Source organism: Paenibacillus sp. 2TAB26 (assembly GCF_052115145.1).
Classification (GTDB): Bacteria; Bacillota; Bacilli; order Paenibacillales; family Paenibacillaceae; genus Pristimantibacillus.
Genome location: NZ_JBFRGC010000024.1, coordinates 1 through 114,234, shown reverse-complemented (window position 1 = coordinate 114,234; position 114,234 = coordinate 1). Strand labels below are relative to the sequence as shown.

133 protein-coding genes and 1 riboswitch (1 of these 134 only partly in view) are annotated in these 114,234 nt (G+C 44.1%); of the genes, 12 read left to right on the top strand and 121 right to left on the bottom strand.

Translation table 11 applies throughout. The features are described 5' to 3' along the window. From AB4Z50_RS25885 to AB4Z50_RS25785, 21 genes are all read right to left on the bottom strand, one after another. On the bottom strand, positions 1–171 hold the start of the coding sequence (locus AB4Z50_RS25885) for a hypothetical protein (protein ID WP_441883458.1). 2,064 nt of this gene lie to the left of the window's left edge; the window shows 171 of its 2,235 coding nt (coding positions 1–171); it begins with the start codon at positions 169–171; the stop codon falls past the left edge of the window. Then, entirely contained in the window at positions 171–512 is a 342-nt protein-coding gene (locus tag AB4Z50_RS25880; protein ID WP_441883456.1) for a hypothetical protein, read from the bottom strand. The genes AB4Z50_RS25885 and AB4Z50_RS25880 overlap by 1 nt, the downstream gene beginning before the upstream one ends. After that, on the bottom strand, positions 512–913 hold the full coding sequence (locus AB4Z50_RS25875) for a hypothetical protein (RefSeq protein WP_076269575.1): 402 nt from the start codon (positions 911–913) through the stop codon (positions 512–514). The genes AB4Z50_RS25880 and AB4Z50_RS25875 overlap by 1 nt, the downstream gene beginning before the upstream one ends. Before the next feature lie 83 nt (positions 914–996). Continuing rightward, on the bottom strand, positions 997–1,797 hold the full coding sequence (locus AB4Z50_RS25870) for a metal-dependent hydrolase (RefSeq protein ID WP_441883454.1): 801 nt from the start codon (positions 1,795–1,797) through the stop codon (positions 997–999). A gap of 65 nt (positions 1,798–1,862) precedes the next feature. Further along, positions 1,863–2,546, bottom strand: coding sequence for an EAL domain-containing protein (locus AB4Z50_RS25865; RefSeq protein WP_441883452.1), 684 nt, complete (start codon positions 2,544–2,546; stop codon positions 1,863–1,865). An 11-nt stretch (positions 2,547–2,557) separates the two neighbouring features. Then, entirely contained in the window at positions 2,558–3,610 is a 1,053-nt protein-coding gene (locus AB4Z50_RS25860) for a hypothetical protein (protein WP_441883450.1), read from the bottom strand. A 283-nt stretch (positions 3,611–3,893) separates the two neighbouring features. Continuing rightward, positions 3,894–4,298 carry a DinB family protein gene (locus AB4Z50_RS25855; protein ID WP_441883448.1) on the bottom strand — a complete coding sequence of 135 codons (405 nt, stop codon included), beginning with the start codon at positions 4,296–4,298 and terminating at the stop codon, positions 3,894–3,896. Between the two features lie 140 nt (positions 4,299–4,438). Beyond that, positions 4,439–4,834 carry a VOC family protein gene (locus tag AB4Z50_RS25850; RefSeq protein ID WP_441883446.1) on the bottom strand — a complete coding sequence of 132 codons (396 nt, stop codon included), beginning with the start codon at positions 4,832–4,834 and terminating at the stop codon, positions 4,439–4,441. Between the two features lie 205 nt (positions 4,835–5,039). Then, positions 5,040–6,257, bottom strand: coding sequence for an MFS transporter (locus AB4Z50_RS25845; protein ID WP_441883532.1), 1,218 nt, complete (start codon positions 6,255–6,257; stop codon positions 5,040–5,042). A 66-nt stretch (positions 6,258–6,323) separates the two neighbouring features. Next, a complete protein-coding gene (locus tag AB4Z50_RS25840; RefSeq protein WP_441883444.1) occupies positions 6,324–6,899 on the bottom strand; it encodes a TetR/AcrR family transcriptional regulator in 576 nt (191 codons plus the stop codon). Positions 6,900–7,601: 702 nt separating this feature from the next. Further along, entirely contained in the window at positions 7,602–9,065 is a 1,464-nt protein-coding gene (locus AB4Z50_RS25835) for a hypothetical protein (protein WP_441883442.1), read from the bottom strand. Between the two features lie 29 nt (positions 9,066–9,094). Continuing rightward, entirely contained in the window at positions 9,095–9,757 is a 663-nt protein-coding gene (locus AB4Z50_RS25830) for a hypothetical protein (protein WP_441883441.1), read from the bottom strand. Positions 9,758–10,009: 252 nt separating this feature from the next. Further along, positions 10,010–10,351 (bottom strand): hypothetical protein, encoded by a 342-nt coding sequence (locus AB4Z50_RS25825; RefSeq protein WP_441883439.1) that lies wholly within the window; start codon positions 10,349–10,351, stop codon positions 10,010–10,012. 60 nt (positions 10,352–10,411) lie between these two features. Continuing rightward, complete coding sequence (locus AB4Z50_RS25820; protein ID WP_441883437.1) at positions 10,412–10,903, bottom strand: hypothetical protein; 492 nt, start codon at positions 10,901–10,903, stop codon at positions 10,412–10,414. 177 nt (positions 10,904–11,080) lie between these two features. Continuing rightward, positions 11,081–11,332 carry a hypothetical protein gene (locus AB4Z50_RS25815; protein ID WP_441883435.1) on the bottom strand — a complete coding sequence of 84 codons (252 nt, stop codon included), beginning with the start codon at positions 11,330–11,332 and terminating at the stop codon, positions 11,081–11,083. Between the two features lie 55 nt (positions 11,333–11,387). Further along, positions 11,388–11,723 (bottom strand): hypothetical protein, encoded by a 336-nt coding sequence (locus tag AB4Z50_RS25810; protein WP_441883433.1) that lies wholly within the window; start codon positions 11,721–11,723, stop codon positions 11,388–11,390. A gap of 82 nt (positions 11,724–11,805) precedes the next feature. Beyond that, positions 11,806–11,961: a hypothetical protein gene (locus tag AB4Z50_RS25805; protein ID WP_441883431.1), complete on the bottom strand. Its 156-nt coding sequence runs from the start codon at positions 11,959–11,961 to the stop codon at positions 11,806–11,808. 5 nt (positions 11,962–11,966) lie between these two features. Beyond that, entirely contained in the window at positions 11,967–12,128 is a 162-nt protein-coding gene (locus AB4Z50_RS25800; RefSeq protein WP_441883429.1) for an aspartyl-phosphate phosphatase Spo0E family protein, read from the bottom strand. 62 nt (positions 12,129–12,190) lie between these two features. Then, positions 12,191–12,526, bottom strand: a complete 336-nt coding sequence (locus AB4Z50_RS25795) for a hypothetical protein (protein ID WP_441883427.1) — start codon at positions 12,524–12,526, stop codon at positions 12,191–12,193. Beyond that, positions 12,523–13,689, bottom strand: coding sequence for an Alp7A family actin-like protein (locus AB4Z50_RS25790; RefSeq protein ID WP_441883425.1), 1,167 nt, complete (start codon positions 13,687–13,689; stop codon positions 12,523–12,525). The genes AB4Z50_RS25795 and AB4Z50_RS25790 overlap by 4 nt, the downstream gene beginning before the upstream one ends. Positions 13,690–14,122: 433 nt before the next feature. Next, positions 14,123–14,314 carry a helix-turn-helix transcriptional regulator gene (locus tag AB4Z50_RS25785; RefSeq protein ID WP_441883423.1) on the bottom strand — a complete coding sequence of 64 codons (192 nt, stop codon included), beginning with the start codon at positions 14,312–14,314 and terminating at the stop codon, positions 14,123–14,125. Between the two features lie 165 nt (positions 14,315–14,479). Between AB4Z50_RS25785 and AB4Z50_RS25780 the strand changes: the two genes are divergently transcribed. Further along, entirely contained in the window at positions 14,480–14,818 is a 339-nt protein-coding gene (locus tag AB4Z50_RS25780; protein ID WP_441883421.1) for a helix-turn-helix domain-containing protein, read from the top strand. On the opposite strand, the gene AB4Z50_RS25775 is transcribed toward AB4Z50_RS25780, so the two are convergent. Continuing rightward, a complete protein-coding gene (locus tag AB4Z50_RS25775; RefSeq protein WP_441883419.1) occupies positions 14,815–14,949 on the bottom strand; it encodes a hypothetical protein in 135 nt (44 codons plus the stop codon). The genes AB4Z50_RS25780 and AB4Z50_RS25775 overlap by 4 nt on opposite strands. A gap of 273 nt (positions 14,950–15,222) precedes the next feature. Between AB4Z50_RS25775 and AB4Z50_RS25770 the strand changes: the two genes are divergently transcribed. Beyond that, positions 15,223–15,903: a LexA family transcriptional regulator gene (locus AB4Z50_RS25770; protein WP_441883417.1), complete on the top strand. Its 681-nt coding sequence runs from the start codon at positions 15,223–15,225 to the stop codon at positions 15,901–15,903. A 25-nt stretch (positions 15,904–15,928) separates the two neighbouring features. Continuing rightward, complete coding sequence (locus AB4Z50_RS25765; protein WP_441883415.1) at positions 15,929–17,443, top strand: recombinase family protein; 1,515 nt, start codon at positions 15,929–15,931, stop codon at positions 17,441–17,443. A gap of 185 nt (positions 17,444–17,628) precedes the next feature. Here the strand turns inward: AB4Z50_RS25765 and AB4Z50_RS25760 are convergent, their stop codons facing one another. The 47 genes from AB4Z50_RS25760 to AB4Z50_RS25530 form a co-directional block, all read right to left on the bottom strand. Further along, positions 17,629–18,720, bottom strand: a complete 1,092-nt coding sequence (locus AB4Z50_RS25760) for a prephenate dehydrogenase (protein ID WP_441883413.1) — start codon at positions 18,718–18,720, stop codon at positions 17,629–17,631. Between the two features lie 4 nt (positions 18,721–18,724). Further along, the gene (gene hisC / locus AB4Z50_RS25755; RefSeq protein WP_441883411.1) at positions 18,725–19,822 is read right to left on the bottom strand and encodes a histidinol-phosphate transaminase; all 1,098 of its coding nucleotides are present in this window, start codon (positions 19,820–19,822) and stop codon (positions 18,725–18,727) included. 727 nt (positions 19,823–20,549) lie between these two features. Beyond that, a complete protein-coding gene (gene trpA, locus AB4Z50_RS25750; RefSeq protein WP_441883409.1) occupies positions 20,550–21,359 on the bottom strand; it encodes a tryptophan synthase subunit alpha in 810 nt (269 codons plus the stop codon). Beyond that, positions 21,346–22,551, bottom strand: coding sequence for a tryptophan synthase subunit beta (gene trpB, locus AB4Z50_RS25745; protein WP_076271332.1), 1,206 nt, complete (start codon positions 22,549–22,551; stop codon positions 21,346–21,348). Before trpB ends, trpA begins: the two co-directional genes overlap by 14 nt. After that, positions 22,548–23,225, bottom strand: a complete 678-nt coding sequence (locus AB4Z50_RS25740) for a phosphoribosylanthranilate isomerase (protein ID WP_441883407.1) — start codon at positions 23,223–23,225, stop codon at positions 22,548–22,550. Before AB4Z50_RS25740 ends, trpB begins: the two co-directional genes overlap by 4 nt. Next, positions 23,222–24,022: an indole-3-glycerol phosphate synthase TrpC gene (trpC, locus tag AB4Z50_RS25735; RefSeq protein WP_441883405.1), complete on the bottom strand. Its 801-nt coding sequence runs from the start codon at positions 24,020–24,022 to the stop codon at positions 23,222–23,224. Before trpC ends, AB4Z50_RS25740 begins: the two co-directional genes overlap by 4 nt. After that, the gene (trpD, locus tag AB4Z50_RS25730) at positions 24,009–25,061 is read right to left on the bottom strand and encodes an anthranilate phosphoribosyltransferase (protein WP_441883403.1); all 1,053 of its coding nucleotides are present in this window, start codon (positions 25,059–25,061) and stop codon (positions 24,009–24,011) included. The genes trpC and trpD overlap by 14 nt, the downstream gene beginning before the upstream one ends. Then, positions 25,061–26,632, bottom strand: coding sequence for an anthranilate synthase component I (gene trpE, locus AB4Z50_RS25725; protein WP_339203266.1), 1,572 nt, complete (start codon positions 26,630–26,632; stop codon positions 25,061–25,063). Before trpE ends, trpD begins: the two co-directional genes overlap by 1 nt. 359 nt (positions 26,633–26,991) lie before the next feature. After that, positions 26,992–27,360, bottom strand: coding sequence for a chorismate mutase (gene aroH, locus AB4Z50_RS25720; RefSeq protein ID WP_076271337.1), 369 nt, complete (start codon positions 27,358–27,360; stop codon positions 26,992–26,994). Continuing rightward, on the bottom strand, positions 27,360–28,460 hold the full coding sequence (aroB, locus tag AB4Z50_RS25715; protein WP_441883400.1) for a 3-dehydroquinate synthase: 1,101 nt from the start codon (positions 28,458–28,460) through the stop codon (positions 27,360–27,362). Before aroB ends, aroH begins: the two co-directional genes overlap by 1 nt. Positions 28,461–28,462: 2 nt before the next feature. Next, positions 28,463–29,632, bottom strand: a complete 1,170-nt coding sequence (gene aroC, locus AB4Z50_RS25710) for a chorismate synthase (protein ID WP_441883398.1) — start codon at positions 29,630–29,632, stop codon at positions 28,463–28,465. A gap of 294 nt (positions 29,633–29,926) precedes the next feature. Beyond that, a complete protein-coding gene (locus AB4Z50_RS25705) occupies positions 29,927–30,097 on the bottom strand; it encodes a hypothetical protein (RefSeq protein WP_179089935.1) in 171 nt (56 codons plus the stop codon). Between the two features lie 73 nt (positions 30,098–30,170). Continuing rightward, the gene (locus AB4Z50_RS25700; RefSeq protein ID WP_441883529.1) at positions 30,171–30,950 is read right to left on the bottom strand and encodes a CheR family methyltransferase; all 780 of its coding nucleotides are present in this window, start codon (positions 30,948–30,950) and stop codon (positions 30,171–30,173) included. Between the two features lie 29 nt (positions 30,951–30,979). After that, a complete protein-coding gene (gene ndk / locus AB4Z50_RS25695) occupies positions 30,980–31,423 on the bottom strand; it encodes a nucleoside-diphosphate kinase (RefSeq protein ID WP_076271341.1) in 444 nt (147 codons plus the stop codon). 29 nt (positions 31,424–31,452) lie between these two features. Then, on the bottom strand, positions 31,453–32,427 hold the full coding sequence (locus tag AB4Z50_RS25690) for a polyprenyl synthetase family protein (protein WP_441883395.1): 975 nt from the start codon (positions 32,425–32,427) through the stop codon (positions 31,453–31,455). Positions 32,428–32,435: 8 nt separating this feature from the next. Then, positions 32,436–33,284 carry a menaquinone biosynthetic enzyme MqnA/MqnD family protein gene (locus tag AB4Z50_RS25685; RefSeq protein ID WP_339203273.1) on the bottom strand — a complete coding sequence of 283 codons (849 nt, stop codon included), beginning with the start codon at positions 33,282–33,284 and terminating at the stop codon, positions 32,436–32,438. Continuing rightward, entirely contained in the window at positions 33,247–33,912 is a 666-nt protein-coding gene (locus AB4Z50_RS25680) for a UbiX family flavin prenyltransferase (protein WP_339203275.1), read from the bottom strand. The genes AB4Z50_RS25685 and AB4Z50_RS25680 overlap by 38 nt, the downstream gene beginning before the upstream one ends. Continuing rightward, positions 33,906–34,781, bottom strand: coding sequence for a UbiA-like polyprenyltransferase (locus tag AB4Z50_RS25675; protein WP_076271344.1), 876 nt, complete (start codon positions 34,779–34,781; stop codon positions 33,906–33,908). The genes AB4Z50_RS25680 and AB4Z50_RS25675 overlap by 7 nt, the downstream gene beginning before the upstream one ends. A gap of 2 nt (positions 34,782–34,783) precedes the next feature. Then, on the bottom strand, positions 34,784–35,494 hold the full coding sequence (locus AB4Z50_RS25670) for a demethylmenaquinone methyltransferase (protein ID WP_339203276.1): 711 nt from the start codon (positions 35,492–35,494) through the stop codon (positions 34,784–34,786). Between the two features lie 18 nt (positions 35,495–35,512). Next, a complete protein-coding gene (locus AB4Z50_RS25665) occupies positions 35,513–36,373 on the bottom strand; it encodes a heptaprenyl diphosphate synthase component 1 (protein ID WP_441883392.1) in 861 nt (286 codons plus the stop codon). Between the two features lie 125 nt (positions 36,374–36,498). Then, the gene (locus tag AB4Z50_RS25660; RefSeq protein ID WP_441883390.1) at positions 36,499–37,074 is read right to left on the bottom strand and encodes a hypothetical protein; all 576 of its coding nucleotides are present in this window, start codon (positions 37,072–37,074) and stop codon (positions 36,499–36,501) included. Positions 37,075–37,234: 160 nt separating this feature from the next. Then, entirely contained in the window at positions 37,235–37,456 is a 222-nt protein-coding gene (gene mtrB / locus AB4Z50_RS25655) for a trp RNA-binding attenuation protein MtrB (protein ID WP_054024369.1), read from the bottom strand. Positions 37,457–37,683: 227 nt separating this feature from the next. Further along, positions 37,684–37,986 (bottom strand): HU family DNA-binding protein, encoded by a 303-nt coding sequence (locus AB4Z50_RS25650; protein WP_441883526.1) that lies wholly within the window; start codon positions 37,984–37,986, stop codon positions 37,684–37,686. 202 nt (positions 37,987–38,188) lie between these two features. Next, complete coding sequence (gene spoIVA / locus AB4Z50_RS25645; RefSeq protein ID WP_441883388.1) at positions 38,189–39,667, bottom strand: stage IV sporulation protein A; 1,479 nt, start codon at positions 39,665–39,667, stop codon at positions 38,189–38,191. Positions 39,668–39,962: 295 nt separating this feature from the next. Further along, positions 39,963–40,715: a hypothetical protein gene (locus AB4Z50_RS25640; protein WP_441883386.1), complete on the bottom strand. Its 753-nt coding sequence runs from the start codon at positions 40,713–40,715 to the stop codon at positions 39,963–39,965. Positions 40,716–40,843: 128 nt separating this feature from the next. After that, positions 40,844–41,191 (bottom strand): 2Fe-2S iron-sulfur cluster-binding protein, encoded by a 348-nt coding sequence (locus tag AB4Z50_RS25635; protein ID WP_441883384.1) that lies wholly within the window; start codon positions 41,189–41,191, stop codon positions 40,844–40,846. After that, positions 41,179–41,826, bottom strand: coding sequence for a nucleotidyltransferase domain-containing protein (locus AB4Z50_RS25630; RefSeq protein WP_441883382.1), 648 nt, complete (start codon positions 41,824–41,826; stop codon positions 41,179–41,181). The genes AB4Z50_RS25635 and AB4Z50_RS25630 overlap by 13 nt, the downstream gene beginning before the upstream one ends. After that, the gene (locus tag AB4Z50_RS25625) at positions 41,826–42,122 is read right to left on the bottom strand and encodes a 2Fe-2S iron-sulfur cluster-binding protein (RefSeq protein ID WP_076271352.1); all 297 of its coding nucleotides are present in this window, start codon (positions 42,120–42,122) and stop codon (positions 41,826–41,828) included. The genes AB4Z50_RS25630 and AB4Z50_RS25625 overlap by 1 nt, the downstream gene beginning before the upstream one ends. A 55-nt stretch (positions 42,123–42,177) precedes the next feature. Beyond that, on the bottom strand, positions 42,178–42,357 hold the full coding sequence (locus AB4Z50_RS25620) for a DUF2768 family protein (protein ID WP_076271353.1): 180 nt from the start codon (positions 42,355–42,357) through the stop codon (positions 42,178–42,180). A gap of 136 nt (positions 42,358–42,493) precedes the next feature. Then, complete coding sequence (locus AB4Z50_RS25615; RefSeq protein WP_076271354.1) at positions 42,494–42,769, bottom strand: stage VI sporulation protein F; 276 nt, start codon at positions 42,767–42,769, stop codon at positions 42,494–42,496. A gap of 81 nt (positions 42,770–42,850) precedes the next feature. Beyond that, a complete protein-coding gene (locus tag AB4Z50_RS25610) occupies positions 42,851–43,885 on the bottom strand; it encodes an NAD(P)H-dependent glycerol-3-phosphate dehydrogenase (protein ID WP_441883379.1) in 1,035 nt (344 codons plus the stop codon). A 10-nt stretch (positions 43,886–43,895) separates the two neighbouring features. Further along, entirely contained in the window at positions 43,896–44,492 is a 597-nt protein-coding gene (gene plsY, locus AB4Z50_RS25605; RefSeq protein ID WP_076271355.1) for a glycerol-3-phosphate 1-O-acyltransferase PlsY, read from the bottom strand. Between the two features lie 12 nt (positions 44,493–44,504). Beyond that, positions 44,505–45,827: a ribosome biogenesis GTPase Der gene (gene der / locus AB4Z50_RS25600; RefSeq protein ID WP_076271356.1), complete on the bottom strand. Its 1,323-nt coding sequence runs from the start codon at positions 45,825–45,827 to the stop codon at positions 44,505–44,507. A gap of 77 nt (positions 45,828–45,904) precedes the next feature. Beyond that, positions 45,905–46,084 (bottom strand): capping complex subunit for YIEGIA, encoded by a 180-nt coding sequence (locus AB4Z50_RS25595; RefSeq protein ID WP_076271357.1) that lies wholly within the window; start codon positions 46,082–46,084, stop codon positions 45,905–45,907. Further along, on the bottom strand, positions 46,077–46,994 hold the full coding sequence (locus tag AB4Z50_RS25590) for a YIEGIA family protein (RefSeq protein ID WP_441883376.1): 918 nt from the start codon (positions 46,992–46,994) through the stop codon (positions 46,077–46,079). The genes AB4Z50_RS25595 and AB4Z50_RS25590 overlap by 8 nt, the downstream gene beginning before the upstream one ends. Beyond that, positions 46,994–47,623: a YphA family membrane protein gene (locus AB4Z50_RS25585; protein ID WP_441883374.1), complete on the bottom strand. Its 630-nt coding sequence runs from the start codon at positions 47,621–47,623 to the stop codon at positions 46,994–46,996. The genes AB4Z50_RS25590 and AB4Z50_RS25585 overlap by 1 nt, the downstream gene beginning before the upstream one ends. 210 nt (positions 47,624–47,833) lie before the next feature. Further along, positions 47,834–49,069 (bottom strand): 30S ribosomal protein S1, encoded by a 1,236-nt coding sequence (gene rpsA, locus AB4Z50_RS25580; protein ID WP_076271360.1) that lies wholly within the window; start codon positions 49,067–49,069, stop codon positions 47,834–47,836. A gap of 81 nt (positions 49,070–49,150) precedes the next feature. Then, entirely contained in the window at positions 49,151–49,729 is a 579-nt protein-coding gene (locus AB4Z50_RS25575) for a lysophospholipid acyltransferase family protein (RefSeq protein WP_339203291.1), read from the bottom strand. A 3-nt stretch (positions 49,730–49,732) separates the two neighbouring features. After that, positions 49,733–50,401 (bottom strand): (d)CMP kinase, encoded by a 669-nt coding sequence (cmk, locus tag AB4Z50_RS25570; RefSeq protein WP_441883524.1) that lies wholly within the window; start codon positions 50,399–50,401, stop codon positions 49,733–49,735. Between the two features lie 171 nt (positions 50,402–50,572). Beyond that, positions 50,573–50,770: a hypothetical protein gene (locus tag AB4Z50_RS25565; protein WP_076271362.1), complete on the bottom strand. Its 198-nt coding sequence runs from the start codon at positions 50,768–50,770 to the stop codon at positions 50,573–50,575. A gap of 53 nt (positions 50,771–50,823) precedes the next feature. After that, entirely contained in the window at positions 50,824–51,480 is a 657-nt protein-coding gene (locus tag AB4Z50_RS25560; RefSeq protein WP_076271363.1) for a flagellar brake protein, read from the bottom strand. A 58-nt stretch (positions 51,481–51,538) separates the two neighbouring features. Next, positions 51,539–52,891, bottom strand: coding sequence for a germination protein YpeB (gene ypeB, locus AB4Z50_RS25555; RefSeq protein WP_441883371.1), 1,353 nt, complete (start codon positions 52,889–52,891; stop codon positions 51,539–51,541). A gap of 103 nt (positions 52,892–52,994) precedes the next feature. Further along, on the bottom strand, positions 52,995–53,156 hold the full coding sequence (locus AB4Z50_RS25550) for a hypothetical protein (protein ID WP_179089937.1): 162 nt from the start codon (positions 53,154–53,156) through the stop codon (positions 52,995–52,997). Positions 53,157–53,230: 74 nt separating this feature from the next. Then, positions 53,231–53,926 carry a glutamic-type intramembrane protease PrsW gene (gene prsW / locus AB4Z50_RS25545; RefSeq protein ID WP_076271365.1) on the bottom strand — a complete coding sequence of 232 codons (696 nt, stop codon included), beginning with the start codon at positions 53,924–53,926 and terminating at the stop codon, positions 53,231–53,233. A 15-nt stretch (positions 53,927–53,941) separates the two neighbouring features. Further along, on the bottom strand, positions 53,942–55,192 hold the full coding sequence (locus tag AB4Z50_RS25540) for a Glu/Leu/Phe/Val family dehydrogenase (protein ID WP_076271366.1): 1,251 nt from the start codon (positions 55,190–55,192) through the stop codon (positions 53,942–53,944). Between the two features lie 136 nt (positions 55,193–55,328). Continuing rightward, positions 55,329–55,943: a genetic competence negative regulator gene (locus AB4Z50_RS25535; RefSeq protein ID WP_339203296.1), complete on the bottom strand. Its 615-nt coding sequence runs from the start codon at positions 55,941–55,943 to the stop codon at positions 55,329–55,331. A 203-nt stretch (positions 55,944–56,146) separates the two neighbouring features. Beyond that, positions 56,147–56,470 carry a hypothetical protein gene (locus tag AB4Z50_RS25530; RefSeq protein ID WP_076271368.1) on the bottom strand — a complete coding sequence of 108 codons (324 nt, stop codon included), beginning with the start codon at positions 56,468–56,470 and terminating at the stop codon, positions 56,147–56,149. Positions 56,471–56,647: 177 nt separating this feature from the next. Here AB4Z50_RS25530 and AB4Z50_RS25525 point away from each other — a divergent pair, with 177 nt between their 5' ends. After that, positions 56,648–57,505, top strand: coding sequence for a polysaccharide deacetylase family protein (locus AB4Z50_RS25525; RefSeq protein ID WP_441883367.1), 858 nt, complete (start codon positions 56,648–56,650; stop codon positions 57,503–57,505). Here AB4Z50_RS25525 and AB4Z50_RS25520 read toward each other — a convergent pair. Beyond that, a complete protein-coding gene (locus AB4Z50_RS25520; RefSeq protein WP_076271370.1) occupies positions 57,495–57,728 on the bottom strand; it encodes a hypothetical protein in 234 nt (77 codons plus the stop codon). The genes AB4Z50_RS25525 and AB4Z50_RS25520 overlap by 11 nt on opposite strands. After that, complete coding sequence (locus AB4Z50_RS25515; protein WP_339203301.1) at positions 57,725–58,318, bottom strand: CPBP family intramembrane glutamic endopeptidase; 594 nt, start codon at positions 58,316–58,318, stop codon at positions 57,725–57,727. The genes AB4Z50_RS25520 and AB4Z50_RS25515 overlap by 4 nt, the downstream gene beginning before the upstream one ends. Before the next feature lie 111 nt (positions 58,319–58,429). Between AB4Z50_RS25515 and AB4Z50_RS25510 the strand changes: the two genes are divergently transcribed. Continuing rightward, positions 58,430–59,350 (top strand): hypothetical protein, encoded by a 921-nt coding sequence (locus tag AB4Z50_RS25510; protein ID WP_441883365.1) that lies wholly within the window; start codon positions 58,430–58,432, stop codon positions 59,348–59,350. Positions 59,351–59,365: 15 nt separating this feature from the next. Here AB4Z50_RS25510 and AB4Z50_RS25505 read toward each other — a convergent pair whose 3' ends face one another. Next, positions 59,366–59,692: a rhodanese-like domain-containing protein gene (locus tag AB4Z50_RS25505; RefSeq protein WP_441883363.1), complete on the bottom strand. Its 327-nt coding sequence runs from the start codon at positions 59,690–59,692 to the stop codon at positions 59,366–59,368. 240 nt (positions 59,693–59,932) lie between these two features. Between AB4Z50_RS25505 and serA the strand changes: the two genes are divergently transcribed. After that, positions 59,933–61,525 (top strand): phosphoglycerate dehydrogenase, encoded by a 1,593-nt coding sequence (gene serA / locus AB4Z50_RS25500; protein WP_076271374.1) that lies wholly within the window; start codon positions 59,933–59,935, stop codon positions 61,523–61,525. Between the two features lie 131 nt (positions 61,526–61,656). Here the strand turns inward: serA and AB4Z50_RS25495 are convergent, their stop codons facing one another. The 33 genes from AB4Z50_RS25495 to ald all read right to left on the bottom strand — a co-directional run bounded on the left by AB4Z50_RS25495 (position 61,657) and on the right by ald (position 92,380). Further along, the gene (locus tag AB4Z50_RS25495; RefSeq protein WP_441883361.1) at positions 61,657–63,123 is read right to left on the bottom strand and encodes an ATP-binding protein; all 1,467 of its coding nucleotides are present in this window, start codon (positions 63,121–63,123) and stop codon (positions 61,657–61,659) included. Then, on the bottom strand, positions 63,124–63,840 hold the full coding sequence (locus tag AB4Z50_RS25490) for a response regulator transcription factor (protein ID WP_053376699.1): 717 nt from the start codon (positions 63,838–63,840) through the stop codon (positions 63,124–63,126). Positions 63,841–63,878: 38 nt separating this feature from the next. Further along, positions 63,879–65,138: a cytochrome c biogenesis protein CcsA gene (gene ccsA / locus AB4Z50_RS25485; protein WP_076271376.1), complete on the bottom strand. Its 1,260-nt coding sequence runs from the start codon at positions 65,136–65,138 to the stop codon at positions 63,879–63,881. Beyond that, a complete protein-coding gene (gene resB / locus AB4Z50_RS25480; RefSeq protein WP_441883522.1) occupies positions 65,135–66,793 on the bottom strand; it encodes a cytochrome c biogenesis protein ResB in 1,659 nt (552 codons plus the stop codon). Before resB ends, ccsA begins: the two co-directional genes overlap by 4 nt. 17 nt (positions 66,794–66,810) lie before the next feature. Beyond that, on the bottom strand, positions 66,811–67,341 hold the full coding sequence (locus AB4Z50_RS25475; RefSeq protein WP_441883358.1) for a redoxin domain-containing protein: 531 nt from the start codon (positions 67,339–67,341) through the stop codon (positions 66,811–66,813). A gap of 88 nt (positions 67,342–67,429) precedes the next feature. Then, complete coding sequence (locus AB4Z50_RS25470; protein ID WP_054026970.1) at positions 67,430–68,176, bottom strand: pseudouridine synthase; 747 nt, start codon at positions 68,174–68,176, stop codon at positions 67,430–67,432. Positions 68,177–68,230: 54 nt separating this feature from the next. Next, positions 68,231–68,734, bottom strand: a complete 504-nt coding sequence (locus AB4Z50_RS25465; RefSeq protein WP_179089938.1) for a spore maturation protein — start codon at positions 68,732–68,734, stop codon at positions 68,231–68,233. 25 nt (positions 68,735–68,759) lie between these two features. Further along, entirely contained in the window at positions 68,760–69,419 is a 660-nt protein-coding gene (locus AB4Z50_RS25460; RefSeq protein ID WP_441883355.1) for a nucleoside recognition domain-containing protein, read from the bottom strand. 71 nt (positions 69,420–69,490) lie between these two features. Then, positions 69,491–70,687 carry a D-alanyl-D-alanine carboxypeptidase family protein gene (locus AB4Z50_RS25455; protein WP_441883353.1) on the bottom strand — a complete coding sequence of 399 codons (1,197 nt, stop codon included), beginning with the start codon at positions 70,685–70,687 and terminating at the stop codon, positions 69,491–69,493. A gap of 129 nt (positions 70,688–70,816) precedes the next feature. After that, positions 70,817–71,299, bottom strand: a complete 483-nt coding sequence (ytfJ, locus tag AB4Z50_RS25450; RefSeq protein WP_441883351.1) for a GerW family sporulation protein — start codon at positions 71,297–71,299, stop codon at positions 70,817–70,819. Next, a complete protein-coding gene (locus AB4Z50_RS25445) occupies positions 71,272–71,964 on the bottom strand; it encodes a DUF2953 domain-containing protein (RefSeq protein WP_441883349.1) in 693 nt (230 codons plus the stop codon). Before AB4Z50_RS25445 ends, ytfJ begins: the two co-directional genes overlap by 28 nt. A 58-nt stretch (positions 71,965–72,022) precedes the next feature. After that, on the bottom strand, positions 72,023–72,625 hold the full coding sequence (gene scpB / locus AB4Z50_RS25440) for an SMC-Scp complex subunit ScpB (protein ID WP_076271382.1): 603 nt from the start codon (positions 72,623–72,625) through the stop codon (positions 72,023–72,025). Continuing rightward, the gene (locus tag AB4Z50_RS25435; protein WP_339203315.1) at positions 72,594–73,373 is read right to left on the bottom strand and encodes a segregation and condensation protein A; all 780 of its coding nucleotides are present in this window, start codon (positions 73,371–73,373) and stop codon (positions 72,594–72,596) included. The genes scpB and AB4Z50_RS25435 overlap by 32 nt, the downstream gene beginning before the upstream one ends. A gap of 35 nt (positions 73,374–73,408) precedes the next feature. Further along, positions 73,409–73,879 (bottom strand): 6,7-dimethyl-8-ribityllumazine synthase, encoded by a 471-nt coding sequence (ribH, locus tag AB4Z50_RS25430; RefSeq protein WP_053376708.1) that lies wholly within the window; start codon positions 73,877–73,879, stop codon positions 73,409–73,411. A gap of 22 nt (positions 73,880–73,901) precedes the next feature. Further along, complete coding sequence (locus AB4Z50_RS25425) at positions 73,902–75,137, bottom strand: bifunctional 3,4-dihydroxy-2-butanone-4-phosphate synthase/GTP cyclohydrolase II (RefSeq protein ID WP_076271384.1); 1,236 nt, start codon at positions 75,135–75,137, stop codon at positions 73,902–73,904. A 412-nt stretch (positions 75,138–75,549) separates the two neighbouring features. Then, positions 75,550–76,209 carry a riboflavin synthase gene (gene ribE / locus AB4Z50_RS25420; protein WP_441883345.1) on the bottom strand — a complete coding sequence of 220 codons (660 nt, stop codon included), beginning with the start codon at positions 76,207–76,209 and terminating at the stop codon, positions 75,550–75,552. 95 nt (positions 76,210–76,304) lie between these two features. Further along, positions 76,305–77,402 (bottom strand): bifunctional diaminohydroxyphosphoribosylaminopyrimidine deaminase/5-amino-6-(5-phosphoribosylamino)uracil reductase RibD, encoded by a 1,098-nt coding sequence (gene ribD / locus AB4Z50_RS25415; RefSeq protein ID WP_441883343.1) that lies wholly within the window; start codon positions 77,400–77,402, stop codon positions 76,305–76,307. Positions 77,403–77,621: 219 nt separating this feature from the next. Beyond that, positions 77,622–77,829: riboswitch (FMN riboswitch) on the bottom strand. 33 nt (positions 77,830–77,862) lie between these two features. Continuing rightward, positions 77,863–78,294 (bottom strand): peptidylprolyl isomerase, encoded by a 432-nt coding sequence (locus AB4Z50_RS25410; protein ID WP_339203319.1) that lies wholly within the window; start codon positions 78,292–78,294, stop codon positions 77,863–77,865. 53 nt (positions 78,295–78,347) lie between these two features. Then, positions 78,348–79,679, bottom strand: coding sequence for a diaminopimelate decarboxylase (gene lysA / locus AB4Z50_RS25405; RefSeq protein ID WP_076271388.1), 1,332 nt, complete (start codon positions 79,677–79,679; stop codon positions 78,348–78,350). 131 nt (positions 79,680–79,810) lie between these two features. After that, on the bottom strand, positions 79,811–81,457 hold the full coding sequence (locus AB4Z50_RS25400; protein WP_441883340.1) for a spore germination protein: 1,647 nt from the start codon (positions 81,455–81,457) through the stop codon (positions 79,811–79,813). A 25-nt stretch (positions 81,458–81,482) separates the two neighbouring features. Continuing rightward, positions 81,483–81,911: a stage V sporulation protein AB gene (locus AB4Z50_RS25395; protein ID WP_076271390.1), complete on the bottom strand. Its 429-nt coding sequence runs from the start codon at positions 81,909–81,911 to the stop codon at positions 81,483–81,485. After that, positions 81,904–82,554: a stage V sporulation protein AA gene (locus AB4Z50_RS25390; protein ID WP_441883338.1), complete on the bottom strand. Its 651-nt coding sequence runs from the start codon at positions 82,552–82,554 to the stop codon at positions 81,904–81,906. Before AB4Z50_RS25390 ends, AB4Z50_RS25395 begins: the two co-directional genes overlap by 8 nt. Before the next feature lie 115 nt (positions 82,555–82,669). Next, the gene (gene sigF / locus AB4Z50_RS25385) at positions 82,670–83,425 is read right to left on the bottom strand and encodes an RNA polymerase sporulation sigma factor SigF (RefSeq protein WP_054024324.1); all 756 of its coding nucleotides are present in this window, start codon (positions 83,423–83,425) and stop codon (positions 82,670–82,672) included. A gap of 19 nt (positions 83,426–83,444) precedes the next feature. Beyond that, positions 83,445–83,891: an anti-sigma F factor gene (spoIIAB, locus tag AB4Z50_RS25380; RefSeq protein WP_076271392.1), complete on the bottom strand. Its 447-nt coding sequence runs from the start codon at positions 83,889–83,891 to the stop codon at positions 83,445–83,447. Further along, the gene (spoIIAA, locus tag AB4Z50_RS25375) at positions 83,888–84,241 is read right to left on the bottom strand and encodes an anti-sigma F factor antagonist (protein WP_076271393.1); all 354 of its coding nucleotides are present in this window, start codon (positions 84,239–84,241) and stop codon (positions 83,888–83,890) included. The genes spoIIAB and spoIIAA overlap by 4 nt, the downstream gene beginning before the upstream one ends. 345 nt (positions 84,242–84,586) lie before the next feature. After that, the gene (locus AB4Z50_RS25370; protein ID WP_441883519.1) at positions 84,587–85,780 is read right to left on the bottom strand and encodes a D-alanyl-D-alanine carboxypeptidase family protein; all 1,194 of its coding nucleotides are present in this window, start codon (positions 85,778–85,780) and stop codon (positions 84,587–84,589) included. Between the two features lie 359 nt (positions 85,781–86,139). Next, on the bottom strand, positions 86,140–87,471 hold the full coding sequence (locus tag AB4Z50_RS25365; protein WP_441883335.1) for a pyrimidine-nucleoside phosphorylase: 1,332 nt from the start codon (positions 87,469–87,471) through the stop codon (positions 86,140–86,142). Positions 87,472–87,507: 36 nt separating this feature from the next. Next, on the bottom strand, positions 87,508–87,666 hold the full coding sequence (locus AB4Z50_RS25360) for an aspartyl-phosphate phosphatase Spo0E family protein (protein WP_083682665.1): 159 nt from the start codon (positions 87,664–87,666) through the stop codon (positions 87,508–87,510). A gap of 109 nt (positions 87,667–87,775) precedes the next feature. Then, entirely contained in the window at positions 87,776–88,615 is an 840-nt protein-coding gene (locus AB4Z50_RS25355; protein WP_076271395.1) for a purine-nucleoside phosphorylase, read from the bottom strand. 57 nt (positions 88,616–88,672) lie between these two features. Beyond that, on the bottom strand, positions 88,673–89,866 hold the full coding sequence (gene deoB / locus AB4Z50_RS25350) for a phosphopentomutase (RefSeq protein WP_441883332.1): 1,194 nt from the start codon (positions 89,864–89,866) through the stop codon (positions 88,673–88,675). A 49-nt stretch (positions 89,867–89,915) separates the two neighbouring features. Next, positions 89,916–90,806: a site-specific tyrosine recombinase XerD gene (gene xerD / locus AB4Z50_RS25345; RefSeq protein WP_441883516.1), complete on the bottom strand. Its 891-nt coding sequence runs from the start codon at positions 90,804–90,806 to the stop codon at positions 89,916–89,918. A gap of 114 nt (positions 90,807–90,920) precedes the next feature. Then, complete coding sequence (locus tag AB4Z50_RS25340) at positions 90,921–91,154, bottom strand: DUF4227 family protein (protein ID WP_054024318.1); 234 nt, start codon at positions 91,152–91,154, stop codon at positions 90,921–90,923. An 80-nt stretch (positions 91,155–91,234) separates the two neighbouring features. Next, the gene (ald, locus tag AB4Z50_RS25335; RefSeq protein ID WP_441883330.1) at positions 91,235–92,380 is read right to left on the bottom strand and encodes an alanine dehydrogenase; all 1,146 of its coding nucleotides are present in this window, start codon (positions 92,378–92,380) and stop codon (positions 91,235–91,237) included. 463 nt (positions 92,381–92,843) lie between these two features. On the opposite strand from ald, the gene AB4Z50_RS25330 reads away from it, so the two are divergent. Continuing rightward, on the top strand, positions 92,844–93,788 hold the full coding sequence (locus AB4Z50_RS25330; protein ID WP_441883328.1) for a S8 family peptidase: 945 nt from the start codon (positions 92,844–92,846) through the stop codon (positions 93,786–93,788). Positions 93,789–93,838: 50 nt separating this feature from the next. Here the strand turns inward: AB4Z50_RS25330 and fur are convergent, their stop codons facing one another. From fur to AB4Z50_RS25315, 3 genes are all read right to left on the bottom strand, one after another. Beyond that, positions 93,839–94,312: a ferric iron uptake transcriptional regulator gene (fur, locus tag AB4Z50_RS25325; protein ID WP_339203330.1), complete on the bottom strand. Its 474-nt coding sequence runs from the start codon at positions 94,310–94,312 to the stop codon at positions 93,839–93,841. Between the two features lie 92 nt (positions 94,313–94,404). Continuing rightward, positions 94,405–95,025, bottom strand: a complete 621-nt coding sequence (spoIIM, locus tag AB4Z50_RS25320) for a stage II sporulation protein M (protein ID WP_441883326.1) — start codon at positions 95,023–95,025, stop codon at positions 94,405–94,407. A gap of 2,027 nt (positions 95,026–97,052) precedes the next feature. Beyond that, the gene (locus AB4Z50_RS25315) at positions 97,053–97,622 is read right to left on the bottom strand and encodes an NUDIX hydrolase (RefSeq protein WP_441883513.1); all 570 of its coding nucleotides are present in this window, start codon (positions 97,620–97,622) and stop codon (positions 97,053–97,055) included. A 90-nt stretch (positions 97,623–97,712) separates the two neighbouring features. Between AB4Z50_RS25315 and mciZ the strand changes: the two genes are divergently transcribed. Next, positions 97,713–97,877: a Z-ring formation inhibitor MciZ gene (mciZ, locus tag AB4Z50_RS25310; protein ID WP_339203333.1), complete on the top strand. Its 165-nt coding sequence runs from the start codon at positions 97,713–97,715 to the stop codon at positions 97,875–97,877. Between the two features lie 141 nt (positions 97,878–98,018). Here the strand turns inward: mciZ and AB4Z50_RS25305 are convergent, their stop codons facing one another. Further along, the gene (locus tag AB4Z50_RS25305) at positions 98,019–99,149 is read right to left on the bottom strand and encodes a M20/M25/M40 family metallo-hydrolase (protein ID WP_076267034.1); all 1,131 of its coding nucleotides are present in this window, start codon (positions 99,147–99,149) and stop codon (positions 98,019–98,021) included. Positions 99,150–99,212: 63 nt separating this feature from the next. Between AB4Z50_RS25305 and prli42 the strand changes: the two genes are divergently transcribed. Continuing rightward, a complete protein-coding gene (gene prli42 / locus AB4Z50_RS25300; RefSeq protein ID WP_152970601.1) occupies positions 99,213–99,347 on the top strand; it encodes a stressosome-associated protein Prli42 in 135 nt (44 codons plus the stop codon). Here prli42 and lipB read toward each other — a convergent pair. From lipB to lpdA, 5 genes are all read right to left on the bottom strand, one after another. Then, complete coding sequence (gene lipB, locus AB4Z50_RS25295; protein WP_441883323.1) at positions 99,333–100,040, bottom strand: lipoyl(octanoyl) transferase LipB; 708 nt, start codon at positions 100,038–100,040, stop codon at positions 99,333–99,335. The two genes, prli42 and lipB, sit on opposite strands and share 15 nt — an antisense overlap. A gap of 17 nt (positions 100,041–100,057) precedes the next feature. Further along, positions 100,058–101,380, bottom strand: coding sequence for a dihydrolipoamide acetyltransferase family protein (locus AB4Z50_RS25290; protein ID WP_076267032.1), 1,323 nt, complete (start codon positions 101,378–101,380; stop codon positions 100,058–100,060). Between the two features lie 110 nt (positions 101,381–101,490). After that, the gene (locus AB4Z50_RS25285) at positions 101,491–102,474 is read right to left on the bottom strand and encodes an alpha-ketoacid dehydrogenase subunit beta (RefSeq protein WP_441883321.1); all 984 of its coding nucleotides are present in this window, start codon (positions 102,472–102,474) and stop codon (positions 101,491–101,493) included. Continuing rightward, positions 102,474–103,508, bottom strand: a complete 1,035-nt coding sequence (locus AB4Z50_RS25280; protein ID WP_430057921.1) for a thiamine pyrophosphate-dependent dehydrogenase E1 component subunit alpha — start codon at positions 103,506–103,508, stop codon at positions 102,474–102,476. The genes AB4Z50_RS25285 and AB4Z50_RS25280 overlap by 1 nt, the downstream gene beginning before the upstream one ends. Before the next feature lie 96 nt (positions 103,509–103,604). Further along, entirely contained in the window at positions 103,605–105,032 is a 1,428-nt protein-coding gene (gene lpdA / locus AB4Z50_RS25275; RefSeq protein WP_441883318.1) for a dihydrolipoyl dehydrogenase, read from the bottom strand. A gap of 216 nt (positions 105,033–105,248) precedes the next feature. On the opposite strand from lpdA, the gene AB4Z50_RS25270 reads away from it, so the two are divergent. Beyond that, positions 105,249–105,542 carry a DUF2627 domain-containing protein gene (locus tag AB4Z50_RS25270; RefSeq protein ID WP_054024305.1) on the top strand — a complete coding sequence of 98 codons (294 nt, stop codon included), beginning with the start codon at positions 105,249–105,251 and terminating at the stop codon, positions 105,540–105,542. A 91-nt stretch (positions 105,543–105,633) separates the two neighbouring features. On the opposite strand, the gene coaD is transcribed toward AB4Z50_RS25270, so the two are convergent. Then, complete coding sequence (gene coaD / locus AB4Z50_RS25265; protein ID WP_076267027.1) at positions 105,634–106,116, bottom strand: pantetheine-phosphate adenylyltransferase; 483 nt, start codon at positions 106,114–106,116, stop codon at positions 105,634–105,636. A gap of 136 nt (positions 106,117–106,252) precedes the next feature. Here coaD and AB4Z50_RS25260 point away from each other — a divergent pair, with 136 nt between their 5' ends. Both AB4Z50_RS25260 and AB4Z50_RS25255 read left to right on the top strand, forming a co-directional pair. Next, positions 106,253–106,420, top strand: coding sequence for a mechanosensitive ion channel protein MscL (locus AB4Z50_RS25260; protein ID WP_144376707.1), 168 nt, complete (start codon positions 106,253–106,255; stop codon positions 106,418–106,420). Between the two features lie 288 nt (positions 106,421–106,708). Next, positions 106,709–107,929: a GNAT family N-acetyltransferase gene (locus AB4Z50_RS25255; RefSeq protein ID WP_076267026.1), complete on the top strand. Its 1,221-nt coding sequence runs from the start codon at positions 106,709–106,711 to the stop codon at positions 107,927–107,929. A gap of 771 nt (positions 107,930–108,700) precedes the next feature. On the opposite strand, the gene spo0A is transcribed toward AB4Z50_RS25255, so the two are convergent. From spo0A to AB4Z50_RS25225, 6 genes are all read right to left on the bottom strand, one after another. After that, entirely contained in the window at positions 108,701–109,513 is an 813-nt protein-coding gene (gene spo0A / locus AB4Z50_RS25250) for a sporulation transcription factor Spo0A (protein WP_076266965.1), read from the bottom strand. A 297-nt stretch (positions 109,514–109,810) separates the two neighbouring features. After that, positions 109,811–111,139: a SpoIVB peptidase gene (gene spoIVB, locus AB4Z50_RS25245; RefSeq protein WP_076266964.1), complete on the bottom strand. Its 1,329-nt coding sequence runs from the start codon at positions 111,137–111,139 to the stop codon at positions 109,811–109,813. A gap of 123 nt (positions 111,140–111,262) precedes the next feature. Further along, positions 111,263–112,975 (bottom strand): DNA repair protein RecN, encoded by a 1,713-nt coding sequence (gene recN, locus AB4Z50_RS25240; RefSeq protein ID WP_441883314.1) that lies wholly within the window; start codon positions 112,973–112,975, stop codon positions 111,263–111,265. Positions 112,976–112,991: 16 nt separating this feature from the next. After that, a complete protein-coding gene (gene ahrC / locus AB4Z50_RS25235) occupies positions 112,992–113,444 on the bottom strand; it encodes a transcriptional regulator AhrC/ArgR (protein ID WP_076266962.1) in 453 nt (150 codons plus the stop codon). 16 nt (positions 113,445–113,460) lie between these two features. Beyond that, positions 113,461–113,928 (bottom strand): hypothetical protein, encoded by a 468-nt coding sequence (locus AB4Z50_RS25230; protein ID WP_441883311.1) that lies wholly within the window; start codon positions 113,926–113,928, stop codon positions 113,461–113,463. Between the two features lie 204 nt (positions 113,929–114,132). Continuing rightward, the coding region (locus tag AB4Z50_RS25225; RefSeq protein ID WP_441878013.1) for an IS3 family transposase at positions 114,133–114,234 on the bottom strand (102 nt) is incomplete at its 5' end.

Here is a 114,234-nt window from a genome sequence, read left to right as displayed (position 1 = left end):
ATCGATAGCATCTTTAATTAGCTTACCCGACATGAGATCCTGAAACGTTTGGGTTATATCGCGGAACTGACTACCTAAGTCCGTCACCCATTCCGGTATATACCATTTATCATTGCTCTCTTTTGGCTCCTCCACTGCAGCAGCCAAATAGGTGTAAAAAACATCTTGCATCACATCGTCCACCCCATTTTCCCCAAAACATTAAAGATGCCCTCTAAGATAGCAAACATCCCTGAAGTGACGAAGAGCATAATAATAGCGAGCGCAATCCCCATCCGTTTCCAAAACTTTGAATCATTCAGATTGGCCTTCGCCAACTTCACCTGCCATAAGAAAAGGATCATTTTATACAGCCAGTAGACAAGGGCGATGGTGGATACGATAGTGGCAAAGGTGCCTGCAATGACAAGCACCCATTCCAGCGCCCCCAACTGATTGACATCAATAGCGTACATTTTCTTCATCTTCTTGAGATAAGCTTCCGACGTTTCCGATGCGAGATAACTAAGCATTACATACCGGAAGTAATATCTTGTGTGCTCGTCCAGTTATATACCTGCTCCAGAAAGTCTAGGAATAGACCGGAGAAGAAGAAGAAGATAATGAGGAATACAACGCCCGTTTCAATCCAAAACTTCTTATTACCCATACTTTCTTTTGCTTGTTTGACTTTTATGCCAAAACGGATAATATCGTATATGCTGTAAACCAATAGGAAGATAATCATAAACGTAATTGGGACCATCACGACATAAAACATGAAACCAAGCCCATCAAGCAGTTTCCAATCGAATTTGAAATACTTCTTTAGTTTTGTAATTGGATTACTCTCATCTGCCGCATAGGCCATCACCGGCATCATCCAAACCATAATCATCATAGGCAGCCATACCAACCATTTTTTAATCTTCATTGTTAAAAACACCTTCCGTTTGTAGGATTTTTATAGGACTATTGCTCATTTGATCTCTTTCAATCGAAATGTTTGTAGGAGTTTTATAGGATTGAAGATAAAAAAGCCTCCATTCGCCAATCTTCTGGCATTATAAAGACGATCCAGCAAACAATGCTAATTCCCCAACACAACCCCGACAATAACCGTTCACCGGTGCCTCCATTATCAAAAAGCCGTAAAGCCACATGTATTTTTTTTGAGATTAGAGAGCCAATCCCCTCACGTCCAAATAGATCACCGATCAGATGCGCCCACCAGCCCACGATAAGCCCCATGCTAATGGCCTGCACCATCCATAGATCGCTTTGCTGCCCAAAAGAAAAGGCTCCAATACTTAAGGCTAGCGCAAACTCTGGCGTATGAATGATCCCCCGATGCTTCACCATGGGAAGAATAAGTAATGCCCCGCCTGCAAAAGCTGTGATCCAGTGCCAATCATACATGGCATATGCCGCAAGTAATAAGGCTCCTACGCCAAGCAATACCAGGCTACGCAGCTTCGCAAGCAATAAGCATAAAACGCCTGCAGCAGCCCAAAGCGGTGCACTCATTGCCCATACGTTGTCTAGGTCGAGTCCAAGTCTAGGGAGTCCCCATATGGCAGCCGCGATTAACAAAAGTAGCAAACCAAGTGATTGAGCCATTCTTCGGTTTTGTGTAGAGAGCTGAATGAGGTTACTAGCCGTACTGGTCTTATGATCTAAATCCGGTGCCAGGCTCCCTACCGCAACAGCTAAAATGTAGACTATGGGCGATGCCATATGTCCGTCCATTTGTGGCAAGAGTGAAAGCAGGCCCGATCCAACGGCCACACCTAGTGCCACATGTCCTGCTTTGTTCATTGTTTTCACCCCCTCTCTCGATTTTTTCACATAAAAAAACGATTCACCCAGGTATGGTGAATCGCTTATTTTACTGCTTGAAGTGGTTGAGAGCTGATTGTTTTCCCTTCAATAACACGGCTTGGCATGCCTAGGTAATAGCCCTGGACGTACCGGACACCACAGGTATGAAGCAATTGCAATTGCTCCTCTGATTCCACACCTTCGATAATGAGCTTAGTATGCAAGAGCTCACATAACTCTAGCATGTATCTTATGATAAGAGGCACTTGAGGTTCAGCATATGCCGCTATAAACGCCTTGTCTAGTTTGATCCATGATGGTCGAAATGTCGTAGACAGCAGCCGATCTAAGTTGGCATTTCGTTTGCCAAAGTCATCATAGGCCATGGTATATCCTTTCAAGGCCAATTGCTGCAGCTGCCTTTTTATACGCGCACTGTAGATCGTGCTCTCCATGATTTCCAGTACCAGTTGATTGGCAAGGCCTTCAGGTAATGACACGCCTGCTAATAACGTTTTAGGATGTACATTTAAAAATAGCAATTGCTGCGGTTGGAGCCTTGGTAAAGCTTCCGCGATAGCTGTATGCATGAGCTCACGATCAAAACGTGCGATTTGTCCAGCATAACGTTTGAAGAGCTCAGCTGGACTCTCTCCCCTAGATCCACTCACAAAGCTCTCATACCCAATAACCTCCTGTCCTCGCGAAATATCCACTATGGGTTGGTAACGTAAGATATAGCTCACTCATTTCCCTCCTAACGCTTTATAAATCGTCCAAAGAAACCTGCTGGCTTTCGTGTAGTGATATTTAGAATCCGCTCGATCACCTGCTCTGCTTCTTCCGACAACTGGTAGGGATCGCAAGTTGGTAAGGACATGACATGTCTTCCAGCCAAGGTTTCCGCTATTTCATCCCTGGCATCTTCCGAAGCCATAGGCAATACGACTCGCCACTTTTCTTGTGGCTTATGAATATGTTTGCGGCAAAGCTGCACCAGCTCACGTTGCCGCCAGCTGCTACCGGACCCGACCAAGACCGGAATCGTTGCCCGAAAGAAAAGACTCGTATGTTCACTCGTATTAATATTGCCCAGATCAACGATTAAATAGCGAAATTGCTCAGCGTAAGACTCTACCCAATCCATGTCTACTGTGCTTTTAAAGTAAGTCACTTTATCCATTTCAAAGCGTGGCTTAGTATTGACTACCCCATTGTGATTAAAAGCAAGAAATTCGAAACAGGGGTTGCGACCAGCCTCCCAAATGGCCACTTTACCATCGCCCTGTTTAGCTAGGTAGTTCGCAAGCGCAAAAGATAGATGTGTACTTCCAGCCCCATCAAAAGCCCCTGCTACGGCAATTAGTATGGTTGGTTGATCATACGTTTGCGATACTACCTTTTCTTGGCTATCCGCTAATTGTGTCTCCGGCAGCGGAGCATCGAGCGTAAGATTCAAATGTCTCTCCCAATTGGTTTCTGGCCAAACCCAAGCAATCCCTTGCGAGGTCCAGTGACGTGCATGTTGATGAGAATGCTCTTTGACCACAATAGCAATGGGGATATTGGGTGCGAACAAACTCAAACGTTCAATCAATCCAGCATGCTCCTCCGGCATGACAATAAGGGTAACCGTCATTTTTAGGAGCATGCCTTCCATTTCTTTTTGATCATTACATACATGCAGCCGGTACGCTGGCGGCGGTATCTCTTTTACTTCTAAATTGTAAATCAAGACATGCAATCCTCTGTCACCTCCATAAACGAGTAAAAGCCGCCAGCTCATGTCTGACGGCCTTTCGCTTCTCATTTTTCTACTCTTTCAGTATATCTAATTTTCTCATTGTCATCGTTTGCATTTCGTATGCAAAAAGTATGATATTTAAAGAAAACATGGATTGATGTAGCTTTATAATAAAGTTTAATAATTTTAAAGCTACTTTTTTCGTTAAGGAGACCAAATATTTTTAAAATAAGTTTTGATAAAAACTGAACTTTACGACGAAAGGTTTCCATCAGGCATCCCTTTTGTTCTTCAACTATCGTTTCCCGTTAGTTCAATCATCAGTAGCAAATAGCTTTAGGAAGTCGTGCTAACTAATGCTGAACTTTGCAATTTTCTCGTCCAGTATCGCCTTCTGTCGCAAATGGTGCCTGCTATGCATGCCAACCATCTCAAACCAATCACGCGCGTTCAGCCACCCAAACCAACCATGACGCACCTTGCAAGCCGGATTCGCCTCATTTACGCAACTCGCCCAGTATGCCAATTTCTCTAGTACTTGCTCCAAGCCAACTTTGATTTCATCCTTGCTACTGGGGTTTCTTGTCGCGTTGGGTGGTTGCTCAAGCTTCACACGGATATTGGGCCACTCTTTTTGGGCAAACGCCTTCGTTCCGTCTTCGGTCTTGCCTTTAGGCTCTACGTGCTTTGCCTTGATACAGGATTCAATATGCCCAATGTACTCTTCCGCCACTTCGATCACGTGAATATACATTTACCCGATCGACCATACGTTTTCATTGCATTTAAACCTCAACTGCTCCATCGAATACCTGTCCAAATTCCACATATATTGCTCGATAATAGTAGAAGAATCGTTCAACATCCTGATCCTCTCCCGCTAATCTCAATTAATTACAGCACCTGCGCAATCTCCCACACATGCCCGTCCGGATCGGCAAAACAAGCCGTCCGCCGCCCCCAGGGGCGCGTTACCGGTCCATTCAATAGCTTAACACCACGAATTACAAGCTCATCGCATACCTGATCAACATCGGGTACTTGGATCGTGAACTGAAACCGAGCGCCATCACCATTATGACCTACTCGTACCGGCTCAATTAACTCGCGGGCATTTGTTTGATTTAACAGATTAATGCTTGTATTGCCATAATCGAACACCGCACAATTTTCATCTTCATACATGATCGCAAGTTTAAACGACTCTTGATAGAATATCTTCGACCGTTTCAAATCTTCCACAAATAATGTGATTTCGGTAATTTTGTTTGTCCATTCAGTTGTCGCCATCCGTAATCAACCTCTTTTCCATTTTTCAGCAATTTTATTTACGAATTGCCGTCTCCCATTCTTTTTCCATCCTGAGTCGAGTTAATTATAGGATACCTCAATATAATAGAACAAGTGTTCCGTACAGTAAACGAATTCTTTTGAATAATTTTCTATATTATTCTGCCCGTTAGTTTAGAACGTGTGGATTACTCAACTGTGCTCCTCAATCAATGAGATTTTCCTTCCTTAATCTCGAAAACTCCGTCGCATAATACGCCATGGCGATGGCCGGTAAGGCGATTCCGATCAGCAGTGCCGCCTCCCAGCCCCCCGTTGCGTATGCCCATCCCCCTGCCGCTGAGCCCATAGCGCCCCCTAAAAAGAAAATGGCCATATACAAACCGTTAAGCCTACTGCGAAATTCCGCTCCTAAAGAGAAAATCACCCGCTGCCCGAGAACCATGTTGGCGGTAACCCCCATGTCAAGTAAAATCGCCGCAACTACGAGGATGGGGACTGCGAGTGCAGAACTTGTTGGAACGAGCAAGGGAAGCAGCCCGGAAAAGATGACGATGGCCAATGCCCATCCCGTAGCCGGGCGAACCCATCCACGGTCTGCCATACGGCCCGCCGCTGGCGCCACAATTGCCCCCATTACCCCGACTAATGCGAACAGAGCGACCTCATTCTGAGTGAAATGGAACGGCGGACTTGTCAATACCAACGGAACTGTAGTCCAAAACAAACTGAACGTTCCGAATACACAAGCATGATAAATTGCCCTCCGGCGCAATGCCGGTGTCGCCTTCAGCAGATGCAGCATGGAGTACAGCAGCGCCGGGTAAGCTTTAGTGGTCGAAGGCTTCCTTGCGGGTAGTGCCTTTGCCAATACAAGAGCCAGCGCGAAAATCAATGCTGCGGAGATGAAATATATGGCGCGCCAGCCCATATACTCCGYCACCAAGCTTGAAATGGGACGCGCGAGCATAATCCCCAGAAGTAGCCCGCTCATGACGTTGCCCACATTGCGACCGCGCTCGGCTTCAGGCGAAAGATGAGCCGCATACGGTACAAGGATTTGTGCTGCTACGGAACCTACTCCGATCACGAGTGAGGCGGTGAGGAACAGGATGGCGCTTTTGATTACAGCGGCAATTGTCAAAACGGCAGCTGTAAGGAGCAATGATGAAAGGATCAACTTACGATTTTCCAAGATGTCTCCCAACGGTACGATAAATAACAAGCCAATCCCGTAGCCGACTTGAGTCAACGTAACGATGAGTGCCGCAGCCCCGGAAGAGAGCCCGATGGTCGAACCGATTGAGCCTATCAATGGTTGAGCATAATAAAGATTTGCCGCTATGATACCGCAAGCGGCTGCCAGGATAAAAATCAGCGATGGCGAAACCGGTTTTTCCGTTGGAATGGAAGCTGAATGCATAGAAAGTCCCCTTTGCTCACCAGAAATTTTCTGGAACAATCGTTCCGGAATGCGCAAAAAAATGTCTTATATCATTTCCATCACCATGTCTATCATCTGCTGCATCTTGATGCGGTCACCCTGCACCTTCGCAACGATATTTATACTATGATTCAGGTTTGAGAGCAGATAAGATAAAGTCTTGATATCTTTCTCAGGCATGATTTCTCCCGTCTCCTGACCTTTGCGCAGCAGCTCGTAGAAGGATTTCTCCAACTCGTAAAACCGCTCCCGGATCAACGCATTCAGTTGCTCATCTGGCGAATCCATGCCGACTGCCGCATTAGTAATGAGACAGCCCTTCGGCGACTCGCCGTCCAAGGCGGAATCGATGTGTATCTCGAAGTACTGCCGGATTCCCGATTTTGCGGATGTCGCATTGACGAGGATGTCCCGTTTGGCTTGCTTCCACTTCTTGTACCAGTTGATCGCCTCGATATAAAGCGTTTGTTTGTCTCCGAACGTTTCGTACAGACTTGATCTGCTAAGATTCATAGCTTCCAGCAAATCGGGAATGCTTGCCGCTTCGTAGCCCTTCTTCCAAAAAACGAGCATCGCTTTATGAAGCACCGCTTCTTTATCAAACTCTTTGTAGCGTCCCATGGTTCTCCCTCCGTTTCCGTAGGTACAGTATATTCTTTTTCGGAATGATCAGTCCAGTATTTTCTGCAGATATGAAAGTTAGCTCAGACTGGGATAAGATGGAATACAGACTTTTATGTGAAATTAGTGGACCTCTGCTATTCGTGAGAAACCTGCATCGTACCGAGGGAGTTTAATGAAGCACCATTTTTGTAATCTACACCGAAATTTTATCGATCTTTGTTCCAAATTATCAAAACTTGTTTTAAGTCTACGATTGATGATGAAAACGTTTATAACCTTTAACGATTACAAGATTAAACGATTACGATTTAACGCACCTTAACAACAGCGCAGCATTTACGAGACTTTGCCGAATAAAAACGAACCTATTTTTATTTTACCGAATATAAACCGACTATTTCTAAAAAACAGCTTATAAAAACGGAAAATTTTTAAATAATAGAGTTTAACTTTCTTGTTTTTGCATACCTAAATTCCACTGGCTAGTTCAACGCTTTTTTTATCTGTTTATTTTCGAAAATGCTCTTACAAAAAATTCATCATTCAAAACTGTCATTACTTGGGTGAGAAATCATGTGTTAAGGACGATTACAGAAAATGATTAGGTGAGTTTTATTGCGAGAATGAATAGTTTTGAAGGGAACGATAACGGATTGGGAAATGCGAAAGAGCCCTTATCCTAGAGTCTAGGGCTGAGGGCTAAGCTTGCATTGTTTTTAAATATGTAGCGAGGCAAAAATCCTGCGGCGGATCAGGTATAGGCTTCCATGTAGGAAGTTTGTCCATTTCCCAAGCCATCCATTGCATCAATGACTCTGAGGATTCGCCTTCACGCATACGATAACCGGCATCCATAATCATATCCTTAAAGGCGGTAGGATCGATGCGCTTGGCCAGTGCCATCGTCCGGAATGTATGTAGATCCACATTCAACTCCAGCTCTTCAGCAGCCAAGGTCGACAACTTATAGTCTAGTGTATTAAACGCGCCTGGTAGGGCATGCTGTTGTTCCAGTGTTAGTAAAGCGCGGCGGCATAACTTTCTAAATCCTGGCTTCATAAAACCATTCAGCTTGAGTACAAAATCTTCTCGCTTGCGTTCCTTCACAAATCTTATGATACCTGTCTCTTTGGTAATGGCCAGTAGTGCAGCTGCCCCTTTATCTCGCATTTCAAGTCGTATGCGATCTATTGCCTTCTCTGGATGCTCACCATCCATATCAAAGCTTTCTTTAATGCGAGCCATAACGTATCGCAGTACACTTTGGCTTTTATCCTTCAGCATCGCAGCAAGCTGCAGCAAACCTTGTCCATTTTGCCAATCCAGGATTGATTCACAACCAATAGCCACTAAATAGCCCTTTATTTGGGCAATCAAGCGGCGGTAGCTTTTTTTGGCAGGAAAAATAGAGCGATAATGCATGCCGGTGATATGCCTTGGCATGAGTGCCGCATTCACCTGAAATACTGCTTTTGGTTCACCGAATAAGTTACGTTCCACTCGTGCAATTGAAAACAATGCCTGACCATCTATAACCATAGTTGATCCCAGCTGCTCTAATACCTTCCGAATATGACTGTTATCCTCACGATGTATGAGCTGCCCAAGCTTAGAGAAATTAAGCTGCAGCAATTTACGTCTCTCATCTCCTTGTTGGCCACAACCATAGATATAAAGCTTCTGAACCGCTATAGACAGCGATGTAAAAGCCTTTCTCGTTACTAGTGAAGGCAGCAAAATAAATCGCCCTAACTGACCGTCAGGCTCTAAATACGAGGGCAGGCTAATGGATAGCGTACCCATATACTTTTCTTTTGTTTCAAGTATGAGCTTATGCAAAACAAATTTATGATAGGATGCATAAAACTGATCTTTGTTTACGGGGACTTCAAAGAGTTCCTTCAGCTTTAAGTAGATAATATGACGATTGATGTACGTGGAAATACCTACTGTCTGAATGCCTACCTGAAGCGTCATTGCAAGCTGCAAATCTGCTTTAGTGAGATGATGCATGAGTCTTGCTCGTCCACTCGGAGAACGAAACGTCTGACGTGCTTCGAATCCTTCTTCAATAGCAAATAAAGCTTGTAAAAAACGGTAGCTGAACTTAATAGGTGTGTTAGTTTGAAGTGGCTGGATGATTGATTTATGTTCGTTCAGCATAGGTTTTCTCCTTTCTTGATGAGGTGATTCTATATAATTTTCAAACTGGTAGCTATTTTACATAAGGCATTGTGCTTTAGCTGAAAATATTTTTGACGGTTATAACGCATTTGTTCCAGCAACTCATAATCATATGGTTTGTACCGAACTAAATAGCGTTTTTCTATTAATTCACTTTGCTCCGATGATAAACGGGATAATGCTCGGTCCATCTCTTCTATTTCAATGTCTAGATCTGCAATTTCCTGTGCCTTGCTTGTCATCCGCTGTTCTTTTCGAATGTACTCCGCCTCGATAGGACTTGCAGGGCCACCGCCACCGCTCATGCCACTGTAGGAAGCGGTCATGGCTGGCAAAGCTAGTTGAGATTGCATAGTTTCTAAATCGAGCTCTAATTTGCGTTTGCGCTTTGTATTTAAAAAATACTGTTCAAGCAGCTCCTCCACGAGAGGAACATATTCTTCTTTTTTAGTCTGTGGTATGTTTAGCTCCACCTGCTCTGCTCCCGCATAGAAATCGTCAAAGCCGTTACCCGAGTCTGCCATATACGTCGCAATGAGTGAACTTTCTTGAACCAGCTCAGGTGTGAGCGTAGTCCTCAATTGTTTTTTAAGTTGGCCATAACGTACAGTAAGCCAGGATAAAGGAATAGATGCGATATTTTGTTCGGTTACTGATATTTTTCTCCGCATGATCGTCGTTCTCTCCTTTCGCTTAACAGGGACAACATATAGGTCATCTAAAGGTAATAAGGTTTGTTCAAATTGTTGGCTACAATAATCGCAGTAATAAAGTCCCTCGTCTATTGGATGGCATAGTCTATCGCAATGTATGCAAATCAAGATTTGTCACTCCCTCCGTTGTTGGTTGCCATCTTCAGGCGAGGTAACCAATCTCCTCGCGACGCCTGTTAAAGCCAGGCGTTTCGGCTCTTGTGTACATTATTAAGCGTAACGTTTTTTAATATCATCCCAATGATCCGCTACCTTCCGTAGTGTCGCTTTTGCTTCTTTCGCATGAGCAGCTGCTGCATTAAAACGCTTAATATCCAAAAACTCAGATACATTCGTCTCTTTGATTTGTTCCATAACCTGTGGATCAAGCGCATCCAATTCCCAGCATTCATAACCAAACTCCGATATATAGCTCGTAGCTCGCGTGTCTGTAAGCTTAGTTGGGTTGGGAGGCGGTAGATATTGTTCAATTTGATCCATATTTAAAGCTACTCGTCGCACTAATGGAAAGGATTCAAATATATTTAATCGCGCTTCGATATCGCGGGTCATGTCAATTCCACTAGGATCATGATCTCCCAAATGGATAATTACCGTTTCTTTACCTTCATCTTATTTTCGGACTAGCCGCTGTGCTGCGACCCACATTTCCGTTTGGCTTACATAACCACGACATGAGAAGTATGAAATATCTAATTGATCGCAAATCGTACCAACCACACCAACGAGGGCATCTTTCTCAACCCAAACCTCGACATGATAGTCCTGGTCGACCCATTTATCATAAGCAAAGCTACTTGCTGCGGAGTACATAATATCCCCTGGTGTATTCCAATGGCTATTCCCTTTCAAATTTCGTGTTCGATCCTCTATCGCATCCCAATCAATCAGACCTGAGATTCGAGCATCCGATACGAGCGTTCCCAAATTTTTATAGCTGCGCTCAGTATTCGGTATGATATCTCGTGCGACCAGTTGATAATAAACTTGTCTAAGTGACAACGAGTATCCTCTAGAGATATATTCATCAATAATTCCGTTGACCTTGTGAATCAGTGCTAAGTTTTCACGACGAAATTTAATTTCCCGATTACAGATTTTCATAATATCCTCCCATCCTTATTAAATCCTGCAGAATTTCTAGAATAAGTGCTACTGGCCAACCGGTTAGTGGTAGAGAGTAATTGACGAATCAATTTCCTCTCTCCCTCAACAGATTGCAAAAGATTCTGCAAATCTACTTTCAAGTCATGAATTTGCTCAAATGCATCAACCTGCAAGCTATTTTGCATGCGAGGTTTCACCTCTATGACAATGCCCTCTATAAATCCATTTCCCATCAACTTTGGCTATCGTGGCGTAAGTAGCCCTTCCCCCAACGTGGCTATGAGGTTCACCGATTTGGACGAGAGAAGAAGTCCAGGATGCTGGAGGTAACACGTTCAAAAAATAATCGTAAAACTCCTCATCAACCTCATCACCAATTTTCAAGAAATCATCCATATTGCCCTTCCAATCCTCATACTTCTTCATAGAAATCCCCTCACTTTGCTTGTAATTTCAACCTACCATTATCAAGTGAGAGYGGTTATCTTCTCACGACGCCTGGAACGAGCGTTTCGGCTAAATCAAATGCTTCGTATTTTCTTAGATAACGATTACGATAGTAATCAATAAGGCCCTTTCTCTTAAGATACTCATATTTTGATCGAATCACTGACTCCGTGCGACCTAAGCCAAAAGCCAAAGTTCGATTTTTATCGATCCCATAAAACATACATAAATATTCCAAATCTTCATTTGAGAATTTTAATCCGTGATTCAAATGAAAGTCAGGATGATATGTCATCCGATAATGTTTGTCATATGTAATGCCATCGATAAGATCCATTTCTGAATTAGATTTTAACTTAGCAACCCCCATCCATTTTGCCTCCAATCTAGCCTGCCATCTTCAGGCGAGGAATGGCTATTTACCTCGCGACGCCCCATGCTGGGCGTTTCGGCTATGTCATAATAAAAAATCCTTGGTTGATTTTCTCCAACTCTTCATCCGTTGCCAGCTGCACGATATAAGCTTTTTCAGCCAGATATAGTACGATTTTTTCTCCTTCAACAAGCTGTTTTAAATCTTGTTGATAAGGGAAACCAGTAGCTTCCATCTGCCTTACCTCCTCTCCTTTTGCATCGCTAAATTAATAAGCTCGTCCAGTTCCTGACTCGCCTTTACCACATCTGGATGTACGAGATTATTGTTATTTTGATTAGCTGCTAATTGCATCATGAGTCGCTTTTGCTCAATGATTTTATCAAGCCCATCCCTCTGCACATCCATCCCTCCTTTTAAACGATTTTATGGTTCATGCCTGCCACCGTGTTGATAAAACGGCTTTAAAATCCGTATTCCAAATCACTTTCTACAATGAGCTGATTTATCGAATCACTACTAATTTGTTTCATGGCCGTTTTAGATTCTTTGTCTTCTGGCTCTTCTTGACTCGATTTATTGCAGCCGCTGATAAGAAGCTGCTTTATTTCCTTCAATTCATCCATTACTTTGCTGCAGGAGCATGTCCCCGTTGACGTACCGATACGTCCAATCTCCTGTTTAACTTGCTGTGCTACCCATTCAGATAATTCACGACTTGTAGATAAATGCTCCAAAAAGTCATGTACATCATCCGTAAATTTCAATGCGCTGACATTGTATTGATTTCGGCGTGTCATTCTGAATTAGCGATCCTTACGCTAACTGGAATGTTGCGTTTTAAATAATTTTTCGCAACGATCTCTGAAGCATAAATATTCAATTTGCGTGAATCTTCAGGAAATATATGATACAGCTTAGCTACTTTCTCGCCCAGTTGTTTACATAAGTAATCCATCATGTATTTGCGAAGTGCTTGATTTACACCACCAATGTGAACGTAATACACTAGATCCCCTTGCCTAAAATTGAAACTTTGTAATGACTTCTGCATGGCAACAGCTGCAAAATCATTTAGTACCGGCTCAATATCCTCTGTCAGAGGGAACTCTGCATGAGATACTGGATCCTTATATAAAAAAATTTGAGATTCAATGTGTGAGAGGATAAAGGATTCCAGAGACCGAACGTCCTGAAAATAATCCATAAGCTTGTCCGTTCTTAATTTCTCCAATACCGCTAAATAACTTTGATCCGTTGATGATACAAAGTCATCTGACTTTTGAGCTCCGTTTAGATCAGGCTGCAGCTTACATAAATCTTGACTTTGACCTCCAATATCATCTATGACCGTAAATGCTTCCTTGTACCTCTTAGCATCCTCCTTTATATTGCCTTCAAGATCGAGTTTCAGAGCATGTCGCGCATTTTCTCCTTCTATGCGGCACTCAGCATAATTCACTTTAATCGTTAGTTTACGACTAAATCCTGGAGTAATAAGTTCGAAAGAGGTTTCTACTTGAAAACGATCTGCCATCGTTGCTAATTTTTCTTTAAAACTATTTCCTTTCTTAACCAGCCAAACTGGTAATAACGTGCCAAAATACTCAATCGATATGGTATCTTGATTCAGCTCTGGGCATTTAAATGCATGATATAATGCTAATCCAGCAAGCCAAGTAACCCATACCGTCTCAGATTTTGTTTTATCATGTAATTTATAGATATGAGCATTACCTAAGAGCTCCGCCTGTGCTCGTTTTCCAACCATGAAGAACAGATCACCCGACTTGACAACAAGTTGTTCTCCAAGGGAATCAGCAGGAATGGTCTGTGCAAATAACCCCTCTACAGCCTCTGACGAAATTTCTTTAATAGATGAAGGCATCTCAAAATAATGACCATCAATCAYGAATTGGCCAAGTGAGTTACCAAAGTCGGTAACCATACGTTGAATATTCAATTGTAATTCCTCCTATTAGTTATTTCGTATTCACTGATAGATTCACTTCTAAGATTTGTTTTGTATAATTTTCTCTTGTTTCTTTATGTTAGAGTAATTCTTCAATGCTTTAGCGACTAGTTTTAAAAATTCGTCTTCATAACTTTCAAGTGCTTTCAACGGTATTCTCCTTTCTACGAAGTTTCTGATTTATTTGAAGGAAAAAACAAAAAGGAAAATTTGAGGTTAAATTATGAAATATTCATTGCGGTAAGTACAGGGGAAAGTGTAAAATTGTAGGTGTCTAGGCAACAATCATACTTTTTCCCTGAGAAGATGGTCGACTCGTAATCGATCATCTTTTCTTTTCGATTTGAAATATGACTATATATCGCAATTGAATCGATAAATAATTCAGGATCAGTCACTTATATTGTTTCAAAACGAAACATTTTTAATCAAAAAAAAGCGTCCAATCAAATTTTAAAGCACCAGCTATTTTCTTAGCTGTATCAACGCTTGGAGAACGCAGACCATTCTCAATATTCGTGTAATTACTCCTACTGACTCCAGCACGATCAGCAACTGTTTCTTGACGTTCCAGACCTCTTAGTTGAATGAGCCATTCACGATTGGATTCTTTCATTTCGTCACCCCCTTATAAAATGTTTCGTAACGAAACCTTTATTGTGTTCATTATATGTTTCGTAACGAAACTTGTCAATGATTTTGTTTCTTATTGAAATGATTTCGTATATGTTTCAATAAGAAACGTTATAATAGTCTTGAGGTGATTAATATTTCAGAATTAATGGGTAAAAGAATTGAACAAGAACGAATTCGAAATGATTGGACTCAAGAAATAGTAGCTAACAAACTTGGTGTAGCTAGATCAACATATGCTAACTATGAAGCCGGTAAACGTGAACCTAGTTTAGAGAACATTAAACTATTGGCAGATATTTTCGATGTAACTACCGATTATTTAATAGGTCATTCAGACATTAGAAATTTATTTGATAAGAATAATATTGAGAGAATTAATCTAACTGATGACAAAAAAGTCGAGTTGTATAAACTTCTTGAGAAAATGAACAAAGAACAAGTCGATCATATCCTTAAAACTGTTCAGTTTATTATTAAAAATTAATTCTTTTTGATCTCTTCTAAAAAATCAACTAGTATGTACATATTCGGATCTACCTTTAAGTGTTTAACTAATATCTCAAACTCTTCATTTGACATAGCTCCTATTAGTTTTACTATTTCATCTATTTCCAAATCCATCCCACCATCCCACTCTAGATGCTATTATATTTACCATTAAGATTGAGCAACTTTAACGGTTGCTCTATTTATGTTTCTATCATGACACTTTGTTGCAGCTCACTTCACAAATTTTTAATTTGAAGATTGTTCATCTTTTTCCATATCATTCAGATAAATCAATAGTAAAATATACGCAAGTTTCAGTCAACAGTTAAATAATTATGATGTTGACTTTTTGGTGAAACTTTTATTAAAATACAGATTATAAACATGTGAGGTGAAATGATGACTTATCATCAAATGCTTAAAAGCTATATTGCTCAATCGGGTCTTACATTGCATGATATCTCAAAGGAATTAACAAATTTCGGTTTCAATATTAGTAAAGGATACATCAGTCAATTACAAAATGGTAAGACAGATAGACCTGCAACAGATGATTTAACTAGAGCTTTAGCTAAAGTTACAGGAGGAAACATTGAACAACTACTAACAGCTTCTTTTCTTGAACGCGCTCCTGAAGAAATAAAATTGAAATTTATACGCTTGAGTACTATGATTTCTGAAGATAATATTCAAGAAACAAACAAGCAGTTCATAGAACTCCCTGTTTATGAAAGTTTTTCAGGAAAGCACCGTTCAAAACGAATATTAGAAACTCAATATATAGATATTTCTAATGTGTTAGACAATGAAGTCTTTGCCGTCAGTGTACAAGGAAATACTATGACTGAAGACTTTATTAATGAAGGTGATATAGTTATTTGTACTGCTACAGAAGAAATAAGTTATAACGATATTGCATTAGTGTCAATTAATAATACTAATGCCAACATTTATCGAGTTCTTTTTCAAGATAATTTGTGTATGCTCATTCCATCAAATAAAAAAATGCAACCATTACTTGTATCTAGTTGTGAAGTGATCATTCTAGGGAAAGTAATTGAACTCAGGAAGAGATATTGATAAAGGTAACAAGGAGGTTATTAGGTTGGTTGTAAAAAATAGAATTGAAAATAATACGTATCAACAAGATGATCAAATAGAAGCAATAGGCTATATAAGACAAAGTGATGAACGCGATGATAAAGAAGATATATCAGAACAAACTCAATTAACAAAAATTAAACAATTCTGTGATATTAACAATTGGAAACTTGTAGATGTCTTCAAAGACATCGATTATTCTGGTTTTCGAATCAGCTACCTTAAAAGACCAGGCATTATGAAATCACTGGAATACATAAAATCTCATAAACGTGTTCGAAAATTTGTAATCTTTAATCTCTCCCGCTTAACACGTAGGAAAAAAGATTTTCTACTTATACATGAATCTTTATCCAAATTAGATGTAGATATCTGTTCCACTGCTGAACTATTAGATTTCAGTTCACCAACAGGAAGATTAGTTGCTAATATACTTGTTAATTTCAATGAATATTATAGTGATAATCTTAGTGATGTTACTAGTGATAACAAAAAAACAAATGCAGAAAAAGGACGTTGGAATGGTGGACCTGCCCCATTTGGTTTAATAAAGAAAGAAGGTGTTTTTAAAGCTGATGGATTAGATGCAGAAGCAGTCATACACTCATTTAAAATGGCAAAAGAGGGAAAAGGACCTTACATTATCTCAARATGGCTAAAAAGTGCTTCAGTAACCACAAAAACAAATGTCGAATGGACACCACGAAGAGTACGTTATATGTTAACTAATCCAACCTATGCTGCTATGCAAAATTGGAAGGGAGTTTTATATCCACTAATAGGCTATGATGCTTTAGTAAGCTTGGATGATTATACATATGTTCAGAGTACGTTGTTTGGTCGAGAAAACTTTTGGAGAGGTAGAGAGCGACAATTATTATCTTCAATCCTACAGTGTCCAATGTGTAGTGGCAAAATGTATTCAAGACAAACAGGAAGCAAGAAAACACGAAGATATGTATGTAGTAATAAAAATGAACATGGAAATTGTAATAGTCCAGTGATTGACCTCCCTTCACTCAATGATGCAGTTCTAAAAAGAATTGTTGATATCAGTAATGGTAGGTACAGTAAAGAACAAATATCGAGCAAATTAGTTGACGATATAGATGAGACAACAAATGTTCTTCAACAATTACAAAATGAATATAACAGTTTAGAAAAGGCAATTCAGGATGTTTTTGATGATTTCTATATCTATAAAAAACTCAGTGAGCAACATTATAATGATTTAATGAAGCGGTACGAAAACAGGCAAAAAGAAATTAATAAAAAACTTGAAAAAATGCCTATACCAAAAACCAATAATAAATATGGGAATTTTGATGACCTTCTTAGTGAACTTGCAATCGCATTTGAACTCGGACTAGATTCACGTGATAAACGTATCATGACAGAACTTATTATAGAAAAAATAATTCCAAACAGAACCACACAAATTCACTTTAGATGGGGTGAAATACAAGAGATTAACTACACAAAATCATCTTACAAGAATAATGAGGTTCTATTTTTTTAAAAAAAAAACCACTCCGAGGAGTGGTCCGCTTTCATTATGAAAGCTACAGGATTTGGATAGGAGTGGAGAGAAACCATACTGTACCTTTATTATATGTATACGCTTCCATTTTGTCAATAAGCGTTTTCATTTTGTTCGAAATAAATTGTAAACGCTTTTTTTAATCAAAAATGACGAACACCCGATTAAAGGTGTACGTCATAGCCTTTAGCAGTAAGTACGATTACAGCCTGATCCAAATACTCTTGACTTCGGAATGAAAGTCTTAGAACGCCCGGCACGTCTTCTCTGCTCTCAATAATATGAATGTTGCTCAGGTTGATAAGGCTGTTCCCAAGCTCACTTGTGATTTTACCGATAATACCAGGATGATCTGGAATATCGACATAACAGTCGAATGCAGAATGAATCATGCCTTTGCGGCGCTCAGGCATTTTGCTGCGGAATTGACCTGCTGTTTCAAAAGCTTCAGCAATCGCATCCCCATCTGAACTCTCCAGCATAGACACAAATTTATCCGTTTCCTTGCTCCAATCGCGCAGCAGCTCAAGCAAAACCTTGCGATTATTAATTAATATATCACGCCAAATAATCGAATCGCTTGATGCTATCCGTGTAATATCGCGGAAGCCCCCTGCTGCTAACGATTCATATAGCATATTATTTTCGTTATATCCGCGAACCTGATTCACAAGTGACACGGCAATGATATGCGGCAAATGGCTTATCGCGCCTGCTATCTCATCGTGCTCTTTCGCATCAACTTTTACGATATTCGCTTTCGTATGGCTGAGTAAATCAACTAGACGCTCCACTGCTTCCTCAGGCGTATTCTCATCAGGTGTCAGCACATAGAAGGCGTTCTCGTATAGATGCGATGAAGCCGCTTCAACTCCTGTACGCTCAGAGCCAGCCATCGGATGCCCGCCAATAAAAGTAGCTTGACCAAAATCAAGTGATTTTGCACATGCCATAACAGAAGCCTTCGTGCTCCCAGCATCTGTAATGATACAGCCGGGTTTTAATTTAAACGCACTGAGCTTCTCGATATACTTCTCAATGTTGCCGACCGGTACACAAACGAATATAAAATCTGCTTGCTCGGCCGCTTCTTGCATTGAAGTCGTTGCAAAATCAACCACACCCCGCTGCATGTACTTCTCTACCTGCGAGGGGCGGTTTGAATGTCCGATTACTGTAATATTTGGTTTTCCTTTAAAACAAAGGGCGATCGAACCACCGATCAGCCCTACTCCAAAAATCGCTACAGTCGTCATAACTTTATCCTTGCACCGCCGATTCTTGCAAAACCTGTTCTAGTGCTGTAATAAACTTTTCATTTTGCTCACTTGTACCAACTGTAATCCGAATATGATTCGGGTAGTAAGTCCAGCGCGGTCTTGAAATAATTCCTCTGCGCAGCAAACCGTCGAATACTTCAGGTGATGGACGCTTCACATCTACCATTACGAAGTTGCCGTATGCAGGGAAGTAAGATAAGCCAAGGCGATCAAATTGCTCCGACAAATAAGCAAGACCTTGTTTATTTTGGTCACGACAATATTCAATAAATGCTTTGTCAGCAAGTGCTGCTTTCGCTGCAGCTTGTGCCGCTCGCGATGTGTTGAATGGTTCACGTACCTGATTAGTATAACGAATGACATCAGGATGCCCAACGCCATAACCAATCCGTAATGCAGCTAGGCCAAAAATTTTCGAAAAAGTTCTCAGCACGATTAAATTGCGGTGCTCGCGCAGCAATTGTATTCCGTCTGGAAACTGCGGGTCATCGATGTATTCCCCGTAGGCTTCATCAAGTACAACAAGCACGTTCGTTGGCACCTGCTGCAAAAACTCAGAAAGCTCAGGCAGTGTGACAATAGTACCCGTTGGGTTGTTCGGATTGCAAATCCAAATGATTTTAGTTCGCTCAGTAATCTTAGACAGCATTGCAGGCAAATCATGCTTGCCTTCTTTTAGAGGAACCTCTATGATCGTTGCATTCTCAATTTCTGCATTATGCTTGTATTGCGGGAAAGTTTCGTCCGCCATAATCGTTTCGTCGCCAGGAACGATAAACGCTCTATTAATCATAAGAATAATTTCACTGGAGCCCGTGCCAAAAATAATTTGGTTCGTATCTACGCCAAGCTCTTCCGCAAGTGCAGCCGTTAGTTCAACGCTCGCACCATCTGGATAAATATTAAAATTGCCTAATTCTTCAATGACTGCTGCTTTAACTTGTTCAGAACAGCCAAACGGATTTTCATTAGATGCAAGTTTGATGACTTCTTTTAACCCTAGCTCCCTCTTAACATCTTCAACCGGCTTTCCGGGTTGATAGACGGGAAGGTGGACGATATTACTTTTGGGCTGCATGAGCCGTTCACCTCTTTTATAATTGACTAGTCTCATTACTCGACATCCATTGTCTCATATCTGTGTTAGGTTTTAAAGTTTTTTTAACACAAGATTGGTCTATTGCGCAAGATTATATCGAAATTGTGATATATGTTTGCTGATCTTATGATCCGAAAGGCACTTTTTTAATCAATGGTTCAGTTTCTGTATAAAAAATGAAGTGAAGAACATCCGCTTCCATGCCAAAAAAATTTCAAAACCATCGCTTGAAACCGTCTATTTAATTTCTTCATTCGAATAACGGACATCAGATCCCTTATTTGATGATAATCATGCTTTTTCTCGATATAACGGACATAGAATCCCTTATTTCTAATAATTCGATGCAATTGAACACCTTTTAGACAAAATAGCGGATTCTATGTCCGTTAAATAATAATTTTAGCCAATTATTCTAAAATAACGGATCCTATGTCCGTAAGCTAGCTTCAAAAGTTACTTTTCAAATCAACAGCTTCGTGCTTATCCATTTATCCTTGTGCTTTACCATCCGTCCTCTCCACCCCCGAATCACCGTATCGAAATCCCTCCAAAACAGCTCCCTGCTATAAATCCCCCTCTTATACCGATAAAGCAAAAAAAGCTCTCCTAGACCAAGTCTAGGGAGCTTTCCGCTATTATTAATATCCTATGTCACTTACAAACCACTTCCGCAGGGTATAATTCCATCATCAAAAAATTCCATTTACCCTTTAAGCTGAGCAACAAAATCGCCGATTTGTTTAAGTCCCGCTTCACGCGTATCAGCATCATTCAGCAGTGGAATGGCATCTTCTATCGTACGCACAATTGCACTGCCCACAATCACGCCGTCACATTGCTTTTCAAAGCGAGCAACCTGCTCACGGCTTGAAATGCCAAAGCCAACCGCGATTGGCAAATTGGTCGCTTCGCGAACCATCGAGAGGAATTCATCAATACCCGTATGAAAATCAGCTCTCACGCCTGTTACGCCAAGAGATGAAACGCAGTAGACAAATCCTTTTGCTTTGCGTGAAATACGTGTTACCCGATCCTTGGATGTCGGTGCCACAAGAGGAATAAGATGCACATTAGCTGCTTCCGCAAGCTGCCTAACCTCTTCATCTTCTTCGATTGGCAAGTCAGGAATAATAAGGCCACTGATGCCTTTGCTCTGTACAAGCTCGAAAAACGCTTCAAGCCCATATTGAAACACCGGGTTGTAATAGGTGAACAATATGAATGGAATTTTAACGCCGGCCTCACGCGATTGTTCAGCTATTTCAATACAATCCTTAATTGTAATGCTGTTATGGCGCAATGCTCGCTCAGATGCACGCTGGATAACAGGACCATCTGCTAGCGGGTCGGAATACGGCACGCCAAGCTCGATCATGTCAGCGCCTGCCTTCTCGAGCGTTTGGATGATAGCAACCGAAGTGGCTAGATCAGGATCACCCATCGTAACAAAAGGAATTAACGCCGTTTTGCCTTCAGACTTCAGTCTTGCAAATGCTGTATCAATGAGATTCATGCTTATTTACCCCCAAGTAACCCATAATTGCTTCTACGTCCTTATCTCCACGTCCGGATAAGCTGACAACGACGACTTTGTCTTTATCAAGCGTAGGCGCAAGCTTAATCGTCTGAGCAATCGCATGTGCTGATTCCAGTGCTGGAATAATGCCTTCTGTGCGCGATAGCAGCTGCAACGCATCAAGCGCCTCGGCATCCGTTACAGGAACGTATTCAGCACGTCCGGAATCTTTCAAGTAGGCATGCTCTGGTCCAATACCAGGATAATCAAGTCCCGCTGAAATCGAATGCGCAGGTTGAACCTGTCCATACTCATCCTGCAGCACATAGCTCATCGAGCCCTGGAATACACCGTGACGTCCTTTGGTCATTGTTGCCGCATGCTCAATCGTATCTACACCGCGGCCAGCAGCCTCAACGCCAAGCAGCTTCACGCTGTCATCATTGATAAATGGATAGAAAATCCCCATTGCGTTGCTTCCGCCGCCAACAGCTGCTACAACATAATCCGGCAATCGGCCTTCTTCTGTCAATATTTGCTTACGAGCCTCGTCGCCAATGATACGCTGGAAATCACGAACCATCATCGGATAAGGATGCGGGCCTGTAACTGAACCCAAAATGTAATACGTATCTTCAACATGGCTAACCCAGTAACGAAGGGTTTCGTTACATGCATCTTTAAGTGTTCTCGTTCCTGATAGAACTGGCACAACTTCAGAGCCAAGCAGCTGCATCCGGAAAACATTAAGCTGCTGACGCTTCATATCTTCCTCTCCCATAAATACTTTGCATTCTAGACCAAGCAAAGCAGCTATCGTTGCAGAAGCAACGCCGTGTTGTCCTGCGCCTGTTTCTGCAATGATTTTTGATTTACCCATACGTTTGGCAAGTACGCCTTGACCAATGGTATTATTAATTTTATGTGCACCTGTATGGTTCAGGTCTTCACGTTTTAAGTAGATTTTTGCGCCGCCAAGATGCTCGCTAAGTCGTTCTGCATAGTATAGTGAAGTCGGACGACCTGAGTATTTATGCAACAAATAAGTAACCTCGTCTTGAAACGCTTGATCCTTGGAATAATGCTGATAAGCTTCCTCTAGCTCTAATAATGCTGTCATTAATGTTTCTGGCACATATCTACCGCCAAATTTGCCGAAGCGTCCATTCTCATCTGGTACTTGTGTCATGCTTCCATCACCCTTCTTACAAATAATCGGATTTTCTCGATATCTTTCCGTCCATCCGTCTCAACACCGCTTGATACATCTATCCCGTTTGGCGCATATGTCTTTAGCAGCTCTTGCACATTTCCTTCATGCAGACCACCTGCTACATATAGAGTAATGCCAAGCTCATCAGCTGCTTGCTTATATTCTTTTATCGCGTCCCAATCGAAGGTTTGACCCGTGCCGCCGCCAGGTGCGTCTATCAGTACAGCATCAACAGCTGCTCGGTATGGCGTTAACCGCTCTAGAGCAGACATTGGCGTGCTGCCCTCGGCATCCTTTTTCATGGAAAATACTTTCCATACTTGTACGTTCAGCTGCTCACGCACCATTTGGCAAAACGCTGCCGATTCATTGCCATGCATTTGAACCACATCTAAAGGTGCTTCTAACAAAAGATTTTGCAGATTAGCAAAGGTTTCATTTACGAATACGCCAACCGTTCTCGGGCGCTCACCGCCAGCTGCCTTTAACTTCGCAGTTGCTGATATAAGCAGCGATGCAGTCGACTTTTCCACCAATCGCTTGCTGGGTGCAAAGATGAAGCCGATTTCGTGAATAGGCAATCCATCCATCTGCTGAATCGTTTGCACATCCATCAGACCACAAATTTTGATACGCGTCTGCTGCTTCATCGAACGGTTACCGCACCCATTAAATCAGTAACCGATTGTCCTACTTGCTCATGCCGCATAAAATATTCACCAATCAATACACCATGAGCGCCGATTGACTTTAAGTAATCCATATCGCTATTACCCGCAATTCCGCTCTCACTAATGACAGTAACATTTTTCGGCATAAGTCCGATTAACTCTTCGGTCGTTTTTAGATCGGTAACGAATGTTTTCAAATCGCGGTTATTTATGCCGATGAGCGTTGCTTTGTCCAGCTCCAGAACGCCTTTCAGCTCTTCTTTGTTGTGCACTTCTACGAGCACATCCATCCCAATCGACTTCGCAAGATCATGAAACTCACCTAGCTGCGTTGGTGTCATAATAGCTGCGATGAGCAAGATTGCGTCCGCTCCGATTAAGCGGGCCTCATAAATTTGACGATGGTCAATCGTAAAATCTTTTCTTAATAGAGGTACCTTTACCGTATTTTTCACGGCCTGCAGAAATTCATTAGATCCTTGAAAGTAATCACGATCCGTCAACACTGAAATACAATCCGTACCAGCTGCTTCATATTGTGCAGCAAGCATGGTTGGCTCAAAATCAGCACGAATCAGCCCTTTTGATGGCGACGCCTTCTTTACCTCGGCAATCAGTCCCATACTTCTGTTGCGGCCAGCTGCCGATAATGCATGTTCAAAGCCGCGGCATGCTTCCATCTCCGAAATTTGTTTCTCCACCTGTGCAAGGTCAAAGCGAGCCGCCAGCTCCTCAACCTCAGATCGTTTTGTAGCTACAATTTTATCCAGAAACATTTGCCAACTCTCCTGTCGTATGAATAAGACTCACGAGCTTCCGCTGCGCCTCGCCTGAATCGATCACCTTGGCAGCAATCTCTGCACCCTCGCGAAGCGATTGTGCCTTCCCGCCAACATATATACATGCACCCGCGTTGGCAAGCACGATATCACGATAAGCCCCGCGCTGCTCGCCTGAGAAAATAGAACGAATAAGTGCTGCGTTAACTTCCGGCTCACCACCCATAACATCCGCAATCGGCCAACGTGTTAGTCCAAGCTCCTCTGGCGTAACATCGTAGGTTTTCACATCACCGTTTAATAGCTCAGATATTTGTGTTGGTGCAGAGATGCTAATTTCATCAAGCCCATCATGACTGCTTACAACCATTGCACGTTTCAGTCCAAGCTCACCGAGCACCTCGGCAACTGTAGAGGTGCGGCTCCGATCGTAGAATCCAAGAAGCTGTCTATCTGCTCCAGCTGGATTTGTGAGCGGTCCAAGCATGTTGAAGATTGTTCGAATACCGAGCTCACGCCGCGGAGCAGCAGCATGGCGAAGCGATGGATGATACAACTGAGCAAACATAAAGCAAATGCCGATATCCTCCAAGCATTGTGCGGCTTGTTCAGGAGTTATCGTAATTTGTACGCCAAGTGCCTCCAGCACATCAGCACTCCCCGTTTTCCCAGACATCGCGCGATTGCCGTGCTTGGCAACTCGGATGCCTGCCGCCGCAGCAATAATGGAGGAAGCTGTTGAGATGTTGAATTTATGAATACCTGATCCTCCGGTGCCACATGTATCGAGCAAACCTTCTTGTTCCGTATGGAGATGGCTCGAATGCGCGCGCATCGCCTCAGCGAACCCGGTTATCTCCTCCTTCGTCTCACCTTTCATCCGCAGCGCAGTTACGACGCCAGCTATTTGAACAGCTGTTGCTTCGCCGTTCATGATGATGTTCATCACCATTTCTGCTTGCTGCCTCGTCAAACTTGAGCCGCCAATAAGCTGGTTCAGCGCTTGCTGCATCGTTATCGCTTCGGTTGCCTGCATTATTGACCAATCCCCTCTCCGACCTTGACGTAATAATCCGAGTTAATGGAATTGAAGGAATCAGGTGCACTTTTTGGCTGTGCAAAAATCGCTTCAGCCGCACGAATCGCTTTAAGGCTGCCTTTCGCCTTGTTGACCGTCTCCAAATATTCGCTCTCCGGAACAGAATCCCAAACGATTCCCGCTCCTGCTTGTACATACGCTTTGCCGTTCTTAAAAATAATGGTGCGGATCGTAATACAAGTATCCATTGTACCGCCAAAGCCCAAGTATCCAATAGCGCCTGCATATGCGCCGCGTGCTTCATTCTCCAGCTCCGCAATGATTTCCATCGCTCTTAATTTAGGTGCGCCAGATACAGTGCCTGCCGGTAAACAAGAGACAAATGCGTCAAAAAAGTCTTTATCCTTGTGCAGCTTGCCAGAAACGTTCGATACAATATGCATGACATGGGAGTAACGCTCAATTTCCATAAACGAATCACATGTTACCGAACCAAACTCCGATACGCGTCCGATGTCATTGCGGCCTAGATCAACCAGCATCAAATGCTCAGCGCGCTCTTTCTCGTCCGCAAGCAGTTCTACCTCGTAAGCCTTATCCTCTTCCGGCGTCTTGCCGCGCGGCCTTGTTCCCGCAATCGGTCTTGTCTCCACACGGTCGCCCGTTACTTTCACTAGCGCTTCCGGCGAAGCGCCGACAATAACTTCCTCGCCCATTTTCAAATAATACATATACGGTGAAGGATTCATCATGCGGAGCACCCGATATACATGCAATGGATCAACATCTGTATCAATGCTAAAGCGCTGTGACAATACGACTTGGAAAATGTCACCTGCTCGAATGTATTGCTTCGCTTTCTCAATGTTTCCGATGAATTGCTCCTTCGTCACATTGGATTGTACGTCACCTAGCTCGTAATCAACTTCAATTGAGCGCCCAGTCGTTACTGGAATGGTCACCGGCTGCTGCAAACGTTCTATGGTTGCTTCAATTTTGGCAACTGCCGCTGCATAGCTCTTCGCGATTTCCGCATCCGTAGAGCCTTCGGCGATATGAACATTTCCAACGATTTGCAGCTGCTGCTTAAAGTGGTCAAACACAATGATTTGATCACAAAACATAAACTGCATGTCATTCATATTCAAGTCGTCGATGCGGTGGGCAGGAAGCTTCTCATAATATTGCAGTAAGTCATAGCCGAAAAATCCGATTGCTCCGCCTGTAAAGGGAGGAAGCTCTGGCAGCGACGGACTGCGGAAGGAACGCAAATGAGCTTTTAGAAGCTCAATCGGCTTGTCATTAAGCACATGCTTCACGCCGTGATGCTCAAGCACCATCTCACCATTTTTACCGTAAAGCATCATGAACGGGTCCGTTCCTATAAACGAATAACGCGCCCATTTCGCTCCACCCTCGACACTCTCCAGCAGAAAAGCATGATCCTCTTTCGCAAAATGCTGGAATAGTCGAATTGGTGTTTCAGTGTCCGCCATCATATAGCGAACGATTGGAATTAAATTGTACTGACTGGCAAGACGGGTGACGTGCTGCAGCTCATTTGACATTCCGAACAACCTCCCTCAGTAGTGAAAATTCTATTATTAAAAACAAAAAAAGCTCCTGCCAGAGCAGGAGCGTTGGTTTAGATGATGACGGAAGTGTGTAAGCGGAAAAGACGCATGTGTAGATACGTTGAAGCAGCACTTTTACAATCCTGTGTGCCATTGCACATAAGATCGTTCAGCTTTTTCTCAAACTCGCGTATCTCTCATTGCCTAACTCTGCTTCTCTCAACTAATCTCGACTCATCTCTACTCAGCTCATAAAACTACTCTGCTACTCTCACTTACGTAACTAAATATACAACAACGTACAGCTATGCGTCAACAAAGGGATTTGTTCTTTATGAGCTAAAGTCAAAGCTTTATGCTTTTGATAAGTCCGGACGAAGCGCCTGCGCGCCGTTTAAATAAACGTGACGAATCTCCGCTTGCGTCTTGTCCGTGTTGATAAGAACCATTAATCTAATACAGCGCTCAAGACTGCCTTTAACCGGAACTTCAAGCGCGCACATAAGCGGAACAAGCTCCCAGCCCTTCATTTGGCGAATAGCTCTAGCAGGGAATGTCTCGTCCAGATCGCTGGTAACCGTCACGAACACGCTGCAAATATCGTCAGGCACGATCTCATTATCGGCCACGATTCCATTCAACATTTCAATCGTTGCATTCAAAATGGGCTGTTCTTCATTAGCATCTACAGTAATAGCACCACGAATTCCTCTAACACTCATTATTGTTGCACCTCCTGCTTTAATTGCTCTACGATCTCACGTACCCATTGGATGCGAACATCGGATTTCATTTCAACTGAACCTATTGCAGTTGGTACAACAAAAACCATCGTACCCTCAGCAAATTTCTTGTCATGCATCATTGCTTCCATAATTTTATCTACGTCCAAATGCTCAGGGAGCCGCACTGGCAGTCCTGCTTTCGCAAGAACGCGCTTCGTTATGGTATATACCTCTTCTGGAGCACCATATCGCATACCCAGCTTAGCCGAGCCTACCATCCCGATGGAAATGGCTTCCCCATGGAGCAGCTCCCCATATCCAGCTACCGCTTCTAGGGCATGGCCAATCGTATGACCCAGATTCAAGATCGCTCTCAAATCGTTTTCACGCTCATCCTTCGATACGACGGCCGCCTTCACGCTGCAGCCTTTATACAAAGCATAACCAAGTGCTTCCGCATCAAGAGCGCGCAGTTTCTCCGCATTCTCTTCACACCATGCGACAAAGGATTCATCCCAAATTAGTCCGTGCTTGATCACTTCCGACAAACCAGCGCTTACTTCTCTTGGAGGAAGGGTTTGCAGCGTGTTCAGATCATACAGGACAAGCTCAGGCTGATGAAAAGCACCGATAATATTTTTGGCAAACGGATGATTGACGGCAACTTTGCCGCCCACACTGCTGTCATGCGCCAATATTGTCGTTGGAACCTGTACGAATTTGATGCCTCTCATGTATGAAGCGGCAACAAATCCAGCAAGATCTCCAACAACACCGCCGCCAAGTGCAACGATAGCAGACTTGCGGTCGAGACCTTCCTCCAAAGCTTTAGCGACAAGCGTTTCGAGCATAGCTAGCGACTTTGAGCTTTCTCCAGCTGGAACAACGACGCTTGCCGTTTTAAAACCTGCGCCAGCAAGCTCTGACTCAAGCGTTTTCAAATGAATGTCAGCAATATTCGAGTCAGTAATGATGAGCAGCGGCGATTTTTGGCTAATGCCATGCTTAATAAAATAAGAGGATGCCTCCTTCAAGAGGCCTTCCCCGATATAGATAGGATAAGAGCGATCACCAAGTTCAACTGTAAGCTCGCGCATTTTTAATACCGCCCTAGCTGTTCAAGATAATTGTTCAAGTTGGTGCGAATTTCCTCAATGGAATCGCCGCCGAATTTTTCAAGGAATGCTTTGGCAACTTCCCATGCAACGACATGCTCCATCACGACGCTTGCCGCTGGCACAGCACAGCTGTCCGAGCGCTCTACTTGAGCCGTAAACGGTTCTTTAGTATCAATATCCACACTACGAAGCGGCTTGTAAAGCGTCGGAATTGGTTTCATTACACCGCGTACGACGATTTGCTCCCCGTTCGTCATGCCGCCCTCGAAGCCGCCGAGTCGATTCGTTGCACGATGATAGCCGCGCTCTTCCTCATACATAATCTCATCGTGCACTTGCGAGCCGCGAAGCTTGGCTGCTTCGAAGCCAATTCCAATCTCACAGCCTTTGAATGCATTGATCGATACGACCGCTTGCGCGATACGTCCATCGAGCTTGCGATCCCACTGCACGTGGCTGCCTAGACCAATTGGCACGCCTTCGATAATACATTCCACGATACCGCCAATCGAATCGCCTTCTGCTTTAATTTGATCGATATAATCAGTCATCTTTTGTTCGGTTTCTTTGTCAACGACACGAACCGAGGATTCCTCCGTCAAACGGATCAACTCATCCACGGATAGTTGATTAGCTGGTGCTTCGATTTCACCGATGCGAATAACTTGTCCAGCTACTTTAATCCCGAATTCCGCGAGGAATTGACGAGCTACCGCCCCTACAGCTACACGTGCAGCAGTTTCACGAGCACTAGAGCGCTCAAGCACATTGCGCAAATCCTTCAAATCATATTTAAGTCCGCCATTCAAATCCGCATGACCAGGACGCGGACGATGAACGCGGCGCTTCTCTTCATCGCTGCCTTCAATCGGTTCAATATTCATAACGGAAGTCCAGTGCTTCCAATCGTTGTTTGCAACGATCAGCGCAACAGGAGCACCAGTCGTTTTGCCGTGGCGTACGCCCCCAACGATGTTTGCTGTATCCTTCTCGATTTGCATCCGGCGTCCACGACCATGACCCTTCTGACGACGGTGCAGCTGGAAATTCAGTTCCTCAAAATCAATTTTCAAATTGCTTGGCAATCCTTCAATAATAGCGGTTAATTGGGGACCGTGTGTTTCCCCTGCGGTTAAATATCTTAAAGTCAACTAAAGCTCCTCCTCAAGTGTAAACGACTAACACAGTCCATTGACGGCACAAGCTCGTTTCGCGGTGAAATTTAAGCGATTTTATAAGTGCATCACTTATAAAATTATAAATTTTCAAAACAGCTTTCATGCGCCTGCTATGCTTTACAGCACTAAACATCTTTGCTCATTATAGTACACAGTTACAGGTTTGACAAGAATTTGGACACCTTGAAAGCCGCTGTAACCGTATAAAAAAAGGCTGGTGGAACTGTCATCTAAAATGACAAATCCGCCAGCCCGGGCAGCGTGCAGTTAATTTGCTGTTAACCGATCTTTCCTAAGTATCGCCGTGCCTTCACTCGTCAGCAATGGATCATCAACAAGTCTTGTCATTTGTCCACTGTCCACTCCGATAATTTGCGCACATTCCTGAATAGAAATAAAACCACGCCTATAGGCAGCTATAACCTTACGTTTATCCATCGGTTGCTTCATCCTCCAAGTTTATTACATACTAACTAGTATAGGAGAAGATGGAAAACGGTATACATGCCGCTTATACCCGGCGATAAAAGAATGTATCAGCGGTCTCAAATCCGTATTGCGCAGGGGAAAAAATTTGTTCCGTACTGCCTACAAACAGCAGTCCGCCCGGTTTAAGTGCATTAGAAAATTTATGATACAATAAGTGCTTTGCTTCTTCTGTAAAATAAATCATTACGTTTCGGCAAACAATTAAATCAAATGATCCATCAAACGTATCATGCAGCAAATTTTGCTGCTTGAATTGAATAAATTGCTTCAGGGAGTCTGAAATCAAATACGCTCCCTCTGACTGCTTAAAATATTTTTGCCGGCAAACCTGCGGAACATCGCGCAGCGATCGCTCTAAATAACTGCCTTCCATTGCCTTTTGCAGCACATTTGAATCGAGATCAGTTGCAAGAAGCGAGGATCGCTGCAAAGCACCGAGCTCCGATAAAATCATAGCGAGCGTGTAAGGCTCCTCGCCTGTTGAGCATGCCGCACTCCAAACCTTAAGACGATTAGAAGCAGCAAGCATCTCGGGGAAAAAGCGCTTTTGCAAAACTTCCCAGCGGGAAGGATTTCTCCAAAACTCAGAAACATTAATCGTCATACGGTCCAAAAACTCATTTAGCATCGTCCGATTTTGCTCAATCGCCTTCCAATACTCATCGAACGTTTGATAGCCATGCTTCATTCGTAATGTAGTCAGCCTGCGTTTCATTTGAGCTTCTTTGTACTGCGACAAATCAATGTCGGTCTTTTGCTTTATTCGGGCAATAAACTGTGCAAAATCACGATCTTCAAGCATAGGCTCCTCCATCGCTTGTGGGCGAAATATTAAATCCACCGTTGAATTGTATGCTCGTATTGCACCAGCTCCGCTGGCGTGAAGTAAATGCCGATCTCTTTTTCCGCATTAGCTGCCGAATCCGAGCCATGAATAAGATTAAAATTCGTATGTACAGCAAAATCAGAACGAATAGTGCCGGGATGAGCATCTAGTGCATCCGTTTTGCCAATAAGGGCACGCGTCAATGCAATGACATTGTCACCTTGCCATACCATCGCAAATACAGGACCTGACGTTATGAATTCGAGCAATGGCTCATAAAAAACTTTGCCTTTATGCTCCTCATAATGGCGCTCGGCAAGCTCATGGCTCAAAACCATAAACTTGGCTGCTGCAAGCTGCAATCCCTTTTTTTCAAATCTCGAAACGATTTCGCCAATTAATCCGCGCTGAACGCCATCAGGTTTAATCATCAGAAAAGTTCTTTCCATCCCCAACCATTCCTTTCTATTTTGCACGATTAATAATTACGTTTACCAAACAAAATCGCAATATCGCTCAAGTTCTTCTTCGCTGTGACGTTCGGCAATCCCTCTAATGCTTTGAGAGCTTTTTTAATATATCGGTTTGCAAGCTGATCTGCTTGATCTCCGCCATCGCTCTTGCGAATCATTTCGATGGCTCGTCCAGCATCTCGTTTCCCGCCTTGCTCCCTGATCAAAGCAATTTCCTTTAACAAAGAGTCGCGGGTTTTGGGGTCCTGCAAGGCAAGTAGAACCGGCAATGTAATATTTCCTTGGCGCATATCTGAGCCTGAAGGTTTGCCGATCTGTTTCTCTGTTCCATATAGATCAAGCAAATCATCACGGATCTGGAATGCCATACCCACATTATAACCATAGCGATATAAGCTATTTGCCGTTTTTCGGTCCGTTCCCGCGGCAACAGCGCCAAGCTGGCAGCTAATAGCAATTAATAAAGCAGTTTTGCGTCTAATCCGAAGCAAATAATGCCGTACCGATTGTTCTGTGTTGAAGAAATCACGAATTTGTTCCATTTCTCCGATACACATTTGTACAAGCGCATGCGACAAAATTTGATGTATCTGCGGATTTGGAAGCTGAGCTGCGATTGACAATGCTTTGCCATGAATGAAGTCGCCCGTATACATCGCTATTCGATTGTCCCACTTGGACTTTACGGTGAGCTGTCCACGACGTGTTTCCGCGTCGTCAATAACGTCATCATGTACAAGTGAAGCCATATGAATAAGCTCGAGAGGGACGGCGACGCGCTTCATTACATCAAGCTGATAATCGCCAAACTTGCCTGCCAGCAGGACAAACACCGGTCTTATCCGTTTACCGCCAGCTCTAAGCAAGTGCAAAGAAGCTTCGCCAAGCAGCACATGATCATCCGAAATGCTGCGCTCAAGCTCCTGCTCGATCTGATTTAGGTCGCCTTTCATCTTTGCATACAAATCTAGTAGTTTCATTCTTTCACCTATTGGGCAGATTGGTCTTCAAAAAAAGTAAGCTCCACGTCATTCGATAGCAACCCTAGCTGCTTAGAATAATTGAAATATAATTTAAGTCCTTCTTGCAGCTTGCTCCCAAAATCATATTGAAGCGAATGAAAGTACATCTCCCAGTAAGTTGATTCTCCTCCAAGCTGCATACAGGCCTGTTCAATTAGTGGACCAAGATGGCTCTTATTATACTGTTTGCTCGCATTTAACGCTTTATATACTGCACGAACGGCTTCTGGGGCTGCAAGAGCTGCTTCTTTACGTGCAGCAACAACAGCGTAAGTCATGCCAAGTCCCGTCCACTCATTCCATAATTGTCCTAAATCAATGACATGAAGGCCGTGGTTTTGCCAAGAAGCATGAATAGCAGGATCGCCAATGATGAGTGCAGCATCGGCTGTCTCCAGCATACTTTCCAGATTTGGTGCTGCAGTGACATACTCTGGGTTGCATTCAAAGTGCAATGTCATCAAAATTTTCAACAGATTAACTGAAGTTGCTGATGTTGTCGTTACTGAAATTCGCTCAGGACGTTTACGGCTGATCGGCTCTTTCAGAAATAAAAAGATCGAGTTGACCTTCCCTACCGAACCTACGGACAATTCTGGCAGCAGCACATAATCATCCGCGTTTAATCCGTAGGCAAATGATGATATAGCCGAAATATCCAATTCACCAGCTTGCAGAAGCCTATTTAATTCAGAAGGTACACGTTTAATGACCTCAAAGCTATCCCCATCCATTCGCTCCTCGAGCTGATGGAAAAGAGGCCATGCATTCGCGTAATCAATTCTTCCGATGGTGATCGGGCGATTCATGCCCATTCTGTTCATCTCCCCATCTTCTGTACAAATCATGTTCGATTGTCATATTATCAAGTACTTTACCAACTAAAAAGTCAATCATTTCATCCATCGTTTGCGGTTTGTAATAAAAAGCTGGCATAGCCGGTATGATCCTAACGCCAAGACGAGCCAGCGTCAGCATGTTTTCAAGGTGAATCGCATGAAGCGGCGTTTCTCTTGGAATAATAAGCAGCTTCCTGTTTTCCTTCAACATAACATCAGCGGCTCTAGTCATCAAATTATCGGAAATGCCGTGCGATATCGACGCAAGCGTCCCCATCGAGCACGGCACAATAACCATTCCTTGAACCCGGTAAGAGCCGCTTGCAATGCTTGCGCCAATATCCGCATTGGGATGAAAAACTAGTCTAGCTTCCGCGATAGCATCGCCAAAACGTTGTTCAAGAGCTGCTGAACGACGAGTCGTCTCCCAGCCCAGTTCTTCCTTTAGTACTCTCCAACCAGCTTCTGTTATGACGAGATGAACCTCGTATTTCATCTGAAGGAGAACTTCAATAAGCCTTATTCCATAAATTGAACCGCTTGCTCCTGTAATGCCTACTACCCATCGATTCGTCCAGTTGGTTTCGTTGCGGCCGTCTACCATTGGTGAATAACCAATAAATCAACGATAACAAACAGAAAAAGCACGACGCTTAATGTACCGTTCATTCCAAAAAAAGCAGTTTGGACGCGCGACAAATCGTGTGGCCGTACCATCCAATGTTGGTAGAACAGAAGCGAAATCGATATCAAAGTACCAAGCAAGTACATCCAGCTAAGGTCTGTCAGCCAAAACAATGCTATAAAGCCGATTGCCGTAACGACATGAAAGGACCGAGCAATCCAGATAGCCCCTTTAATACCGAACCGAGCCGGAATCGAATGCAAGCCAGCATTGCGGTCATACTCAAAATCCTGTGTTGCATAAATAATGTCAAATCCAGCAATCCATAAAGAAACGGTAATATATAATATCCAAGCAGCTAGATCAAATTGACCTGTTATGGCAACCCAGCCGCCAAGCGGCGAGAGTCCAATTGTTAATCCCAGCACAACATGGCATAACCATGTAAAGCGTTTTGTGTAAGAATAAAGAACAAGCAAAGCTACCGCGATTGGCATAAGTTTCATTGCGATTGGTGCCAAGTTCGCCGTTGCTACAAACAACAAAACGAAGGAAACAATGATAAATAACATGACTTCTGCTGATTTAAGCAAGCCAGCCGGAAGGGCTCTTTTTTCAGTACGCGGGTTGCGTAAATCGATAGCCTTATCTATCAGTCGATTCAAGCTCATAGCAGCGCTTCGAGCACCAAACATCGCAAGCGTTACCCAGCCGATCTCCCCCCATGAAGGAAGGCGCTGCTCCATCATTACTGCACCTAGAATCGCTCCCATAAAAGCAAAAGGCAAAGCAAACACAGTATGTTCAAACTTAATCATTTCCAAAATAATACGTAATTTGCGAATCATTGCTATTTCTTCTCCTTTGTCCCCATATGCAGCGCAGCTACTCCACCGGTCAGAGGATATGCCTTCACCTGATGAAGACCCGCTTCTTCAAACAGCTCAGCAAGCTGCTGTCGACCGGGAAACATTTTCAGTGATTCGGGCAGCCATTTGTATTCACTGAAGCTTTTGGCTACCACTTTGCCCATAACTGGCAATATACGTTCGAAATAAAGGTTGTACATCGATTTAAATGGCTGCCAGGTTGGTTTGGATACCTCTAAACATACAACTAAACCGCCTGGTTTAACAACGCGGTGCATCTCCTTCAGTACCTGTAAATAATCAGGAACATTGCGCAGACCAAATCCAATCGTAACATAGTCAAAGGAATTATCCTCAAACGGCAAGCTCATTGCATTTCCTTGGACTAATGTAATTTGCTTATTCAAGCCCATCTTGTTTACTTTGACAGCACCCACATCAAGCATGTTTTGGCTAAAATCAAGTCCTACGATTTGTCCAGTACCGCTCGCTTCTGCAAGAGCAACCGTCCAATCACAAGTGCCGCAGCAAAGGTCAAGTGCTGTTTGTCCTTTTGCAACGCTCATTTTTTTCATCGTAAACTTCCGCCATGCCTTATGTCTTCTAAAGCTGATCAGATCATTCATCAAATCATATTTTGGAGCAATCCTCTCAAATACGCCATGCACATGGCTCTTGGAGTTCGTATCCACCCTTGCAAGTCACCTCGTCTAATTGAGTGCAGGCGTGTAATCGGTTTTTTCGTTCAATAGATTATCGACGATAGTCGTCAATTCTCCGAGCAACTTGTCCGATTCCAGCTTGCCAGCCAAAACCTTCACTGAATCTGCTGAGACCTTCAGCTTCGCTATAAGCTGGCTGCGCACCTTATATTTTTCCACCAAACTGTTAATAAATGCAGGTTCAGACATACGCTGAGAGAGCTGCATGCGCTCATCTTCTGACCCCGCTTGCATGATATGCCAATAGGACCAGCTTTTATCGAACGTAGCTGGGTTCTCGCTGCGCTTGATTTCATCAACTATAACCTCGCACCGGCTAATGCCATCCAGGATCCCTGGCCAGACGCGAGAAAGCTCGCCCTCCAGCACCTCTGTGAAAATCTGGAACAACGTGCTTTTTAGCTGAACTGCAAGACCTAAATATTCTTCTGAGGTCATCTTAAGCTGCCTCATTCGAACGTAAAGATTAACTTTTAGTCTGTTGACCTCACTAACCGCGCTGCTGATTTTGGAAACCATCTCAATTTCGCCGGCTTGTGAGAGCAATTGATAAAAAGTTGCGCTAAAGTAGTCCCCTGCCAGCACCTTAAGCTGCCTTGAACGCATCTCCGGCTCAGAGCGCTGCTCTTGGTGTGTGTCGATTAAATCATGCGTATCCATTCCTAGCTGAACGAGAGATACGACGAGCGTGTAGAGCTCACTGTGGGTCTGTAGCGACGCTTGCTGGCTCAGGAAGGCGTGTAGCAAGCGAAGCCTTGCATTCGCTAAGTCAGGAAGAGACGTATGCTCCTCGATCATGTCATATTTCACATATTTTTGAGCTATTTCAGGTATACGGTATGTTCTCATTGGGGAAGCCTCCGAACAGAGAAGCGCAAATCGCCGCTCAATAATCTAAACTATTATAGCACAACTTAATCTAAAGAACATATGATTGAGCCTGCTTGTTCAACAAATTGCAATATACATCACCTTTATTGCTGCGAAATGGAGGAAGGCTTTACAGTAAATCCCGATACTGGTCCAAAACGTTTTTCCCAGGCCGATGTAAAGCTAACTCTTAGCCTCTTTCTCCATAGCTCATCATGCACAGGATCCGCTTGTGCAAGATGATCCAGCTCCGTAATAAGCCAATCGTCGGTTTTCCGTACATCAACAGCAGCAAGCAGAGCATCGCCTTCCGATTGCGCCTCAATGATCCGAATCAGAATACGTTTCACATTCTCTAGCTGTATGAATGAGACACGAATAAGCTTCTCAACATCTGAGAACCAAATTGCCGGCCGCCCTTCAATGGTGCTTACCCGCATATCGATCGATAAAACGCCGTTATTCCATTCCGCCTTATTCAACCGCTCATGAAGCTGAGTTGCAATGAGCACATCTACCAAATTGTTATTGGAGAGCCTTACGACCGGCGTCGTGCGAAAAACAGCCACGTCGCCGCGATTTGCCGAATGCTGCCATCCTGCATGAGGAAGCCATGTAAATAATAATGTAGCTGCTATCGCAGTCACACAAGCTGTTAGAAGTGGTTTTCCGATGTTCACTCTGCACCTCCGAATATAAACTTATCACCTTAACCTTTAAATTCACTCGATCCGCATGAATATAAAGTCCCATCTCTCATTGTACGAGCGGTGCAGGATGATTATTCGGACTGCAGGCAGGCAAAAAAAAGCAGGCATAGCCTGCTTTGCACATTCGTTGTTACTGATCGGTTTCCATCGTACCGTATTTCGTCATCACGACCGCTTTACCTCGAATTTTTATAGCTGAAGTATGATCGGTAAATTGGCAAATTAAAATTTCGTTTTTATCCAACTTTTCCGTATGATGAAATTTTGTGTCAAGCCCGCGTGTTAATCCGATGACTTGAACGCCTTGATCTTTTGCCTTTACGACAATGTACTCGCCATGTGTAGGCTCCATCGTTATCCCTCCGCATCCGTAATTCCATACTATCCATGTGAATTATAGTGGATGTGTAACGTTTGTGCAATCCATTCTATCATGCAAATAAACAAATAACGCCCGAACGGTATCCCGTTCGAGCGAAATTAGGCCGAATTATAAGCAGTAACATCAAGCTTATATTCCGTGGCATATGGATGCTTGCTTCCAAACATCGGCGTCAATGCAGTTAAGCTGGAGTATGCTTAATTGGATACGAGGTCCTTGAGTGATTTTCCTGGTTTGAATGCAGGCGTTTTGCTTGCTGCGATCTCAATAGGATCTCCAGTTTGCGGATTGCGGCCTTTACGTGCTTGGCGCTCGCGAACTTCGAAATTACCAAACCCAACCAATTGGACTTTATCCCCGCTTTGCAGCGCATCGGATATCGCATCAAAAACAGCGTCAACTGCTTTCGTTGCATCTTTCTTCGAAAGATCAGTCAATTCAGCTACTTTTGTAATCAAATCTGTTTTGTTCATTGTTTCACCTCCTCCAAAGTGCATTATGTACTTTTTTTTGGTGTAAGCATATAAACTCTCATCTTATCCCTCTTATTAACGGAAAACTTCAAAAATATACCTTTTAACCGAACAAACCTATAGTAATACAGCCGTTTGCCAATTTCAAGTGCCAACCTACATTTCCTGCAAAACAAATAAAACCGCTCCCTTTACGGCAGCGGCTTATTCGTATACTAGTATCGATCAACTACAGAATGATAGCAATCAATCCGCCAGAGCCCTCGTTAATAATACGTCCGAGCGTTTCCTGCAGCTTGTAGCGGGCATTATCCGGCATCATTGCAATTTTGCCTTGAATGCCTTCTCTCACAATCGAATGCAGGGAACGACCGAATATATCAGACTCCCAAATCTTGATTGGATCATTCTCAAAGTCTTGCATTAAGTATCTTACAAGCTCTTCGCTTTGCTTCTCCGTGCCGATAATCGGAGCAAATTCCGATTCCACGTCGACGCGGATCATATGGATGGATGGTGCTGTTGCCTTCAGTCTAACCCCAAAGCGTGAACCTTGGCGGATTAACTCCGGCTCGTCGAGTGCCATTTCCGCAAGTGTCGGTGCTGCAATGCCGTATCCAGTTGTCTTGACCATTTCCAGCGCTTCTGCAAAACGGTCATATTCCCTCTTGGCATGAGAGAACTCCTGCATCAACTGAAGCAAGTGGTCTTTGCCGCGAATCTCAACGCCGACTACTTCCATCAAAATACGGTCATACAGCTCATCTGGCGCGTACAAGTCGATTTCTGCTACGCCCTGCCCCATATTCATGCCGCTTAATCCAGCTCTGGCGATGAAGTCATATTCCATGAACTGGGTTACTACTCGGTCCACATCGCGCAGCCGGCGAATATCTTTAACCGTATCGCGAACGGAGCTCTCATAGTTGCTGCGCAGCCAGTGCCGATCGTTAAGCACCATCACCCAGCTTGGTAAATTAACATTTACCTCATGGACTGGGAATTCATAGAGTACTTCCCGCAATACCGAGATGACTTCTTCCTCACCCATCGTAGCTACGCTAAGCGTCATTACTGGAATGTCATATTTAGCTTGCAGCTCGTTTCGCAGTTGCAGCGCCTCTTCACCCTTAGGGCGAGTGGAGTTAATGATGAGGACAAATGGCTTGCCGACTTCTTTCAGCTCGTTTATGACACGCTCTTCTGCTACAACATAGGAGCTGCGCGGAATTTCTGCGATAGAGCCGTCTGTCGTAACAACAACACCGAGTGTAGAATGCTCTTGGATTACTTTACGCGTCCCGATCTCAGCCGCTTCCTGGAATGGGATCGGCTCATCGAACCAAGGAGTTGTAATCATTCGTGGACCATTTTCATCCTCATAGCCCTTCGCGCCTTCAACCGCATATCCAACACAATCGACGAGTCTCATGTTTACCTCAAGTCCATCGGTAACCCTGAGCTGCACCGCTTGATTCGGAACAAATTTAGGCTCTGTTGTCATAATCGTCTTACCTGCGGCGCTTTGAGGAAGTTCGTCCACGGCTCTCGCACGGTCTGATTCGTTTGCAATGTTCGGAAGTACAACCGTCTCCATAAACCGTTTAATAAACGTTGATTTGCCCGTCCGGACAGCCCCGACAACCCCGAGGTAAATATCCCCGCCGGTTCTTTCGGCTATGTCCTTGAAAATATCTACTTTCTCCACTGAATATCCCCTCCCAATTGATTTTTCCGGTTCGCCGCCATCCACCGGTCAATAGGGCAGGCCAGCGACGCAACTCGTACATGCTTTTTGGACTAGTAACATCTTATGTGCAAGCTTTCCGATTATGACGATTCCTTCAATGAAATCTTTTTTTGTTCCTCTGCGGGGCTTCCCTTCCAAGATTGAGTTATATGAGAAAAAAAGCAAATCTATGACCCAAACAGCCAAAAAAACCTCTCCGAGACGATAGTCAAGGAGAGGTTTGGAACTAGCTTATTGAGGAATGTGCATGAAGTTAAGGCTTTACAGCTTGCGGCTCATTATTTACAAAGTGATAGACCGGAGCTTTGACAGGGACAAAGTCTGATCCATCGACGAGCAAAGTACGCAAATCAAAATCTGCCTCAAAATCATTTTTTCCAACCTTTTGTATGTATTGCATGATATCTATCCCATAATCGGAAAATACTACCCCATTCTCATCCACGATTGCTTGAATCGTTTGCCCTGAAAACACGCTTCGAATCGTTGGGGCTGTTTTGCTCATTGCTTTGTAATCGATTTGATAAAACCCTGGGTATGTTTGCTCGCCCTTTGGAAGGACACTGTTTGTTTGGATATAAGAAGTTACCCAGCTCTGAATATCATTAATTTTTTGAAATGCCAAAATATCAAGCAGCTTCACTCTAGGCTTACTCTCTTCATCAATAATAAGGTAGCTGTAATTGCCGCCTTTCTCAAAAGCAGAAGAAGGTATATCCGACATATAGCCTGTCCGATTTAGCACTCCAAAATCAATATAAAATTTCTCATACTTTGGTGTGTCAGCGGTACTGTTTTTCATGGGCAGCATGCCCGTTTCGGACTGATATTGATCAATTGCCGCCTGAACATTACGAACAGCTTCTTTCGGAGCAACTTGGTTTTGCTTCATTTGACTTTTCGGATACATGCAGCCCGATAAAGCAAATAGCAAAACAATTAAAGCAGAGAATGCTGCGAACTGGCGTATGTAACGGGGCAGCCTTCCCATAAATAATCCGTTCATTTTTTTGTAACCTCCTAAAGGTTTGCGAAGCAAACCTGCTTCGTAAGGATATGCTTAGGTTTGCGCAGCAAACCTGATTCGTAAGGATATGCTTAGGTTTGCGAAGCAAACCTACTTCGTCATTCAGCCTACCATAAATCATCGTTTTCCTCTGCTTGCCTTGCGAGCTGCCTTGCAACTGCCGCTCGCAGCGGATCTAATGGAATTTCCACATCCACTTTCCCAGCTACTCTAGCTTGGCATGATAAGCGTTCATGATTTCCGTCTAATCCAGACAGCTTGTTTCTCTCCACATCACCAATCGGCTGCAGCTGGCTTCCCGGCCTCACAGTGACCTTGCACATGAAGCAAGCAGCTTTGCCCCCGCAACGTGTGCGAATCGGTATATTCGCACGTCTGGCAGCGTCTAACAGCGTTGTGCCCGGCTTCACCTTAATGCTCTTGCCCGATGGCCAAAAAGTAACTACTCCATCCATGACAAGCCACCGGCCTTTCGATAAGACAACAGCTGATGAAGAGTACGCCTTGCCTCAGCGGTGAATGTATTGTTAGTTTCAATCGCAAGGAATGCACCCTCATGCTGAGCAGGTGCTTTTGCCATCGCTTGAACGATTAAATCAACGCGATCCATCCGATCTCGCAAGAAATTAAACCACAGCTCATGCGCAAGCGGAACGATCGCTACCGAATAATTAGCATCGTTTAACAGCACTTGCTCTGAGAAAGGCATCAGTAATTTATTAACCATCGTCTCATACTTACAGCCTTGAGCACTCACCTCGAACCCGCCGACGAGCTCTACCTGTATTCCTTGTATAATAAAATGGCTAAGCGTTGATCGATACATATCTGTCACGCTTAATGTTGGTTGATCCTGGGCAAAAGGCTCAAGAGCATCATAAATTTCTTCTACATTCTCTTCATCACAATAAATGTCCAAATCACGCGGATCGTTTGAAAGTTCAAGTCCTCGAAGCATTAGACTGGCGCTTCCGCCAATAATCCACTGCGCCTGACTTGATTCTGTCGCTTTTTTAACGGCAGCCAGCGCTTTATGAATGCGTTCATTTTCTGACATCGCTGGCACTTCCTTCATCAGTAGCTTATGCATTAAAAATAAGGCTTGTTGGCTGCTGCGATTTTCGCATCAGCACTTTTGACGATGGCCTGGCATCCGAGTCGGTAGCCTTCTTCAAACTCCTCCGGCTCAAGACGGTCCCACTCCTCGTCCGTAATGCCTTCAAGATGCTCCATGCCTTCGGTTACCAAGCAGCGGCACCGGGCACATGTTCCTCTCGCGCAAGAGAAGCTCCAATCAATCTCATGCTTAAGTGCATGATCAAGCAGCGACAAGCCTTCTTCTGCTTTTACAACAGCTGTTTTGGTTCTACCCTTTAATTCAATCATTGTATGTCAAAATCTCCCTTTTGTTAGTGAACGACCGTCCCCTATGTAATAAGCACTAAATAATGGATATAAGTCCGCATACAAAGCCAATGATTAGAACAATAAATGCAATTAACGAAAGAATAAATTTCACTGCGCCTTTCGTTTTCAAACGAGCAAACGTAATTAAAAGGGCCGCTATCGCCATCATTCCAATGCCGAATAGCGAAACCCACATTTTTGTCATAGCATCCATAGAAATTCCATTCTCCTAATCTATATCATAATGAATTCTCACCCATTATAACATCGCACAAAAAAAAGGACAAAAGCTGACAGAACACTTTTCCGAATAAAATATTCGGGGCGCTCCACGCTTTTGCCGCAATTTTTTATTTTTTTATCATCATTTTCATGATTGCTTCCATATTGCTGGCGCTCATGCCGCTGGCTTTGACAGCTCTTACGATATCATTAATCGTAGATTCCGTAACCTTGACCTTAGCCACTTCCGACACTTGCTTAATCAGCTTGCGAAGCTCAGCTTCGTCAGTCATCGTCTGTGCTGTAACTCCGCTGGCAAGCTTTTTGACTGAGCTCTCGGAAATTCCTTTGCCCGTCTTTTTATTGATCGAATTAAGAATGTCCTTGGAGAAATCCCTCGCCATACTCTACACCTCCAGCATGCGCATGTGTATTGCTCCATGCATCATATGAGAAGGCAAGAAGATTGGTGTAGGCGCTGGTCCTTAGCCTAACTCTTCGATCTCATGCGTCCGCAGCCTGCCCATCAAATGCTCAACGGCAGTCCTAGGCGCTTTGTTCGCAAACAATACCTCATATAACTGAAACGTAATCGGCATCTCAACATCGTACTCTTTGGCTAAACTGTAAGCCGCACGCGTCGTACGAACACCTTCTACGACCATTCCCATTCGAGTGAGCACATCATCTAGAGGCGTGCCATCTGCAAGCATGTAGCCAGCACGCCAATTTCGACTGTGCTTGCTTGTGCAAGTAACGACAAGATCGCCTACGCCAGCTAATCCAGCAAAAGTGAGCGGATTCGCTCCCATTGCCGTTCCAAGCCTGCTGATCTCCGCTAGGCCCCGAGTTAATAAAGCAGCCTTGGCATTGTCGCCAAACTGAAGCCCATCCGTCAAGCCTGCACCTAATGCAATAATGTTTTTGATGGCTCCAGCCACTTCCACACCTACGACATCCGGATTTGTATACACTCGGAAATGCGTATTCATGAGCGCATCCTGTGCTTGCTCAGCTGCTTTCAAATCAGTTGAAGCAACAACTACTGTAGTAGGCTGCTTCAAAATAACCTCTTCAGCATGGCTTGGTCCTGATAAAACAACAAGCTGTTCCATCGGACGACCTAGTTCTTCCGAAAGTACAGTCGTCATCCGCTTCAAAGTATCCGTTTCAAAGCCCTTTGTTGCATGAACAACAAGTGTCTTATCCGATAGAAACGGTGCCGCTTGCTTAGCTACCTCGCGCATTGCACCAGAAGGCGCAACGAACAAAGCAAGCTCAGCATCCTGCAGTGCATCCTTTAAATCCGTAGTTGCATGGATTAGCTCAGGAAGCTGTACACCAGGCAAAAACTTGCTATTCTCATGGCTGAGGTTAATGTTCTCCGCTTGTTCCGTACTGCGTGTCCATAGCTTTACATGATAGCCATTTCTCGCGAGTACAGAAGCAAGAGCAGTGCCCCAACTTCCAGCAACCAGCACTGCCGCATTTTTCATTGTTGATGAATCCTGCTTTGTCATGCGACGCTCACTACCCTTTCTTTGCACCTAACTTGTTTTCTGTTCCTTGAAACAGCTTTACAATATTCGACCGATGGCGTACGAATGCAAAAATACATATCAGAAGACTTGCACAAAGTAAAGGAACCGAATAATAGAACAAAGTAATAAATAATGGCGTTAAAGCAGCAAACAATAATGAGCCAAGTGATACGTATCTGGTCAAAGCAATTGTCGCAATGGCAATGGCTCCTGCACAAAGTGCAGGCACGAAAGCAAGGGTCGCAATGACACCAACAGTCGTTGCAATGCCTTTGCCTCCTTTAAAGCGGAACCAAATCGGCCAGTTATGGCCTATGATTGCGGCTAATCCGCACAAAACTGGAATCCAGTCGTTTTCACTAAGAGCGCGGCCAATAAATACAGCTGCTACCCCTTTGCCGATATCGAGTAAAAACACCAGTAAGCCCGGCCCTTTGCCGAGCACCCTGAGTGTATTCGTAGCACCAGCGTTTCCGCTGCCGTGCTGACGTATATCGATACCTTTCACCCATTTGGCAATAACGATGCTAAATGAAATTGAGCCTAACAAATAGCTTAAAGCAACCGCGATTACTCCGTATAACAAGCTACTTCTCCCCTAATCTTCTTCGGACTTACGACGCGAGAATATGCGTATAGGAGTCCCTTCAAAATTAAATGCAGCACGAATTTTATTTTCCAAATAGCGCTCATACGAGAAATGCATAATTTCCGGATCATTGACAAAAACAACAATCGTCGGAGGTTTGATCGCTACTTGCGTAACATAGTTGATGCGTAGACGCTTGCCTTTGTCGGATGGCGGCGGATTAATCGCTACTGCATCCGAAACGACATCATTAAGAAGATGAGTCTGAATACGCATTGCATGCTGTTCAGAAACATGCTTCACAACAGGCAACAGCTTATGCAAACGCGTTTTGGTTAATGCTGATAAATAAACGATCGGTGCATAAGACATGAACAAGAAATGATCACGAATATTTTGCGAGAAGTTTTGCATGGTTTTCTCATCTTTTTCGATGACATCCCACTTGTTCACAACAAATATCGATGCTTTTCCTGCTTCATGAGCATAACCAGCAATATGCTTGTCCTGCTCGATGATGCCTTCTTCACCGTTAATCAGCACTAGAACAACATCTGCTCGTTCAATCGCTTTCATCGCACGCATTACGCTGTACTTCTCTGTAGACTCATACACTTTGCCGCGTTTACGCATGCCGGCTGTATCAATGAGCACATAACGCTGCCCATCACGCTCGAAAGGTGTATCAATGGCGTCACGAGTCGTACCCGCTACATTGCTTACAATTACACGGTCTTCGCCAAGCAGTGCATTCACTAGAGATGATTTCCCAACGTTAGGACGGCCGATTAATGCAACACGGATGACATCCTCATCGTAGCCATCATCGGTTAGATCCGGAAGCAAAGCGACAGCAGCATCAAGCAAATCACCGATACCTAGTCCATGCGAGCCGGAAATTGCGATTGGTTCACCAAAGCCAAGTCCATAAAACTCATAAACTTCATCCATGCGGCCATGATTATCAACTTTATTAACTGCAAGCACAACGGGCTTGCCCGAACGGAATAGCATTTGAGCAACTTCGTCATCCGCATGCGTCAAGCCAGTTTTCGCATCCGCCATAAAGATAATTACATCTGCTTCTTCAATTGCGAGTTCAGCCTGCATACGCACAGATTTCATAATTTCATCTTCGCCATCGATTTCAATACCGCCAGTATCAATAATGCTGAACGGTTTTCCATTCCATTCTCCGGTGCCATAAAGCCTGTCACGAGTGACGCCCGGTTTATCCTCAACAATTGCTAGACGGTCGCCGATGACCCGATTAAAAATCGTGGATTTCCCCACATTCGGACGACCGACAATAGCGATAACGGGTCTTGCCATGTTTGTTTTCCACTCCTTCAAAAATACTCACGCTATCCATCATAGCAAAAAAGTGCGTTCTTGGCTAACTTTTCATATTATCGGTGATTGACCAGTATGATTGTACCGTTCTTTAAATCATGCGCACTCGCATCCAAAATCTTCTCGAGCAGAAACGAGGTTTCTTCCAATTTATCTACATTTTCTGCAATAAAAATCGGCGCTCCGCCACTAACCGCATCTGCATGAATGGATACCACAGCTAAGATTTCAGCCATTTTCCTCTGCCCCTTTCTTGTTCACAGACGCTTCTGTCGGCATGCGAACAGCAGATTCCAAAATCGGCACTCGCATGATAACTGCTTTCCCTTTATCTGCATCCAACTCCTGTGGCAAAATAAATACAGCCAAACGTCCATCCTTCATATCCAGCTTCGCCATAGGTATTAAAGCAGGCTCTCCATCATCGCGATATACCCCTAAAATCGTAGCCAAATCGTAAAGAATAGCTTGCCGTTGACCAAGATTGCTTAAAGTAACTTTTCCATTTGAGTTGAAGGGAGTCAAAATAAACCCCATGCCACGCGCTGCAATGATTTCTTGGTTGCTCTTCAAACCTACGTTCATAATATAAACGTTATCAACAAACAAATCCGGGCCATCCACTCGAACCTGCGCGGCTTGCACCTCAGCAATATGGGAGACAGCTTTGCCTGATTTCAGCTTCTCAACGACTATGAGCGAGATAACCCCCGCTATCATCCCTACCCATATATTTACTAATATCCCAAATAGACTTGTAAGCAATGCCGTCATAATAACTAAGTAATTTCGCCCTTCAAAGACCATGGCGATTCCTTCAATATATGTCGAACCGCGTCCTACCAGCTCCATGCTGTCGATTTTCGTCAACGTTTCGCGTTCCATTTTTCGCACATCTCTAAATTGCTGAGCAGCTAATGTAAGGAAAGTAATTGCCGTGTAATCTTTGTTAAACAGCGCCGGCACAGCAACAGCTCCTAATGCCGCTGCAATTACGCCTAATGATATGTGGATGATTCGACCATGAGGATAAGTTGGATACTGGCGATAATCCGTCCTAAGCATGAGCAAGCGAGAGATAAGCCCAAAAGCAATCCCAAGGAGGACACCGACCAAATATTTGTTTTCAACGAGAAAATGCTGCATTAGGATGGACGTCCTCCCTTTATATGCCAAAGTATTACGCTAAGCTTGGAAAACACGAATCGAACCGATTTTAGCAGCAAACTGCAAGTCATAGCTGTAGCCAGCGCAATCCAAAAACTGTCCCACCAAGCTAAATTGCCAATATGAGCGGTGTGTGCTCCAAATTGAAGGGCTGTGTTTAACGTTTCGCCAAGTACCGCTCCCCAGACAATCATCCCAAATTGATGTTTTACATGCGAGGTAAACGCGCCGCAAAAAATTCCACAAAGCAAAGGAGCATCCCAGCTCGGATCAATCCAATGAAAAACGGGATCAAAGCTATACATTTTGCGGATGAACCCCCATATGACAGCAATCATTATTGTGCACAATATTAGGTACCCTAGATAACTCCAATCCTCAGCTTTCTTAAATGCGAGTATGCCTAACAGCAATAGAAGACAAACACTCATATGGAGCTCGACCTGAATATGGCCTTGTAACGGCTTCCACCAAAATGAAACACCCATCAGTGCGATTAACGCAATGCTAAGAAGCGACAACATACGACGGCTAATATCGGGAGCTATAAACGGCTTCCAGCCTGTCGTAATAAGAATAAACATAATAATCATAATCCAAATCGACATATATCCGGGATTCAACGTTATCTCACCTCTTGTACCCCCTATTATGCACCAAAAAAAAGGAGCTATTCCTGCGAGTTTTCGCAGAAATAGCTCCTTTTTGTAAATGTAAGAAAGTATATCATTTGCTTCTACTTATCTTACATTTCTCCGTCAAAGCTGCCTCAGCATCCAGAGGACGCTGAAGGCGTTTTTGATTGATATAAAAAGATATTATTTAAGGTTTTTAAGCTTGTCGCCGAAACGCTCTGCAAGTGAGTAGCTCATGCTCTCATTGCTCAAGCTTACATTCGGGTTATCGATTTTCTCGATTTTTGGTGAACGTGGTGCACGATCAGGTCTAGCGCTAGGAGCTGGTTGCTCAGGCGCTTCTTCTGTTTCTTTGATGCTTAGGCTAACGCGTTTTTCAGCTGGGTTAAAGTCAAGAACTTTCGCTTGAACTTCTTGGCCTTCTTGAAGAACTTCGTTAGGTGTAGCAATGTGACGGTGTGCGATTTGCGAGATGTGAACAAGACCTTCAACGCCTGGAGCGATTTCAACGAAAGCGCCGAATGGAACTAGGCGGCGAACAGTACCTGTTACGATATCGCCAATTGCAAATTGACCACCAGCAGAATCCCAAGGACCTGGTTGAGCAGCTTTCAAGCTAAGGCTGATTTTTCCAGCAGCTGGATCAACTTTAAGTACTTTAACGCGTACCGCTTGACCTTCAGAAACAACATCCTTCGGATGTGCAACATGCTGCCATGACAACTCGGATACGTGAACTAGGCCGTCAATGCCACCGATATCAACAAAAGCGCCGAATGGTGTAAGACGTTGAACCGTACCATCAAGTTCTTGACCTACTTCAAGCGCAGCAATAACTTGCTTTTTGCTTGATTCGAATTCAGCGTCAAGTACTTCTTTTTGAGACAAGATCACTTTGTTGTTCTCACGATCGATTTCTTTGATCTTAACGCGAAGCGTGCGACCTTTGTAACCTGCGAAATCTTCAACGAAATGACGCTCAACCATCGATGCTGGAATAAATCCGCGAACGCCTACGTCAGCAACAAGGCCGCCTTTTACAACGTCAGCAACAGCAACTTCAAATACTTCGCCGCTCTCAAAACGTTTTTCAAGAACATCCCATGCTTTTTCGCCGTCAACTTGACGTTTTGAAAGAACAAGCTTTTCTTTCTCGTCGTCGATGCTTACAACTTTAAGCTCAACCTCTTGACCGATTTGAACAGCATCCGCTGCGTTTTCAATCTGCACTGCAGAAAGCTCACGAACCGGAATAACACCGTCATATTTATATCCAAGGCTTACATAAGCTTGGTTATCTTCGATTTTGACGATCGTACCTTTAACGGAATCGCCTTTTTTCAAAGACACGAAATTATCCAAAGCGTCTTGGCTTACTTCTTCCGCCACGGATTCTTGCACATTAGTTTCTTCTGACATTGAAATAACCTCCTCAGTTCTAACCCCAACTTTATTTAAATCCGCAAGCGCCTAGAGCGAAAGCAGCATTTAAAACATAAATTAACGATTGTTTGCAGCTAACTCGCGAATGCGAGCCATAATGGCGTCTGTTACTTGCTCAAGCATATCAGGCGATGATTCTTCAATAATTGCAGTAAGATCAATAGGCTTGCCGTAACAAACGATTATTTTGCTGAATGGTCTATATTTACCGACAATGGCAACAGGAACGACTGCTGCGCCACTGCGAACAGCAATCATGGCTGCACCCTTCTTGGCTGCTCCAGATTGATTGTTGCGAGAGCCCTCCGGGAAAATACCCATAACATTGCCTTCTTTCAGCAACGTGATCGCAGACTTGATAGCGTCCTTGCTCACACCGCCGCGTTTGACTGGAAACGCGCCAAACGAACGAATAAGAGGCCCAAATACGGGAACTTTAAATAATTCCTCTTTCGCCATAAAATAAACCTTGCGTTTCACCTTGACTCCAACCGTAGGCGGATCAAAGTTACTCAAATGATTCGAAGCGAGGACAACTGGTCCGTCGGCTGGAATATTTTCCGTGCCTCTAGCTTCTAATCGAAATAACACCGTGTAAATAACACGCAGGAGAAACCTGAAAATAAGATATGACATAGTTTACTTCGCCTCCGCCAATTTGGTTCGGCTTAATTTCACAATTGCATGAATTACTTCATCAATTGTCATGGCGGTGCTGTCGAGTACAATAGCATCCTCCGCACATATGAGCGGTGAGATGTCACGTTGCTCGTCCAAACGATCACGTTCTGCGATCTCCGCTTCCAATTGGGCAAGCGAAATGGTTTGAGTGTCCACTATTTCACGGTAACGGCGAAGTGCCCGTTCCTTAACGGATGCAGTCAGAAAAATTTTCAGTTCCGCATTTGGTAGCACATGTGAACCAATATCACGGCCATCCATTACGACGCCTTTACGCTCTGCAAGCTTGCGCTGCAAGTCGCCAAGAACTTCACGTACCGTTTCATTCGCAGCAATATGAGACACTTGAAGCGTCACTTCGCGCGAGCGAATCAATGCGGTTACATTTTCACCATTCACAAATACCGACTGGCCTTGTTCACCAGGCTCAAGCTCAATCTCTAATGCTTTTACTAGTTCAGCAAGTTTGGCTGTCTGGTCCACCTTTACTTCTGCTCGCTGGGCGCTTAGTGTTACTGCGCGATACATAGAGCCTGTATCGATATACACATAGCCAAGCTGCTCGGCGACTTTCCGTGCAACCGTGCTCTTGCCCGCGCCTGCCGGCCCGTCAATTGCAATGTTCATACGGTCGCTGTCACCTTCGTGATGCACCACCTAAGGTCAACCCCCTTTTAGTAGAGACGGCTGGCCGAATGCATGTAAGAATGCGACGCAAACCTCTCAAGAAAAAAGCAGGCTTTGCCTGCGAACGTGAAAATTATACCACACTATATACGCAGATGCAAAAGCTGAGCGTCAGTTCATATGGGTTCCTTCCCACTGATCCACACCCGTCAGCCAATATCTAACCGTATCATTTTGCAATGCTGCTTGTGAGCATACGAGTAAAATAACGAGCGTAATGATGATTTTCTTCAATACGCTGCTTACTTCATCCGTTAGTTTAATCATTTTTTTGCGATTTGTTTTTTTATGTAACAGATTTCGTGTCATATGGACAACCCCTTCCTCTTTCTGGGTAGTTTTCCATATTAAACGAATGTTATTCAGCGATTGCGATATTCCAGCTGCTTCTCAAAGCAGTACCTAATAACCTTTTGCCGCTCTGAATCATTGATGCTCACATATTTAATCATAGCCTGCTTCCTTCCGGATTCAAGCTGGACAACTCTTACGACTTCCCCACGGAAAAAAGCATGTTCAATGGTCCCGTTCTTAAATGGAACTAGCAACCAGCACTCTAGTACTTGTTCAGGTGCGATCTGCCATTTCCCATCACAAATAAAGGAGATTCCGCCACCGCCAACATCATCGGTTTCACATACAAACCGGATGTTGCTTGACATCTTAACTGCAATCTCAAGTTCAGCTGATACGCGCAAGAAGCTCCGTCTTTGAACTTTAGTAATGCGATCCAGTTCAGGCCTGCGAATTTTTATGAGTTTAACAACGCCATCCTCTTTGAATCCAAGGACATGTGAATCGAAATAATTTTTTATGCCATCCTCTGATACAAAATAAACAGAAAGCTCATCTCCTAAAAAAAGGCGCTTGTACCTTCCTGATTTCTCGCTGATTGGAACTTCTATTAGTAAGCCGTCCTCTTGCTCATCGGCAATACGGGACTTGTATTCAATCGCTGCTTCCTCTTCGTCTGACGATGCGATCTGATAGTAAAGCATTTGGTTCACTTTTGGCAACAAATTGACTCCCCCCATTTACATGTCATTATAACACGTCGATTTGAGGGGAGCCATATCGTTATTTGTCAGAAGCTGCCTTAGAATCTGCATGAGACATTTCCTCAATCGATTCTTCCGTGCCGGTTTCTGCATTGATATATACGCGATAAATCGAACCGTTCATATTACCCGTATACTCATAGCAAAGAGCCTCTTTGCCTAAATCGTTGAAGATGATCGCCATTTGCTCGGTTTGCACATTCATCTCCGGATTTAGCGCTTTCCTTGCCTCAGCTTTTGTAATCGTTGGACTAGGTATCTTGCGAGTGTGATGTTGATACACGTAATCATTTGCTTGCAAGCCTACCGTCTGACCTTTATCAAGAGCAACCTTCAAGGTCAATTTATCAGGGTAAATAAGAACCCCGTTCTGCGTACCTACATAAGTAAATGCACCTGTGTTTTCATACTTGTCGTAGCTAATAGCTTTCATATCCTTAAATCCGTGTTTCTTTAAGAAGGAATCAGCCGATGCTTTTGCCTCTTCAAAAGTCACTTTCGCTTCTCCAATATCACGAGAATTCAAAAAGTAGAGAAGCTGGCCGCCTTTTTCCGTAAAATCCATTTGAAGCGTACTGTCCTTGCCTTCTTTCACCGTCGCTGAGAACGAAGCATATTCAGTTCCTTTCGCATTTTCAACAACACGGATGTCAGCATTAGGAACATCAGTAAACTTAGCCGCTTCTTTTTTAATTTCTTCAGCGGTCACCATGTTTCCGCCAAGCATTTTAATCGTACGCTTCTGATACATGCTGCTAACGGAAGGGCCCCAATTGATTTCTGGATATTCACTTACCTTCTTGTCTACCGATCTAAAGCCGTCAATGATAATGTTGGGGTCACTTGCGTTTTTGGCAGCTGCGATTTCAGCGTCCATCCAGCGCAGACGGTTGTTCAGCACATCCTTCTGCATCTTTGACAAATCCTTCGATATTTCCTGTGAATTCGTATAGAGCGTCTTAAGCGTCTTGAATTCATCAGGCGAAAGCGGCTGCTTCGTCAAGTCGCGAACAGATGTCTTGTATGCAAAGTTTGCAATGCGCGACAGGAAGTCTTCTGCTTCATTGAAAGGAAGCATTGATACAGGAAGCTGGTTGATCTCATTTTGCGCTTGGCTAGTTAAACGCCATACATTGACAAGCCCTTTGCGATGAAAGGCTTGTGAGGTGGAGTTAACAGCTAGCGTGTTGCCTAATTGCTGATGCAGCTGCTCAACATGGTTAGTCAAATCGTGGAACGCTCGTTGATATTGGTTTTCAGCCTTTATCAAAACTGCGTTTTTCTCTTGTTGCTCTTGATAACCCCAGTAGGCAGCGCCGATAAACAGCACTGTCATAATGGGAAATAGAATTGAACTGAGTCGACGGTACATAATACAAAAGCTCCTTTCTTGTGCAAAACCTGGTTTTAGTTTGGTTTGCCCAAGGGAGCTTTATGCATCCATCTATTTATTTGTCATTACTGCATGTATTTCCCTAAAAAACGCTATGCTCTTCAATTTCCAGATCATTTGCATTGTTGCAAATGCATTGCTTAAAGCCAGTATCAATCGAATCTTTTTCTCTTCGTCCGCGAAGCACAAATTTTTCTCCGCATAGATTGCATCTAATCGTTACCTTTATTCTTGCAGCCTCCATAAGCCCCTCCTCAGCCATTATTCGAACGCCATCATTTCAGGCATTACAATATAATGTAAGTATGGACGGATCGACTACAGTTTAATCTCATCTTCACGGACCATAAATCGAAAGGGCGACCGTGCATTCGCATGACTCATTTTGCGCAAGCCCCATATCCAAAGCACGATCATAAACGGAATAATAAAATACATCCAATTTGTGCGCAACGTAATCATGATCCAATCGTAAGTACCATGTAGAAGCACTGGCAGCAAAAGTGAAATGCCTAAGAAATAGACGGTTTTGTTTTTTGGAGCAAACTTCGCTTTCCCTAAATAATAGCCCATCATTATACCGAACAAGGCATGGCCAGAAACGGGAAGCAGCGCCCTCACGAGAAGCGTGCCGAACGTAGCAGGCGAGTAAATGGCATACAAGACATTTTCTAAGGTTGCGAAGCCGAGCGAAATGGCTGATGCATAAACGATTCCGTCATAAGGCTCGTCAAATTCGGTATGGTTGTAAATGACATGATACAGTACGAACCATTTTACGAACTCTTCTACGCCTGCGGATTCGCCAAAGGCAAATATGAGCGAGTGATCGCCAAGCCAAAGCTGAAGTCCCCGCTGAATAACCATGATCGGTACAACGACAAGAATGCCTAGCACAAACATTCTCGCTACCATGTGGATAGGCTCCGCTTCATAACGATCTCTCAAATATAAATAAGTAAGCAGCGAAACGCCTGGCGCAACAGCCGCAGTCAAAACGGAAAACAACAGCATTCTTCCCCTACTTTCTTACACCCAGCCACGATAGCGTACAGCTTCAGCCATTTTGCGTACACCGGCCATATAAGCTGCAAGACGCATATCGACCTTACGGGTGCGGTGTATTTCATACACTTGGTTGAAGCCCCTTATCATCATAAGCTTCAGCTTATCATCCACTTCTTGTTCATCCCAATAATAGCCTTGATTATTTTGCACCCATTCAAAATAGGACACGATGACGCCACCGCTGCTCGCGAGCACATCCGGAATAAGCAAAATGCCTTTGTCCGACAGGATTCGCGTAGCTTCCAGCGTCGTTGGGCCATTCGCTGCTTCTACTACGATGGTTGCTTTAATGAGATGGGCGTTTTGTTCCGTTATTTGATTCTCGATTGCCGCAGGCACAAGCACATCACAATCGAGCTCGAGCAGCTCAGCATTCGTTATTGTGTTCGTAAACAAGTTCGTTACATTGCCAAAGGAATCTCGACGATCGAGCAAATATTCGATATCGAGTCCTTCTTTATTATACAACGCCGCGTTCACATCGGAAATACCTATCACTCGCGCACCGGCCTCATGCATGAATTTGGCAAGATAACTTCCAGCATTACCAAAGCCTTGAATGACGATTCGCGCATCCTTTATGTCTATATTTTTCATGTTCAAAGCCTCATGGATCATCATAACGACCCCTCTGGCTGTAGCTGTCTCTCTTCCTTTGGACCCGCCAAGCACAAGCGGCTTCCCTGTTATAAAGCCTGGAGAATCAAATTCACGAATGCGGCTATACTCGTCCATCATCCAAGCCATGATCTGTGAATTAGTCATCACATCAGGCGCAGGAATATCTTTGCTTGGTCCTACGATTTGGCTGATGGCCCGCACATACCCTCGGCTTAAATTCTCAATTTCTCGGAAAGACATCGTTCTTGGATCGCAAATAACGCCGCCTTTACCACCGCCATAGGGCAGATCAGCAATTCCACATTTTAGACTCATCCAAATGGACAAAGCCTTAACCTCGTTTTCCGTGACGGCTGGATGAAAACGCACACCGCCTTTTGTAGGTCCTACCGCATCATTATGCTGTGCTCGATACCCCGTAAACACTTTTGTTTTGCCATCATCCATCCGAACTGGAATACGGACGGTCAGAAGCCTCATGGGCTCCTTCAATAAATCAATCATATCCTGATCATAGCCAAGCCTGCGCAGCGCTTCTTCAATAACAATCTGAGTAGAATGCAACACATCGTTTGCTTCTTTATCACTCATTCCATTCACCGCCTTTGTCTACATCTAATATGAGCGCCTTTTCCTTCGTATATTCCATTATTATGTCATGCTACATGCAAGAAGAGCATCGTACAGACAAAATCAGCCTGCAGATGCTCTATCCGTGTACATTTGATTAAAAACTAAAATGATTACATATTTCCCTTACCGCTGTTTCGGGTATAATCACTTTTCCGTACTCTTCCAGCATGGCATAGGTTACCGATGTTGCTTCACCATACTCAGCGAGCAATGCAATAACAGCGTTATGCCTGGAAGCCTCGATAAGAGCAGGTTCCAGCGCTAATATATATTTGCCATGATAGGAGTACAATCGTCCGTCTTCCGTAAGCGTAGAGCTTAGCAATTGCTTGCAAACCGATATGACATCCTCAAAATCGCGGAAAGAGTACATCACAATATCRCTTTGCTCAAGCGTCACTTCCATCTCGTATATTTCGTCTTCCGTGTCGTCATCTTCAGTTGGCCTATCGCCTGCATGACTGTTCATTTTGCCACGGGTGACAATCACTACCATACCTTGAGCGGGGAGGGCAAACACTTCGACCGCTAATGGGCCGCTGGCATCGAATCCAAGTTCACTATATGCTTGATCCATCATTTCACTGAATAGTTCGTGTACTTTTGGAATTTCGCGCCACATGTCGTCCTTCTGGATCCCCCGTTCCAGCAGGTCGTCGAACGTCAGGAAAATCCGAATCTTATCCTGGCTCAGTCGTTCGATTTTCATGACAGGATCCTCCTCTGCAGCATCTGTTGTAATAGCGTATGAATTTCTAAGTAAGATGTGATCAAATTGACCAAATCATGCTATGTAACTACTTTATCATGTCTTTTCACTGATTGCACTAATAATGAACGAAAAAAAGAATCGTTTGATCGCATCGCATTTCTGCTTTGCGTCCCTACGATTCTGCATGCTTGCTGCTTTACTTAGTGGGAAAAGGCTGACGATTCCGCTTTGATCTTGTCCGCTTCCTTCTTCAATGAGGGATCGCTGTTTACGATAGCCTCAATTTGTCCCCAAGCGGCTTCGGATTTTACGGCGGTATCGTCTGAATGCTTTGGGGAAAGCGCAGACGCATTTTCCTTCACAGATTTACTCATCATTTTCGCAACAGAATTGCGTGCAACATTGGAACAAACGTCAGAAAACGCATGTGCTGCCCATGATACTGCTCCAGGCTTTCTGCGCGAGATATATACCGTTGCTGCTGCGCCAATTATTCCACCGACTAAAAAGCCACTTAACCTCATGATCTCGAACACCTCTTTCCTAATTCATCTTGCGTATTCAGTTGTTAGTTTGACCGACAAGCAGAAGCGCCATTCCATATAAAATAAGGAAATCATCCTTATCCTTCTATTAGGCAAATATGATACAATGATGTCGTTTCAGCAGCATTTACATCAAAATTATGGAGGGCAAGCATCATGAAGCGTAACCTGCCTATAATCATTCTGCTTCTCGGGTCGCTTCTAACGGCCTGCAGTGCGCAGCAGCAAAACGAGAGCCTGCAGTCTTCAACTGAAGCCACTGAGATAGCAGCCGTACCCGAGACTTCACAAAGCTCAAACAATGCAATAAACGATGATACAGTCGTAACGAGTGAGGAACCTACGCCAACCGCTTCGAGTGAGCAGGAAACCAGCATAACAGCACTATATCGAATGAGCGAAGCCTATCGCTTCGTACCGATTGAGGAGAGTACATCAAGCAAGGTTGTTTTGCTTACTTTCGATGATGGGCCAAAAGACGAAACCGTCTTAACCAGCATGCTCGATACCCTTGATAAACATAAGGCGAAAGCGATTTTTTTCGTAAATGGTTATCGGGTGAAAAAAAATCCCAATTTATTGAAGCTCATTGATGAACGCGGACAAACAATCGGCAACCACTCTTGGGATCATAACGATTTGAAAAAAGAAGCTAAAGAAGTCGTTGAACAGCAAATCGGCGATGTTCAAACAGATGTCGAAGCTTTAATAGATAAAAAACCATTGTTTTTCCGCCCTCCGTACGGCTCTGGCGGTGATACGGTCAAGGAAATTGCAAAAAACCACGGCATGCTTTACATGACGTGGTCAAATGGTTCCCTTGATTGGGATAAAACGGCCAAAAACAAGCCTGAGGTTGTCATTAAAAATGTGTTAGAGCAGCTGCATCCCGGCGCCAACATACTTATGCATGAGCTGCAGTGGACTGCCGATGCTCTTGATGAGTTGCTCACCTCACTTGAAAACAAAGGCTACGGATTCATTGATCCAGCCACCATTGAGGTCACTCGCTAAATTTTAAGCCATACCAAAAAAGTCCTCCAACTAAACTTACAAACAATAGGAACAATAAATTGTAATAAAACTTTGTAACCTTATTCATTTGTGTAGGATGTTTCTTTCGCCGAGGCGGCAGAGCTTCTCCCTGATTGGAATCCGTTCCGATGATGGACGGCTCTGCCGTCTCTTCATGCTGTGCTGAAGCTCTCGAATTTCCAAACTTTTCTTTCCTGCTCATGACTCCCTCCTGAATCTTATAATTAAACCCATGATGAAATCGATCAAAAAGTGTGCAATAATCGGTGCCCAAATCGTACCTGATTCCATATAAATCCAGCCTAAGCCATAGCTAATCGAAAATACGAGTCCGGTGGGAATCCAATGTTTTAAATACCTTACATGAATAGTAGCAAAAATTATGCTTGTCCAATAGGGACCTATGGCATGCTGAATCGCCCCGCGAAAGAGCAATTCCTCACAAATAGCTACAACTAAGGAAATAACTGCAATATGCCAAACCTTCCGCGTCCGAAAAATACGATCATTTACACCGCCATCATCGCTTGCTTCTTCTGGAACAAAGCGCGAAATAAGCAGATCAACTATGATAACAGCTGCTGCTAAGCCTGCACCCCAATAAACAAAAGCAAGCTCCTTTGGAGGCGTAAATAAAGCAATCACATTTTGATGCTGAAATAAAACCCATATTAAACCGATAATAAAAGTAAATGCTTGCGTAGCATATAAATTGATTAACAGCATGCGGTCATCTAGCTCATCAACGGACACCTTTCGAATGCGAATATTGCGAATATCAAATTTCTTCATAGCTTCCCGCCTGTCTGGAACGTTCATATTTTCTTTTTCGACCTTTTCACCTATACTGGTAGAACAAATCGACAGAATTATTTTTTTACATAGAAGGAGATAGAGATAGAGATGGAAAAAAAATTAACGACAACCGCAATGTTATTCAGTGTTGGATTTGTATTTCTACTTATTTGTACAGTTGGAGCCTTTTTCTATGGCATTCAAATTGGCACTGAAAAGACTAAAGCCCGCTATGTGAATGAAGCAGATGACGCAAAAACAACAACCGCTTCAGCAACCCCTTACCAGCAACAAGACTTGGTATCGTTCTATCATACTGTATTTCTGCCTTATCGTGAATTTCAAAACGAATGGTTCGCAGCTATGAACAAATTATCGCAAGGAAAGTCATTTGAAGCAACTTCTATGTTTAAAGATTTGGCAAGACTTGCTAGTACCAAAGCAGATGAAGCAAGCTCGATTGATATGCAAAAATCTCCACTGCTCGGAGAAGCTCAGGTTAGTTACATACGAAGTCTTAAACTATTTAATGAAGCTGCTGTCAACGCAGCGGCTAGTGCAAAGAAATTATCCTTTAATGAATTGATGAAAAATGTCGAACAAGATAAAACCTATCTCTCTGCCGCTCAATTTGCACTAAACGCTCAGCAGCAATATTACTCCGCTATGCTGAAATGGTCAGCAACGGTAGATCTTGATATTCCTTCAGAATACAAGGCTCCAGCTCTGCTGGAACTGTCAGCATGGAAAAACTTTAACATTACGATAAAAAACAAAGTAATGGCTGATCAGCTAATGACTCGCAAAAAACTTACTGCCTATTATCCGCACGATTTAACAAGTCGAGTAGATGAGCTTGTCCAATCTGGACAAGCAACTAAGTTAAAATTGCATTCCGTATCTGCTGTTGTTGATTTGTTGATTAATACGGAAGCCGTTCGTTCAGGTGACTTCAATGAGAGCAAATCAAGGCTTTATCAACAGGCACTTCTGCCGCAGCTGCCTTTTTTCTACCCTGAAACAAATTAAATTCCAATTCTTTTGTTAATCATATTGAAACCCTTGTAAAGAGGCTATAGCCGCCATCCCACCGGTAACGTTGTGAAGGCTGCTGTAGCCTTTTTCTTCTAAGTAATTGCAAACCGCTACACTTCGTACGCCATGTGCGCAGATGATATAAATAGGCAGCGTGTCGTCAAGCTCATTCAGACGCACAGGAATCGTGTTCATTGGAATTAATTTTGATGTCTCCAAATGATAAAACTCCCATTCAAACTCTTCTCTTACATCTATGATTTGACTTGCTTCTACTTGTCCATTCTCCAGCAGATCAAGCAAAAATTGCGGTGTCACATCCTGCCATTTCGTCATGAATAAAGACCTCCAATGTCGTAAATTGTTGCTAATGATGCTTGAATCATAACGAAATTTTCACAATTCAGCAAGTTTGAGGATTGCTTTTGTCCACCACATTGCTTTAAAATAGAAAAGTCTAAGTTCGATGATCAAACTCTCGACCCGCTGCTGCACAACGGTGCCGGGTAGAGGGTTTTTCTGTTCATATTAAGCGAAGCCTAATAGCTTCGCCCCATTTTAGGAGGCATACTTCACATGTTTAAAGTGTTAGTTTCCGATCCAATCAGCGATTTGGGCATTCAGCAGCTTGTTGATGCGTCAGATGTCGCAGTCGACAAAAAACCTGGACTCAGCGAAGACGAATTAGTTGCAATCATTGGTGAATACGATGCGTTGCTAGTACGTAGCCAAACCCGCGTAACAGCAAAAATTATGGAAGCTGGCAAACAGCTTAAAGTAGTTGGCCGTGCAGGTGTTGGCGTCGATAATATTGACCTAGACGCAGCAACTCAGCGCGGTATCATCGTAATCAATGCACCAGATGGCAACACCATTACAACTTGTGAGCATACATTTGCTATGATGATGGCGGTAGCCCGTCATATTCCACAAGCGTACATGAAAACAGTAAATGGAACATGGGATCGCAAATCCTTCCTAGGCGTTGAGCTTCGCGGCAAAACGCTAGGCGTACTCGGTATGGGACGTATCGGCAGCGAAGTTGCCAAACGCGCAAAAGCCTTCGGCATGGATATTTTGGGTTATGACCCGTTTATGACAGAAGAAAGAGCAACAAAAATCGGCGTGAAGCTAGCTAGTGTGGATGAAATTGTTAGAGGTGCAGATTTCATGACTGTACATACACCTTTAACGCCTGAAACTCGCCATATGATCGGCAAAGCTCAATTTGAAGTAATGAAGCCCGGCATGCGTATTGTAAACTGCGCGCGCGGCGGCATCATCGATGAGATTGCTTTGGTTGATGCAGTGGATGCTGGTATTGTCGCTGGCGCCGCATTCGACGTGTTCGAAGTAGAGCCTCCTGCTAATGACCATCCTTTCTTGACACATCCAAAAATTATCGTAACACCGCATCTTGGCGCTTCGACTGTTGAAGCACAAGAAAACGTTGCGATTGACGTTTCGGAGCAAGTGCTTCACATTCTCCGCAGCGAGCCATTTATCAATGCAGTTAACATGCCTCCGATTCCGGCAAACCTGCAAAGCATTCTTCAGCCGTACTTTACACTTGGCGAGAAGCTTGGTAACTTTATTGCACAATCAACTGAAGGTGCTGTTACCGAAATCGTTGTTGGTTATGCTGGTGAGCTTGCAGAGGTTGATACGCAGCCACTTACTCGTTATATCGTTCGCGGCGTTCTAGCGCATCACCTTGGCGCAGAGCAGGTTAATGTGGTTAACTCCCTTCACCTTGCGAAAGTGCGCGATGTAAACATCGTCGTTCAAAAATCGCATGCTTCGAAAGACTTTACGAACCTGGTAACCGTGTCCCTTCGTACGAAAAAAGAAGAACGTGTTGTTTCCGGCACATTGCTCACTGGTTACGGACCTCGTATTGTCCAAATCGACAAGTTCCCAGTTGATGTGACGCCTGAAGGAAACCTAATTCTAATCTCGCATAACGATAAGCCTGGTATTATCGGACGAGTTGGAACGCTTCTGGGCAACAATGACGTTAACATTGCAACGATGCAAGTAGGTCGTCAGCTTGTTGGCGGCTCCGCAATCATGGTTCTGCGTGTGGATAAAGCGACACCTAAGGAAGTGCTTGAGCAGCTTACAAGCATGCCTGAGCTAAACACAGCCAAAGAAATTACACTTTTTTAAATAAATTTGTTTACTATATAGGAGAAGAGCCTGCCGAATGAATCGGCAGGCTCTTCTTTTGTTTCACGAACAACAAGAATTATCTTCTGCTTTCTACAAAAAAAGCGCCCCCAGCAGGAGCGCTTTGACAACTATTGATGAGCTTCGACAGGAAGTAAGATTGTAAACGATGTGCCTGTGCCCGCACTGCTTTCAACTACAATTCGACCCTGATGAAGATCGATCAAATTTTTTACGATGGCAAGTCCAAGTCCCGTTCCACTTGATGAGCCGCGTTTACGCGCTTTATCTGCCTTATAGAAGCGTTCGAATATAAAAGGCACATCCTCGGTTGGAATCCCTTGCCCCTCGTCTCTGACGCGAAGCTCCACATACTGTCTTCCATTTACGTTTGCATGCTGACCTGAAATAGTAATCGACTTGCCCGATGGCGTATGCCGCAATGCGTTGTCGAGAAGGTTAGTCAATACTTGCTCCAATCTATCCTCATCTGCTTCCTTTACAAGCAGCGACTCATTGGGCAGATCCGCGACCAGTCTCACCTCACGCTCCTTCGCATACACCTGGAATTTCCGATGTACCCGCTTCAAGACATGGGCGAGATCAATCTCTTGGAAGTTCATATCGACGTGGCCGGCTTCCATTCTAGCGATATCCAGGAAATCATTTACGAGTCTGCCCATTCGTAGAGATTCATCATAAATAACTTGAACGAGCTCCTTGCGATCTTCCTCCGAAACGACAATATCATCAAGCAATGCTTCACTATAGCCTTGTAGCATCGATAGCGGCGTCCTGATCTCATGTGAGATATTAGCCACAAAATCTCGTCTCAGCTTCTCAAGCTTATGCTCCTCCGTTACGTTACGGATAACGGCAACAGCCCCGCGAATAACATCCTTCGACTGCAGCGGAGCCATTACAACTGACCACACGCTGCTTAGAACATGAACCTTATCGGTAACATCCCTGCCCTCTTCCATCACTCTTTGAAACAACTCGCGGAGCGGCATTGGAACCTCGGAATATGCAGTCGAGCTTTCGGACTCATCCTCTTGCCAAGCAAGCTCTACTCCTGACCACTGATTGATTAGCAAATGACCAACTGGATTCGTAAGTATGACTTTACCTTCCGCGTCGAAGGTAATAACTGAATCTCCCATGCTTCGCAAAATGCTCGCAAGATGGTTTTTCTCATGATTGATGTCATGAATCAGCTTATTCAGCTGCTCCGTCATATGGTTAAACGTATCCGCAAGCTCACCGATCTCATCGCTGGAGCGTATATGAACTCGGGTTGTATAATTGCCTTGAGAAATCGATACCGCTGCATCCTTTAGTTGAAGCAGCGGCTGTTGAATTTTTTTGGATAAGAAGAAAGCAAAAAATGTTGATAACAAAAATCCGATAATCGCTGTTACAACAAAAAGAACTTTCACCTGATGCGTATTGTTTTCTTTAAACCATATGTCAACGTATTGAAGTAAAAATACGCCAACGATAAGCAATACGACAGCAACAAGCAGCATGATTGTCGCCCAGAGCTTTCCAACTACACTGCGGTACAACTTGCCAATCGAACGATGCCACAAGCTCATTTACTTAGGTACCTCTAGCTTATAGCCGACTCCCCAAACGGTAGTAATCATGGATGCCGCATCAGGAGACACTTTATTCAATTTCTCGCGCAAACGTTTTACATGGGTGTCGACTGTCCGCAAGTCACCGAAAAACTCATAGTTCCATACATCCTTCAAAAGCTCTTCACGAGAGAACACTTTATCAGGCGAAACTGCCAAGTAATGCAGCAGCTCATATTCTTTAGGCGTTAAGCTTACCTCTTGTCCACCAGCTGTTACACGGTGAGCATCATGCTCAATAACCAAATGTGGGAATACGATGTTATTGCTTGAATTAATTTCTTTTGTTAAGAACGCAGTAGCCGAGGAACGTCTCAAGATAGCCTTCACTCGGTAGATAACCTCGCGTGGACTAAAAGGCTTGACGACATAATCGTCCGCGCCAACCTCAAAGCCCTGCACACGGTTCATTTCTTCACCTTTAGCCGTTAGCATAATGACAGGAGTAGCCTTCACTTGACGCAGACGAGAGCACACTTCTACGCCGTCGATTCCTGGCAGCATCACATCAAGCAGAATGAGCGCGTAATCCGTATTTGAAGCTAATCTTAGGGCAGTTTCTCCGTCTTCTGCCTCGTCGATTGTGTAGCCTTCCTTCTCTAAATACATTTTGAGCAAGCGACGGATCCGTTCTTCATCATCTACGACCAAAATACGGCTTGAATAATCAGACATAGGGCAATTCTCCTCTCAATCTAAGTTCAATCTAAGTTCTAAACACCAGAATAGGAATGCAAACCTGCAATGACGAGGTTAACCCCAACAAGCGTAAATAGTACAACCACGAAGCCGATTACAGCGAGCCATGCAGAAGGTTTTCCCTGCCAGCCGCGCGATAAACGGAAATGCAAATACGCACTGTAGTACAACCAAGTGATTAAAGCCCAAACCTCTTTCGGGTCCCAGCCCCAGAAACGGCCCCAAGCAATATTGGCCCATATCATCGCGAATATTAATGCACCGAGTGTAAAGATCGGAAATCCAATTGCGATGGATCTGTAGCTGATTTCATCCAAATCTTCTGGATCTACGCCATCCATAACAGGATGAATGACCGCTCCGAGCGGCTTTCTGAATACTAAGCGCAGCAAGCCATAAAGCAAGGAGCCTGAAATAATCGTCCATATAACGGTATTAAACTTGCGTCCTGAATTTGCGCCTTCCATCCAAGATGGTGCTTCGAATAATGGCTTGCTCATGCCGAGGAATGATTCATATTCGACCACCTGGCTGTTATAAGGTTTAACAATTGGCGGCAGTGTATAATTTACTGTCTCCGAAGTCGTCGACTCTATTCCTTTGGCATCAATAGTAGATGTTTCTTGAATAAATTTCGCTTCATAGCCCATTCCGCGGAACGCGAATACAGCGACGATAAAACCTACAATTAGAATAATCGTATATAAAGAGAACTCGACCCAGAACTGCGATCTTTTTGCTTCTTTTGTTTTGCTTTTGAAATCAACCACTCTTAGCAAATACATGAGGCCGGCAGCAAAACCAACGGCAAAAAATGCTTCGCCGAGAGCGGCTGTCGTTACATGTACTTTTAGCCAGTAGTTGTTTAGAGCCGGTATTAGCGGCTGTACCTCTTGCGGAAACACAGAGGCATAAGCAACAATAATTACAGTTAGCGGCAATGAGAACATGCCCAGCAGCGGTTTTCTGTAAATACTGAAGACGATCGTAAATGCAATCATGATTGCCATTCCAAGGAAAGTCATGAATTCATACATATTGCTCGTTGGAATTTGGCCGCTTCCAGCCCATCTTGTAAAGAAGAAGGTCAAATGCGATGCAAGACCAAGACTCGAAGTAATGAATGCAATTCGTCCCCAACGCTTCTCATGCTGCAAAGGATCACGATTGCTCCATTTCTTACCCGCAATGGCAATGACATAAAACATAAATGCGAAGCAATACAGGAAAAATGCGACAATAAATGCGTCGCTGCTAAAATCGACTAAGCTCACGCGTTGTTCCCTCCGTTATCTAGCGACTTCGGATCTACGGTTATCCCTATTTTTTTAAGGGCTCCCGCTACATCTGAGCGCATACCGTACCAGTTTTTATTCGTATGAGCGCCCAATGAAAGCTCTCCATTGTCCACTCGCAGCCAAATTCGGCGGTGCTGCCAATAGGACCCCATCAGCAAGCCGAGCATGGAGAACACTGCACCTACCCAAACATATGGCAGCGCCTTATCCATCCTTACGTTCAAGTAAGTGGATGCTTCAGAGAAATCTACATTTTCCATGCCATCCACTCGAATTTCTATCTTATCCGCGATACCGTGATTAATGGCATCCTGCGAAAATTTAACTTTATCCTTTTGCATTGGGAAGTACATATACGGCTCGCCTTTTGGATCAAGTCCTGGACCTTTAACCGTGTATACGAACGCCGGAGCAATCGGATCACGTGACAAAGTCGTTGGCTCGCCATTGTCGCCAATTGCAAATTCCATGTAATTCGCATATAAATCAAGGGTGTATGGCCCAAGCTTATGCTGCAGCGCTGAATCCTTCATTGGAAGATCGAACGGACCGTATTTCTCTCCCGTCGCTTTATCTATGAGAATAGGATGCACAGCGTTCAAGCGAGGCGTTGTATCATAATCAAATTGATACAGCTTTAATCCTTTGTACTTAAGCGGCTCGTTGACGATAATATTATGCCGCTCTACTTCTTTAAGCTCTGGTTTCTTTGTTTGATCACTGCAGTTGCTAACGCATTCATAAAGAACCGCTTTTGTCTCAAAAAGCTTAGCACGGCTTATTCCTTTAAGCTTGTCCGGCAATTCTTCATCTTTATAATACTCTACAGTAAACTTTTCGTTTTTAACATAATAATTCGTATTCGCTATTTGGACCGTATCCCCATCAGGGACCATTATGTAGCTATCCATTTGCCAGCTCGGAATGCTTCTTGCCAATATGGCTAATAGAAACAAGATAAGGCCGATGTGATTGATGTAGGGTCCCCAGCGGCTAAAACGATTTTTCTCCGCAAGCAGCGCAGAACCATCTCGATGAATGCGATAACCTTTGCGCTTCAGCTGCATGCCGAAATTTTCAACCCATTTTTCCTCATCGCCTTCAATCTGATATTTAAATACCGTCTTCTGACGATGAATAAACTGCAGATGCTTGCGAATTTGCTGCTTGCTGAGCGCCCGATAAAGCGGAAGCACACGATCCAAGCTGCAAATAACGAGTGAGGTGCCAATCATCACAAGCAAGCCAATGAACCACCAGGATTCGTACGTATGCGATAATCCTAGCAAATAATACATTTTGCCAAGAAATCCATAAGTTTCTTCATAATAAACGGATGGATCTAAATTATTTATGAATGTGTTTTCCTGTGGATAAATTGTTCCAAGCATCGCAGTCAAAAAGGTAATAACGATCAAATAAATCGCAATTTTGACTGACGAGAAAAAATTCCATATTTTATCGATATAATTGGGATTGCTTTTTTGCGATCGACGAGCAACACCATCGTAACGCATTTCTAACGGCAAATCGGAAAACGTATCGTTTACAAGCGGTTTGCCGCAGCTTTCACATAGTACGGTGCCTATCGAATTTTGATGACCGCACTCACATTTTGTGTTTTCAACCACTAACACAATAATACCTCCTACAGCTGAAGAAGCCGTTCAATCCGTTCATCAATTTCCTCTTCCGTCATGCCTCCTACTTTTATTTCCATAATCGTCCCATTTGGATTAATGAAAAAAGTAGTAGGGTATGACTTTAGACCATAGCTGCGTTCTGTTTTGCGATTTACATCGCGCAGAATCGGATAGTTCAAATCAAAACGACGGACAAAATTGTTCACGGTCAATGTGTCCTCGCTTAAATTTATAGCTAAAATCACAAGGCCTTGATCCTTCCATTTCGCGTACTGTCGTTCAAACTCCGGCATTTCCTTCACGCACGGTGGACAGAATGTGCCCCAGAAATTAATGACGACAGCTTTCCCCTCATAATCAGACAGTTGTTTAAGATTGCCCTCTAGATCAACAAGCTCAAATGCAGGCGGCTTCCCGCCTTCCTTTAAAGGACCTTTGTCATCCGCGTCAAATAAGGTAGATCCAATTGCGTACCCACCTATGATCAAGACGGCAATCAAAATGACAATTTGTACCGTCTTGCGCGATTTTCCCATAATTGTTTTTCACCACCAGCTTCTTTCTATGCAGCCACGAATATTACCATTATAACGAAAAGTCGACGGCAATTACTGCCGCCGTCGATTACTTTTTATGAACTTTATGTGTCTTGCTTTGCGCTATCGCAAGCAATTCTTTAATTTCCTGAGGCGTGAGATGACGATACTTTCCTCTGCCTAGGTTTTCAAGTCCAACCTCGCCAAAACGAATTCTTTTCAGCCTAATCACCTTATGTCCAATAGCTTCAAACATCCGGCGAACCTGACGGTTCCGGCCTTCAAAAATCGTAATTGTAATCGTTGCTTCATTTCCGTCCGTATCTACATCATGATATTCCACTTCTGCAGGCGCGGTCATGCCATCCTCTAGCTTAATCCCTTTTTGCAACTGCTCCAATGCCGTTCCATGAGGAACGCCTTTAACGGTCGCACGGTATGTTTTGGGAACATGATGACTTGGATGTGTTAACAAATTAGCGAATTCGCCATCATTCGTTAGGATAAGAAGTCCTTCCGTATCATAATCCAATCGACCGACCGGATATACTCGCTCTTTAATACCTGGCAAGAAATCAGAAACCACTTTGCGGCCTTGTGGATCTTTGGCGCTAGTTATGACTCCCTTGGATTTGTTAAGCATGAGATAGAGCTTCTTCTCGCTCCGAATCGGCTTGCCGTTAACCGTAATTGCATCAACCGCTGGATCAGCCTTAACGCCTAGCGTCGTAACCTTCTCACCATTAACCTCAACCATTCCTGCCAAAATCATTTCTTCACATTTGCGACGGGATGCAATTCCCGCTGCTGCTAATATTTTCTGTAAACGTTCCAATGCTTTCACCTCAATCTCCATCATAACGATATGAAGGAGAAAGTACAAGCTTCACTAGCCGAATATGTATAAGCAAATGAAAATTGCTGCGAAAAAACCTACTATATCGGAAAATAAACCAACTTTTAAGGCATAACGTGACTTTCTTATTCCAATCGCTCCAAAATATACAGTAAGCACATACAGGGTTGTATCCGTGCTGCCTTGAATCGTGGAAGCAATTCTGCCGATCATAGAATCCGGGCCAAAGTTCTGAATAAGGTCAGTCGTGAAGGCTAACGAGCCTGCGCCAGTCAAAGGCCGCAAAATCCCGAGCGGCAGCACCTCGCTTGGGATACCGACCCAATCAAAGAGCGGTCGGACTGTAGAAAGCAGCAATTCCAAGGCTCCAGATGAGCGAAACATACTGATAGCAACCATCATGCCAACCAAATGAGGAATGATATTAATCGCTGTTCCGAAGCCATCCTTGGCCCCTTCAACAAACGTTTCATAGACAGGTACTTTGCGTCTTAAAGCTGCATAGAGCGGAATAAATACGATAATGGCTGGAATCATCCAAGCGGATAAGCTTGTAAAAATATTATACAATTGCCTCACCTCCGGAAGCTGGTGAAGCCGACTTCTTATTCTCTGATCTAGGTGGCGAAGGAGCTATTGGCGGCGGTGGTGATTTTCTTCGATACCAGCGGTCGGCAAGTATTGCAGCCGTAGTAGCAACAAATGTCGCTGCCAGCGTTGTACCGATAATTTCAGCAGGGTTAGCTGAACCATAATTCATTCGAATGGCAATAAGCGTGGTGGGAATGATCGTAATGCTGGATGTATTTAGTGCAAGCAGCGTGCACATCGCTGGAGTTGCTGTAGCAGGATCAGGATTAAGCTTCTGAAGCTCCTGCATCGCTTTTATTCCCATTGGCGTGGCTGCATTTCCTAACCCAAAGAGATTAGCGCTTAAATTACTCATTATATACCCGAGAGCTGGGTGATTGGGAGGAACGTCAGGAAAAAGCTTGCGCACCACAGGCCCGAGCATTCGAGCAAGTGTACGCAGCAGCCCTGCATCCTCCGCTATTCGCATCATGCCAAGCCAAAACACCATGATACTAATTAATCCGAAGCTCACGGTGACACCCGACTTGGCTCCCTCGAAAGCTGCTTGCGTTACCGCATCCATCTTACCCGTTATCGCAGCTACTACAACGCTCGCTACGATGAAAAACAACCAAATCCAGTTAACCATTTAGGTCGCCTCCCCCTCTACGCACCTATACTGTTTTGCAAGCAATCAGCGTCTCCCGCGCAGATTGCATGCTAATGCTCAAATAATGCATCTAATACTTTAATAATAGAGCCAAATATCGGCCCGCGCTGATCAAGCTTGTTTGCTTTTTGAAAATCAGCCAGCGATTGTAATGATTTTTGCGATGTCATTGAAAGTTGAAGTCTGCTGCTGTTTGGATCATACACAGGAACAACACCAATTTGCTGCTCGTTTAGATACCATTCCAGAAATCCGCGCTCTCCTAATAAATATCGTGTTGTTCCAGCTTCAAGCAGCACAAGACGTGATTGAATATTTCCCGTTTCCTGCTCTTCCAGCGGGTATTTAAAAGATTGTCCAACAGCATAAGGGTAACCAGAAACTTGCTGCCCTTTAACTGCTATCTCTTGAAGCGGATAATGACCAAAACCCCAATCGAGCATTTTCCGGTGATCTGCCCAATCATCGCTGTCATTTATCGTCACAGCAGCAAGCTGTTGACCATTCCTAGTGGCGGAGCTAACTAAGCAGCGCAATGATTTTTTGGTATACCCCGTTTTTACACCGTCAGCACCCTCATACATCGTTAGCATTTTATTTTTGTTCGTATAGCTGTACTCCCATTTCTCATGCGGATTAGGCACTTTTTTTACGCGCGTGCTTACGATTTCTGCAAATACGTCATTTTTCAAAGCATATGCTGTCAGCTTGGCCAAATCATTAGCTGAGGAATAATGCTCATCATCATCCAGCCCATGCGGATTTTTAAATTGCGTATGTTTCAAACCTAGAAAGGTCGCTTTCTCATTCATTAAATGAACAAAACCTTCCTCCGATCCACCAACATGCTCCGCGATTGCCGTTGCCGCATCGTTGCCGGACCTGAGCATCAGACCATACAACATATGATGCAAACTCATTTCTTCGCCAAGCTGAAGATAAATCGAAGAACCCTCTTTACCAACTGCTCGTTTGCTTGTCTTCACCATATCAGTCAGCTTCCCATGATCTATTGCAACAATAGCTGTCATGATTTTCGTTAAGCTTGCTATCCGCATCGGGGTATCGCCATCACTGCTATACAAAACTCTGCCTGACTCGACATCAATTAGAGCCGATGCTTTGGCATTCGTATACAGCTTGCTTGGATTTGCGCTAACTGGGGGCAATACGCTTGTCCCAACCAATAAAGCAGATAACATTCCAACTGCAACAAATCGTTGCAGTTTTTTGAAATTCATATTCATACTTGCCCCTCCCGCAGCGATAGTAGATAAAGCTTGTGTGTGCGTATTTCAGTATATGCCTGTACATGTGGCTCTAGACGAAAAGTAGCTAACAAAAATGAAAAACTGCCCTCTCGGGCAGTTATGTCATCAGTTGTGTTCGTTTGCTTCGACACGTTCACTGATCACAGTTGGAGACGTATCCGTGTATACACCTGTACTCGAAGGCTGCTTCATCATCGATTGCAGCTTATCAAATACATGCGGAGCTGAGTCGATTACCCGCTCAAGCAGATGTGTTTGATTATCGAGCGGAACAATTTTTACGCCATGTGTTCCTACGACCAAGAAAGCAATTGGCGTAATCGACACGCCGCCACCGCTACCGCCGCCGAATGGAAGCGAAACGGAAGCATGCTGTGCATCAGATTGAGAGCCGTTCTTATGATCGGCATCATCTAATCGAATGTCACTGCCTCCTGCTACAAACCCAAAGCCTACTTTGGAGATCGGCATAATAATACTGCCATCCGGCGTTTGGACAGGGTCGCCTACAATAGTATTGACGTCAACCATCTCTTTAATATTTTCCATTGCGGTTTGCATTAAGCCTTGAATAGGATGTTCTGCCATACCTTGACGCCTCCTTTCAATTTCCTCATCCGAACTAAAAGCTGCAGTCCGGCAAGAATAGCATAACCGAAGCGGATTTGAGCTATGCATGACCATTCCGTTGTAAAAGCAGATCGTTGATAAATAGGCTGAACCATCATTTTCGGTTCTGTTTTGAGCTTAACCATTTGGGACAATACGCCAATGATTGATGTTTTTATGGACCAAACAAATCCAGTCGCCATAGCCGTCCACATTGCGTCACCGGTTCCTACTGATGTGGACCAGTTCCATTCTAAAAGACGGACCTTCGTAAGAGATTTTCTAACCCATCCAGTTAAGTTTTTCGTCATTTGTAACAGATGTTTTGTTCTTTCCATTAGATGCACTATTTTTTCTGCGTCAACGTCCTCGTTATATTGTTTCCAAGTGTCAACGGCCACATTCTTTTTTGAAACCTGTTCCTTAAGTTGGATGGAGGTTCCTGTGAACTGAATAATCGGCACTTTAAAGCGGTATCTGAGGATTCCAAATAAGGCCTTTATATTCAACTCAAAATCATCGTTTTGATCAATTCTCCTCAGATGGCCTCTTAATTCGACCTGCGAAGTGAGGCAGACGACCAAAATGAGCAAAAAAAAGAGACCGACCGCCGTCATCCAACCGTAGGGGTAACCGAGCATCATGATGCTTCCTCCGTTTCCCTAATATGGGTTGAATATAGTATGACCCGGCGGCCAAATCTCATTCTTTTATTTCTTCAATTGTCATCTGCGTGCCATCTAATCTCTCAAATAGCAGCTGAGTTTGTTCCTCCAAGGCATCATCGATATCAACGCTGCCTGGTTCTGGCAATTCTTTTATGGACGGCAATCCAAAATAATCTAAAAATGATTTCGTTGTTCCGTACAAAATAGGTCTGCCAATCTGCTCGGCGCGGCCAACCTCTTCGATTAAATCCTTTGATACAAGCGATTGAATCGCTCTGTCGCTCTTTACGCCGCGAATTTCTTCAATCGATATTCTTGTTATCGGCTGGCGATAAGCGACGATGGACAGCGTTTCTAATGCAGCTTGTGACAGCTGCGATCTCGTAGGAGTGTATGCCATACGCTCAAAATAAGGCGCATGCTCCAAATGAGTCGTCAGCCGATAGGAGGCTGCCACCTCTGCGATTTGAATACCGCGCCCCTCGCGCTCCAAATCGCGCTGCAAATCATAAACCAAATCGGAAGCGAGCTCGGCATCCAGCTCCAAAATATCAGCTAGCTGCCGCTTCGTAAGGCCTTCATCACCTGCCATAAACAGCAGGCCCTCAATAATTGTCTTCAACTTCGGATAATCCAATTTGCGACGACTCTCCTCTCCAATGAATGACGATGTCGTCAAATAACTGATGCTGAAAACAACGAATATGTTTCATTTTCATTAATTCTAGAATGGCTAGAAAAGTAACCACGATTTCATGCCTGTCCATGTTCTCGCGAATAAGCCGTGAAAAACGAACCGTTTCGAATTGCTTGAGCACCTCGACAATGTCCCGTATTCGATCTTTAACGGAAATCTCGTCGCGATGAATGGTAGCAACGACATTACGCCTTGATGCGCGGCGCAGCGCCTTTTGAAAGGCAGTAATCAAATCCGACAAGTGAAGACCCTCTACCGGATTAACAATCTCTTCTTTCAAAAATGGCGTCATATCCTCAGGTTCCCTTGAATAGACAAGGCTGCGCTCGAATTCCTTCTCGCGCAGCTGCTCGGCTATTTGTTTGAATTTCCGGTATTCTACGAGCTTCTGGATGAGCTCATCGCGTGGATCCAATCCGTCATCCGGCCAATCCTCATAGTCTTCCTCAAATACAGGCGGCTTTGGAAGTAGCTGCTTGCTCTTTATCGCCAAAAGGGTTGCCGCCATAACTAAAAATTCACTCGTGACCTCAAGCTCGAGCTCTTTCATCGCATGAAGATAATCCATATATTGAATTGTAATCTCACTGATAGACACCTCATGGATATCGATCTCCGCCTTGTCGATCAAGTGAAGCAGCAGATCCAGCGGCCCCTCAAAAGAATCCAACTTATAAAGCACTGACACTTACATTTCCTCCCGCCTAGCCTTATCTTCGCTGCTTAGCCTTGCAATTGTTTGGTTAGGTTCGCCATTTCAATTGCGCTTGTAGCAGCCTCATAACCTTTGTTGCCTGCTTTTGTACCTGCACGCTCAATGGCCTGTTCAATCGAATCAACAGTCAATACACCAAAAATAGTCGGAATGCCTGTTTTCAAAGCGATTGCCGCAACACCCTTTGCTGCTTCGTTGCAAACAAAATCGAAATGCGGTGTTGAACCACGAATAACAGCGCCAAGCGTAATGACAGCATCATACTTTCCGCTTTCTGCCATTTTTTGCGCGATTAAAGGAATTTCAAACGCTCCCGGCACCCATGCTACCTCAACATCTGAATCCTGTGCGCCATGACGTTTGAAAGCATCAAGTGCGCCTCCAAGCAGCTTGCTTGAAATAAACTCGTTAAAACGTCCTACTACTACTCCATATTTTAAACCTTCTGATACTAAATGTCCCTCATAAATTCGTGTCATTTGTCATCTTCCTTCCATTATTTTAAATGATGTAGTCAATATCTTCAAAGCTAAGTAAATGACCAAGCTTAGATTTCTTTGTGCGGAGATAACTTTTATTATCTTCCTTTAACTCCATTTGTATAGGAATACGTTCTACAACCTCTAGTCCGTAGCCTTCAAGACCTTTAATTTTCCGAGGATTGTTCGTCATCAACCGCATTTGGCGAACGCCAAGATCCTTCAAAATTTGTGCGCCTATACCATAATCGCGCAAATCTGCCGGAAAGCCAAGCTTTAAATTAGCATCAACCGTATCAAAACCTTCTTCTTGCAGTGCATAGGCCTTCAATTTGTTAATCAGACCAATGCCTCTGCCCTCTTGGCGCATATAAAGCAGAACGCCGCTGCCTGCTTCTTCGATCTGTTTAAGCGCCGCTTCAAGCTGCGGTCCGCAGTCGCAACGATGCGAATGAAATACATCACCGGTTAAGCATTCAGAGTGAACCCGCACAAGCAAGGGACGTTCAGGATCGATGTCGCCTTTAACGAGTGCGATATGCTCTTTGTTATCCACTAAATTTGTATAAGCAATAGCGCGGAAGGTGCCAAAATCAGTTGGCAGCTTCACATCTACCGCTCGCTCAACAAGCTTTTCTTTCTCGTTGCGATATTGAATCAGCTCTTGAATCGTGATGAGCTTCAGATTGTGCTTTTCTTTAAAGACAAGCAAATCTGGCAAACGAGACATCGTGCCGTCTTCATTAATGATTTCACAAATCGCTGCTGCAGGCGCCGAACCGCACATGACCGCCAAATCTATAGCCGCCTCAGTATGTCCAGCACGGCGAAGTACGCCACCAGGTCTTGCAATCAAGGGGAAAATATGACCTGGCCTGCGGAAATCTGCTGCTTTCGTCGTTGGATCAATGAGCGCTTTAACCGTTTCTGAGCGTTCAAATGCGGAAATCCCAGTAGTTGTTCCAATATAATCAACGGAAACGGTAAATGCCGTTCCGTGATAATCGGTATTATGCGTAACCATTGGCGGAAGGTCAAGCTGGTCTGCTCGCTCTTGCGTAATCGGAACACACACAAGACCTCTAGCCTCTGTAATCATAAAATTAATGACCTCAGGCGTCATTGTATCAGCAAGTGCAATAAGGTCGCCCTCATTTTCCCGATCCTCGTCGTCAACGACAATAATCGGCTTGCCAAGCTTAAGATCAGCTAAAGCAGCTTCAACTGAATCAAATGGTTTTTTATCTGTTTGTTCCATATGGGTTTCCCTCCTTTGTGACAACCAAACCTTAATAAGGCTTCTACCTTGCCTTCAAAGGTTATTTTAAAGTTTAATTAAAGTTTAAAACCAGTTTAATACCAAACCTTAAAGGCTTTTCGAACCCACCCAAACCCTCCCTTCCAAGGGAGGGCCCCAAGGACTGCGTCCTCTGGACACCTACAACTGGACTAACGTAGGCATGACTCAGGTGGCTGTGTGCTAACCTTGGTTAAAGATCGCTTTCGTCCCTGCGGGACACGCTTACTGTTTGTGCAGCCTAGTTGTAAGTTCAATTAAATAAAAATACTGATTAAAGATCGCTTTCGTCCCTGCGTGACACGCTTGCTGTTTGAGCACTCGAGTTTTCAAGACAACCAGACCAGACACTACTGATACTTGACTAACTTATTTACAAAAAACCATTTTCCATTAGAAAAGATGTAGTGAGCTTGGCTTTGGCTGGCAAGGCTTCTGGCTGCTTAAAATGAAGCAGGTGATCGACGTACTTGCCAATGACATCACATTCGATATTTACGGTATCGCCTGCACGCTTATGCTGTAAGGCCGTTTCGCCTAATGTGTGTGGAATAATCGATACGGATAACGTATGTGATGATGTATTCACTACAGTAAGGCTTATACCATCAATCGTGATCGAGCCTTTTGGAATCACATAACGCAGCATGTCTGCGTCGTCGATATGGATTTTATAAACAACAGCATTAGCATCCGTTTCTCGTGAAGTTATTTTCCCGRTTCCATCAACATGCCCCTGTACGATATGACCGCCAAAACGTCCGCCAGCTTGCATCGCTCTCTCTAAATTCACTTGTTCGCCAGCACGAAGCTGATGAAGATTAGACTTGCGATAAGTCTCAGGCATCACGTCAGCTGCAAATGATGCACCGTCAAACGACGTTACCGTTAAACAAACGCCATTAACCGAGATGCTATCACCCAGCTTAACACCGTCAGTTACAAGGGATGCTCCGATGACCAGCCTCATCGCTTCGCCTTGCTTCGTGATTCCTTTCATCTTTCCCACTTCTTCCACTAATCCGGTAAACATGGGTTTCCTCCTCAAAGGTTCGCTAATGCAGCAAACCTACTTCAAAACAACATAAATCCTGCGATTATGCCAGAGATTTGTTCAACGCCTTATCCTTAATAAACTGGATATCCCGAGACGCAAATGTCCTCGCCGGCCATTTCTACGCTTACTCGATCTAGGGAAATAGCATCGGCCATTTTTTCGAATCCAGCGAAAGTAAATGTACCTGGTGCATCTAAGCCGCCGATAATCTTGGTCGCGTAATACAGCATGATTTTATCAATAAGACCTGCCTCTAACATTGCACCATTTAATTGACCGCCGCCTTCAAGCAAGATTGAGCCGATTTCAAGCTCCCCCAGCTTCTTCATCCCTTCACTGAGATCCACTTTTGCTCCCGTACCGCAAATGATGACCTCAATCCCTGCTGCTTCAAGCGCTTCTCGGTTTTCCGAGCTTGCTTGGCTGGAAGTTAAAACAATCGTTCTAATTGAGCGATCCGTTACAACTCTGGCATTAAGCGGCAGCCTTAGTGCTGAATCCACGATTATACATATCGGATCAATTGCAGGGACAGATGCTCTCGTATTGAGCAGCGGATCGTCCGCAAGTACTGTTCCGATGCCAACCATAATGGCTTCATGCTGATGACGCAGCGTATGAACCTGCTCGCGAGCAACTGCACCAGTCACCCATCGGCTATCGCCTGAATGGGAAGCAATTTTGCCATCAAGCGTACTCGCAGTTTTTAAAGTAACGAATGGGAGGCGGGTCGTAATGTACTTATTAAATTTTTCATTCATTTGCTGCGATCTTTGCTCGAATACGCCAACCGTAACGTCGATCCCTTCTTCACGAAGCCTTGCAATGCCTCGGCCTGACACTGCTGGATTAGGATCGCCGCTTGCGACTACAACCCTTGCAGCTTTCGCATCAATGATACGTTCACAGCATGGAGGTGTCTTTCCAAAATGACTGCATGGCTCTAACGTTACATAAACGGTTGCTCCTTCAGCCGCATCTCCCGCCATCTGAAGCGCATGCACTTCAGCATGACCGGTTCCTCGCTTTAGATGCGTGCCAATGCCGACAATCGCACCATCCTTTACGACGACGCAGCCTACAACAGGATTAATGCCGGTTTGACCCGAAGCTTTTGCAGCCATATCCAATGCTAATCCCATATAATATTCATCATTTAAAATGTCCATAAACAAAAAACACCCCCATCGGCATACGATCCGACAGGGGTGATGAAAGATAAAACGAGAACTACGACAAAACCGATCGATGTTGTCGGCTTTGAGAGCCGTCCCTATCTTACGTCGCAAAATTGCGAAATCGGTTTGTAAAGTACACTAAATAAACTAACCTAATATGTATGTGAAATAAAACACATACAAATAAGCAGTAAATTGTAGCTGTCGAAGCATCCCCTTCTCCCATCCAGACTGTACTGTCGGTCCCGGAGTTTCACCAGGTCCACCGTTCTAATCGTATTCTATCCAAATGATCTTGGATAAAATGCCGTTTAAACCGGGTCACGGACTGACGAGAGGCACAGAAATTCGGTTATCCGATATTCTGTGCCTTCCCGATCACCGCCGRTTAGGAATTTCACCTACCCCGAAGGATTGCTGCACTTACAATATTATAGTTAGTATCTTAACATTAAATCGTTTCGACTTCAACCTTTTCCATTTTGTCTCCGCCTTTGAAAGCATCAACAAACTCCATACCTTTTGAAACCTTGCCAAAAACAGTATGTCCGCCATCCAAATGCGGTTGTGGTGCATAACCGATATAGAATTGGCTGCCGCCTGTATTGCGACCAGCATGCGCCATTGCTAGAGAACCGCGCTCATGCTTATTAGGGTTGATTTCACAATCGATTTGGTATCCAGGACCGCCTGTACCTGTTCCGTTTGGACATCCGCCTTGAGCGACGAAACCTGGGATAACACGGTGGAAAGTAAGACCGTTGTAAAAACCTTCGTTAGCAAGCTTTTCAAAGTTTGCTACTGTGTTCGGCGCGTCTTGATCGAATAGATCGATAAGAACCTCTCCGCCGTTTGCTAGTGTGATTTTTGCTTGTTTAGCCATTGCTGCATCTACCTTTCTTTTATCCGAATAAGACTACGTTACCAATTTCGCTCTTATTTCGCAAGCGATGATTTTTGAAGTCTTGCCGGAATGACGTCATTGCAAACGATATTTTCAAGCGATTCACGCTTAACAGCAAGGTCTGCCTGACCATCTTTAACGAAAACGACAGCCGGACGACGAATGCGGTTATAGTTGCTCGCCATTGCATAATTATAAGCACCCGTACAGAAAACAGCAAGTAAGTCGCCATTTTTTGCTTTAGGCAATTCCAAATCCCAAATGAGCATGTCGCCACTCTCGCAGCATTTGCCCGCGATGGAAACCGTTTCTTCAGCAGCTTCATTCGCACGATTAGCGAGTACTGCTTCATATTTGGATTGGTATAGCGCTGGGCGAGGGTTGTCCGTCATACCACCGTCTACTGCAATGTATTTACGTACACCTGGAATATTTTTGCTTGTACCAACTGTATACAAAGTTGTTCCTGCATCGCCAACCATACTGCGGCCCGGCTCTACCCAAATCTCAGGCAATGGGAACTCGGCATCTGTAAACTTCGAAATGATAGCGCCAGTAATTGCCGCAACATATTCGCTGATTGGCAATGGTGTGTCGCCATCAACATAACGAATACCAAAGCCGCCGCCAAGATTGATTACTTTAAACGTTAGGTTAAGCTCATTACGAATCTCAACCGCGAAATCAGCAACCTTGTCCACAGCCATACGGAAGCCTTCAACTTCGAAAATTTGCGATCCAATATGGGAATGAACGCCCAAAACAATCAGGTTAGGCAAAGCAATTGCTTCTTGAATCGCTTGTTTCGCCGCGCCATTGCCAAGGTCGAAACCAAATTTTGAATCCGTTTGTCCAGTAGAAATATAGTCATGCGTATGTGCTTCAACGCCAGGCGTGATACGAAGTAGAATGTTTACTTTCTTGCCTTTATCGCCAGCAAGAGCATTCAGAAGCTGAAGCTCCATGAAATTGTCAACTACAAAGCAGCCGATACCAGCATCAAGCGCCATGTTGATTTCCTCAGGCGTTTTGTTGTTGCCGTGGAAATGGATACGTTCAGCAGGGAAGCCTGCTTGCATTGCTGTGTAAAGCTCACCGTCGGATACAACATCCAGCGACAGCCCTTCTTGCTCAGCAATCGCACACATTGCCATTACACTAAACGCTTTGCTTGCGTATGCGACTTGAAATCTAAGACCTGATGCTTTGAAGGCTTCTACATACTCGCTTGCGCGCTTACGAACAAGAGCCTCATCCACAATATATAGTGGCGTACCAAACTGTGCAGCCAAATCAGCTACATCACAGCCGCCAATTTCCAAATGTCCTTTTTCGTTAATATTACTAGTTCCATGCAGGTACATAATTTCCCCTCAGCTTTCTTCTATCTGCATGCAGATAGAACGGATAGAATTTGCATTAATAGGTTTAGTATAACGCAATCTACCCGGACTACGAAATGGATAAATCCACATTTCATTTGCATTTTATGAATCTACTCTGTATTTGGCATCTTATCGCTCTGCTGAGGCCGCAAAATATTTGGGCGCTGCCGGTTGTACAGGACTGGCTGACGGATGATAATGCTCCAAAGGGCGTGCATATCAAACGGTATAATCGGCCACATATACGGACGGTTGAATGAGCGCTCTTTGATCAGCATCAACAAAATTGCCGTCGTCGCAATGACGAAACCCGGCACACTGAAGGCGGCCACCGATATGATTAACACGAGCCTTACGATTCGATTCGCAAGTCCAAGCTCATAACTTGGTGTTGCGAACATCCCAATCGCTGAAATCGCCATATACAAAATAACTTCATTTACAAAGACGCCGGTCTTAACTGCAATATCACCAATGAGAATCGCAGCAACTAACGACATAGCCGTTGCGAGAGATGTTGGCGTATGAACAGAAGCCATACGCAGCAAATCCACGCCTATCTCAGCTAACAGAAATTGTACGACTAATGGCAGTTTGCCGGTCTTACTCGGACCAATAAACTCAAGAGCAACAGGCTTCATTTCCGGATGCATGACGAACAGCAGCCATAACGGCAGCATGAACAACGATGCCAAAATACCTATAAATCTCACCCATCGCAGATAGGTGCCAATAAATGGTGTTTGTCGATTTTCCTCTGCATGCTGCATTAGATCGGTATAAGTAGTCGGCAGCGTCATAACACTTGGCGAAGTATCAACGAATACAGCTACAGCACCCTCCAGCAGATGTGCTGCTACCGTATCGGGTCTCTCTGAATATCGAACAAGTGGGAAGGGATTCCAGCCCCTTTTTACAGTGGACTCCTCCAGTTGCTTGTCCGCAAGCGGCAAGCCGTCTATTTTAACCATAGCGATTTTGTCTTTGACGGACTTAAGCAGCTCCTTGTCCACAATATCGTCGATATAAGCAATACAAACGTCCGTTTGTGTCCGATCGCCCACCCGCACAATTTCATATCGAAGCTGGGGATCACGCAGCCGTCTGCGAACAAGTGAAATGTTGACCATCAACGTTTCTACGAAGCCATCTCTGCTGCCGCGTACAACCTTCTCAAGCGAAGGCTCCTCTGGTCCTCTTGCGGGGAAAGCCTTCGCATCAATCATGAGAACACTGGATTCACCATCAATAAACAATGCGGTTACACCGGATAACACGCACGTCAGCATGTTATTCCAATCGTCTTCCTTTATGACCTGCGCCGCAGGAACATATAAATCAAGGAAAGAATGAAAGGCATCCGCAGATAAATCCTCGGGTTGGAGATACGTTAATCGCTTGAGCACATCTGACAGTAGCGTATCCTTAACCAAACCGTTCAACGACAACATTGCTGTGCGCTTCTCGCCAAACGTCATCTCTCTCACAACAACGTCGAAGCTTACTTTATAACCAATCTCATTTTCCAATCTCATCAGAACTTCATCCAAATCGCTCGGAATCGGAGTTATGTCCTTATTGCCGTTCTTATTGGAAACAGCTGTGCTGACATTGTTTTTTTTATTTCCACTACCGAATGATGTTTTGTTTCGAGCAACTCCCGATTCCTCTTTCTGTTGATCCTCATTGACTTCTAGAAACGGAGGTCTTCCATTTTGTTCATTATCGTTGTCATGAAAATTTTCATTGTCATTCATGTTAGCTCACCCCATCCTTACTGTATCACCATTGAAATACTAACCAATCGAATAATGAGCCCAACGTTTTGCCTAGAACCATTGCCATGACGAGACTGACCATATAAGCAGATAAATTCATTCTTTTGGCCAAAATCGGGAGCACATTCATTACCTCAGTCAAGGCTGCTGCGAGCATCCCCACAAACATGCCATCAATCAGTCCTGTCGCACTTAAAAATAGACCCGAAGGCAGCGAAAGCTTCCAGCTCATAAAATCAGCAAAGGTCCAGTACAGCGAACCGGATATGACGGCGGTCTCAAACCACACTGACATCCGGTAAGCATTAGCAACTTGAGCGAGCCGCGGAATGAGATCAAGGACAATTAGCAATGCTACCAACCCACTGCCTACAGCAAGACCCCCTGCCAAGCCTAGCAGAGCAATAAAAATATTAGCAGCAGCACTAATCATGCTTGTCCCCCTGCGTTTGATCGTAATCCGATTTTTTACGCATTTCGTCGGCGATGACATAGGCATTTACATTTTCTTGATACATATAGAGCTCAACCTCAAGCGGGTTAGGCTCCTCATTGAATCGTTTACGGAATAAATGGTTGAAAAACAATACCATCCCAAGTCCAATGCCCAGAGAATAAGGGATTTGAAACCATAGCGGATGCTCCGTGCGCTTCCCCGTTATCAGCTCGACAATTCGGATATGAACCTCCTTCATACTGACATCCGTATGAAAATTCATAATCGCAAGGCCCGCTCCAAAGAACAGCAGCAGCCACGAAAAAATAAGCACTGCAATACGCGGTTTTACTGGCTTCTCCGCCACCATAACGAGCACTTGAGGGTCACCATAGGCTTCTACAGTTAAATCCGGCTCAAGCTCTCTTATCGCTTTGACGATTTGAAGCAAGTCTATAACGACGCGATTGCCATCCGCCTTCTTGTGCTCGTAAAGAACAAGCCCCTTCAAGCGGTTCTCAAGCAAGTCATCCTTTGCGAGCAGCCTCGCTGCTTGGCCTAAGGAAACGCGTTGATTCGGTTTCATGTATATCCGTTTTTTCAGACGCAGATAGAGGACCGAATGGTTTGGTTTTGCCATTTGTCAACTTCCCTTCTGCTGATACGTTGGTGTATGTTTCCCTTTTAGTATGATAAAAGGACGATTCGGATACTCATGCAAATTGAGGTAAAAAATAGAATAAAACCAAACCGCCTTAAAGGGCGATTTGGTCTCGGATGGACTGCAATATTTTTTTCTCAAGCCGTGATACCTGTACTTGTGATATACCAAGCCTGCTCGCTACTTCGGATTGCGTTTTGTCACGGTAATACCGCAAATATACAATCAATCGTTCACGCTCGCTTAGACCTTCGATGGCTTCCACAAGCGCAAGCTTGTCAAACCACCGATCCTGAGATTCATCGGCTATTTGATCCATCAGCGTGATAGGGTCCCCGTCATTTTCAAACACAGTTTCGTGTATCGAAGTTGGCGGCTTATTCGCTTCTTGAGCGAATACAACATCCTCTGGGGTAATGCCCAGCCGCTCCGCAACCTCGCTAATGGTGGGCAATCGACCTAACGTTTTGGAAAGCTCATCCTTCATTTTGCGCACCTTATTGGCGGTTTCCTTAAGGGATCTGCTAACTTTCAACGTACCATCATCGCGTAAAAATCGCTGAATTTCCCCAATGATCATGGGAACTGCATAAGTTGAAAACTTAACATCATAAGACAAATCAAATTTGTCTACTGATTTAAGCAATCCTATGCAGCCGATTTGGAACAAATCATCGGGCTCATAACCACGATTGATGAACCGCTGCACGACTGACCAAACTAGCCGAATATTACACTGTACGAGTGTATCTCTTGCAAGCGTATCGCCGGACTGACTTAACGCAATAAGCCGCTTCACTTCCGCGTCATCCAAGTATGGCTGGGCCGTCTGCTTTAGATTGACATCCATGAGGTTCAACCCCTATACGCTAATTGTAGAGCGCTTTTTTCGATTCAATTCGTTTAAGCATTGCTACGCGTGTGCCGCCGTCTACCTGACTTGAAACCTCAAAACGATCCATAAAGTTTTCCATAATCGTGAAGCCCATTCCAGAGCGCTCAAGCTCAGGCTTCGACGTATAAAGCGGTTGACGAGCAAGCTCCAAATCTTCAATTCCGCGACCGTTATCCGAAACCGTTAAGGAAACCGAATCTCCTTCAATTCTTGCCTCTATTTTGACCTGACAAGTAGGATCGTTCTCGTAGCCATGTATAATCGCATTCGTTACAGCCTCGGACACAGCCGTTTTCAAATCATTCAGCTCCTCGAGCGTCGGATCCAGCTGTGACACAAATGCCGCTACCGCGATTCGTGCAAAGGCTTCGTTTTCCGATCGGGCGCTGAAGGAAAGCGTCATTTCATTGGAACCGTTCATGACACCACCTCCAAACTAGAAATTGCGGTACGTTCGTTTTCATGAATCGTCAGAATTTTGAACAGACCCGACATTTCGAATAGGCGATGAACATTCGGATTCACATCGCAGACGACCATTTTTCCACCCTTGCTCTTCACCTGCTTGTATCGGCCCAATATGACGCCTAGACCGGAGCTGTCCATGAACTGCAGCTCCTTCAAGCTAAGAATGACATGCTCGCTGTTACCGCGAAGTAGAGCCTCTTCCATCTTAAAGCGTACGACATCGGCAGTATGATGATCCAACTCGCCCCGAAGCCTTACGATCAGCACATTGCGGTATTGCTCCAATTCTGCTTGCAGACTCATTATGCTGTTCATCTCCTCTAGGTTTTTTCAAACACAAGCAAACGTCTTTGGCGTCTTTCGGACGCTAAGACAGCTTTGACGGTGAACCATAAGGCAAGTATAAGAAAACGATATACTTGCTTATCTATTAAGAAAGAATAGGTCATACCTATACCTCTCCTAACCTTTCACCGTGAAACGTGGACTGATCTGCGGTGAGTCAGGTTCAGCCGTTTACACTTGCCGAGATAGAACTAGCAATTCTCCAAAATGCTTCACGATTCCTGCATGCCGACAAAACTAGAAGCATACCGCTAACAGCTGACAAAAAACGAGTCGCTTTCAGACATAAAGTTTATGTGTTTGTTACGAAAATAGACCAGAGAAGGAACGCTTCAACAATTTCCACCAGCCTGCCCGTTCAATAGACAAGGGAGCATCCACATCAAATTCTTTGAGCACTTGATCGCCTTGATAGACAACAAGCTTTCCAATCGGTTGACCGATTTGAACTGGCGCCTTGAGCGGACCCGCAATTTTCAGCTCATAACGGATATCTTTAGTTGGACTGCCCTTTTTAAGCAGAACGCTGTACGCATGCTTAGCGACAAGCGGAAGTTCTGCGGCAGTGCCCTTCTCGATTTTCAGCGTCCCCATCGATTCGCCTTCTTTAATAATCGAGTGATTCATATACTGCGCGAACGTGTAATCGAACATTTGCGAAACTTCAGCATTTCTGGTTTTCGTATCCGGCTCTCCCATTACAACAGCAATGACCCGCATGTCATCACGCCTAGCTGTAGCCGAGAGGCAATATTTGGCTTCACTTGTGAAGCCAGTCTTCAAACCATCAGCGCCACTATAAAAACGTACTAGCTTATTCGTATTTACGAGCCAGAAAGGCTTCGCGGACGTCTTCCTTAAGTAATCCTGATAAAGCCCTGTATATTTGGTTACTTCCGAATGCTTTAACAACTCCCGCGACATCACCGCAATATCATGCGCCGATGAGAAATGATTGGCTACAGGCAGGCCGTTTGGGTTAGAAAACTGTGTATCGTTCATGCCAAGCTGCTGGGCCCGTTCATTCATCATCGTTACGAATTGCTGCTCTGTACCCGCAAGCTTCTCAGCCATAGCGACGGATGCATCATTGCCTGATGCGAGCGCTATGCCCTTAATCATATCGTCTACGGTCATTTCTTCTCCCGGCTCAAGAAAGATTTGAGAGCCGCCCATAGAAGCTGCGTATTCGCTCGTTTGTACCTTGTCTGTAAGTTTAATCTTGCCGTCATCAAGTGCCTCCATAATAAGCAGCAGCGTCATTATTTTGGTGATACTTGCAGGCGGTAGCTTATCATGGCTATTTTTTTCGTAAATAACCGTCCCGCTATCCGCATCCATAAGGATGGCAGAACGAGCTGAAGGTGCTAAATTAGCGTTAGAGGCCTGACTTTGCGGCGCAGGGGTCGGACCGGGAGCTGGTGTTGGCTCCACAGCAGCAAAAGCGGCTGTCGGCAGCACAAGCGCGAATGCAAGAATGATTATACAGAGCTTCATAGTACGATTTACCAACTAAATCTCCTCCTGTTCAAGTTTTGTGAAGCAAAACTCGCTTCGTAAGCATTCACTTAGTTTTGTGAAGCAAAACTCGCTTCGTAAGCATTTGCTTAGTTTTGAGAAGCAAAACTTGCTTCGTAAGCATCCGCTTAGTTTTGTGAAGCAAAACTCGCTTCGTAAGCATTCACTTAGTTTTGAGATGCAAAACTTACTTCGTAAGTGTTCTAAGCTGCGCAATTCGCTTATATTTCTCTTTTTAGTGTTGACTCTTAAGTTGGAAATTATTCCATCAGCTAGAGTTAATTGAAACGCAAAAAAATCCGCCCCCAAATTGCGGAGCGGATTTCATAATAAAATATTTAATTATACCTAGTAATGCCTTCTGCTGTTATTACGGATAATAGCAATGGACGAGACAGCGGCTTCTCCGAAGATATCGTATATGCTTGCTTTACTCGCTCAGCAACTGCAAGTGTGGATTCATTTGATTCACGGACATGAAGCAGGGCAAGCGTATCACCAGCATTTACAGGATCTCCAAACTTCTTGCGAAGCGTGACTCCAACGGCGTAATCAATTGAAGCGTCGTATGTCGCCCTTCCTGCACCAAGCAGCATAGCGGCTATCCCCAGCTGTTCGGCTTCAATCGCGTTGACAAAACCAGAGTCCGAAGCTTTCACTTCTACAATGAAAGGCGCTTGCGGAAGCTTCGTTGGATCATCAACAATTGAAGCGTCCCCACCCTGTGCAGTAATAAATGCTTTGAACTTATCTAAAGCTGCTCCGCTTGCGATCTGATCACGCAGCAGCTGCTTCGCAGACTCCACAGAATCGGATTTCCCGCCTAAGATAACCATATGTGCCCCAAGCGTTAAACAAAGCTCTGTAAGATCCTCAGGGCCATTTCCTTTGAGCGTTTCAATTGATTCTTGTACTTCTAAAGCATTTCCGATCGCAAAGCCAAGCGGCTGATCCATATCACTTATAACAGCAGCCGTATTGCGTCCGACTTCTGTTCCGATATCTACCATCGCTTGCGCTAATTGCTCAGAATGCTCTAGCGTTTTCATAAATGCTCCACTGCCTGTTTTGACATCAAGCACGATGGCATTAGCGCCTGCAGCAATTTTTTTGCTCATTACTGAGCTTGCGATAAGTGGGATGGACTCTACTGTAGCGGTAACATCACGAAGAGCATATAGCTTCTTATCCGCTGGGGCAAGATTTCCGCTCTGCCCTATGACGGATAAACCAATATCGTTCACCTGTGTCATAAATTTCTCGCGTGAGAGCTCCGTACGAAAGCCTTCAATGGATTCCAGCTTATCAATCGTGCCGCCAGTGTGGCCTAAGCCTCGACCGGACATTTTGGCAACAGGAATGCCTACGGATGCGACTAATGGCGCAAGGATCAAAGTTGTTTTATCCCCCACGCCTCCTGTGCTATGTTTATCGACTTTAATTCCGCTAATAGGACCAAGATCGACCTGATCGCCTGAATTAGCCATTGCAAGCGTTAAAGCTGCTGTTTCTCTAGGCGTCATCCCTTGAAAAAAAACAGCCATCGCCCATGCTGACAGCTGATAATCCGGGATATCGCCACGAGAATAACCATCAATTAAAAAAGTTAACTCCGAAGCGGTCAGCTCGCCGCCATCTCTTTTCTTCTGTATAAGATCTACCGACCGCATTTGTCCCTCTCCATTCGCCATTACGTTGTTGATCCGTTATAAAGCGCGTCGTTCCCTCTGCACCTGGACAATAATTTCATCTAAAGTCTGGCTTAGTACAAGCACGTCCAAGTGCTGAAGGCTTTCGTTCAATAGAGCTGCTTCTATCATTTTTTTACGCAACTGCTCCATCTGCGTGAGAACTTGCTTGTCCATGTCATTGTCCACTCCATCTTTCTTTGATCATGGACATTATACGACGAAACGTAAAAAAAACACTGTCATATTGAGTCGACGAATATATTACAATTGTGTTACGAATTTGTTACATTTTCGCAATCAATGCATTAACTAGACCCAAAAATTGGGACTTGACACGTTCAGTCGTTTCCATAACTTCTCCATGCGACAGCGGTTGATCCAAAATACCCGCTGCCATATTGCTAATACACGATATTCCGATGACCTCAATCTCTGAATGACGTGCTGCAATGACTTCGGCAACAGTCGACATTCCGACAGCATCAGCTCCAAGAACCCGCAGCATTCGAATTTCTGCTGGTGTCTCATAAGTTGGTCCAAGCAAACCTGCATACACACCTTCACGAAGTGTAAAGCCTTGCTCTTTTGCAATATCTCTTGCAACAGCGCGCAAACGCTTGCTGTATGCCTCCGACATATCTGGGAACCTTACGCCAAGCTCGTTGTCGTTTGGTCCTATTAACGGATTTTTGCCAGTCATATTCAAATGGTCTGAAATCAACATTAGGTTGCCTGCTTCATAATCCATATTGACACCGCCAGCTGCATTGGTAACAAGCAATGTCTTCACACCTAGCGCCTTCATGACACGTACAGGAAATGCCGTTAGTTCCGGACCATAACCTTCATACATATGAAAACGACCGCGCATCAGCAACACCGTTCTGCCCGAAAGTGTACCAATGAGCAGCTCGCCCGCATGTCCTTCAACAGTAGAAATCGGGAAATGAGGAATATCATGATATTGAATCGTAATCGCATTTTCCAAATAATCTCCAAGCACGCCAAGTCCCGAACCCATAATCAAACCAATTTCCGGTCTTTGCTCTGTTTGAGCCTCGATATATTGTGCTGCTTCCTTAATGTTTGCTGCTGTTAGTCCTGCCGAAGTAATTGTTGTCATTCTATTTCCTCCTAAAAGTATGTTCATAAAACGATTTGTACCCAATTGAAAAAAAAATTATTTTTGTTCCCGTGTAATAAGCTCAGACAGGAAGCTGATTCCGTTAGGTGGTGCTGTAACACCAAAATTATCGGCTATTGTTGCTCCAAGATCAGAGAACGTAGAACGTACTTGGAGAGGCCCTGGCTCGTTAAAAGCAGGACTCATGAGCAATATTGGTACGTATTCACGAGTATGGTCTGTACCTGGATGTACGGGGTCATTGCCATGGTCCGCTGTCACGATAAGCAAGTCTCGCTCGCCAAGCTGTTTCTCAAGCAAAGGAATTGCTACGTCGAACTCTTCCAAAGCGGAGGCGTAGCCAATTGGATCGCGGCGATGGCCATAAAGCGAGTCGAAATCTACAAGGTTCGTGAACAGAAGGCCTTTAAAAGGCTGCTTCAGTTGTTCGATCGTTTTGTCGATGCCGTCCGCATTGCTTTTTGTCGGAGTAGAAGCTGTAATGCCTTCTCCGTCAAAAATATCATTGATTTTCCCAATTGCAATGGAATCGAAACCAGCGTCCTTCAACGCATTCAATACTGTTGGCTGTGGAGGCTTCACCGCGTAATCATGACGATTAGGCGTTCGTTTAAAAGCGCCTGGCTCGCCAATATAAGGTCTTGCGATGACGCGCCCTACTGTGAAGCGCTCGTCCATTGTCAGCTCTCTTGCTATTTCACAAGCGCGGTAGAGCTCCTCGAGCGGAATGATGTCTTCATGCGCAGCAATTTGAAATACACTATCAGCTGATGTATATACAATCCATGCGCCAGTTTCCATTTGCTCGGCACCCAGCTCATCGAGTATGTCTGTACCGCTTGCTGGTTTGTTTCCAATGACTTTACGGCCTGTTCGCTCTTCGAAAGGAGTAAGCAGCTCAGGAGGAAAACCGTCCGGAAACGTTTGAAATGGCACTGTCATTTCTAGCCCCATAAGCTCCCAGTGACCAGTCATCGTATCCTTGCCAACGGACACCTCAGCCATTTTACCATAATATGCTGCGGGAGCTTCTTCAGATGGACTCCAATCATGGATGCTCGCTATTCGATCAAGCCCCCACCTTCTAAGATTCGGAAGCTGCGTTGAAGGTGCTTTTTCTATGATATGGCCTAGCGTATGTGAGCCAAGATCACCGAATGCCTCAGCATCTGGCAGTTCACCTATTCCAACGCTATCCAATACGATTACTGTTATTCGATCAAATCTCATATGTATGACTACCTCCTCTGTAATTGGGATTTATCGATGTCGACCATTATTAAGCACGCGGATGAGCTCGAGAATAAACTTCTTTCATTCGCTCTTTGGACACTTGGGTATACTTGAGCGTAGATGATATATCCGCATGTCCTAGCAGTTCCTGAACAGAACGAATATCCGCTCCGTTATCGAGTAAATGTGCTGCTACGGAATGTCTAAGCGTATGTGGCGTAATCTCTTCTTCAATCCCAGCTTCCTTCGCGTACTTCTTTATCGTCTTCCAAAATCCTTGTCTTGTCAAACGTGTTCCTAAATGATTTAGAAACAAAGCCGATTCAGACGCTCTTTCTGTCAGCAATTCATCACGGCCATATTGCAAATAGTCTACAATTGCCTCCGAAGCTAATTTCCCGAAAGGAACAAGCCGTTCCTTTTGGCCTGTACCCATACATTGAATAAATTCTAGCTGCATATTAACATGCTCAATATTAAGCGAGACAAGCTCTGACACTCTTATTCCTGTTGCATAAATGAGCTCCAGCATGGCTTTGTCACGTTTGCCGGCTGCACTTGAGCAATTCGGCGTCTCAAGCAGCTTATTCGTCACAGAGACGCTTAATATGCTTGGCGGCTTCTTCTCCTGCTTTGGGGCCTCCATATAGATAGACGGATTGCTTTGAATAACGTCCTCTGCGAGAAGAAAATGAAAAAATGCTCGTACTGACACGATGTGCCTGGATAACGTAGCGGCTTTCCTGCCCTGTTCCTTCAAGTGGAGCATATACCTCGACATGTGATGCCGCTTCACAGCAGTAAGCTCGGTCAAGCCTAGCTGGTCAATATAAGCTATAAATTGATTCAAATCCCGCTCATATGAAGAAAGCGTATTTGCTGACAAACCTCGTTCTACCTGCAAATGTTGAATGTAGCGATTTAAATGAGCCTTCATTGGACTTCCTTTCACATAAGACACCATTCTAACATGCTTTTCTACAAAAATATTCAACATTCGACTCTATTAATCCTGCTTGAGATCGTTTATCTGCACAACCTTAACAATCCTTTACTCTCCATACCAATAAAACCAGCGAAGCCGATCGGCAGCATCTTTACTGTCTGGAGAATTAGGGTCCGTCACAAAAACCTTCATGGCATGCCCTTTAGGCTCACGATAAGGATGAATAGGTGAAATCGCGTCGGCAAGCCAGCGATAGCCCCCTGTGACGACAAAAAGCAAAACTACAAAAACAAAAATAAAGAAAATACGGCTCGTCCATCTCCGTATCGAGAAAACCATGTAAACCAGCCTCCTTCATTAGCCGATACGTTGTCACTTGTCCATCCGTATCACCATATGAGGAGGCAGGTTCTATTATGTCAATCATCCTTCAATTGCTCGTAAGGAACGTTATTCAACAAATTTTCTAATGGCACATAAGGCTGATTGGTCGCTGTAGCAACCGGCTTATACGTTACTTTACCTGCATGAGTATTCACGCCTTTTTGCAGCGGCAAGCTTTTTTGAACAGCGTTCATGCCATTATTCGCCAAATCAAGCGCATAGGAGCTCGTTACGTTCGTTAAAGCGATAGTCGACGTCCGCGGCACTGCGCCTGGTATATTAGCAACGGCATAATGAACGACCCCGTGCTTCATATAGATTGGATCTTTATGCGTTGTCGGCCGGTCTACCGTTGCAATCGATCCGCCTTGGTCGACTGCTACATCGACGATTACTGCACCTTTTTTCATACTTTGTACCATCGGTTCTGTTACCAAATGTGGTGCGCGTGCACCTGGAATAAGAACTGCCCCTATAAGCAAATCTGCTTTTGCAACAGCTTCTGCAATATGATACGGACTCGACATCAGCGTATGAATTCTTCCGCCAAAAATATCATCCAAATATCTCATACGATCGGCACTTTTCTCCAAAATAACTACATTTGCACCCATCCCCAGTGCAATTTTCGCCGCATTTGTCCCTACGATTCCGCCACCAATAATGACGACCTCTGCTGGTGGAACGCCTGGAACCCCGCCGAGCAGCACCCCTCTTCCACCGTTAAACGCTTCTAAAAACTGCGCACCTACCTGCACTGACATTCTGCCTGCCACTTCACTCATCGGCGTAAGCAGCGGCAGGCTGCCGTTTGCAAGTTGTATCGTCTCATAAGCGATACCAGTCACTCCACTGTCCACGAGCGCTTTCGTTAAGTCAGGGGCTGCGGCCAAATGCAAGTACGTAAACAGCAACAAGCCTTCGCGAAAATAACCGAACTCCTCAGAAAGAGGCTCTTTCACCTTCATAATCATTTCCGCACGCGTCCATACCTCTGCTGYGGTCGCAACGATCTCAGCACCTTCACGCTCGTAATCGCTGTCTTCAAAACCACTACCGCTGCCCGCTCCTGTTTCTACAAGCACTTTATGCCCAGCTCCTGACAACATCGTAACGCCAGCGGGAGTTAAGGCAACACGGTACTCGCTTTGTTTAATTTCTTTTGGTACGCCTACAATCATGCCCATTTCCTCCTCTAAAGCTTTGTGATTGTTGATGCTTAAATAACCGCTTTCTATGTTGTATGAGAGTTCGGCATGGAATGATCGTCCTTTCCATGAACTTCACAGCAAAATATATGTAGAACATAAGCTTCAATTCTATACTTTGTTATATTTCGAAAAATATGTGTCAAAGTGACAAGTACCCATACCGAAATACGTCCTATCCCATAGACTGAAAAAGGAATTGCTTGATTAGGGGGTTCTAGGTCCATTGTCAAAATTAAAAGGTATATTTAAAAGCTGTATTTCTTGTAAATCGTCTCAAAACACCAATCGGAAGCTAATAACACTCCAATCAGCTAAATCCTATAAACGCTGTCTTCGGCATCTCAAACAACTCGGAATTACCCCGTTCAAAACCGTCTCAAAAAGCCGAATCATCGGTTGTCATTTTCATAAAAACTCGTCTTTACAGTCACTCTTGAATCTTCCGCAAGTTAAGCTTGTCGAAAAAGATTTCAAAATCCGCGCTCACGGCCTTCAGAATAATAATACTAGGAAACACAGCTATGCAATGCCCCTGCTCACGCCAGCTACAATACCCGCAATTTTGCCATGGAATGTTATTCGAGTAAAAGCACCCAAAGCATGGGCTAGAACACGGGGAAAATCCATTAATGTCGCTATCCTCGACACAGGAATCGCCAATCATCCCGACTTGAATATCGCTGGCGGGATTAACACAATCAACGGCGGTTCTTACGCTGACGATAATGGTCATGGCACCCATGTGGCAGGCATCGTCGCAGCAACGGGTAGAGCTGGCAAATCATTGGGTACCGCTCCTGAGGTGAATTTATATGCAGTTAAAGCGCTGAATGAGGACGGAGAAGGATTTGTTTCGGATATTATTGAGGGTATCCATTGGTGTGTCAAAAACCGCATGAATGTCATAAATATGAGCTTTGGCGTGCTCGGCTCAGAAAGCAGCGATACGCTGCACAACGCGATAAAACGTGCAGCAAAACAAGGCATCCTAATTGTTGCATCAGCCGGCAATGAAGGTCGTTCAAGCGGAGTAATCGACGAACCAGCTTCTTTTAAAGAGACAATAGCGGTAGCGGCTACGACAAAAGCAAATAAAATAGCTACTTTCAGCAGCAGAGGCAGCGGGATCTCCGTTTCAGCCCCCGGCGAAAACATATTATCCACATGGCTTGGCGGCAAATACGAGAAGCTCTCCGGCACTAGTATGGCTTCACCTCATGTTGCAGGCGGAGCAGCCTTGCTGCTTGCAGGAAAACCTGGACTTAGTCCCTACGCGGTAAAAACAAGGCTGCAAAAAAAAGCGCTGAAGCTGAACAATTATAGTTCGCTTGCACAAGGTGCTGGATTAATGCAGCTTGATCATATTTTTAAAGCTTAAAAGAATGCCAAAACGGCTTGCCGTCCAGTTATGCTGGGCAGCCAAGCCGTTTATGATTGATTCTCATTTGGGTTTGCAAGGTCGTTTTTCTCTTTGCATCGATGACATATGCCTTGAAAATCAAGGCGATGATCGAGCACAAAAAATCCGTATTCCTGCTCTAGCCTTTCTTCTAAAGGCAAAAGCCAGTCTTCCTTGATTTCATCCATAGTTCCACATTGTACACATATGAGGTGATGGTGGTGATGTTTATTGCTGTCCGTACGAAGATCGTACCGCGCTACCCCGTCGCCAAAATTCAATTTTTCGACAACATGCATTTCACTAAGCAATTCCAATGTCCGATAAACCGTTGCAAGTCCGATTTCTGGAGCTTTATCCTTAACTAGCATAAATACATCTTCAGCGCTAAGATGGTCATCTTCATTTTCAAGTAAAACTCGTACCGTTGCTTCGCGCTGCGGGGTTAATTTGTAGCCCTGCGACTGCAACTGTTGTTTAATCTTATCAATCCGGGCTTCCATGATTTCCCCCCTACCACATGACTGCGCCTTTTTCAGGAAAGGTTTCCTCTCATTATAGGGGCTAACATGCCGTAAAGTCAAACATTTTGGTGTCAGATTGTGGCGCTAACGGACGCGAGAAGGGGCGAAACCCAACTGATTAATGTTGGTGAAATATAAGCCTCTAACAATGCTGCTCCTGCAAAAAGAAATAGCATCAGCACAGCTGTTGATGTAAACGAGCCCAACTCAGGCGCAAGTTCCCCCTTCTGCCGGAGGAGCCTATTTTTGATAACGAACATGGAGAAGGATATTGCAGCAGCACTCATGATAACCATTGCCGGTATTGCAATAATATTCTGAGGCGCGATTGAGACCAGCGAGAACAGTACTCCCTTCCACGCATATTGATTGATCAGCGTCCCGACCGAAAACCCAACTAATGCCCCTTTCAAGAAATTAAGCGCGAGCACTCCCGGTATGCCAATCACCGTAATTCCGAGCAGCCATAGTACAAGCAGCCACTTGCTATGGAAAAAAAACCGATCCCAAAACGAATCCGAAGCTCCTGAACCGATGCCCTGATTGATCAGTTGAACATATTGATCTACATCTTGAGCTAGATCCTGCTGCTGCTCCAGCGTCAGTGCATTGACCATCAATGCGCCGAAAATGACACCTACGATAAAAAGAACCGACACAAAAACGTATAACGATAATTGATTTTTGGCCATGGTCACCGGACCTTTCGGAGTTGTTTGACCCCGCCCTAAAATTAGGGCCTTACTTTTAGATAGACCGCTACTTACTCAAAAGCTTTTCGAACCCATCCAAACCCTCCCTTCCAAGGGAGGACCCCAAGGGTTGCACCCTCTGGACACCCGCAACTCGACTAACGTTAGCGATCCTCTGTGCGGATATGCTTGGCTTACTGCGGAGCGCTTTCGTCCCTGCGGGACACGCTGGAAGTTTGTGATTGCATTGCATGCTGCTCAATTCTCGTTTTGAGCTACTTCAAAACTTTTAAAGCCTTCTAACATCAATTAAATCCTTTAAAATCATTTTAAAGAATAGCAGTAATGACTTTTTTGCATCGACTTTTTAAGTTAAAAGCTTTTCGAACCCACCCAAACCCTCCCTTCCAAGGGAGGGCCCCAAGGGTTGCACCCTCTGGACACCCGCAACTCGACTAACGTTAGCGATCCTCTGTGCGGATATACTTGGCTTACTGCGGAGCGCTTTCGTCCCTGCGGGACACGCTGGAAGTTTGTGATTGCATTGCATGCTGCTCAATTCTCGTTTTGAGCTGCTTCGTAACCTTTAAAACCTTTAAAAAGTTTAGTAGCAATGATTTGTCGCATACTTTTTTTTTAGATTTTAGTTAGAACCCTTACAAACACACCCTTCCAGGGAAGAGCTTCAGGTTGCACCCGCAGGTCTCCAGTAACTCTACAAACGTTGGCGGTACTCTGTGATGGAACATATGATTTAAGTTAGAGCGCTTCGTCCTTACTAGACACACTTGGAGATTGTCAGTTTCATTAGTTAGTTATTTAGTTTAGTTACAAACATATAGCCATATAGTAGAAAATTTAAAGGAATTTCAATATTTTTGAAAACCAAGTTTCAATTTTTGGGTGTTTTTATAATTTGCACTGATAATAACAACATAAATTTGTGCTTCTAGAAATTGAGATTGATCAATGAATAGATTAGTTTAAAACAATAAAAATCCACCGCTCTAGATGCTAACGGACATCAGATACCTTATTTAGCTATTTTCCACCTTTTTTCCGATCTTACGGACATAGGATCTCTTATTTAGGTTTAAAAGCATCGATTATGCTCCTTTTCATCCAAATAACGGAACTCATGTCCGTTAGTAGTCTGTTTTGGTCGATTTCTTCACAAATAACGGCTTTCATGTCCGTTAAGAGCGCATTTACCGTCGCAAAAGCAACCTTGATATACACAATGAACCTTGCAGGGCTAAATATGAGAAGTGCGTCCCCAAAAGTAAAAGAACCACCGCAAACCAAAAAATTAACACTCAAAAAAAATATAAGAGCAGTTAAATACAAAAAAACAATAAGCAAAATTAGAAATATACAGCTTACGGTTCTAGAGTTCTGCAGTTCTGCAGTTCTACAGTTCTACAGTTCTACAGTTCTACAGTTCTACAGTTCTAAAGTTATAGAGTTCTAGAGTTCTAGAGTTCTAGAGTTGTTGAGTTGTTGAGTTGTTGAGTTCTTGAGTTCTTAAGTTCTTAAGTTCTTGAGTTCTTGAGTTCTTGAGTTCTTGAGTTCTTGAGTTCTTGAGTTCTTGAGTTCTTGAGTTCTTGAGTTCTTGAGTTCTTGAGTTCTTGAGTTTTAGAGTTCTGCAGTTCTGCAGTTCTGCAGTTCTACAGTTCTACAGTTCTAGAGTTCTGCAGTTCTAGAGTTTACAGAGTTACAATTGTACAAATTTAAAGATTTAAAGATCTACAATCCACAGATCTAACGACCGGAATTCCAGAGATTCACTGCTCTATAGCTCTACAGATCTACCGTTCCAGATTTCCAGAGTTCCATAGCTCTACTGTTCTAAAGATCTACATCTCTGCATCTCTACAGCTCCACGAATGTACATCTCTACGGTTACATAGTTCTACATTCCTATAAATTTACAAAATCACTAAATTACCAAAGGGGTTGTCTTACTTTTCATTATATGAGGGGTTTGAGAGAGGTATGACGGGTATGTTGTGGGAAGACAGGGTCGGTTAGAACCGACCTGTCAAAGTGTATAGTTTCCAAGCGTAGACGGCTAGGATCGTTTTGGCGTCGCTAATACGGCCTTCTTGGATATAGGCTTCAGCTTGCTCGAGAGTGATGGCTTCAACTTTCAAGTCTTCATCTTCGTCAGGATTGATTACGCCCTGCTCCACTTTATCAGTGAAATAAATATATAGCTTCTCATCTGCAAACCCTGGTGATGTATAGAAAGCGCTTAGGAGAGTCAAATCATCAGAGCGGTAACCTGTCTCTTCTTCAAGCTCACGAGCTGCTGCTGTCATCGGATCTTCGCCTGGATCAAGCTTGCCAGCAGGAATCTCGATTTGGAATTTTTCCAGCGGCTTGCGAAATTGCTCCACTACAAGCAGTTTTCCATCCAAAAGCGCCATAACTGCTGCTGCTCCCGGGTGTTTGACGATTTCTCTAGTTGCTGTTCTGCCGTCTGCAAGCGTGACGGTATCAACCTGCAGCGTAATCATTTTACCTTCAAAAATAGGCTCTGTCTTAATCGTTTCCTCACGCCACAACTCAGCTCTTTGCTGCTCTTCCACTCGTATTCGCTCCTTAAAATTGAATTTGATTCTTTCGCATAACTTGTCCTGCCTCTGCATAACTATCATTATATCAAATCGACAGGGGAGATTAATATGAAACAATATGTTGCACTCAATCACTTGCGCTTAGTAGGAAAAGGCTGGGAAATAAAACATCAGCTCCGCAAGCTTTCTGCTTCATCCTTATCAAGAACACCCATGTCCGAATATACAAATGTCATCAGCGTACGCCGTGTTCCTTTGGAAAAAACGAATTAATCATGTCACGGACGCTTGCATTTAGACAAAAACCCTCCTTCCGCGATCAGCCAAAACTGAGCCGCAGGATCGAAGGGCTTTCTGTCATTTTACGGCAAGGCCAATCGAAGCTATTGCTTCTTAAGACCTCTGCTAATCCTATTATGCTTCAGACGCTTGTTTAATAATTTCAACGACAAGCTCAGTCGTTTTCACCAAATCATCAACCTTGATCTGTTCTTTCGTCGTATGAATATGCTCATAGCCAACAGCTAGATTGACTGTAGGTATGCCTAAGCCATTAAAAATATTTGCATCGCTTCCCCCGCCAGAATGGAATGTACGCGGCGTACGGCCGATTGCTGTGATTGCTTTTTTGGCAAGCTGTACTACAGGATCTGCATCATCGTATTGATAAGCAGGGTAAATGATTTCACTTTCAAGCTCTCCCCGTGCACCAAACTCTTCTGCAGCACTCTCAACCGCTTTTCGCATCGCAACAATCTGATTGTCCAGCTTATGCTGTACAATGCTTCTCGCCTCAGCATACAGCGTCACAAAATCACACACAATATTTGTAGCGCCGCCGCCTTCGAATCGGCCGATATTCGCCGTTGTTTCTTTATCTATACGTCCAAGCGGCATTCTTGCAATTGCTTTTGCAGCAACTTGAATGGCACTGATCCCATCCTCAGGATTAACGCCAGCATGTGCTGAACGACCATACATTTTGATCGTAACTTTCGCTTGTGTCGGCGCTGCTACTGCTATATCACCAACGGCGCCATTCGAATCAAGCGCGTATCCAAACTTAGCTTCCAGCTTCGATGCATCCAGTGAACGTGCGCCAAGTAGACCTGATTCTTCTCCTACCGTAATGACGAATTGAATACGCCCATGCGGAATGGACTGCTCCTTAACAACACGGATGGCTTCAAAAATGGCAGAAATGCCTGCTTTATCATCAGCGCCAAGAATCGTTGTTCCGTCGCTTCTTATATAACCATCAGCGTCAAGCTGCGGTTTGATGCCAACACCAGGTGTTACTGTGTCCATATGGCATGTAAAAAAAATCGTTGGTGCTGATGCTGATGCTCCCTCTGCTTCCCATATTGCAAATAGATTCCCTGCGCCATGCCCAGTCTTAGCTGCTGCATCATCTTCACTGATTTGCAAGCCAAGCGCTTCGAACTTTTGCTTTAGCACACGGCTTATTTCCTGCTCGTGTTTTGTTTCGCTATCTATCTTCACCAATTCCATAAATTCATTCACTAAACGATCTTTTGTAATCATTAACGTTTCCTCCGTCCATAACTTTCGTATACAATAGAGTAAATGACAAGCTCATAGCAAGCTATGACGTTCCAAATCAAGAAAGGGGTTTTTCATATGCGCAGACAGCGATTGATTCGAATTGTTGCCATCGTTCTCGTATCGGCATTAGTTTTATCATCCTTGCTAGCTGGTCTTGGATCACTATTTCTTTACTAGATCCAATTCACATCTGAATTCTTTCACAAAATGAGGGAGCAATTGGTTCGCTGCTTCCTCAACCGATAAATCAAGCCCTGTTAAATCATTAAAGGATGTTACGCCGAACTGTTGGATGCCGCAAGGAATAATCCCGCTAAATCCTTCTTCGGCAATGCCAGATTTAATATTAAGAGCGAATCCATGACTCGTAATAAAGCCCCGCTGATGGCGGGCTTTATTAAATTTTACGCCTATGGCCGCTATTTTCAGATCACCGACCCATACTCCTGTATATTCCGGCTTTCTGCCCGCTTCTATACCATACTCGCTCAGCCAATTAATAATGACTTGCTCAAGGCTCCGCAAATAGGCATGCAAATTAAGACCTACTGCATCTAGATAAAGAAGTGGATAGCCGACCAATTGGCCAGGGCCATGATAAGTAATATCCCCGCCGCGGTCGATTTGATAAAAAGAAATACCTCGTTCCTTAAGCTCTGCCTCATCAAGCAGAAGGTGCTCAGGATGTTTGTCAGAACCCATCGTATACGTAGGCGGATGCTGAAGAAGGAGCAGCGACTGATTGCGCTCCTCCTTATCAATTTGCTTTATATATGTTTTTTGCTGCTCCCACGCTTCCGCGTAATCGAGCATGCCTATATATTGGGCATCCAGCCGTCTCAAGCTTTTTGCGTTATCCGCTTCAGCCATGATCGTGCTCCCCTTTTCTAATACAATTTGCTTTCTAGATTAAAACTCTCTAGATTATCCTTCACACGCTGTAAGAAACGACCACAAATAACGCCGTCCAAAATCCGATGATCAAGTGACAGACATAAGTTAGCCATTGAACGAACAGCGATCATATCATTTATGACAACGGGACGCTTCACAATGGATTCAAACGTTAGAATGGCAGCTTGCGGATAGTTAATAATCGGATATGACAAAATGGAACCGAAGGAACCTGTATTGTTAACAGTAAACGTTCCGCCCTGCATATCAGACAGCGTCAGTTTACCTTCTCTCGTTTTACGAGCAAGCTCTTCAATTTCTTTGGCAAGACCGGCTACGTTTTTGTGATCAGCATTCTTGATAACAGGTGTAAGGACAGAATCCTCTGTACCAACCGCCAGCGCGATGTTGATATCCCGCTTCACAATGATTTTATCAACAGCCCACATGGAATTCATGATTGGCACATCTTTGATTGCATTAACGACAGCTTTGAGCAGGAATGCCAAATACGTCAAATTAATGCCTTCGCGCTTCATGAAATCATCCTTAAGCTTATTGCGCAGAAGAACGAGATTCGTTACATCTACTTCAATCATAGTCCACGCATGCGGTATTTCACTTACGCTTTGTCTCATGTTCCGAGCAATTGTATTCCGAATTGGCGTTACATCAATGAAGCTATCACCACGACCAGCTCCCGATGCTCCTTCCACTTCGATTTTTGGGAACCTTGGCGTTTCCGTCAAATGCAGACCAGAAGAACGCACCTGCGCAGCAGCATCTACAGTTCGGGCTGCAGGCACAGCCGCATTCCCGCTAGAGGCTTGATTGCCACCAGCTGCTACATAGGCAAGAACGTCTTTACGTGTGATACGTCCGCCCAAACCGGTTCCTGGAACATCGGTAAGACGAATGGAGTGTTCTGCTGCCAGCTGCTGTACAGCCGGTGAGAAACGATTGCGCATTGGAGCGTCTTGTAAATCTATTTCACTTACTTGTGTGGTAGTTGCCTCTCTTGGTGCAGCCGTCTGGGATTCCGCAGCCCCGATTCCGGCATCCTCAGCAGAACCTTCTGTTTCAATTATGCAGATTGGAGTGCCGACTGGAACGGTCTCCCCCTTGCCAACAAGGATACGAACAAGCTTGCCGGCTACAGTGGAAGGTAGTTCTGCATTCACTTTATCTGTAATAATCTCGCAGACAGGCTCGTAAACATCAACCCAATCGCCAGGCTGCTTCAGCCATTTATCGATGGTAGCTGATACAAGTGATTCTGCTAGTTGAGGCACGACGATTTCCGTCATAGTTTTCATAATTCACATCTCCCTACTGGCCGAGGCGTAAACGGCTACCGCCGTCCTTCGGCGGCGCAGCATACGTTTCGCGGTGACATATAAGCTTAGTACTTTAGACTTCTTATATTTTAATAAAGCGCTAGCTGTCGCATTGCTTCTTTAACTTTATCTTTGTTGAGCATAAAAAACTTCTCGCCCGGCGGGTTGATAGGCATCGCTGGCACGTCTGGTCCACAAAGTCTCATAATCGGAGCATCAAGCTCATAAATCAGCTCTTCTGCGATGATCGCTGAAACCTCTGCACCTACGCCGCCAGTCTTATTGTCCTCATGGATAATAAGCACCTTGCCTGTTTTTCTCACCGCTTCAAGAATGCCTTCTTTGTCCAGAGGCTGAAGCGTCCGTAGATCGAGAATATGAGCGCTAATGCCCTCAGTCGCTAGATCTGCTGCCGCCTGCTCGACAAAATGAAGAGGCAGACTATAACCGATAACCGTAATGTCATCGCCTTCGCGAAGAACATTCGCTTTACCAATAGGAACAATATAGTCCTCTTCTGGAACTTCATCCATAATGAGCTTGTAGCATTTTTTATTCTCAAAAAACAATACAGGGTCCGGATCACGCACAGCTGCTTTTAGAAGCCCTTTCGCATCGTATGCACGGTATGGAGCAACAATTTTCAGACCAGGTGTACCGAAAAATACCGACTCCGTACATTGTGAATGGTACAGTCCTCCAAAAACACCGCCGCCAATAGGAGCGCGAATTACGAGCGGGCAAGTCCAATCATTGTTCGAGCGATAACGGATTTTGGCCGCTTCGCTAATAATTTGATTGGTAGCCGGAAACATAAAATCTGAATACTGCATTTCAGCAATGGGCTTCATGCCATACATCGCTGCGCCGATTGCAACACCTGCAATGGCTGACTCTGCAAGCGGAGTATCAAGAACACGATCCTCGCCAAATTGCTCCAGCAATCCTTTGGTCGTTGTAAAGACGCCGCCTTTGAGACCAACATCCTCACCCAGAACGAAGACATCTTCGTCTCGTTCCATTTCTTCCTTCATCCCTTGGCGAATTGCATCAATATATTCAATAACTGCCATTATTCCGTACCTCCTTGATCAGCATCATCCGCATACACGTGCAGCAATGTAGATTCCGGCGTCGGGAACGGCGCTTTATCGCCATATTCAGTAGCCTCGTCAAGCATCTTGCGAATTTTGGCTTGAAGCTCTGTTTCAAGCTCCTCGGACCAGATCTCGCAATCAATCAGATATTGCTTATATTTTGGGATACCATCTTTCGCACGGTTGGAATCAACTTCTTCCTTCGTACGATAAGCGAGATCGTTATCTGAAGTAGAGTGTGGTGAAATACGGTACATCATTGCTTCAATCAATGTTGGACCTTCGCCTGCAATTGCGCGCTCACGCGCCTCCTTCACAACACGGTACATCTCAAGTGCATCGTTACCGTCAACCTGATATCCAGGGAAGCCATAACCAAGTGCACGATCGGCAACCGTACCTGCTAATTGCTTGTGAATAGGAACTGAAATTGCATATTGGTTATTTTCGCACATGAAAATAACAGGCAGCTTATGTACTCCAGCAAAGTTGCAGCCCTCATGGAAATCGCCTTGATTGCTCGAACCTTCACCAAATGTAACAAAGCTAACAAGAGGCTTGTTTTTCATTTTTGCCGCGAGCGCTATGCCTACTGCATGAGGAACCTGCGTTGTTACTGGACTTGAGCCCGTGACGATTCGCAGTTTCTTCGAGCCAAAGTGGCCAGGCATCTGGCGTCCGCCGCTATTTGGATCTTCCGCTTTGGCGAAAACCGACAGCAACAAATCACGCAGTGTCATACCAACAGAGAGCACGAAGCCATAGTCCCGATAATAAGGTAAAAAATAATCTGTTTCTCGATTAAGTGCATACGCCGCAGCAACTTGTGCTACCTCTTGTCCTACACCTGATACGTGAAAATTGATTTTCCCTGCACGCTGCAGCAGCAGCATACGCTCATCAAACTTGCGAGCAGTCACCATCGTTGCGTACATATCAATTGCTTGCTCATCGCTAAGCCCTAATTCCAAATGACGAACATTTTGCCCAGTAGAAGCAGATTGGGTCATAAGGTGTTCCTCCTTTTGCGCGCTATTATAACCTGGTACTAAGACTTGATCATATACATTATAACTCCAATTGAACCAAAAAGAAAACAGTCTTCATTAGAACGATATCGCTCTATCATCTACGGCGAGCATTGCTTCTCCCAGCGCCTCCGAAAGCGTCGGATGAGGATGGATCATTTGGCCAACTTCCCAAGGTGTTGCGTTCAGAATTCCAGCGAGTGCTGCTTCGGATATTAGATCCGTTGCATGAGCTCCAATCATATGAACACCAACAATATCGTTGGTCTTCCGATCAGCGATTACCTTGACGAATCCTTCTTTCTCTCCTAAAACAATAGCCTTGCCAATCGCTTGAAACGGAATTTTACCCGTCTTGATGTCATGCCCTTTCGCGCGTGCTCCATCCTCTGTCAAGCCGTAAGAAGCAATTTCCGGACGGGAATAGATGCACCTTGGTATCAAATGAGCCTCAATCGCAACGGGTTTCTCACCGCAAATATGCTCAGCTGCAATTATACCCTCATGCGCAGCAGCATGAGCGAGCTGAACACCGCCAATAACATCGCCAATGGCATAAATATGCGGCTCGCTCGTTTGACCGAACGCATTGACCTCGATCACACCGCCCGATGTGCGAACATCGGTATTTTCAAGGCCCATGTTTTCCACATTCGCTTGGCGTCCTACGGATACCAATAGCTTTTCTGCAGTCAATATGACATCACCGTCTTGCGTAGCTGCAACGATAGACACTTCACCGTTTTCGCCTTTATATTGATCGGTCTGCAGTTGAATGCCAGTCAGCACACGTACACCGCGTCCGCGCAGCACTCTTGTCAGCTCAGCTGAAACCTCTGTATCTTCACCAGGCAAAAGGCGGGAGCCCGCTTCTACCAAAATAACTTGTACGCCAAAATCATGCAAAAGTGAAGCCCATTCAACGCCGATAACCCCGCCGCCGACAATAATAACGGATTTAGGCAGTTTGTCCATAACTAACGCTTCATCACTGGTCATTATATATTCGCCGTCTGGTGTTAAACCTGGCAATGTACGAGGACGAGATCCTGTAGCAATAATGAGATTAGTGGATACAACCGATTCCATTTCCCCATCAGGCAGCTCTACGGCCAATGAGCCACTTTTTGGAGAGAAGATTGAAGGACCGATGACTCTGCCCTTGCCTTGAATAATTTGAATGCCATTCTTTTTCATTAGGCTTTGAAGTCCACGATAGAGCTGCTCTACGGTTTGATCCTTACGTTCTTGTACTTTGCCATAGTTGAGCGATATCGCCCCATCTGCCACTTGGATGCCAAATGAGCTTGCTTCAAGCAGCGTTGAATATACCTCAGCGCTTCGGAGCAGCGATTTACTCGGAATACATCCTTTATGTAGGCATGTGCCGCCAAGCTTGTCCATTTCGATAATGGCAACCGATTTTCCTAGTTGTGCAGCACGAATGGCTGCTGTATAACCGCCAGGCCCGCCTCCGAGCACTGCTACATCTACCTGTATAGCCATAAAATCATTCCCTTCTAATAACCATAACTATATACTTTTTTTGCCTATTCATATAACTCTCAAAGATGCCCATTCGCATTGTAACATGTCATCCATCCCTATTGTACCTGTTTTTAATGACGAAAACATCGTCGTTTTACGAAATAGACACTCTACACGTAAAAAGGTATGATAGAGCTAACTGTATATTTTGACCGATAAGGAGACACTGTATTTATGAAATTAGTTGCTGCTCGCTTTATTGCTATCCTCATGCTCGTTATTCCAGGCTTACTTGCTTGCTTCGGTTTTCTGAAAATGAAAGATTCGGTATTCGTGTATTTCTCTGAATTCGGAAATGAAACCATTACGCCAGATTTTGAATGGCTCAAATTTTTACTTGGATTTATCATGTTCGCTGCAGGTGCAGGTTTTATCGCGGGCTGGACTTTTTTTCGCGACCGCAAACGGAACTACGTTGCTCCTAGGTTCAAGCAGAAACGACCTCGTCCGCCAAAGCCACAAAGCTAGTTTTATACAACAATCATAATTAAAACCGCTCATGTTCGGATCGTTTTGATCCTAGCTTGGCGGTTTTTTTGTATGATGAATTCGTAAAAAACTAGGTATAATCCACGTAATCAAGCATTTGCGCATACGCTTTTGGAACCATATACGAAGCTGCCAGCTCCGTCTTATCAGACATAAGAAACATTCTAACGAGCGAGCTGCTCGTTTGCATGTAATGCGTGTATGGAGATAAATAAATCGTATCCGCCAACGTAGTATTACGAATATATTGCTCAAGCTGCAGTTCATATTCTAAATCAGTTGCATTTCTAATTCCCCGTATGACCACGTTAATATCATGCTCATTTATATAGTCAGCCACAATGCCTTCATAAGGAATAATATGGATTTTATCATCCTTTGGCACAGATAAAGCGACAAGCTCCGTACGCTGCTCAATCGTAAAATGATGTTTTTTTGATCGATTATTGGCGACTATAATATGAACCTCACTAAATAATTGAAAGGCTCTCTCTATAACGGACACATGCCCTAGTGTAATCGGGTCGAAACTTCCAGCGTAGACGGCTCTCATCCTGTCACCTCTCCTTGGATATTTTACATAGCGATGATGCTTTCCAAAAAAAATTACAATTGTCCGCATTTCAATTTATGATCTCATCATACAACAACACTATTATGAAATTAACCAAAAGAAATGAGGTGCAATCATGAAAATTGTATTCGATGTTACCGTAGATGGAAAAGTAAAAGAGACAATCCAGCCACAGACGCAGCGCCTAAAAGAAATTCATAGCTTTATAAAAGCAGAATCGCATGGTTTAATCAAGAAATATGGCAGCAACGTTTATTTAAACCGCAGAGTTGTTTACAACTGAGGCATCCTTGATGGCCTTTTTTTTTTGAAAAATCCATTTTATCTTCAATTTTCAACTCCTCCAAGCTTGGCATTCACTTAACTCATATCCATGTCTGTTTTGATTAATCAGATCAATTGTAGGACATCCTCAGCATATAGAAAACTTTTCACCATTCGCCAATAAACATTTTGAATCAGCAAATTCGAATCATGTGCTGCATTCCCTTCCAAATAGGGCTAATTTGTTTGCACTTCTAAGGGATGGTAAAATACTTGGATATGTTTAAATAAATGGAGGTCGTCACCTATGAGTCGACGGAAATTGCATGACAGACTCAAGTTAAAAAAAATCGAAACCCAGCATGGCGAGCAATTCAACAATTTATTGCGCTATGTTTTTCAAGTGACCAATCGCGATTTACAAACCTTTGGCTGGGAAAATAGAGAGATTGCAAAGGCAAAACTTCCCGTACTTCAGTATGCTGATGTTCAAGGGTGGTTTGATGGCGATAAACTTATATCTCAACTTGCTGTATATCCCTTTCAGGTAAACATCTACGGACATATTTATGAAATGGGTGGACTGACAGGAGTCGGAACCTATCCCGAATATGCCAATTTGGGCTTGATGAATAAACTCATGCTGCTTGCCTTAAGCAAAATGCGTGAGCGGAAACAATCGATCTCTTACTTATACCCCTACTCAATTCCTTATTACAGACGCAAAGGCTGGGAGATCATTTCCGATAAAATTTCTTTTGAGGTTCCGGACACTCAGCTGCCTAAGCTAAAAAACGTACCTGGTCATGTTGAACGTGTAACCATTGAACATCCTGACATCAAAACAATATATGAGCAATTTGCCCGCTTGCACCATGGTGCTATGCTGCGAAACGAGCTCGCTTGGGAAGAGTATTTGCGCTGGGATTTAGATGATATGACTGTAGCGATCTATTACGACAATAACGACTCACCTATGGGGTATTTGCTGTATTGGATTGCCGAAGAGATCTTTCACATGAAAGAAATGATCTATATTAACGAAGAGGCACGCACTGGATTATGGAACTTTGTCAGTGCCCATTTCTCAATGATTACGCTTGTAAAAGGGGATATCTATCAGGATGAGCCTCTTGCATTTATATTGGACGACGGGGATATTAAAGAAACCATTGCTCCTTATTACATGGCACGAATTGTAGATATCGTATTGTTCATCGAGCAGTATCCATTTGAAAAGCAAGAAAAGGAAAGCCGACTCGTTATCAATCTCCATGATCCTATGCTTGAATGGAATCAGGGAACCTTCACCCTAACGGTTGACACAAACGGAAAAGGCCATATGACCCATGGCGGCATCGCACCATCGGTAGTTATCGACATTCCCGCTTTAACGACGATGTTAATGGGTTACAAGCGGCCAACCTATCTTGCACGTATTGGCCGTATGCAAGCCGATGACGCGTCCATTCGAAAACTGGAGCAATTGATTAATCAGGAGCGTCCGTATTTCTCTGATTATTTCTGAGAACAGGGTTAGTGATTTTAAATAAGCACCTATTTTCCTGAGGAAATGAGGTGCTTATTTTTCTTTTCCTTTTACCCGTTATGATAGCTTTGCCCGAGAAAAATGTTATGTGATACGACGTACGATGCATCATCAATCACCAACCGTAACGAACCCCATAAACCCTAATTGACTTCATTTCCTCAATATATTAATGTAACGAACTCTAGTTACCTTATTTCTTTTATTTTATCTCTTTTGTTGATCAAAAGTGACTAATAGCGTTTATGTGATTCGTTAGCATCTTTAAACATCTATTTCCGTAAACATAAGCTCGTTACGGTTCGTTAGAATCTTCATGAGGAGAAATCTGATAGATTGAGCCGTAATCACACAATAAATCCTTATTACTTCGTCATTCTCTCTTACGATCACCAACATGCTCAAAAATAGTTTACTAAAACCTTTATAAATAATTTACGTATAATCTCCTTAACTGCATAACTCACATCATGTTCTATTTAACTGTTTAAAATAACCCCTTAATGTAAGATCATTCTTTAATACTCCAAATTTTTAATATAATAACAATTTAATATTTATTAAATATTTTGTCATGTAGCCCCACAAAAAAATCCACTCCTCTTATGGGGTTTAAAGCCCAATAAAGCAGTGGATTCAAATCATATCGAATTTAAAATGACCTAGTTGAAAGGTATGAAGTCACACAATAACTAGATTACGGATAGTTATTAAAAACGAGTTTTCCTTTAACGATTCTCCCTTCTACGTTCAGCTAACTTTATGCTCAATCCTCAGCTTATCAGCCACCATCGCGATGAACTCGCTATTAGTAGGCTTTGATTTGCTGATGTTGATCGTATAGCCAAACAAGTGAGAGATGCTGTCGATGTTGCCGCGAGTCCAAGCCACTTCAATGGCATGGCGGATAGCGCGTTCAACGCGAGATGGCGTTGTTTTGAATTTCTCAGCAATGGCAGGATAAAGAGTTTTTGTGATGGCACCAAGAATTTCGATATTGTTATAAACCATCGTAATCGCTTCACGCAAGTACTGGTAACCTTTAATATGAGCAGGTACTCCGATTTCATGAATGATGCTCGTAATGTTGGCATCGAGGTTTTTCCCTTTAGGGATAGGAACGACGTTGGATTTCATTGAAGAGGAGCTAGTTGTGAAGCTGCCAGTTGACGAGTAAGTTGGGTTCCCAACAAGCTGACGAATACGATTAGCTAAAATATCCATGTCAAACGGCTTCAAAATATAATAGGAAGCACCAAGCTGTACCGCTTTTTGAGTAATGTTCTCTTGGCCGAAAGCAGTCAGCATAATGATCTTGGGCATAGGAGATAGGTTAATTTCTTTCAACCGTTCAAGTACACCTAGTCCATCCAAATGAGGCATAATAATATCAAGGATAAGCACATCAGGAACTTTTCTTGCTTCCTCCAGATGTCTTAAAACCTCTTCTCCATTATACGCGACTCCACTCACACTCATATCACTTTGTTCGGATATGTATTCCGATAACAAGTTAGTAAATTCCCGGTTGTCATCTGCTAATAATACTTCGATCTTATGCAAGTTGTGGTCCTCCCTTAAATGATATTCATGATTTCGCTCACTAGTTGTCTAATCTAAAGTTTTCGACATGTGGAGTTCAATTCCTTCTGTCGAAAATTATTTTTCTTTATTTTTTTACGGGGATTCGATATAATAAAAAATTTATTACATGTACCGATGATGTTCGTTCTTCTTCGACAAATTTCATTGCTCATTTACGCATTGACGCGGTTTTTAGATAAATGGATTTAATTAAAAATAACGCCCGCCTAAGCTGCTGTTCAGCTCAAGTGGGCGTTATTTTCTAATAGCAAGCCATTATGCAGCTTCGCCGATATGTCCGTTTGCCGACTTCAGCAGTACTCCTGCATCCTGCAGCATCCATTCGATAAAGCAACCATATCCTGAAGAGGGATCATTAACGAATACATGAGTGACAGCTCCAACTAATTTGCCATCTTGAATGATCGGACTACCCGACATCCCTTGAACAATACCACCGGTTTTGCTTAACAATCTTTTGTCCGTTATCTTAATAACCAAACCTTTTGTTGCTGGACCAGATTGCTTTGATACATGCACGATTTCAATATCAAAGCGCTCAACCTTCTGTCCATTCACAACAGTCAAAATTTGCGCTGGCCCTTCCTTAACATCTTCAGCAAATGCGACAGGAACAGATTTATCACTGTAACTGTGAGTAGGAACTTCATTCATTTTGCCGAAAATGCCAAACGGAGTGTTTCGCTCAACATTGCCTAATATTTTGCTTTCTTTCACAAAATGCGCTCTTTTTTCTCCCGGCTCGCCATTTTGGCTTTTGTTAATGGACGTAACGCTGGACTGTAAAATCTGGCCTTCGCCAACATCAATCGGAGTTTGTGTGTCCATATCCGTGATAACATGGCCTAATGCTCCATAAACACCCTGATCTGGGGCATAAAACGTTAATGTTCCTACGCCGGCTGCTGAATCACGGATATATAAACCTAACCGCCATGCCTTATCTTCCGCATCAAAAACTGGATTTAAAAGCGTCTTGCCTAATTGCCCATCTCGCTTATAGGTTACTTCAAGCGGCTTCTTCTCATTGCCAGCCTTCTCACTTAGCTCCGCAATCCTGTTTACTTGATTAATGCTTGTACCATCAATCTTCACAATTAAATCGCCTAAACGCAGTCCTGCGGCCTCACCAGGGGATTGTTTCATGCCGTTGCTGCCAGCTACCTGATGATGTCCTACAACTAAAATGCCCGATGATTTAACTTTGACTCCAATCGTTTGACCGCCTGGAATGACACGGAGATCAGGTACAACATTAACCTTTACAGTCTTGAATGGAATTTTACCAAATAATTTCACTTTCATTTTCGTTTGACCGCTTTGACTCGACTGCAGTGACAGTGGTTCATTCAAATTTACGGATAAAGAATGACTGGTTGATCCGTTAATCTGAAGCATTTGAGGGTCGACCGTTACTTCAGCATGAACGGGCACTCCATATTGTAAACGTTTCAGTTGCCCGGAGAATAAACGAAGTTCATTCGGGATTGCGGCAAAATGTTGAAACGGGGTGGAGCTTCCGATCATGCAAATGAAGAAAACGAGAACCAGGCCAAACCATCGCTTCCTTTGACTGGAGTTCAATGATTTCACGCTCCCTGTATTTCCATCGCATGACGAAGAAGGATAAGTCGCCAATGGCGTACCTTTAAGTTACCCTCACCCGTTCGTTTTATGTCCACAAAAACATTCCCTAATTGGCTTCCATTACGCTCCTTTCTGTCTATGTGCCAAATCAAGCATTTCTTGTGCATGATTCCGTGTTTTTTCCGTTACTTCCACTCCGCCAAGCATGCGTGCAAGTTCTTCGATACGTACCGCTTCAAGCAGTTCCGATACAGATGTAGATGTACGCGAACCAATGACTTGTTTTCTTATTTCATAATGATGATCTGCCATGCAAGCAACCTGAGGCAAGTGGGTTATAGAGAATACTTGGCACTTCGATGCAAGCTGTGACATTTTCTCTGCGATAGCCTGAGCAGCACGTCCGCTGACGCCTGTATCGACCTCATCAAAAATAAGTACAGGAACTTGATCAATTTCTGCGAAAATGCTCTTAAGGGCGAGCATAATGCGCGACATTTCTCCCCCAGAAGCAATCTTGCTTAACTGCTTCAACGGCTCTCCTGGGTTTGTAGAGAGCATAAAGATCGCTTCATCCATACCATTGCTATGCAAGCGAATCTGCTTTGTTTCACCCGCTCCTCCGACTGTCGTATCGATTTGCACACGAAACTTAGCCGCTGGCATTTGAAGCTGTCCTAGCTCGTTCTCAATCGCTTCAGACAGCTTTGTCGCTGCATGCTCCCGAAGCTGTGACAATTCCTGTGCCAAAATCAGCGCTTGATCATAAAGCTTCATTTCCTCTGCTTTAAGCTCTTCAAGAAGTTGATCACGGTTCTCGATCTTGTCACGATCCACAATTGTCCTCTCTAAATAAGCAAGTATATCGGGTATTGTTTCCCCGTATTTGCGCTTCATACTATTTATTAAATCAAGCCTGTCTTCAACCTGCGAGAGCTGATCAGGATCAGACTCAATTCCATCTCGATAATCACGAAGCTGGAAAGCAGCATCTTCAGCTTGATAAAAGGCAGATTGAAGCTGTTCAAGTAGTGGATTTAGTTTCGCTGCGTCATAAGTTTGAATATCTATCAGCTTAGCTACTGCCTTGCTAACCATATCAAGCCCTTTGCCTCCATACAAAAGCGAATAGGCCTCCGATACGGCGTCCATTCTCTTCCCTGCATACAATAGCTTGCGCCTCTGCTCTGTTAGAAGCTCATCTTCCAATGGCTTAAGCTGCGCATTCGATATTTCTTCAATTTGAAAACGATATAAATCAAGCATTTGCACATTGTGTCTAGTCGAATTTTCCAGCTCGCGCAATGATGCTCTTGCCTGCTGAAGCTGCGAAAATATGGTCCGATATATTTGCTTCCGTTCAATTAGCAAATCTCCAGCGAATAGATCTAGCCACTCTAAATGCTGTTCTGTTCGAAGGAGTGATTGATGCTCATGCTGACCATGAATATTGACAAGGCATTCGCCAATTTCCCTTAGCATGGTCATTGTAACGAGCTGGCCATTCACACGGCTGCTGCTCTTACCATTTGCAGACAGCTCTCTTCTTATTACTAACATCTCATCACAGGATGCATGTACACCAAGCTTGTTCAGAACGACCCATACAGGATGATTTCGTGGAAGGTCAAATAAAGCTTCCATTTCAGCTTTATCACAACCATACCGTACCATGTCTGCGGAGCCTCTACCGCCGACCAGCAAGCTTAGCGCATCAATAAGAATCGATTTACCTGCTCCTGTCTCTCCTGTCAATACATGAAATCCATGATGAAATGTAACGTTTACTTCTTCAATTACCGCTAAATTCCTTATCGACAACTCACGCAGCATGGCTCTGACATCCTCCTTAGTTCAATAGCTCAAGTAATCGTTCTACTACTTCATTGCTTTGCTTCTTGGTTCTGCAAATCATCAAGATCGTATCGTCTCCGCAGATTGTACCCATTACTTCAGTCCACTCCATATTATCAACCAATGCACAAATGGTATTTGCTGTCCCTGGCAAACATTTCATAACAACAAGATTATCTGTAAAGTCAATATGTACAAAATGGTCAAGCAAAGCCCGCTTAAGCTTATGAATAGGATTTTGCTTCTGATGCTCTTGCGGAATGGAATACTTATATTTGCCTTCACCTGCAGGCACTTTAATTAGCATTAATTCCTTCATATCGCGTGATACGGTCGCTTGCGTTACTTGCATACCTGTCGTGCGAAGCGCTTCTACAAGCTCCTCTTGTGTCTCAATCACACTATTGCTAATAATTTCTTTGATTCGATATTGACGAAGCCCCTTCATAAAAAACCTCCATGAGTTATTGGTCTGCGATGTGAAACGTGACTTTGCGAATCAACTTCTCCCTTGCGTCCACGAATAAAATTCCGTCGCATTCGGGCAAAAGCAGCGAATACACAAGCAAACGATCTCTTACACCGCTCGGCGACCAGTCAATTGGCATCCGGTCACGAGCAGTTTTCACTATATACGTGCAATTATTCATTTCCGCAATATAATCAATGTATAACCGGCTTCCCTTTCCAAGCGGCACATCATCAAGCTTGATTGGAATCGGAACTAAATGTTTTCCTGAAGTTACTTCGTACCCCGCTTGCTCCAGCAACAATATATTTTCATCATCTACTGAAAGAGTACCGCCCTTGCCGAGCGTAAGCCGACTAACACTTGCAGGCTCATGCAGCCAGCGGTGAAACACTCTGAACAGCCACAATACGAACAAACATCCAGCGATCAGCATGATCGCCCAATCACCATAGGTTCCCATCAGCATCCCCCATTCGCAAATGGATTGTATACTTATTCGTTCGCTATGCTGGGGGCATTTTCCTGTTTATGTCGATTGCCGAACGTTTGTTTGCTTTTCTATAGTTTAACAAATGGAGCACTATGCTGTAAAGTAAAAAAGATGCCGGCAGTTATGACGGGACTGACCCCCATTTGTGAGACAGGGATCAAAACACCTTCAAGTTTAAACGGCCAGTCGCCTGTAATCAATCGGCGACTGGTTCTTTAGTTTCGTTTGAATACGAATTGCGTTATAGTAAGTGATGTAGTCTCGAACGGTCTGTTC

Excerpts from the sequence above, each read along its gene's own strand:
- AB4Z50_RS25815 (WP_441883435.1), bottom strand. The coding sequence starts at position 11,332 with ATGAAGAAGTATGAGGATTGGAAGGGCAATATGGATGATTTCTTGAAA.
- ahrC (WP_076266962.1), bottom strand. The coding sequence starts at position 113,444 with ATGAAGGGGCTTCGTCAATATCGAATCAAAGAAATTATTAGCAATAGT.
- AB4Z50_RS25490 (WP_053376699.1), bottom strand. The coding sequence starts at position 63,840 with ATGTCTGATTATTCAAGCCGTATTTTGGTCGTAGATGATGAAGAACGG.
- AB4Z50_RS25445 (WP_441883349.1), bottom strand. The coding sequence starts at position 71,964 with ATGATGCTCGGTTACCCCTACGGTTGGATGACGGCGGTCGGTCTCTTT.
- AB4Z50_RS25400 (WP_441883340.1), bottom strand. The coding sequence starts at position 81,457 with ATGAATGACAATGAAAATTTTCATGACAACGATAATGAACAAAATGGA.
- AB4Z50_RS25595 (WP_076271357.1), bottom strand. The coding sequence starts at position 46,084 with ATGGCTGAAATCTTAGCTGTGGTATCCATTCATGCAGATGCGGTTAGT.
- deoB (WP_441883332.1), bottom strand. The coding sequence starts at position 89,866 with ATGAGATTTGATCGAATAACAGTAATCGTATTGGATAGCGTTGGAATA.
- lipB (WP_441883323.1), bottom strand. The coding sequence starts at position 100,040 with ATGGCTGAAGCGGATAACGCAAAAAGCTTGAGACGGCTGGATGCCCAA.
- AB4Z50_RS25770 (WP_441883417.1), top strand. The coding sequence starts at position 15,223 with ATGACTTATCATCAAATGCTTAAAAGCTATATTGCTCAATCGGGTCTT.
- AB4Z50_RS25855 (WP_441883448.1), bottom strand. The coding sequence starts at position 4,298 with ATGTATATTCACGTGATCGAAGTGGCGGAAGAGTACATTGGGCATATT.
- AB4Z50_RS25395 (WP_076271390.1), bottom strand. The coding sequence starts at position 81,911 with ATGATTAGTGCTGCTGCTAATATTTTTATTGCTCTGCTAGGCTTGGCA.
- AB4Z50_RS25540 (WP_076271366.1), bottom strand. The coding sequence starts at position 55,192 with ATGAGTGATAAAGAAGCAAACGATGTGTTGCATTCTACTCAGATTGTT.
- AB4Z50_RS25705 (WP_179089935.1), bottom strand. The coding sequence starts at position 30,097 with ATGGATAAACGTAAGGTTATAGCTGCCTATAGGCGTGGTTTTATTTCT.
- AB4Z50_RS25870 (WP_441883454.1), bottom strand. The coding sequence starts at position 1,797 with ATGAACAAAGCAGGACATGTGGCACTAGGTGTGGCCGTTGGATCGGGC.
- AB4Z50_RS25835 (WP_441883442.1), bottom strand. The coding sequence starts at position 9,065 with ATGCTGAACGAACATAAATCAATCATCCAGCCACTTCAAACTAACACA.
- spoIIM (WP_441883326.1), bottom strand. The coding sequence starts at position 95,025 with ATGGCCAAAAATCAATTATCGTTATACGTTTTTGTGTCGGTTCTTTTT.
- AB4Z50_RS25515 (WP_339203301.1), bottom strand. The coding sequence starts at position 58,318 with ATGAAGAAATTTGATATTCGCAATATTCGCATTCGAAAGGTGTCCGTT.
- AB4Z50_RS25785 (WP_441883423.1), bottom strand. The coding sequence starts at position 14,314 with ATGAAAGAATCCAATCGTGAATGGCTCATTCAACTAAGAGGTCTGGAA.
- lysA (WP_076271388.1), bottom strand. The coding sequence starts at position 79,679 with ATGTACCTGCATGGAACTAGTAATATTAACGAAAAAGGACATTTGGAA.
- AB4Z50_RS25410 (WP_339203319.1), bottom strand. The coding sequence starts at position 78,294 with ATGGCTAAACAAGCAAAAATCACACTAGCAAACGGCGGAGAGGTTCTT.
- AB4Z50_RS25290 (WP_076267032.1), bottom strand. The coding sequence starts at position 101,380 with ATGAAAACTATGACGGAAATCGTCGTGCCTCAACTAGCAGAATCACTT.
- AB4Z50_RS25575 (WP_339203291.1), bottom strand. The coding sequence starts at position 49,729 with ATGTCATATCTTATTTTCAGGTTTCTCCTGCGTGTTATTTACACGGTG.
- AB4Z50_RS25640 (WP_441883386.1), bottom strand. The coding sequence starts at position 40,715 with ATGAACGGATTATTTATGGGAAGGCTGCCCCGTTACATACGCCAGTTC.
- AB4Z50_RS25805 (WP_441883431.1), bottom strand. The coding sequence starts at position 11,961 with ATGGAAGCTACTGGTTTCCCTTATCAACAAGATTTAAAACAGCTTGTT.
- AB4Z50_RS25780 (WP_441883421.1), top strand. The coding sequence starts at position 14,480 with ATGGGTAAAAGAATTGAACAAGAACGAATTCGAAATGATTGGACTCAA.
- AB4Z50_RS25620 (WP_076271353.1), bottom strand. The coding sequence starts at position 42,357 with ATGGATGCTATGACAAAAATGTGGGTTTCGCTATTCGGCATTGGAATG.
- AB4Z50_RS25475 (WP_441883358.1), bottom strand. The coding sequence starts at position 67,341 with ATGGGAAAATCGCGCAAGACGGTACAAATTGTCATTTTGATTGCCGTC.
- AB4Z50_RS25615 (WP_076271354.1), bottom strand. The coding sequence starts at position 42,769 with ATGGCGAGGGATTTCTCCAAGGACATTCTTAATTCGATCAATAAAAAG.
- AB4Z50_RS25360 (WP_083682665.1), bottom strand. The coding sequence starts at position 87,666 with ATGGACAAGCAAGTTCTCACGCAGATGGAGCAGTTGCGTAAAAAAATG.
- ribH (WP_053376708.1), bottom strand. The coding sequence starts at position 73,879 with ATGACACGAATTTATGAGGGACATTTAGTATCAGAAGGTTTAAAATAT.
- AB4Z50_RS25875 (WP_076269575.1), bottom strand. The coding sequence starts at position 913 with ATGAAGATTAAAAAATGGTTGGTATGGCTGCCTATGATGATTATGGTT.
- AB4Z50_RS25340 (WP_054024318.1), bottom strand. The coding sequence starts at position 91,154 with ATGGTTTTCTCGATACGGAGATGGACGAGCCGTATTTTCTTTATTTTT.
- trpD (WP_441883403.1), bottom strand. The coding sequence starts at position 25,061 with ATGCAGGCAACCGAAGCGATAACGATGCAGCAAGCGCTGAACCAGCTT.
- mtrB (WP_054024369.1), bottom strand. The coding sequence starts at position 37,456 with ATGGAGCCTACACATGGCGAGTACATTGTCGTAAAGGCAAAAGATCAA.
- AB4Z50_RS25520 (WP_076271370.1), bottom strand. The coding sequence starts at position 57,728 with ATGAGCAGGAAAGAAAAGTTTGGAAATTCGAGAGCTTCAGCACAGCAT.
- AB4Z50_RS25495 (WP_441883361.1), bottom strand. The coding sequence starts at position 63,123 with ATGAGCTTGTGGCATCGTTCGATTGGCAAGTTGTACCGCAGTGTAGTT.
- AB4Z50_RS25675 (WP_076271344.1), bottom strand. The coding sequence starts at position 34,781 with ATGATTCGCAAATTACGTATTATTTTGGAAATGATTAAGTTTGAACAT.
- AB4Z50_RS25260 (WP_144376707.1), top strand. The coding sequence starts at position 106,253 with ATGAAAATTGTATTCGATGTTACCGTAGATGGAAAAGTAAAAGAGACA.
- AB4Z50_RS25460 (WP_441883355.1), bottom strand. The coding sequence starts at position 69,419 with ATGGTTAACTGGATTTGGTTGTTTTTCATCGTAGCGAGCGTTGTAGTA.
- AB4Z50_RS25550 (WP_179089937.1), bottom strand. The coding sequence starts at position 53,156 with ATGGAGGCTGCAAGAATAAAGGTAACGATTAGATGCAATCTATGCGGA.
- ytfJ (WP_441883351.1), bottom strand. The coding sequence starts at position 71,299 with ATGGCAGAACATCCTATTCAAGGCTTAATGCAAACCGCAATGGAAAAT.
- AB4Z50_RS25425 (WP_076271384.1), bottom strand. The coding sequence starts at position 75,137 with ATGGAACAAACAGATAAAAAACCATTTGATTCAGTTGAAGCTGCTTTA.
- sigF (WP_054024324.1), bottom strand. The coding sequence starts at position 83,425 with ATGGATGTCAATCTAAAGCAGACGGCCCAGCCATACTTGGATGACGCG.
- AB4Z50_RS25270 (WP_054024305.1), top strand. The coding sequence starts at position 105,249 with ATGAAATTAGTTGCTGCTCGCTTTATTGCTATCCTCATGCTCGTTATT.
- AB4Z50_RS25305 (WP_076267034.1), bottom strand. The coding sequence starts at position 99,149 with ATGATTACAAAAGATCGTTTAGTGAATGAATTTATGGAATTGGTGAAG.
- AB4Z50_RS25625 (WP_076271352.1), bottom strand. The coding sequence starts at position 42,122 with ATGATTGAATTAAAGGGTAGAACCAAAACAGCTGTTGTAAAAGCAGAA.
- hisC (WP_441883411.1), bottom strand. The coding sequence starts at position 19,822 with ATGCAGCCCAAAAGTAATATCGTCCACCTTCCCGTCTATCAACCCGGA.
- AB4Z50_RS25230 (WP_441883311.1), bottom strand. The coding sequence starts at position 113,928 with ATGGGAACCTATGGTGATTGGGCGATCATGCTGATCGCTGGATGTTTG.
- AB4Z50_RS25635 (WP_441883384.1), bottom strand. The coding sequence starts at position 41,191 with ATGGATGGAGTAGTTACTTTTTGGCCATCGGGCAAGAGCATTAAGGTG.
- AB4Z50_RS25760 (WP_441883413.1), bottom strand. The coding sequence starts at position 18,720 with ATGACGACTGTAGCGATTTTTGGAGTAGGGCTGATCGGTGGTTCGATC.
- lpdA (WP_441883318.1), bottom strand. The coding sequence starts at position 105,032 with ATGGCTATACAGGTAGATGTAGCAGTGCTCGGAGGCGGGCCTGGCGGT.
- AB4Z50_RS25280 (WP_430057921.1), bottom strand. The coding sequence starts at position 103,508 with ATGACCCAATCTGCTTCTACTGGGCAAAATGTTCGTCATTTGGAATTA.
- AB4Z50_RS25285 (WP_441883321.1), bottom strand. The coding sequence starts at position 102,474 with ATGGCAGTTATTGAATATATTGATGCAATTCGCCAAGGGATGAAGGAA.
- der (WP_076271356.1), bottom strand. The coding sequence starts at position 45,827 with ATGGCAAGACCCGTTATCGCTATTGTCGGTCGTCCGAATGTGGGGAAA.
- trpA (WP_441883409.1), bottom strand. The coding sequence starts at position 21,359 with ATGAATCTCATTGATACAGCATTTGCAAGACTGAAGTCTGAAGGCAAA.
- coaD (WP_076267027.1), bottom strand. The coding sequence starts at position 106,116 with ATGAGAGCCGTCTACGCTGGAAGTTTCGACCCGATTACACTAGGGCAT.
- AB4Z50_RS25795 (WP_441883427.1), bottom strand. The coding sequence starts at position 12,526 with ATGACACGCCGAAATCAATACAATGTCAGCGCATTGAAATTTACGGAT.
- AB4Z50_RS25510 (WP_441883365.1), top strand. The coding sequence starts at position 58,430 with ATGGAAAAAAAATTAACGACAACCGCAATGTTATTCAGTGTTGGATTT.
- AB4Z50_RS25355 (WP_076271395.1), bottom strand. The coding sequence starts at position 88,615 with ATGACAACAATTACTTCGGCAGGACTAACAGCAGCAAACATTAAGGAA.
- trpE (WP_339203266.1), bottom strand. The coding sequence starts at position 26,632 with ATGTCAAATGAGCTGCAGCACGTCACCCGTCTTGCCAGTCAGTACAAT.
- AB4Z50_RS25585 (WP_441883374.1), bottom strand. The coding sequence starts at position 47,623 with ATGTCGATTTGGATTATGATTATTATGTTTATTCTTATTACGACAGGC.
- AB4Z50_RS25465 (WP_179089938.1), bottom strand. The coding sequence starts at position 68,734 with ATGATTCCAGCCATTATCGTATTTATTCCGCTCTATGCAGCTTTAAGA.
- AB4Z50_RS25740 (WP_441883407.1), bottom strand. The coding sequence starts at position 23,225 with ATGAAGCAGCAGACGCGTATCAAAATTTGTGGTCTGATGGATGTGCAA.
- AB4Z50_RS25840 (WP_441883444.1), bottom strand. The coding sequence starts at position 6,899 with ATGGGACGCTACAAAGAGTTTGATAAAGAAGCGGTGCTTCATAAAGCG.
- recN (WP_441883314.1), bottom strand. The coding sequence starts at position 112,975 with ATGCTGCGTGAGTTGTCGATAAGGAATTTAGCGGTAATTGAAGAAGTA.
- AB4Z50_RS25525 (WP_441883367.1), top strand. The coding sequence starts at position 56,648 with ATGAAGCGTAACCTGCCTATAATCATTCTGCTTCTCGGGTCGCTTCTA.
- ribD (WP_441883343.1), bottom strand. The coding sequence starts at position 77,402 with ATGGACATTTTAAATGATGAATATTATATGGGATTAGCATTGGATATG.
- rpsA (WP_076271360.1), bottom strand. The coding sequence starts at position 49,069 with ATGTCAGAAGAAACTAATGTGCAAGAATCCGTGGCGGAAGAAGTAAGC.
- AB4Z50_RS25665 (WP_441883392.1), bottom strand. The coding sequence starts at position 36,373 with ATGAGAACATACCGTATACCTGAAATAGCTCAAAAATATGTGAAATAT.
- prsW (WP_076271365.1), bottom strand. The coding sequence starts at position 53,926 with ATGCTGTTGTTTTCCGTTTTGACTGCGGCTGTTGCGCCAGGCGTTTCG.
- mciZ (WP_339203333.1), top strand. The coding sequence starts at position 97,713 with ATGAAACAATATGTTGCACTCAATCACTTGCGCTTAGTAGGAAAAGGC.
- AB4Z50_RS25565 (WP_076271362.1), bottom strand. The coding sequence starts at position 50,770 with ATGACACGAAATCTGTTACATAAAAAAACAAATCGCAAAAAAATGATT.
- aroB (WP_441883400.1), bottom strand. The coding sequence starts at position 28,460 with ATGCGCGAGCTTACAGTTGAACTTGGTGATCGCTCTTATCCTATCTAT.
- AB4Z50_RS25255 (WP_076267026.1), top strand. The coding sequence starts at position 106,709 with ATGAGTCGACGGAAATTGCATGACAGACTCAAGTTAAAAAAAATCGAA.
- AB4Z50_RS25850 (WP_441883446.1), bottom strand. The coding sequence starts at position 4,834 with ATGGCGACAACTGAATGGACAAACAAAATTACCGAAATCACATTATTT.
- AB4Z50_RS25860 (WP_441883450.1), bottom strand. The coding sequence starts at position 3,610 with ATGAGAAGCGAAAGGCCGTCAGACATGAGCTGGCGGCTTTTACTCGTT.
- fur (WP_339203330.1), bottom strand. The coding sequence starts at position 94,312 with ATGGAAGCCCGGATTGATAAGATTAAACAACAGTTGCAGTCGCAGGGC.
- AB4Z50_RS25455 (WP_441883353.1), bottom strand. The coding sequence starts at position 70,687 with ATGAATATGAATTTCAAAAAACTGCAACGATTTGTTGCAGTTGGAATG.
- ndk (WP_076271341.1), bottom strand. The coding sequence starts at position 31,423 with ATGGAAAGAACTTTTCTGATGATTAAACCTGATGGCGTTCAGCGCGGA.
- aroH (WP_076271337.1), bottom strand. The coding sequence starts at position 27,360 with ATGAGTGTTAGAGGAATTCGTGGTGCTATTACTGTAGATGCTAATGAA.
- AB4Z50_RS25830 (WP_441883441.1), bottom strand. The coding sequence starts at position 9,757 with ATGCGGAGAAAAATATCAGTAACCGAACAAAATATCGCATCTATTCCT.
- AB4Z50_RS25825 (WP_441883439.1), bottom strand. The coding sequence starts at position 10,351 with ATGACCCGCGATATCGAAGCGCGATTAAATATATTTGAATCCTTTCCA.
- AB4Z50_RS25365 (WP_441883335.1), bottom strand. The coding sequence starts at position 87,471 with ATGCGGTCGGTAGATCTTATACAGAAGAAAAGAGATGGCGGCGAGCTG.
- AB4Z50_RS25530 (WP_076271368.1), bottom strand. The coding sequence starts at position 56,470 with ATGAGGTTAAGTGGCTTTTTAGTCGGTGGAATAATTGGCGCAGCAGCA.
- AB4Z50_RS25880 (WP_441883456.1), bottom strand. The coding sequence starts at position 512 with ATGCTTAGTTATCTCGCATCGGAAACGTCGGAAGCTTATCTCAAGAAG.
- AB4Z50_RS25630 (WP_441883382.1), bottom strand. The coding sequence starts at position 41,826 with ATGCATAAGCTACTGATGAAGGAAGTGCCAGCGATGTCAGAAAATGAA.
- cmk (WP_441883524.1), bottom strand. The coding sequence starts at position 50,401 with ATGAACATTGCAATTGACGGGCCGGCAGGCGCGGGCAAGAGCACGGTT.
- AB4Z50_RS25590 (WP_441883376.1), bottom strand. The coding sequence starts at position 46,994 with ATGCAGCATTTTCTCGTTGAAAACAAATATTTGGTCGGTGTCCTCCTT.
- AB4Z50_RS25505 (WP_441883363.1), bottom strand. The coding sequence starts at position 59,692 with ATGACGAAATGGCAGGATGTGACACCGCAATTTTTGCTTGATCTGCTG.
- AB4Z50_RS25610 (WP_441883379.1), bottom strand. The coding sequence starts at position 43,885 with ATGACAAAGCAGGATTCATCAACAATGAAAAATGCGGCAGTGCTGGTT.
- spoIIAA (WP_076271393.1), bottom strand. The coding sequence starts at position 84,241 with ATGAGTCTGCAAGCAGAATTGGAGCAATACCGCAATGTGCTGATCGTA.
- trpC (WP_441883405.1), bottom strand. The coding sequence starts at position 24,022 with ATGTTTCTGGATAAAATTGTAGCTACAAAACGATCTGAGGTTGAGGAG.
- AB4Z50_RS25820 (WP_441883437.1), bottom strand. The coding sequence starts at position 10,903 with ATGAAAATCTGTAATCGGGAAATTAAATTTCGTCGTGAAAACTTAGCA.
- AB4Z50_RS25700 (WP_441883529.1), bottom strand. The coding sequence starts at position 30,950 with ATGCTTGAAGATCGTGATTTTGCACAGTTTATTGCCCGAATAAAGCAA.
- serA (WP_076271374.1), top strand. The coding sequence starts at position 59,933 with ATGTTTAAAGTGTTAGTTTCCGATCCAATCAGCGATTTGGGCATTCAG.
- AB4Z50_RS25390 (WP_441883338.1), bottom strand. The coding sequence starts at position 82,554 with ATGGCAAAACCAAACCATTCGGTCCTCTATCTGCGTCTGAAAAAACGG.
- AB4Z50_RS25685 (WP_339203273.1), bottom strand. The coding sequence starts at position 33,284 with ATGGGCATGAATCGCCCGATCACCATCGGAAGAATTGATTACGCGAAT.
- AB4Z50_RS25690 (WP_441883395.1), bottom strand. The coding sequence starts at position 32,427 with ATGAAACTACTAGATTTGTATGCAAAGATGAAAGGCGACCTAAATCAG.
- ypeB (WP_441883371.1), bottom strand. The coding sequence starts at position 52,891 with ATGTACCGTCGACTCAGTTCAATTCTATTTCCCATTATGACAGTGCTG.
- xerD (WP_441883516.1), bottom strand. The coding sequence starts at position 90,806 with ATGAAGGCTCATTTAAATCGCTACATTCAACATTTGCAGGTAGAACGA.
- prli42 (WP_152970601.1), top strand. The coding sequence starts at position 99,213 with ATGACGTTCCAAATCAAGAAAGGGGTTTTTCATATGCGCAGACAGCGA.
- trpB (WP_076271332.1), bottom strand. The coding sequence starts at position 22,551 with ATGACACAAGTACCAGATGAGAATGGACGCTTCGGCAAATTTGGCGGT.
- spoIIAB (WP_076271392.1), bottom strand. The coding sequence starts at position 83,891 with ATGAACGGTTCCAATGAAATGACGCTTTCCTTCAGCGCCCGATCGGAA.
- AB4Z50_RS25680 (WP_339203275.1), bottom strand. The coding sequence starts at position 33,912 with ATGGTAGACGGCCGCAACGAAACCAACTGGACGAATCGATGGGTAGTA.
- AB4Z50_RS25370 (WP_441883519.1), bottom strand. The coding sequence starts at position 85,780 with ATGAAGCTCTGTATAATCATTCTTGCATTCGCGCTTGTGCTGCCGACA.
- AB4Z50_RS25810 (WP_441883433.1), bottom strand. The coding sequence starts at position 11,723 with ATGGGGGTTGCTAAGTTAAAATCTAATTCAGAAATGGATCTTATCGAT.